This window comes from Pseudomonas triticifolii, assembly GCF_014358015.1.
GTDB classification, from domain to species: Bacteria; Pseudomonadota; Gammaproteobacteria; order Pseudomonadales; family Pseudomonadaceae; genus Aquipseudomonas; species Aquipseudomonas triticifolii.
Genome location: NZ_JACONV010000003.1, coordinates 169,010 through 283,953, shown reverse-complemented (window position 1 = coordinate 283,953; position 114,944 = coordinate 169,010). Strand labels below are relative to the sequence as shown.

Annotated in this window: 104 protein-coding genes, 1 tRNA gene, 1 pseudogene and 1 riboswitch (2 of these 107 running past the window's edge); of the genes and pseudogenes, 50 read left to right on the top strand and 56 right to left on the bottom strand. The window is 59.2% G+C overall.

Features of this window, described 5'->3' with window-relative positions; all coding sequences use genetic code 11:
• Positions 1-118, top strand: partial view of a DUF1652 domain-containing protein gene (locus H8S56_RS08650; protein ID WP_032622901.1) — the final stretch only. The gene continues 170 nt to the left of window position 1, outside the view; only the last 118 of its 288 coding nucleotides appear in the window; its start codon lies beyond the left edge, outside the window; the stop codon is at positions 116-118.
• Between the two features lie 102 nt (positions 119-220).
• Here H8S56_RS08650 and H8S56_RS08645 read toward each other — a convergent pair whose 3' ends face one another.
• A complete protein-coding gene (locus tag H8S56_RS08645) occupies positions 221-802 on the bottom strand; it encodes a hypothetical protein (protein ID WP_187518398.1) in 582 nt (193 codons plus the stop codon).
• 379 nt (positions 803-1,181) lie between these two features.
• On the opposite strand from H8S56_RS08645, the gene H8S56_RS08640 reads away from it, so the two are divergent.
• Positions 1,182-2,669 carry a SulP family inorganic anion transporter gene (locus H8S56_RS08640; RefSeq protein ID WP_187518397.1) on the top strand — a complete coding sequence of 496 codons (1,488 nt, stop codon included), beginning with the start codon at positions 1,182-1,184 and terminating at the stop codon, positions 2,667-2,669.
• A gap of 288 nt (positions 2,670-2,957) precedes the next feature.
• Here H8S56_RS08640 and H8S56_RS08635 read toward each other — a convergent pair whose 3' ends face one another.
• Entirely contained in the window at positions 2,958-3,260 is a 303-nt protein-coding gene (locus H8S56_RS08635; protein ID WP_024695803.1) for an ArsR/SmtB family transcription factor, read from the bottom strand.
• Between the two features lie 86 nt (positions 3,261-3,346).
• Here H8S56_RS08635 and H8S56_RS08630 point away from each other — a divergent pair, with 86 nt between their 5' ends.
• Positions 3,347-4,438 (top strand): NADH:flavin oxidoreductase/NADH oxidase, encoded by a 1,092-nt coding sequence (locus H8S56_RS08630; protein ID WP_024688661.1) that lies wholly within the window; start codon positions 3,347-3,349, stop codon positions 4,436-4,438.
• 278 nt (positions 4,439-4,716) lie between these two features.
• On the opposite strand, the gene H8S56_RS08625 is transcribed toward H8S56_RS08630, so the two are convergent.
• From H8S56_RS08625 to H8S56_RS08570, 12 genes are all read right to left on the bottom strand, one after another.
• Positions 4,717-4,790, bottom strand: a tRNA-Gly gene (locus H8S56_RS08625).
• Between the two features lie 158 nt (positions 4,791-4,948).
• Complete coding sequence (locus tag H8S56_RS08620) at positions 4,949-5,842, bottom strand: alpha/beta fold hydrolase (RefSeq protein ID WP_187518396.1); 894 nt, start codon at positions 5,840-5,842, stop codon at positions 4,949-4,951.
• A 301-nt stretch (positions 5,843-6,143) separates the two neighbouring features.
• Complete coding sequence (locus H8S56_RS08615; RefSeq protein ID WP_187518395.1) at positions 6,144-6,836, bottom strand: pseudouridine synthase; 693 nt, start codon at positions 6,834-6,836, stop codon at positions 6,144-6,146.
• Between the two features lie 42 nt (positions 6,837-6,878).
• Positions 6,879-7,103 carry a cysteine-rich CWC family protein gene (locus H8S56_RS08610; protein WP_024695805.1) on the bottom strand — a complete coding sequence of 75 codons (225 nt, stop codon included), beginning with the start codon at positions 7,101-7,103 and terminating at the stop codon, positions 6,879-6,881.
• Positions 7,104-7,137: 34 nt separating this feature from the next.
• Positions 7,138-10,392 (bottom strand): dermonecrotic toxin domain-containing protein, encoded by a 3,255-nt coding sequence (locus H8S56_RS08605; protein ID WP_187518394.1) that lies wholly within the window; start codon positions 10,390-10,392, stop codon positions 7,138-7,140.
• Between the two features lie 87 nt (positions 10,393-10,479).
• A complete protein-coding gene (gene atzF, locus H8S56_RS08600; RefSeq protein ID WP_187518393.1) occupies positions 10,480-12,294 on the bottom strand; it encodes an allophanate hydrolase in 1,815 nt (604 codons plus the stop codon).
• A gap of 31 nt (positions 12,295-12,325) precedes the next feature.
• The gene (uca, locus tag H8S56_RS08595) at positions 12,326-15,982 is read right to left on the bottom strand and encodes an urea carboxylase (RefSeq protein ID WP_187518392.1); all 3,657 of its coding nucleotides are present in this window, start codon (positions 15,980-15,982) and stop codon (positions 12,326-12,328) included.
• Between the two features lie 120 nt (positions 15,983-16,102).
• Positions 16,103-16,726 (bottom strand): urea amidolyase associated protein UAAP2, encoded by a 624-nt coding sequence (locus H8S56_RS08590; RefSeq protein ID WP_408003786.1) that lies wholly within the window; start codon positions 16,724-16,726, stop codon positions 16,103-16,105.
• 13 nt (positions 16,727-16,739) lie between these two features.
• A complete protein-coding gene (locus H8S56_RS08585; RefSeq protein WP_024688645.1) occupies positions 16,740-17,465 on the bottom strand; it encodes an urea amidolyase associated protein UAAP1 in 726 nt (241 codons plus the stop codon).
• On the bottom strand, positions 17,462-18,244 hold the full coding sequence (locus H8S56_RS08580; protein ID WP_187518391.1) for an ABC transporter ATP-binding protein: 783 nt from the start codon (positions 18,242-18,244) through the stop codon (positions 17,462-17,464). The genes H8S56_RS08585 and H8S56_RS08580 overlap by 4 nt, the downstream gene beginning before the upstream one ends.
• On the bottom strand, positions 18,241-19,056 hold the full coding sequence (locus H8S56_RS08575) for an ABC transporter permease (RefSeq protein WP_024688643.1): 816 nt from the start codon (positions 19,054-19,056) through the stop codon (positions 18,241-18,243). Before H8S56_RS08575 ends, H8S56_RS08580 begins: the two co-directional genes overlap by 4 nt.
• A gap of 27 nt (positions 19,057-19,083) precedes the next feature.
• Positions 19,084-20,157, bottom strand: a complete 1,074-nt coding sequence (locus H8S56_RS08570) for a putative urea ABC transporter substrate-binding protein (protein WP_187518390.1) — start codon at positions 20,155-20,157, stop codon at positions 19,084-19,086.
• A 61-nt stretch (positions 20,158-20,218) separates the two neighbouring features.
• A riboswitch (guanidine-I (ykkC/yxkD leader) is annotated at positions 20,219-20,321 on the bottom strand.
• A gap of 475 nt (positions 20,322-20,796) precedes the next feature.
• On the opposite strand from H8S56_RS08570, the gene H8S56_RS08565 reads away from it, so the two are divergent.
• A complete protein-coding gene (locus H8S56_RS08565; protein WP_187518426.1) occupies positions 20,797-21,150 on the top strand; it encodes a hypothetical protein in 354 nt (117 codons plus the stop codon).
• A 256-nt stretch (positions 21,151-21,406) separates the two neighbouring features.
• On the opposite strand, the gene H8S56_RS08560 is transcribed toward H8S56_RS08565, so the two are convergent.
• Entirely contained in the window at positions 21,407-22,519 is a 1,113-nt protein-coding gene (locus H8S56_RS08560; RefSeq protein WP_187518389.1) for an enoyl-CoA hydratase/isomerase family protein, read from the bottom strand.
• Between the two features lie 168 nt (positions 22,520-22,687).
• On the opposite strand from H8S56_RS08560, the gene ung reads away from it, so the two are divergent.
• Positions 22,688-23,380 carry a uracil-DNA glycosylase gene (gene ung, locus H8S56_RS08555; protein WP_024687746.1) on the top strand — a complete coding sequence of 231 codons (693 nt, stop codon included), beginning with the start codon at positions 22,688-22,690 and terminating at the stop codon, positions 23,378-23,380.
• A gap of 5 nt (positions 23,381-23,385) precedes the next feature.
• Here the strand turns inward: ung and H8S56_RS08550 are convergent, their stop codons facing one another.
• The 4 genes from H8S56_RS08550 to H8S56_RS08535 all read right to left on the bottom strand — a co-directional run bounded on the left by H8S56_RS08550 (position 23,386) and on the right by H8S56_RS08535 (position 27,434).
• Positions 23,386-24,420, bottom strand: coding sequence for an AbrB family transcriptional regulator (locus H8S56_RS08550; protein ID WP_187518388.1), 1,035 nt, complete (start codon positions 24,418-24,420; stop codon positions 23,386-23,388).
• Complete coding sequence (locus H8S56_RS08545) at positions 24,413-25,927, bottom strand: tripartite tricarboxylate transporter permease (protein ID WP_024687744.1); 1,515 nt, start codon at positions 25,925-25,927, stop codon at positions 24,413-24,415. The genes H8S56_RS08550 and H8S56_RS08545 overlap by 8 nt, the downstream gene beginning before the upstream one ends.
• 2 nt (positions 25,928-25,929) lie before the next feature.
• Positions 25,930-26,388: a tripartite tricarboxylate transporter TctB family protein gene (locus H8S56_RS08540; protein ID WP_024687743.1), complete on the bottom strand. Its 459-nt coding sequence runs from the start codon at positions 26,386-26,388 to the stop codon at positions 25,930-25,932.
• Positions 26,389-26,450: 62 nt separating this feature from the next.
• Entirely contained in the window at positions 26,451-27,434 is a 984-nt protein-coding gene (locus H8S56_RS08535) for a Bug family tripartite tricarboxylate transporter substrate binding protein (protein ID WP_187518425.1), read from the bottom strand.
• A 455-nt stretch (positions 27,435-27,889) separates the two neighbouring features.
• Between H8S56_RS08535 and H8S56_RS08530 the strand changes: the two genes are divergently transcribed.
• Together H8S56_RS08530 and H8S56_RS08525 are read left to right on the top strand one after the other, a co-directional pair.
• The gene (locus tag H8S56_RS08530; protein ID WP_024695149.1) at positions 27,890-28,561 is read left to right on the top strand and encodes a response regulator; all 672 of its coding nucleotides are present in this window, start codon (positions 27,890-27,892) and stop codon (positions 28,559-28,561) included.
• A complete protein-coding gene (locus H8S56_RS08525; RefSeq protein WP_024687740.1) occupies positions 28,554-29,945 on the top strand; it encodes a sensor histidine kinase in 1,392 nt (463 codons plus the stop codon). The genes H8S56_RS08530 and H8S56_RS08525 overlap by 8 nt, the downstream gene beginning before the upstream one ends.
• Here the strand turns inward: H8S56_RS08525 and H8S56_RS08520 are convergent.
• Entirely contained in the window at positions 29,939-30,760 is an 822-nt protein-coding gene (locus H8S56_RS08520) for an HDOD domain-containing protein (RefSeq protein ID WP_187518387.1), read from the bottom strand. The two genes, H8S56_RS08525 and H8S56_RS08520, sit on opposite strands and share 7 nt — an antisense overlap.
• Before the next feature lie 109 nt (positions 30,761-30,869).
• Entirely contained in the window at positions 30,870-31,811 is a 942-nt protein-coding gene (ygfZ, locus tag H8S56_RS08515; RefSeq protein WP_187518386.1) for a CAF17-like 4Fe-4S cluster assembly/insertion protein YgfZ, read from the bottom strand.
• Between the two features lie 147 nt (positions 31,812-31,958).
• Between ygfZ and H8S56_RS08510 the strand changes: the two genes are divergently transcribed.
• The gene (locus tag H8S56_RS08510; protein ID WP_024687737.1) at positions 31,959-32,213 is read left to right on the top strand and encodes an FAD assembly factor SdhE; all 255 of its coding nucleotides are present in this window, start codon (positions 31,959-31,961) and stop codon (positions 32,211-32,213) included.
• Positions 32,197-32,661, top strand: a complete 465-nt coding sequence (locus tag H8S56_RS08505; protein ID WP_024687736.1) for a protein YgfX — start codon at positions 32,197-32,199, stop codon at positions 32,659-32,661. The genes H8S56_RS08510 and H8S56_RS08505 overlap by 17 nt, the downstream gene beginning before the upstream one ends.
• Here the strand turns inward: H8S56_RS08505 and nadB are convergent.
• Complete coding sequence (nadB, locus tag H8S56_RS08500) at positions 32,630-34,246, bottom strand: L-aspartate oxidase (RefSeq protein WP_187518385.1); 1,617 nt, start codon at positions 34,244-34,246, stop codon at positions 32,630-32,632. The genes H8S56_RS08505 and nadB overlap by 32 nt on opposite strands.
• A 497-nt stretch (positions 34,247-34,743) precedes the next feature.
• Between nadB and rpoE the strand changes: the two genes are divergently transcribed.
• The 11 genes from rpoE to pdxJ all read left to right on the top strand — a co-directional run bounded on the left by rpoE (position 34,744) and on the right by pdxJ (position 45,084).
• Positions 34,744-35,325, top strand: a complete 582-nt coding sequence (gene rpoE / locus H8S56_RS08495; RefSeq protein ID WP_002554912.1) for an RNA polymerase sigma factor RpoE — start codon at positions 34,744-34,746, stop codon at positions 35,323-35,325.
• Between the two features lie 33 nt (positions 35,326-35,358).
• On the top strand, positions 35,359-35,952 hold the full coding sequence (locus H8S56_RS08490) for an anti sigma-E factor RseA C-terminal domain-containing protein (RefSeq protein WP_187518384.1): 594 nt from the start codon (positions 35,359-35,361) through the stop codon (positions 35,950-35,952).
• A gap of 8 nt (positions 35,953-35,960) precedes the next feature.
• Positions 35,961-36,926, top strand: coding sequence for a MucB/RseB C-terminal domain-containing protein (locus tag H8S56_RS08485; protein WP_187518383.1), 966 nt, complete (start codon positions 35,961-35,963; stop codon positions 36,924-36,926).
• Positions 36,927-37,260: 334 nt separating this feature from the next.
• A complete protein-coding gene (locus H8S56_RS08480) occupies positions 37,261-38,643 on the top strand; it encodes a DegQ family serine endoprotease (protein WP_235201088.1) in 1,383 nt (460 codons plus the stop codon).
• A 171-nt stretch (positions 38,644-38,814) separates the two neighbouring features.
• Positions 38,815-40,611, top strand: a complete 1,797-nt coding sequence (gene lepA, locus H8S56_RS08475) for a translation elongation factor 4 (protein ID WP_024687731.1) — start codon at positions 38,815-38,817, stop codon at positions 40,609-40,611.
• 9 nt (positions 40,612-40,620) lie between these two features.
• Positions 40,621-41,475 carry a signal peptidase I gene (lepB, locus tag H8S56_RS08470; protein ID WP_024687730.1) on the top strand — a complete coding sequence of 285 codons (855 nt, stop codon included), beginning with the start codon at positions 40,621-40,623 and terminating at the stop codon, positions 41,473-41,475.
• A gap of 117 nt (positions 41,476-41,592) precedes the next feature.
• Positions 41,593-41,970, top strand: a complete 378-nt coding sequence (locus tag H8S56_RS08465) for a DUF4845 domain-containing protein (RefSeq protein WP_024687729.1) — start codon at positions 41,593-41,595, stop codon at positions 41,968-41,970.
• On the top strand, positions 41,967-42,656 hold the full coding sequence (rnc, locus tag H8S56_RS08460) for a ribonuclease III (RefSeq protein ID WP_024687728.1): 690 nt from the start codon (positions 41,967-41,969) through the stop codon (positions 42,654-42,656). The genes H8S56_RS08465 and rnc overlap by 4 nt, the downstream gene beginning before the upstream one ends.
• Positions 42,649-43,551, top strand: a complete 903-nt coding sequence (gene era / locus H8S56_RS08455; protein WP_024687727.1) for a GTPase Era — start codon at positions 42,649-42,651, stop codon at positions 43,549-43,551. The genes rnc and era overlap by 8 nt, the downstream gene beginning before the upstream one ends.
• 57 nt (positions 43,552-43,608) lie before the next feature.
• Entirely contained in the window at positions 43,609-44,292 is a 684-nt protein-coding gene (recO, locus tag H8S56_RS08450) for a DNA repair protein RecO (protein WP_187518382.1), read from the top strand.
• A gap of 51 nt (positions 44,293-44,343) precedes the next feature.
• Positions 44,344-45,084, top strand: a complete 741-nt coding sequence (pdxJ, locus tag H8S56_RS08445; RefSeq protein ID WP_187518381.1) for a pyridoxine 5'-phosphate synthase — start codon at positions 44,344-44,346, stop codon at positions 45,082-45,084.
• A gap of 151 nt (positions 45,085-45,235) precedes the next feature.
• Here pdxJ and cmoB read toward each other — a convergent pair whose 3' ends face one another.
• From cmoB to lon, 4 genes are all read right to left on the bottom strand, one after another.
• Positions 45,236-46,195 (bottom strand): tRNA 5-methoxyuridine(34)/uridine 5-oxyacetic acid(34) synthase CmoB, encoded by a 960-nt coding sequence (gene cmoB, locus H8S56_RS08440; protein WP_187518380.1) that lies wholly within the window; start codon positions 46,193-46,195, stop codon positions 45,236-45,238.
• Positions 46,192-46,935, bottom strand: coding sequence for a carboxy-S-adenosyl-L-methionine synthase CmoA (gene cmoA / locus H8S56_RS08435; protein WP_024687723.1), 744 nt, complete (start codon positions 46,933-46,935; stop codon positions 46,192-46,194). Before cmoA ends, cmoB begins: the two co-directional genes overlap by 4 nt.
• Positions 46,936-47,048: 113 nt before the next feature.
• Positions 47,049-47,441, bottom strand: a complete 393-nt coding sequence (locus tag H8S56_RS08430) for a protease inhibitor I42 family protein (protein ID WP_187518379.1) — start codon at positions 47,439-47,441, stop codon at positions 47,049-47,051.
• A gap of 156 nt (positions 47,442-47,597) precedes the next feature.
• Positions 47,598-50,015 carry an endopeptidase La gene (lon, locus tag H8S56_RS08425; RefSeq protein ID WP_187518378.1) on the bottom strand — a complete coding sequence of 806 codons (2,418 nt, stop codon included), beginning with the start codon at positions 50,013-50,015 and terminating at the stop codon, positions 47,598-47,600.
• Between the two features lie 192 nt (positions 50,016-50,207).
• On the opposite strand from lon, the gene H8S56_RS08420 reads away from it, so the two are divergent.
• The 4 genes from H8S56_RS08420 to H8S56_RS08405 are packed head-to-tail and all read left to right on the top strand — an operon-like array spanning position 50,208 to position 54,522.
• Positions 50,208-50,882: a methylamine utilization protein gene (locus H8S56_RS08420; protein ID WP_187518377.1), complete on the top strand. Its 675-nt coding sequence runs from the start codon at positions 50,208-50,210 to the stop codon at positions 50,880-50,882.
• Positions 50,879-53,233: a bifunctional diguanylate cyclase/phosphodiesterase gene (locus tag H8S56_RS08415; protein WP_187518376.1), complete on the top strand. Its 2,355-nt coding sequence runs from the start codon at positions 50,879-50,881 to the stop codon at positions 53,231-53,233. The genes H8S56_RS08420 and H8S56_RS08415 overlap by 4 nt, the downstream gene beginning before the upstream one ends.
• 3 nt (positions 53,234-53,236) lie before the next feature.
• Positions 53,237-54,100, top strand: coding sequence for a DUF3034 family protein (locus H8S56_RS08410; RefSeq protein ID WP_187518375.1), 864 nt, complete (start codon positions 53,237-53,239; stop codon positions 54,098-54,100).
• Complete coding sequence (locus H8S56_RS08405) at positions 54,100-54,522, top strand: group I truncated hemoglobin (protein ID WP_187518374.1); 423 nt, start codon at positions 54,100-54,102, stop codon at positions 54,520-54,522. Before H8S56_RS08410 ends, H8S56_RS08405 begins: the two co-directional genes overlap by 1 nt.
• 34 nt (positions 54,523-54,556) lie before the next feature.
• On the opposite strand, the gene H8S56_RS08400 is transcribed toward H8S56_RS08405, so the two are convergent.
• A complete protein-coding gene (locus tag H8S56_RS08400; protein WP_032610554.1) occupies positions 54,557-55,549 on the bottom strand; it encodes a GntR family transcriptional regulator in 993 nt (330 codons plus the stop codon).
• 344 nt (positions 55,550-55,893) lie between these two features.
• On the opposite strand from H8S56_RS08400, the gene H8S56_RS08395 reads away from it, so the two are divergent.
• The 8 genes from H8S56_RS08395 to H8S56_RS08360 all read left to right on the top strand — a co-directional run bounded on the left by H8S56_RS08395 (position 55,894) and on the right by H8S56_RS08360 (position 64,395).
• On the top strand, positions 55,894-57,273 hold the full coding sequence (locus H8S56_RS08395) for an amidase (protein WP_408003785.1): 1,380 nt from the start codon (positions 55,894-55,896) through the stop codon (positions 57,271-57,273).
• Between the two features lie 86 nt (positions 57,274-57,359).
• Entirely contained in the window at positions 57,360-58,241 is an 882-nt protein-coding gene (locus H8S56_RS08390; protein ID WP_024695135.1) for a polysaccharide deacetylase family protein, read from the top strand.
• 27 nt (positions 58,242-58,268) lie between these two features.
• The gene (locus tag H8S56_RS08385) at positions 58,269-59,609 is read left to right on the top strand and encodes an MFS transporter (RefSeq protein ID WP_024695134.1); all 1,341 of its coding nucleotides are present in this window, start codon (positions 58,269-58,271) and stop codon (positions 59,607-59,609) included.
• Between the two features lie 10 nt (positions 59,610-59,619).
• Positions 59,620-60,381, top strand: coding sequence for an SDR family NAD(P)-dependent oxidoreductase (locus tag H8S56_RS08380; RefSeq protein WP_187518373.1), 762 nt, complete (start codon positions 59,620-59,622; stop codon positions 60,379-60,381).
• A 732-nt stretch (positions 60,382-61,113) separates the two neighbouring features.
• A complete protein-coding gene (locus tag H8S56_RS08375; RefSeq protein ID WP_187518372.1) occupies positions 61,114-61,863 on the top strand; it encodes an SDR family NAD(P)-dependent oxidoreductase in 750 nt (249 codons plus the stop codon).
• 23 nt (positions 61,864-61,886) lie between these two features.
• On the top strand, positions 61,887-62,186 hold the full coding sequence (locus tag H8S56_RS08370; RefSeq protein WP_187518371.1) for a hypothetical protein: 300 nt from the start codon (positions 61,887-61,889) through the stop codon (positions 62,184-62,186).
• Positions 62,183-63,202, top strand: a complete 1,020-nt coding sequence (locus H8S56_RS08365; RefSeq protein WP_187518370.1) for a CobW family GTP-binding protein — start codon at positions 62,183-62,185, stop codon at positions 63,200-63,202. Before H8S56_RS08370 ends, H8S56_RS08365 begins: the two co-directional genes overlap by 4 nt.
• Positions 63,199-64,395: an ABC transporter substrate-binding protein gene (locus tag H8S56_RS08360; RefSeq protein WP_024695828.1), complete on the top strand. Its 1,197-nt coding sequence runs from the start codon at positions 63,199-63,201 to the stop codon at positions 64,393-64,395. Before H8S56_RS08365 ends, H8S56_RS08360 begins: the two co-directional genes overlap by 4 nt.
• Before the next feature lie 145 nt (positions 64,396-64,540).
• Here H8S56_RS08360 and H8S56_RS08355 read toward each other — a convergent pair whose 3' ends face one another.
• Both H8S56_RS08355 and H8S56_RS08350 read right to left on the bottom strand, forming a co-directional pair.
• Positions 64,541-66,964 carry a glucose/quinate/shikimate family membrane-bound PQQ-dependent dehydrogenase gene (locus H8S56_RS08355; protein ID WP_187518369.1) on the bottom strand — a complete coding sequence of 808 codons (2,424 nt, stop codon included), beginning with the start codon at positions 66,962-66,964 and terminating at the stop codon, positions 64,541-64,543.
• Between the two features lie 138 nt (positions 66,965-67,102).
• The gene (locus tag H8S56_RS08350) at positions 67,103-68,464 is read right to left on the bottom strand and encodes a carbohydrate porin (protein ID WP_187518368.1); all 1,362 of its coding nucleotides are present in this window, start codon (positions 68,462-68,464) and stop codon (positions 67,103-67,105) included.
• Positions 68,465-68,774: 310 nt separating this feature from the next.
• Here H8S56_RS08350 and H8S56_RS08345 point away from each other — a divergent pair, with 310 nt between their 5' ends.
• A complete protein-coding gene (locus tag H8S56_RS08345; protein WP_024688545.1) occupies positions 68,775-69,002 on the top strand; it encodes a VF530 family protein in 228 nt (75 codons plus the stop codon).
• Between the two features lie 42 nt (positions 69,003-69,044).
• Entirely contained in the window at positions 69,045-69,704 is a 660-nt protein-coding gene (locus H8S56_RS08340; RefSeq protein ID WP_187518367.1) for a Pr6Pr family membrane protein, read from the top strand.
• A gap of 51 nt (positions 69,705-69,755) precedes the next feature.
• On the opposite strand, the gene H8S56_RS08335 is transcribed toward H8S56_RS08340, so the two are convergent.
• The 3 genes from H8S56_RS08335 to H8S56_RS08325 form a co-directional block, all read right to left on the bottom strand.
• Positions 69,756-70,538, bottom strand: a complete 783-nt coding sequence (locus tag H8S56_RS08335; RefSeq protein ID WP_187518366.1) for a siderophore-interacting protein — start codon at positions 70,536-70,538, stop codon at positions 69,756-69,758.
• The gene (locus tag H8S56_RS08330) at positions 70,535-71,119 is read right to left on the bottom strand and encodes a PadR family transcriptional regulator (RefSeq protein ID WP_024695833.1); all 585 of its coding nucleotides are present in this window, start codon (positions 71,117-71,119) and stop codon (positions 70,535-70,537) included. The genes H8S56_RS08335 and H8S56_RS08330 overlap by 4 nt, the downstream gene beginning before the upstream one ends.
• Positions 71,120-71,197: 78 nt before the next feature.
• Entirely contained in the window at positions 71,198-74,317 is a 3,120-nt protein-coding gene (locus H8S56_RS08325; protein WP_187518365.1) for a transglycosylase domain-containing protein, read from the bottom strand.
• 311 nt (positions 74,318-74,628) lie between these two features.
• Here H8S56_RS08325 and H8S56_RS08320 point away from each other — a divergent pair, with 311 nt between their 5' ends.
• Positions 74,629-75,543 carry a hypothetical protein gene (locus tag H8S56_RS08320; protein WP_187518364.1) on the top strand — a complete coding sequence of 305 codons (915 nt, stop codon included), beginning with the start codon at positions 74,629-74,631 and terminating at the stop codon, positions 75,541-75,543.
• Positions 75,544-75,593: 50 nt separating this feature from the next.
• Here H8S56_RS08320 and H8S56_RS08315 read toward each other — a convergent pair whose 3' ends face one another.
• Both H8S56_RS08315 and H8S56_RS08310 read right to left on the bottom strand, forming a co-directional pair.
• The gene (locus tag H8S56_RS08315; RefSeq protein ID WP_187518363.1) at positions 75,594-76,274 is read right to left on the bottom strand and encodes a hypothetical protein; all 681 of its coding nucleotides are present in this window, start codon (positions 76,272-76,274) and stop codon (positions 75,594-75,596) included.
• Positions 76,275-76,395: 121 nt separating this feature from the next.
• Positions 76,396-77,106, bottom strand: a complete 711-nt coding sequence (locus tag H8S56_RS08310; protein WP_235986762.1) for a hypothetical protein — start codon at positions 77,104-77,106, stop codon at positions 76,396-76,398.
• Between the two features lie 218 nt (positions 77,107-77,324).
• On the opposite strand from H8S56_RS08310, the gene H8S56_RS08305 reads away from it, so the two are divergent.
• Positions 77,325-78,260 carry a hypothetical protein gene (locus tag H8S56_RS08305; RefSeq protein ID WP_240033509.1) on the top strand — a complete coding sequence of 312 codons (936 nt, stop codon included), beginning with the start codon at positions 77,325-77,327 and terminating at the stop codon, positions 78,258-78,260.
• Positions 78,261-78,304: 44 nt separating this feature from the next.
• Here H8S56_RS08305 and H8S56_RS08300 read toward each other — a convergent pair whose 3' ends face one another.
• From H8S56_RS08300 to H8S56_RS08285, 4 genes are all read right to left on the bottom strand, one after another.
• Positions 78,305-78,970 (bottom strand): hypothetical protein, encoded by a 666-nt coding sequence (locus tag H8S56_RS08300; RefSeq protein ID WP_235986760.1) that lies wholly within the window; start codon positions 78,968-78,970, stop codon positions 78,305-78,307.
• 110 nt (positions 78,971-79,080) lie between these two features.
• Positions 79,081-80,211 carry an OpgC domain-containing protein gene (locus tag H8S56_RS08295; protein ID WP_187518362.1) on the bottom strand — a complete coding sequence of 377 codons (1,131 nt, stop codon included), beginning with the start codon at positions 80,209-80,211 and terminating at the stop codon, positions 79,081-79,083.
• Between the two features lie 154 nt (positions 80,212-80,365).
• Positions 80,366-81,979, bottom strand: coding sequence for an FMN-binding glutamate synthase family protein (locus H8S56_RS08290; RefSeq protein ID WP_187518361.1), 1,614 nt, complete (start codon positions 81,977-81,979; stop codon positions 80,366-80,368).
• Between the two features lie 222 nt (positions 81,980-82,201).
• The gene (locus H8S56_RS08285; RefSeq protein ID WP_187518360.1) at positions 82,202-82,567 is read right to left on the bottom strand and encodes a hypothetical protein; all 366 of its coding nucleotides are present in this window, start codon (positions 82,565-82,567) and stop codon (positions 82,202-82,204) included.
• 208 nt (positions 82,568-82,775) lie between these two features.
• On the opposite strand from H8S56_RS08285, the gene H8S56_RS08280 reads away from it, so the two are divergent.
• From H8S56_RS08280 to H8S56_RS08270, 3 genes are all read left to right on the top strand, one after another.
• Entirely contained in the window at positions 82,776-83,054 is a 279-nt protein-coding gene (locus tag H8S56_RS08280; protein ID WP_187518359.1) for a type B 50S ribosomal protein L31, read from the top strand.
• Positions 83,055-83,207: 153 nt separating this feature from the next.
• The gene (gene ddlA / locus H8S56_RS08275; RefSeq protein WP_187518358.1) at positions 83,208-84,299 is read left to right on the top strand and encodes a D-alanine--D-alanine ligase; all 1,092 of its coding nucleotides are present in this window, start codon (positions 83,208-83,210) and stop codon (positions 84,297-84,299) included.
• Positions 84,296-84,706 carry an NUDIX hydrolase gene (locus H8S56_RS08270; RefSeq protein ID WP_187518357.1) on the top strand — a complete coding sequence of 137 codons (411 nt, stop codon included), beginning with the start codon at positions 84,296-84,298 and terminating at the stop codon, positions 84,704-84,706. Before ddlA ends, H8S56_RS08270 begins: the two co-directional genes overlap by 4 nt.
• 14 nt (positions 84,707-84,720) lie before the next feature.
• Here H8S56_RS08270 and metR read toward each other — a convergent pair whose 3' ends face one another.
• Entirely contained in the window at positions 84,721-85,638 is a 918-nt protein-coding gene (metR, locus tag H8S56_RS08265; protein WP_187518356.1) for a transcriptional regulator MetR, read from the bottom strand.
• A 106-nt stretch (positions 85,639-85,744) separates the two neighbouring features.
• On the opposite strand from metR, the gene H8S56_RS08260 reads away from it, so the two are divergent.
• The 3 genes from H8S56_RS08260 to H8S56_RS08250 all read left to right on the top strand — a co-directional run bounded on the left by H8S56_RS08260 (position 85,745) and on the right by H8S56_RS08250 (position 88,288).
• Entirely contained in the window at positions 85,745-86,446 is a 702-nt protein-coding gene (locus H8S56_RS08260; protein WP_187518355.1) for a uroporphyrinogen decarboxylase/cobalamine-independent methonine synthase family protein, read from the top strand.
• A gap of 131 nt (positions 86,447-86,577) precedes the next feature.
• Entirely contained in the window at positions 86,578-87,570 is a 993-nt protein-coding gene (locus H8S56_RS08255) for an alpha/beta fold hydrolase (RefSeq protein ID WP_080266134.1), read from the top strand.
• A gap of 70 nt (positions 87,571-87,640) precedes the next feature.
• Positions 87,641-88,288: a DsbA family oxidoreductase gene (locus H8S56_RS08250; RefSeq protein ID WP_187518354.1), complete on the top strand. Its 648-nt coding sequence runs from the start codon at positions 87,641-87,643 to the stop codon at positions 88,286-88,288.
• Between the two features lie 357 nt (positions 88,289-88,645).
• On the opposite strand, the gene H8S56_RS08245 is transcribed toward H8S56_RS08250, so the two are convergent.
• The 11 genes from H8S56_RS08245 to H8S56_RS08195 all read right to left on the bottom strand — a co-directional run bounded on the left by H8S56_RS08245 (position 88,646) and on the right by H8S56_RS08195 (position 101,265).
• Entirely contained in the window at positions 88,646-88,984 is a 339-nt protein-coding gene (locus H8S56_RS08245; RefSeq protein WP_024686846.1) for a GlpM family protein, read from the bottom strand.
• A gap of 46 nt (positions 88,985-89,030) precedes the next feature.
• Positions 89,031-90,359, bottom strand: coding sequence for a two-component response regulator AauR (aauR, locus tag H8S56_RS08240; protein ID WP_024686847.1), 1,329 nt, complete (start codon positions 90,357-90,359; stop codon positions 89,031-89,033).
• A 10-nt stretch (positions 90,360-90,369) separates the two neighbouring features.
• Complete coding sequence (gene aauS, locus H8S56_RS08235) at positions 90,370-92,286, bottom strand: two-component sensor histidine kinase AauS (RefSeq protein WP_024686848.1); 1,917 nt, start codon at positions 92,284-92,286, stop codon at positions 90,370-90,372.
• Positions 92,287-92,345: 59 nt separating this feature from the next.
• Positions 92,346-93,080, bottom strand: a complete 735-nt coding sequence (locus tag H8S56_RS08230) for an amino acid ABC transporter ATP-binding protein (protein ID WP_024686849.1) — start codon at positions 93,078-93,080, stop codon at positions 92,346-92,348.
• Positions 93,077-93,745 (bottom strand): amino acid ABC transporter permease, encoded by a 669-nt coding sequence (locus H8S56_RS08225; protein WP_187518353.1) that lies wholly within the window; start codon positions 93,743-93,745, stop codon positions 93,077-93,079. The genes H8S56_RS08230 and H8S56_RS08225 overlap by 4 nt, the downstream gene beginning before the upstream one ends.
• Complete coding sequence (locus H8S56_RS08220; RefSeq protein ID WP_024686851.1) at positions 93,742-94,488, bottom strand: amino acid ABC transporter permease; 747 nt, start codon at positions 94,486-94,488, stop codon at positions 93,742-93,744. The genes H8S56_RS08225 and H8S56_RS08220 overlap by 4 nt, the downstream gene beginning before the upstream one ends.
• A gap of 113 nt (positions 94,489-94,601) precedes the next feature.
• Positions 94,602-95,534: a glutamate/aspartate ABC transporter substrate-binding protein gene (locus H8S56_RS08215; RefSeq protein WP_187518352.1), complete on the bottom strand. Its 933-nt coding sequence runs from the start codon at positions 95,532-95,534 to the stop codon at positions 94,602-94,604.
• Between the two features lie 478 nt (positions 95,535-96,012).
• Complete coding sequence (glpD, locus tag H8S56_RS08210) at positions 96,013-97,554, bottom strand: glycerol-3-phosphate dehydrogenase (protein ID WP_187518351.1); 1,542 nt, start codon at positions 97,552-97,554, stop codon at positions 96,013-96,015.
• Positions 97,555-98,007: 453 nt separating this feature from the next.
• Positions 98,008-98,763: a DeoR/GlpR family transcriptional regulator gene (locus tag H8S56_RS08205; RefSeq protein WP_024694859.1), complete on the bottom strand. Its 756-nt coding sequence runs from the start codon at positions 98,761-98,763 to the stop codon at positions 98,008-98,010.
• 97 nt (positions 98,764-98,860) lie between these two features.
• The gene (gene glpK, locus H8S56_RS08200; RefSeq protein WP_024686855.1) at positions 98,861-100,366 is read right to left on the bottom strand and encodes a glycerol kinase GlpK; all 1,506 of its coding nucleotides are present in this window, start codon (positions 100,364-100,366) and stop codon (positions 98,861-98,863) included.
• Positions 100,367-100,395: 29 nt separating this feature from the next.
• Positions 100,396-101,265, bottom strand: a complete 870-nt coding sequence (locus H8S56_RS08195) for an MIP/aquaporin family protein (protein ID WP_024694860.1) — start codon at positions 101,263-101,265, stop codon at positions 100,396-100,398.
• A gap of 352 nt (positions 101,266-101,617) precedes the next feature.
• On the opposite strand from H8S56_RS08195, the gene ybaK reads away from it, so the two are divergent.
• Positions 101,618-102,088, top strand: coding sequence for a Cys-tRNA(Pro) deacylase (gene ybaK, locus H8S56_RS08190; RefSeq protein ID WP_187518350.1), 471 nt, complete (start codon positions 101,618-101,620; stop codon positions 102,086-102,088).
• A gap of 8 nt (positions 102,089-102,096) precedes the next feature.
• Here the strand turns inward: ybaK and H8S56_RS08185 are convergent, their stop codons facing one another.
• Both H8S56_RS08185 and argF read right to left on the bottom strand, forming a co-directional pair.
• On the bottom strand, positions 102,097-103,173 hold the full coding sequence (locus H8S56_RS08185) for an ABC transporter ATP-binding protein (RefSeq protein WP_187518349.1): 1,077 nt from the start codon (positions 103,171-103,173) through the stop codon (positions 102,097-102,099).
• Complete coding sequence (gene argF, locus H8S56_RS08180; RefSeq protein WP_187518348.1) at positions 103,170-104,090, bottom strand: ornithine carbamoyltransferase; 921 nt, start codon at positions 104,088-104,090, stop codon at positions 103,170-103,172. The genes H8S56_RS08185 and argF overlap by 4 nt, the downstream gene beginning before the upstream one ends.
• An 854-nt stretch (positions 104,091-104,944) precedes the next feature.
• On the opposite strand from argF, the pseudogene H8S56_RS25100 reads away from it, so the two are divergent.
• The 5 genes and pseudogenes from H8S56_RS25100 to grxD all read left to right on the top strand — a co-directional run.
• A pseudogene (locus H8S56_RS25100) lies at positions 104,945-105,769 on the top strand (MCP four helix bundle domain-containing protein); the annotation flags it as partial.
• Positions 105,746-106,627: a methyl-accepting chemotaxis protein gene (locus H8S56_RS25095; protein ID WP_456239164.1), complete on the top strand. Its 882-nt coding sequence runs from the start codon at positions 105,746-105,748 to the stop codon at positions 106,625-106,627. The pseudogene H8S56_RS25100 and the gene H8S56_RS25095, both read left to right, overlap by 24 nt.
• Positions 106,628-107,020: 393 nt before the next feature.
• Positions 107,021-107,314, top strand: coding sequence for a hypothetical protein (locus H8S56_RS08170; protein WP_024686861.1), 294 nt, complete (start codon positions 107,021-107,023; stop codon positions 107,312-107,314).
• A gap of 131 nt (positions 107,315-107,445) precedes the next feature.
• Positions 107,446-109,554, top strand: coding sequence for a molybdopterin oxidoreductase family protein (locus tag H8S56_RS08165; RefSeq protein WP_187518346.1), 2,109 nt, complete (start codon positions 107,446-107,448; stop codon positions 109,552-109,554).
• Between the two features lie 88 nt (positions 109,555-109,642).
• Entirely contained in the window at positions 109,643-109,969 is a 327-nt protein-coding gene (gene grxD, locus H8S56_RS08160) for a Grx4 family monothiol glutaredoxin (protein WP_024686863.1), read from the top strand.
• Between the two features lie 115 nt (positions 109,970-110,084).
• Here the strand turns inward: grxD and bfr are convergent, their stop codons facing one another.
• The 4 genes from bfr to pyrC form a co-directional block, all read right to left on the bottom strand.
• Complete coding sequence (gene bfr / locus H8S56_RS08155; RefSeq protein ID WP_024686864.1) at positions 110,085-110,555, bottom strand: bacterioferritin; 471 nt, start codon at positions 110,553-110,555, stop codon at positions 110,085-110,087.
• Positions 110,556-110,756: 201 nt separating this feature from the next.
• Entirely contained in the window at positions 110,757-110,975 is a 219-nt protein-coding gene (locus tag H8S56_RS08150) for a bacterioferritin-associated ferredoxin (RefSeq protein ID WP_004881868.1), read from the bottom strand.
• Positions 110,976-111,172: 197 nt separating this feature from the next.
• Entirely contained in the window at positions 111,173-111,850 is a 678-nt protein-coding gene (gene rnt / locus H8S56_RS08145) for a ribonuclease T (RefSeq protein ID WP_024686865.1), read from the bottom strand.
• Complete coding sequence (gene pyrC, locus H8S56_RS08140; RefSeq protein WP_187518345.1) at positions 111,847-112,890, bottom strand: dihydroorotase; 1,044 nt, start codon at positions 112,888-112,890, stop codon at positions 111,847-111,849. The genes rnt and pyrC overlap by 4 nt, the downstream gene beginning before the upstream one ends.
• 146 nt (positions 112,891-113,036) lie before the next feature.
• On the opposite strand from pyrC, the gene H8S56_RS08135 reads away from it, so the two are divergent.
• Positions 113,037-113,939, top strand: a complete 903-nt coding sequence (locus H8S56_RS08135; RefSeq protein WP_024686867.1) for an OmpA family protein — start codon at positions 113,037-113,039, stop codon at positions 113,937-113,939.
• Between the two features lie 132 nt (positions 113,940-114,071).
• Positions 114,072-114,944 carry the 5' portion of an argininosuccinate synthase gene (locus H8S56_RS08130; RefSeq protein ID WP_004881872.1) on the top strand. Its footprint extends 345 nt past the window's final position, so the window shows 873 of its 1,218 coding nt (coding positions 1-873); the start codon lies at positions 114,072-114,074; its stop codon lies beyond the right edge, outside the window.

Sequence of the window (114,944 nt, the reverse complement as noted above, 5' to 3'; positions counted from 1 at the left end):
CATGGTATCCAGCCGTGCCATTTCGGAACTGATAGGTGAAGCACGCCTACTGATGTCGATGAATCAGGTGCCCGTTTCGGCGCTGGATTATCGTCAGGCCGCTGCCAAACACTGGTAAAAAGGCGACGACAAGTTTCAAACATTGCAGGCCGCGAGTCAGGCTGAAAGCCCACAAGTGCGGATAATCGATTTATCCACACTTGCCGGATCAGGCACGCCGTTAGCGTGACGGAATATTCTCGATGTCATCCACGATAAAGCGTGGTAGCAGGTTGACGTTGTAGTCCTCCACGCTTGCGTTGCTCTTGTTGGTCAGTACGCTGGCCGCTGTCTTGAGATTCTGCCAGTGCCCGATTGCTCCGCCAGGCTGCAGTCTGGTTCTTTCCTGACCAAAGTGCAGCACTTGCCTGCCTGACTGCTCTACCGAAACCTGATAGCCGAAGTCCACGCTGGCCATGACCTTGTTGTCATCCACGATGTGCGACATCAGCCCGCCTTTCGAATCGCCCAGGCGACGCCTGTAGACGCTGTCGACATCCAGCAGATAATCGGCGCTCTCCTTGGTGGACGCATAGCGATTGGCCTGTTGCAGGCGCTCGATGAGTTTGAGCCTGATACCGTCTTCCAACTGCTCCCTCGACATGAACAGCTCTCTTTCGCCCTCCAGTTTGAGCTTGAAAGAGTCCACCCAATAAGTGGCGGTTTTGGGAATCGAAACAGGAGCAGGGGAGATGTAGTAGTCGGGTGTAGAGGCGCAGCCCGCGACGCAGGCGATGATCAACGGCAGAGCGGCAAAACGCATTGTTCGTCCTTGAGGATGTGATTCGGGGACGTGATAAAAGCACAGTCTCCCGCAGCTTGCCTATCGGAAATTGCCCGTTCTGCCGTCGGTCATGTGCAATGACCTGCACGTTGTCCCTGTGATCCGAGAGCGTTATTATGCGGGCCGTCAATTCACGAGCTGACGAAGGAATTCCCTTGCCTCGTTCCAACTGGCTGCCTACGCCGCCTTAGCGCTACGCCCCCTCGCAACACCCTGACCGCCCTTTGGCTGCGGTCTATTTCTGCTGTGCCTGATTCGGCCGCAGCACATCCTCAACACCACTGAAGACAGACGCACCTGCATCGCCCAGCGCCCGACGCTGCGCGCCATGCCGTGCCGTGCCTGCATGGGTGAATCAATGCTTGAAAATATCAAGGCTGCCTGGCTTTCCAATGTCCGGGCTGACGTACTGGCGGGCCTCGTTGTCGCGATGGCCCTTATTCCCGAAGCCATCGCTTTTTCCATCATTGCCGGGGTTGACCCGCGCGTCGGGCTTTACGCCTCCTTCTGTATCTGTACCGTCATCGCGTTCGTGGGCGGCCGCCCGGCGATGGTCTCTGCGGCCACGGGTGCCATGGCGCTGCTTATGGTGAATCTGGTCAAGGACCATGGTCTGCACTACCTGTTGGCGGCCACGCTGGGCTGCGGGGTTTTGCAGATCATCGCGGGCTATCTGCGGCTGGGTGAACTGATGCGTTTCGTGTCTCGCTCGGTGGTGACCGGCTTCGTCAATGCGCTGGCCATCCTGATCTTTCTGGCGCAACTGCCGGAGCTCACCAACGTCACGTGGGTGGTTTATGCCCTGACTGCCGCAGGACTTGCGATCATCTATCTGCTGCCACGGATTCCGGTTATCGGCACGCTGCTGCCTTCGCCGCTGGTGTGCATTCTGGTGCTCACCGCGATCTCGATTTACATGGGGCTCAACGTCCGCAAGGTCGGCGACATGGGCGCATTGCCCGACAGTCTGCCGATCTTCCTGTGGCCGCAGGTGCCGCTGAATCTGGAAACATTGCTGATCGTGCTGCCTTACTCGGCGGCGTTGGCGGTGGTGGGTTTGCTGGAGTCGATGATGACCGCCACCATCGTCGATGACTTGACCGACACGTCAAGCGACAAGAACCGTGAGTGCAAAGGCCAGGGCGTCGCCAACATCGCCAGCGGATTGATCGGCGGCATGGCCGGTTGCGCCATGATCGGGCAATCGATGATCAACGTGAAGTCCGGCGGCAGAACCCGCCTATCCACGCTGAGTGCCGGTGTTTCGCTGCTGGCGATGATGATCTTCCTCGGTGACTGGCTGGCTCGCATTCCCATGGCAGCGCTGGTTGCGGTCATGATCATGGTGTCGATCAGCACGTTCAGCTGGAGCTCGATCCGTAACCTGCGCCAATACCCGCTGTCCACCAACCTGGTCATGATCGTGACCGTCGTCGTGGTTGTCGCCACGCATAACCTGGCGTATGGCGTGGTGGCCGGAACCCTGTTGGCGGCGATGTTCTTTGCCAACAAGATCGCGTATTACCTCGACGTCAGTTCGAAACACGACCCTGAGTACAGTCACCGTACCTACTACGTCACCGGTCAGGTGTTCTTCGGTTCGGCGGACCGGTTCGCCCGCTCGTTCGACCTCAAGGAGTCGCTTGATACCCTGACCGTCGACCTGAGAGACGCGCATTTCTGGGACATCACTGCCGTGGCCGCGCTGGACAAGGTGGTGTTGAAACTGAGGCAAGCCGGGATCGCTGTGGATGTAATCGGCATGAACAACGCCACGGCCACATTGGTGGACCGGTTCGGGGTGCATGACAAGCCGGACGGCCTGGAGTCGTTGATGAAGCATTGAGGTCTTGTGCGTTTTAACGTGCGCAGCGGGCAGGGTGTTTTCCTGCCCCATGCATCGTATTTTTCAGCGAGTGATGCGTTGTTCGATAGTGCTTCGCGCAACTCCCAAGCAATCCTGAAGCTCCTCCCAGAACCTTTCTGCAAAATCCCCCAACAGAATCATGGCCCTGAAAATCCGAATCTTGGTCTGTATATCCGGCAGAGGAATCGCTCCGGGCATCAGGCGTCCCGACGTGAACTCAGGCAAAGCCAAGGTCTGGGCCAACCAGGCGAGTCACGTCTTTATGCATCATCCCAGTTGCCGGAGAATGGTTGCCAACAGTCCAGGAAAACGTGCTTCGAGGTCTTCATTGCGCAGCGAGTTCATGTGCGTCGTGCCCACGTTACGGGTATGCACCAGCCCTGAATCACGCAGTACGCGGAAGTGGTGGGAGGCGCTGGACTTGGGCCGATCGCCACACAGTTCACCGCAGGTTGCCTCTGGTACGCCCGCCAGATAGCGCACGATTTCCATCCGCACGGGATCGCTCAAGGCATAAAGCACACGGTCGAGAGTGAAGGCGTCGGGTTCTGGGTGTTTTAGAGTTCGCATGGGCGGCATGATAACGAGGGGTTTCAATTAGCGCTATATTTCGAATACTATCGAACAATCGTAATTCGATGTATCTGGAGATTTCCATGTCAGCGCTGTTTCAACCCTACACCCTCAAAGACATCACCCTGCGTAACCGTATCGCCATTCCACCGATGTGCCAATACAAGGCCGACGATGGCTTGATCAACGACTGGCACCACGTTCACCTGGCCAGCATGGCACGTGGCGGGGCGGGGCTGGTGGTGGTCGAGGCGACGGCTGTTGCACCTGAAGGCAGAATCACACCCGGTTGCGCCGGTATCTGGAATGACCAGCAAGCTCAGGCATTCGTTCCCGTCGTGAAAGCCATCAAGGCAGCCGGGTCTGTTCCAGGCATCCAGATTGCCCACGCGGGCCGCAAGGCGAGCGCCAATCGTCCGTGGGAAGGCGACGACCACATTGCCGAGTCCGACGCACGCGGCTGGGAAACCATTGCGCCGTCCGCCATTGCTTTCGGCGCCAACCTGCCCAAGGTGCCGCGTGAAATGACCCTGGACGACATCGCCCGCGTTAAGCAGGACTTCGTCCACGCCGCACGTCGTGCGCTGGAGGCCGGCTTTGAATGGATCGAGCTGCACTTCGCTCATGGCTATCTGGGACAAAGCTTCTTCTCCGAACACTCCAACCAGCGCACTGACGCCTACGGTGGCAGCTTCGACAACCGTAGCCGCTTCTTGCTCGAAACCCTGGCCGCTGTACGTGAGGTCTGGCCAGAACACCTGCCATTGACCGCCCGTTTCGGCGTTATCGAATACGACGGCCGCGACGAGCAGACTCTCAGCGAATCCATCGAACTGGCGCGCCGTTTCAAGGCGGGTGGTCTTGATCTGTTGAGCGTCAGCGTCGGCTTCACCATCCCTGACACGAACATCCCGTGGGGTCCGGCTTTCATGGGGCCGGTCGCTGAGCGTGTGCGTCGCGAAGCGGGCATCCCTGTGACCTCGGCGTGGGGCTTTGGTACACCGCAATTGGCTGAAGAGTCGATCAAATCGGGCCAGCTCGATCTGGTGTCGATTGGCCGCGCACACCTTGCGGATCCGCATTGGGCGTACTTTGCCGCCAAGGAACTGGGCGTGGAGAATGCGTCCTGGACCTTGCCTGCGCCTTACGCGCATTGGCTTGAGCGGTATCGTTGAGAGGCTGATCCTGGAATGACTGGATCGGCTTTGCTCTGAGCTGACAAAACCCCGCCCAGGCGGGGTTTTTTGATTACGCCCATCGCCAGCGGTCAGCGTAATGACCAGGTTGCTGAGCATCTTCGAGGAAGCCAGTGCAGCGAGCGACGTTCAACATGCGAATACCACGTCTTTTCTGGTCGCGATGGGCGTAGGTCAGGTGGTGCTTAGATCAGGTGGTGCTTAGAGAGGAGAGCAGAAAGAGGGGAGGGTGAGCGAATAGGCTCTGTATCAAAAGTTGGAGCGGGTAGAGGGAATCGAACCCTCAACTAAAGCTTGGGAAGCTTTCGTTTTGCCACTAAACTATACCCGCTCAAAGCGGCTGACTTTGTACCAGATGCGGTCCCGCATTTGAAGCGTTAATTTCCCCAATCCCTGCTTTTTTCCCGGACTTTCGCCATGGAAGCCGTCCGCCGAGTGCCGCTGTCCGTGCGCTGGCGGAGGGTTCCCTGGCTCTGTCGAGCGCTGGTGTCAGAGGGCGAGCGCATGATGGTTCTGAACCAGATTGAAAGCGTGGCGCGACGGTTGCGCCGTGGCCGGTTCCGGTTGCAGGAAACTCAGCAGTGCCAGCTTTGAATCCCTGCAAGCGGCCTTGTGTTCCATGTCCAGAAAATGCCCGGCAGCGTCGATGGTGCTGAAGGTACAGTCCTTCACATAGTGTGCGAAATGTACGGCGTCTTTCGCGGCAGTGTATTCGTCCCAGGCACCGTTCACGAACAAGACGGGTACGTTGATGTTCTTCGCAGCGGTCAGGTAGTTGCCCGGATCGATTTCCAGCACCTGGCTGATGTGGTGGTGCATCTGGTCGTACTCGTGCAGGTCCAGGCTGCTGACGTGACGATAATTGAAGCGCTTGAACAACGATGGCAGGTGTTTGCCGATGGTGTCGTTGATCAGGTGGCCAACTTCGTAACGACTGTGAGCGCCCAGATGGGTGAGGCTCCGATTCAGGTAGTCACGCATGTGTTCGTTGATGACCGGCGAAAACGAGCTGATGACAGCGCTCTCGATACGCTTGGGACGATGCGACAACGCAACCAGTGCTGCCGCGCCGCCCCATGAAAATGACATGACGTGTTCGGCGTTGAAGTGGTCGATCAGCTCCAGCAGAATCTGGCCTTCCATTTCCCGGCTCAGTGGCTTTTCATGCAGATTGTGAGGTTTGGATCTTCCGGCATACGGCTGATCGTAGAGAACCACGTTCATGGTCGGGTGAAGGTTGCGAACGGTCTGTGCAAATGACGCCGTGGTGGCCAGTGAGCCGTTTACCATGATGATGGTTTTTTGCGCGGCGTCGGCGCGATAGAACTCCGTGTAAACCCGAAACTGTCCTTGTATATCAAGCACGGCTTTTTCTGGCGACATAGGTATAACTCCTGGCGTAAACAGGTATGCGTACAACGACGTTGCACGAGTTTCGTGACAGGCAGGCATTAGCCGATTAAAGGCCCATGTCGATCCGAACGATCTGTCCGACAGGTATTGTTATTGGCGGGCAATTTGCCGTGAGCCGCAAAGGCTCAGTACGGTAAAAGGTTTCTTGGAATGATGTCCTGACTCTTCAGTCACATGTGGACTGACGGGTTGGATTCAAGCAGTGGATACGTGAACCCGCAAGTGCTATTCATAGGCTTGTTGCGCATTCCGCCGAACGGTTGTGACTTTTTCAGAATAGCGCTATTTCCGCGGCGTGCAGCGTACGGTAGCTGCCGGGCTCTAGCTCGGGGTCCAGCGCCAGTGCGCCGATACTTTCCCGATGCAGAACCAGCACTTTATTGCCGAAGTGACCGAACATCCGCTTTATCTGATGGTAGCGACCTTCAACGATACTCAGCCGCGCGCAATACGGACCCAGTACGGTTAACACGGCCGGTTGAGTGGTGATGTTTTCGAACGGGAAGTAAAAGCCTTCGGCAAACCGGGTTATATACCGTTCGTCGATAACCTGTTCGGTTTCAACGTAATACACCTTTGGCAACTTTGTTTGTGGTTGGGTCAATCGCCGTGACCAGTGACCGTCATTGGTAATCAACATCAGACCGGTGGTGTTGAAATCCAGGCGCCCTGCAATATGCAGTTCATGGTTGTCAGGTTCATTCAACAACTGCAATACCGTCGGGTGGTGTGGATCAACGGTGGCACTCACGCACCCTTGCGGTTTGTGCAGCATGAAATAGCGCGCTGGTTTGCCTGCCTGAATGATCTCGTCGTCGAAGGCCACGCAGTTGAACTCCCGCACCTCATGATGCGGGTCGCTCGTGACGTGCCCGTCGACCTTTACGCGGCCGCTGACCAGCGCCAGGCGTACGTCCTTGCGGTTGAAACGGGGCAGGTTGCTGAGAAAACGGTCAAGGCGCATGGCGGCGGGGCAAGGTAACGGAGGTGGCGTATGGTACGCGATCTAGCGCGCGGGTTGGCTCAGCGCCGTCTGTTCAACGCCTGCGCAACGCGGACACAGACAGGCCTTGTTGCGCACCTCATCGGGCAGTGCTTCAAGCCGGGCCGGGTCGATGGTTTCGGAAAAACACCAGCACGGCTGGCTGGCGGTGCGCGGGTCGGCCAGGGTGCAGCGGTTGCTGAAGCCGCACACCGGGCACAGGTGGGTTACATCGTTGGCGGTTGTCATGGCGATATCGGGACCAGGCGAAGGGGCAATCACGTCATGGCATCTTAACAATCGCGGGCTTGAATGTCGGTGCTCGATACACGGGCGCTCGCTGCAGCATGGCGGCGATGGCTGCGCAGCGGCAGTGCACCAGCAATATTTTTTCGTAATGAATGCCCTGCGCCGATAGCGTACTGAACAGGTCAGCCAGTGTGGGTGACGGCATGCCGAAGCGGTTGCGTACCGTCAGCACGTCCATGGGCGTGGGCGGAAGGTGCCCGAGCAACGGCGAGGCATTGGCGTTGCGCACGATGTTGGCGATGTCTCCATAGGGCTCGTTATGGAGTGTCTGGAATTTTGCCAGCGAGTAATTCTTGAACCGGCCAAGGAGCGACGTGCCCGCCATGAGCTTGTCGGTCATGACCAACGGCGCGAGTGAGGGCGCAAGTGCAACGGGTGTGTTTCCGGCTGAGTTTGAAATCGCGAAGGGCAGCGTACGTTTGCTGACGATGTTGTGCAGCATCGGGTCGACCAGTTCGTACCCATGAGGGGCGTAGGTGCGCAGTTCGGTGCCGTTGGGGATTTTCACGCTGGACGCCCAGGGCAGGTAGTGACCATGGGTGCTGACCACCAGCGTGCGGGCCTGACCCCTGTCTGACGTCCACAGCAGAAACCGGCGGCCCAGCTTCCAGGCGTGCACCGGTACACCGCCCAAATGTGGGTTGCCGGCAAGGGTCCAGCGCTTGAGCAGTGCCTCGGTGTGAAAGAATGTTTCCAGCCGCGTCGGGCGTCCAGACATCGAAGCGCTGGCCCGCGTGCTCGGGCCTTTGAACGTCTTGCTCACCTGCGAAACCATGCGTGTCGCTTGGCGTGCAGGCTTCACGAGCCTGTTTATTGAGCGCAGCAGTCTGGGTGTTCGCGGGCCCAGGTGCATCAGCGCGAGCGATAAAGTGGCCAGCAGTGCCTGATTTTTTTCGGCGTAACGGCTGCCCGGCAGGTTCGCGGACGCGATGTTCAGGGACGTGATGCCGATCTCGGTCGCCAGTGACGCAATCAGCGCCGGTGTCAGCAGCACAGCCATGGGGGCCAGGAGTACCTGCAGATGATTGAGCCGTTGCGTCCACTCGCTCAACGAGAGTTGTGCGGACGTGACGATCTGGTCCTGCGCATCCATCAGCGCGTGTTGCTCAAGTAACTGATGCAGAAAGGTGAAGGGCGAGTCTTCCACCGCTTGTCGATGCCACACGTGCTGCACGGCCTTATGGGTGTCGGGGTTGTAGATCGGGTCTGTCCAGGGACGCAGGGCAGACGCCGCAGGTATCGGGGTCTTGACGCCTCCCCAGACCCTGAGCAGGTAATTCAGGCGTGCCTGATGGCGCAGTGGCACATGGCGCAAGACCGTCTCGCGCCACTCGGTATCCGCTGTGGCGACCCTGAGATAGCGGTTGAGGGCGTCTTCGTCGGCGAACTCCATGAACGCCTTGGGATGGCCTGCCTGATAGAGCACGATCGGCAGGCCGGGCTGCTCAAGGACCAACAGTCCTGTGGATTGCGTCATCAGCGCATCGAGCAGGGCGCCCTGGACGTAGAAACTCACGCTGTACCAAGGCATTTTCCTGTCAGTGGAGAGCGCCGTCACGATCAGTTCCAGGCCGCTGCGTGACAGGCGTTCCTGTTTGAGAGCGATCAGGGCCTGGCTGATGAGCAGTGACCTGAAGGCCTGTTCGATATCGGTCTTGTTTTGTACCCAGAACGCGTTGAGTCGTTCGGTCATCAATTGAAGAAAATCAATGGTCTTCAAATGCTCCTCCAGCGCGCGCGGATCAAGTTCCAGCGCCTGGTCCTCACGCCAGGTGCCCTGGCCCGTGGTGTCCAGAAACACCACGGTCGCCCCGCCATGGTCGAGGTAGCCCACGGGGGTCTGAACGCGGTACTGAGTGACCAGTGCCTGGCTCAGGCTCATGGGGCGTTCATCTGGCGTGCTGACCTGGATCGGTGGTGTCCGGGCGTCTCCCAGCGCAGTGGTTGAAGTGCCGCGTCGATAGGCAACGAACACGTGATCGGGGTCATGTTCCAACCCGTGTTCCTTGAGATACCGGGCCATGACCTGTGCTGCCAGCTTCGACGGCATGGGCAGTTGCTTCAGCACAGGCGGACGGGATTGCCAAAGGTCCACTGCACTCGCCAGGGTAAGGCCGCGCGCCACCGGTCTCAGGTAATCGAAGTGGTCATAGCGCTCTTCGCCAAGCAGTTCATTAGCGAGGTATTCCTGGGCCTGCGCAAGTTCGATGAACACATCGCCGTCGACCCATGTCGAGTCGACGGCAGGCACGGTTTTTTCTTCGTGTTCGAGCAGATGGAATGCGTGTTCTTGAAGGCCCGAGTCATTCAGTGCGGCCAGCAGATTGCGGGTCATCTGTTGCGGCTCGTTGCTGGTGTATTCCACCACCGGCCCCTTGCTGCCTGGCACATGAATGAAGCTGTGCGAGGTGTCATTCGAGCTGACCTGAAAGATGCCCGGTACACGTTTGCCATTGAACGCGAGCATCCTTACCTGTGCCTGCATGCCGCGTCCGCTCTGCTCAAGGACGGAGGCATCTGATGGAAAGTCGTTGAGCCCCAATGCATCCAGCGTCAGGAAATAGCCGTAACGGCTGATCTGGCCACGTGCATATTGGCGCGCCAGCGTGTCGAGGAAGCCCAGCCTGGACAAGGCTCGATAGGTTGCCCTGTGCCGCGACCAGAATGTTTCCAGCGCAGTAGCGTAGTCACGTGTCCAGGGGGCGTTGGCTATCAGCTTGAATACCTCGGATGCACCCACCGACGGAAGACCGTCCGTGAGCGGAATATCCTTAAGCGTGCTGCGGTACAGCGCCATGTAACGCGGCGGGTCGAAGCTGGTAAGCGCCACCTCAGTCAGCGACAGGCGGATTTCGTCATGCTCGCGTCTATCGTCATTGACTTCAGGATGAGCTTCATTGGAGAAGGTGATGTGCAGTTGGTCAGGGTCCAGTGCCAGACCGGTCTTGTTTTTCAGGTACGAGGCCAGTTGCTCGCGCACGTAGTGACGCCTGGAGGGCGGGGCGTCCATGTCCAGTTGACAGGCTTTGAGCAGCAGTGTGGAGTCGGCGATCAGCGCGAACCCTGGGCTTTTGCGCAGGGCCTTGAGTCGTTGCTCGATGGCTTGATCAGGATCGACCCGCGCAGGGGGCTGATCGGGTGCAGCGGGTGGCTCCGATGGCAGCTCCGATGGCGGTGCCGAGGCATGAAGCGAGGTGTCTGGAGGGAGTGGGTTATGCGGGTCTTTCATGGCAGCTGATCAAAGAGAATGATCCCGCACTATGGCGCACCGTCCGGGTCGATCAGACACAACTATGTATCTGATCGACTTGCGGGTTTACGGCTGCCGCAGGTACGCGCGCCAGCCGCCCAGTTCGCTGATATTGCGTGCTCCTTCAAGGCCGTAGGGCTCGCAGATGAACCCTGTTTCCCAGCGACCATCAGCCAACTGCACCTTGCCCAGCCCCAGCGGAGCGGGAATGCCGGTCAGGAACGAACCCAGTTCGGCACTCGGCAGTTCCCAGACTTCCACGTCTATCGCCACCCCGTTTTCGGCCACACGCACCATGCCGGGTCGAAACGGCGGACCGCCGGCGAGTGCGTAAAGCTGATAATCGGGTGAGCTTTGCGTGGCTTCCAGCAAGCGAGCGCCGCGTTGCTTGAGTTGCCCGTTGAGCGCCAGGCCGTCCAGATGCGCGCCGCAGACCACCAGCCTGACCCTGTCGTTGCGCGCTGCGTTGTTCGGCGCGGGCAGCTGTGGCGCCTGACCGGCTATCAAGGGCAATGCCGTGTGACGTTGAAAGGCGTCGGCGAGGCTGAGCAGGTATTGATCGGTGAAGGCACGCCCGAACAGCGTCACGCCCCAGGGCAGGCCGTTGTCCATGAACGTGCAGGGTACGGCGACGGCGGCGTAGTCGAGCAGATTGACAAAGTTGGTGTAGTAGCCCAGTTCAGAGTTGCGCAGCACGGGTTCGGCGAGCAGCTCGGCCGACGTCACCGGCCGGCCGATGCTCGGTGTCACCACGCAATCGAGCCCTTCCAGCGCCTGGTCGCAGATGACCTTGAGCGCTTGCAAACGATATTGGGCGCGAAAGGTGTCTACGCCCGTCACCGCAGGCGCTTTGGCCAGTACTGCGCGAATGACCGGCAGCACGGCTGCGGGGTTGTCCTGCATCAATTGCCCGGCAACGCTGTAACGTTCGGCTACCCACGGGCCGTCGTACAGCAGGCTGGCAGCTTCCAGAAACGGCGAGAGGTCGACGGCCACCGCTTCGCCGCCCAAGGCAGTCAGGTGATCGATGGCATCGCTGAACAGCCGCGGCCCCTGAATACAGCCGAAGAACTCCAGGTCTTCGGCACGTGGCACGCCGAAGCGAAACGGGCGCGGTGTGCCGAATGCACTCGCGTCGTTCCACGCCGGGTTGCGGCGGCTGTATTCATCACGTGGGTCGGGTTTTGCGACCAGCCCCAGTAATTGGCTGGCTTCTCTGGCCGTGGCGGTGAACAGCGATACGCAATCCTGCGTACGACAGGCAGGAACCACCCCTGCGGTAGAAATCAGGCCTTTGCTGGCTTTGGTACCGACCAGGTTGTTCAGCGCGGCCGGTACGCGGCCTGAACCTGCGGTGTCGGTGCCCAGCGAGAAGCTGCTCACGCCCAACGCGACGGCCAGCGACGAGCCGGAGCTGGAACCGCCGGACGGATAGTCCTTCAGCACGCTGTTAGGGCAGGAGCCGTAGGGTGAGCGGCTGCCGTTTAGGCCGGTGGCGAACTGGTCCAGATTGGTCTTGCCCATGGGCACGGCACCCAGCGCGATCAGTTGATCGACAATGGTCGCCGAGGCGTGCGGCAGGTAGGCGTAGTCGGGGCAGGCGGCAGTGGTCGGGATGCCTGCCAGATCGATGTTGTCCTTGATTGCGAACGGCACGCCGTACAGGGGCAGATCCTGCATGTTGCAACCTTCCAGACTGACCAGGTATGGCTCCAGCTCATCGGTGCTGAGCAGATGGATGAACAGGTGATACTCAGGGTTCAGCGCGGCGGCTTTTTCCCGCAGCGCCAGAATCAGTTGACGGGGTGACAGCTCGCCTGACTGGTAGGCGGCGCGAACAGCATCCAGGCGCAGATCATTCAACAGGTCGTTAGGGGTCATGGTGATGTTCCATCAAATTGAGTGATTGGGTTCAGTCCGCGTCCAGCACGACCACGCGCTGGCCTGCGCGCACGGCGGAACCGGGTTGCACCCGCACATCGCGCACAATGCCGCCGACCGGCGCAAGCACCGGGATTTCCATCTTCATGGACTCCAGCACCACCAGCACATCGCCTGCCTCGACCCGTTCGCCGGACTTGACCTGCACTTGCCAGAGATTGCCCGCAATGTGGCTGTCGACGCCTTGCTGGCCAGGCTCCAATGCTGTCTCGTCGGTGGTCAGGGCAACGCTTTCCTCGCTCTCGAAGTGGGCCTGCCCGTTGGCGATCCAGCGTTCGCGTTCGGCGTTGAATGCTGCTTGCTGCTGCGCTCGAAACGCCGCGATACCGTCGGCTTCGTCGCTCAGGAAGGTCTGGTAATCCGTGAGGTTCAGGGTGCTGTGTTCGATGTTCAGGTCGAAACGGCCCAGCGGGAAATCGCGGCGGATGCGCAGCAGCTCTTCGGCGCTGACCGGATAGAAGCGAATCTGGTCGAAGAAGCGCAACAGCCAGGGCTTGCCGTCGAAGGCCGCGACATCGCGGTAGCGATTCCACATCTGCAGCGTACGGCCCACGAACTGATAGCCGCCGGGGCCTTCCATGCCGTACACGCACATGTAGGCACCGCCGATGCCGACCGAGTTTTCTGCGGTCCAGGTGCGGGCCGGGTTGTACTTGGTGGTGACCAGTCGATGCCGCGGGTCCAGTGGCGTCGCCACCGGTGCGCCGAGGTAGACGTCGCCCAGGCCCATCACCAGATAGCTGGCGTCGAACACGGTGCGTTGCACTTCGTCGAGGTTGGGCAGGTCGTTGATGCGCCGGATGAACTCCAGGTTGCTCGGGCACCACGGCGCGTCCTTGCGCACGGTGGTCATGTATTTCTCGATGGCCAACTGGCACGCCGGGTCATCCCAGGACAAGGGCAGGTGCACGATGCGTGAGGCCACTTGCAGGTCTTTCGCGGCGCACACAGCGTCCCATTCGCCAGCAACGATCTCCAGCAGTCGCTTGAGCGGCAATTGAGCAGGGCGGTAATGCACTTGCAGCGAGCGGATGCCCGGCGTCAGATCGATCACGCCCGGCAGCGCCTTGGCCTCCAGCGCCAGCATCAACGCATGGCCGCGCAGTCGCAGCACCAGATCCAGCTCCGGCGCGCCGATTTCCAGCAGCACATGCGTGTCGCCGGACAGACGCGCCACGAGGCGTTTGTCGTCCTGACCGATGTCCAGAACGATCGGGCTTTGCAACTGGGCGATGATTGAGGTGTGGCTTACATCGCCTTCGCGAGCAAGCTCGCTCCCACGGGCAGCGTTGAATATCTGTGGGAGCGGACTTGTCCGCGAAGAGGCATGATCGAGCGCCGCACATGCCATGGCATGACACGCCTCGACACTCACCGGATGAAACCGCACCTTGTCACCGGCCTTGAGCTGGCCCAGTTGCCACAGGTCGGTTTCGATGATGGTCACCGGGCAGACGAAACCACCCAGGCTCGGCCCGTCAGGGCCGAGAATCACAGGCATGTCGCCGGTGAAATCCACCGCACCGATCGCATACGGGTTGTCGTGAATGTTGGAGGGGTGCAGCCCGGCTTCTCCACCATCGGCACGCACCCACTCGGGCTTGGGGCCGATCAGACGTACGCCGGTGCGACTGGAGTTGAAATGCACCTCCCAGTCCGTCGCGAAAAACGTCTCCATGTACGCCTCAGTGAAGTACTCAGGTGCCGCATGCGGCCCGTAGATCACGCGCATGTTGCGGACCTCGCCGAGCACCTCGAGCGCATCATCGGCGATACACTGGCCGACACTGCGATCGGTCAACGGCGCAATATGCAGCACATCCCCGGCTCGCAACGCACGGCCGCCATGACCGCCAAACTGACCGAGCGTAAAGGTACTTTTGCTGCCCAGATAATCCGGCACATCCAGCCCGCCCCGTACGCACAGGTAACTGCGCGCACCGCTCCCGGTGATGGCGCCCAACGCCAGGGTCGAACCTGCGCTCACCAGCAGCGTGGTGTTCATGGCGCACGCTTCGCCATCCAGCGTCAGCGCAATCGTCGCGCCGGTCACCGCTACCACCGCATCGGTGTTGAAGCGCAACAACGGCCCGCTCATGGTGATTTCCAGCGCGGCACACCCTTCGGCATTGCCCAGCAACAGATTGCCCTGACGCAAGGCGCGGCTGTCCATCGGCCCGGACGGCGGCACACCGACGGCCCAATAGCCCAACCGTCCCGGATAATCCTGAACGCTGGTCTGCGTGCCGCCGCTGAGCACTTCGAAGGTGGCGGCGTGATACACCAGATCCTCCAGGCAGCGCGTCCATGGCTGCCCGCTGGCAAAGGGGACGTCGGCGATGATCTGCCGCAAATAGTCGCGATTGGTCTCCACGCCATACAGACGGCTTTCGCCCAGCGCTTGGGCCAGTGCAGCGCTGGCCTGGTCGCGGCTGGGTGCCCAACAGATGAGTTTGGCGATCATCGGATCGAAATACGGCGGGATCTCGCAACCGGCTTCAACCCAGGTATCGATCCTCAGCGCCTGGCCGTCGGCAGGTGGAAAGCTCACGGCGGTCAGCAGGCCAGGGCAGGGCTGGAAATCGCGGCCCGGATCTTCGGCATACAGGCGCGCCTGAATCGCGTGTCCATTGGGTTTCAGTGTCGCTTGCAGTTCAGTCAGCGGCGGCAGATCACCGGCGGCCAGTTGCACCATCCAGCTGACAAGGTCCACACCCCACACCTGCTCGGTGACGCCGTGCTCGACCTGCAGGCGGGTGTTCACTTCCAGAAAATAAAAGCGCTGATCCTGGCTGTCGAAGACGAATTCCACGGTTCCGGCGCTGCGATAATTCACCGCCTTTGCAAGCTTGATCGCTGCGGCGCACAGTTCATCCGCCATGCCTTGCGGCAGATTGGGCGCAGGGGTCTCTTCCAGTACTTTCTGGTTGCGGCGCTGCACTGAGCAATCTCGCACGCCCAGGGCGAGCACTTCGCCCTGACCGTCGCCGAACACCTGCACCTCAAGATGGCGGGCGCGCTGGATGTACTTCTCGATGAATACACCGGCATCGCTGAAGTTGTTCTGGCCCAGCCGCTTGACCGCTTCGAACGAGTCGGCCAGTTCCTCGGCGCTGCGGCACACCCGCATGCCGATGCCGCCACCGCCTGCGGTGCTCTTGAGCATCACCGGATAGCCGATCAGCCTGGCCGCTGCGAGGGCTGCTTCGACGCTGTCCAGCAGTTCGGTGCCTTCCAGCATCGGCACGCCGTGTTGCCTGGCCAAGGCCCGAGCGGTGTGCTTGAGACCGAACACGCGCAGTTGCTCAGGCGTCGGACCGACGAAGGCAATGCCGGCGTCTTCACAGGCCTGAGCGAATGCGGCGTTTTCGGACAGAAACCCATAACCCGGATGAATCGCCCCGGCCCCGCTGGCTTTGGCGATGGCGAGGATCTTGTCCACCGCCAGATAGGTGCCAGCCGCGCCGCCTTCGCCCAGGCTATGGGCTTCGTCGGCCTGCATCAGGTGCAGGCTGGCAACGTCGGCTTCGGAATAGACCGCCACGCCCTTGACCTGCAAGGTACGCAGGGTTCGCAGGATGCGGCAGGCAATGGCGCCACGGTTGGCGATCAGCAGTTTGTCGAACATGGCATGACCCCGGAAACCAGACTGAGTCGGTTTCGTGATGGGAAGCGGGCCGTCCCGCTTATAAACGTTTCGATGCAACGGTCGTCCGTTGCCGCCCAGATATGGGTCTTAAAGCATCAACTAGTCGCGAACCTGCAACTGCGCTGGCGTCGGGTTATAGCCATTGCAGGGGTTGTTCAATTGCGGGCAGTTGGAGATCAGCACGATCACGTCCATTTCGGCGCGCAGTTCGACGTATTTGCCGGGGGCGGAAATGCCGTCTTCGAAGGTCAGACCGCCGTCCGCTGTCACGGGCACGTTCATGAAGAAGTTGATGTTCGGGCCGATGTCGCTTTTGGTCAGACGACCGTCGTGCAGGCAGGCGCGCAGGTAGTTGTCGCGGCAGCTGTGCATGTAGCGTTTTTCCAGGGCGTAGCGCACGGTGTTGCTCTCCTGTGCACAGGCGCCGCCCAACGTGTCGTGCCGACCGCAGGTGTCCTCGACGATGGTCAGCATCGGCTGGCCGAGGTTGGAATACAGCACGCTGCCGGTGGTCAGGTAGACGCTGTTCTGGCGACGCAGAGTGCGCTGCACGTCATAGCGCTCACGCGGGTTGGCGAGGCTGAAGAACAGCGTATCGATGGCCTGATTGCCTTCCAGGTCAAGGATGCGCACCGTTTGTCCGGCTTTCACTTCGGCCAGAAACGGTTCGCCGGCAGGAATGGTTGCGTCACAGTGGTGATGGTCGTGGGCATGCAGATTCATGACAGGGCTCTCCTCAGGCGAACAGGCGGTCGGTATTGATGAAGCCGCGCTCGTTTTCCGGGCGCGAGGTCCGGCAATGTTCGGCAATGCTGGCGTCGGCCTTCATCCAGCTCAGCGTGAGCGGTTGCGGCGCGTAGGTCGGGTTGGGGTCCATCGGGTGTTGCAGGGCAGTCAGTACCACCAGCGTGTCCATCGGCGCATACAACTCGATGTAGTCGCCGGCTTTGGAGTTGTCCGGCACAAAGTGCAGGGCGCCGGTTTCGTCGACGTTGACCCGGCTGAACAGGTTCAGGGTCATCAACAGGTCCGACAGTCCCAGGCCCCATTTGCCCAGCTCGACCAGCAGGTTATCCACGCCGTTGCGGAAGAATCCGTTACGCAGTTCCTGATAGCGTCCCTGGCCGTATTTTTCAGCGACTTCCTGAGCGTTGAGCACGCCGCCGATGCTGTCGCTCCAACCGCAGGTGTCGGTGACGATGGCGGCCAGCACGCGGCCCATGTCCGAGTACAGGCAGTGACCGGCGCTCAGGCGCGCGGTGTGTTGGCCTTTGAGGCTGTCAGGCAGGCTCAGGCGCTCGGTCTTTTCGTGGGCGTTGAGCAGCGTCAGGCTGACGTTGGCGTTGCCGTGCAGATCGGTCAGGCGCAACAGTTCGCCGCGCTTGAGGATAAACGAGCGATGCCCTCCGCCGGGCAGCAGTTCTTCGGCGAAAACGGGGTACAGCGTGGTGGAGTCAGTCATTGAGTGGGCTCCTCTAAAGCCGGTTTCAGCAGTTCGAGTGCCGCACGTTCGGCGCGGCGTTCGTTGTTGAGGGGAATGTCGTAGGTGATGCGCGCGCCATAGGCGCCGGGGGCGTGCGGGTCGTAGCGGACCTTGTCGAAGACCAGCAGGCGCGTGCCGAGGTTGAAACCTTCGGACAGGTCATGAGTGACCATGAACACGGTCAGTTGCGTTTCGCGCCACAGTTCCAGCAGCAAGTGGTGCATGTCCTTGCGAATGCCGGGGTCCAGCGCGCCGAACGGCTCGTCGAGCAGCAGCACGCGAGGTTTCATGATCAGTGCCTGAGCGATGGCCAGGCGTTGTTGCATGCCGCCAGACAGCTGCGACGGGTATTTGTCCAGCGCATGGCCCAGGCCGACCTTGTGCAGCAGTTGCGCCGCCTGCTCCCGAGCATCCCGTTTGGCCTGGCCGAACAACCGGCCGATCCAGCGCGAGCGAGGCAGCTCAAGACCCAGCGCCACGTTGTCCAGCACGCTCAGGTGCGGGAACACCGAATAACGCTGGAACACCACTCCACGGCTGGCGTCAGGTTCATTGGCAAGCGGTTGGCCGTCGAGGGTGATCGCGCCACGGCTGGAGGTTTCCTGACCCAGCAGCAGGCGCAGAAAGGTCGATTTGCCGCAGCCCGACGCGCCAACCAAAGTGCAGAACTCACCCTCGGCGACGTCCAGATTCAGGCCTTCTAGCACTACCTGATCGTCGTATTGCTGCCACACGTTGCGCACACAGATAAAGCTCATGCCCGCGCTCCTTCGTACCAGGGAAATGCACGCCGGGTCAGGGCTTTGAGGCCCCAATCCATCAACCAGGCGAGCAGGGTGATCCACACCACGTAAGGCAGAATCACGTCCATTGCCAGATAGCGGCGTACCAGAAAAATCCGGTAACCCAGGCCGTCAGTGGAGGCGATAGCCTCGGCTGCGATCAGAAACAGCCAGGCCGAACCCAGCACCAGCCGCAGTGCAATCAACAGACGTGGCAGCAGTTGCGGCAGGATCACCCGCAGGATCAGCGTCCAGGTCGAGGCCCCGAGGGTCTGTGCCTTGATCAGCAATTCCACCGGAATCTCCCGCGCCCGTTGTTCCAGATCCCGCGCCAGAATGGGCGTGATACCGATGACGATCAGCATCACTTTCGACAGCTCGCCCAGGCCGAACACGATGAAGAGAATCGGCAGGATCGCCAGCGGCGGCACCATCGACAGCACCGTCAGCAACGGCGACAGCGGCGCGCCGAACATCGGCAGAATGCCCGCCGCAATGCCCAGGCACAGCCCGAGCAAGGCACTGATGCCCAGACCCACCGCCAGCCGTTGCAGGCTGGACGCGGTGTCCTGCCACAACAGGTATTCGCCGGTGCGAGTGTCGGCCTTGAACGCCATGCGATTGACCGCGTCGGCCATTTGCACCGCGCTGGGCAACAGTTTGTCGTTGGGGTTTTCCGCAAGCCTGCTGGCCGAGCCCAGAAAATAGGCGAACAGCAGCAGGGCGAACGGCAGGATCACCAGGATCAGGCGACCGGCGCGATCCGGGTGGCGGTTTATCAAGCGCATGGCAGTGACCTTTGTGCGAAACGTGGTTTACAGCTTGCCGTCGGCAGCCATCTGCACGTAGCTTGGGTCAAAATGCAGCTTGAGATTGCCCTTGTCGCCCGTGGTCACGCCATTGGCGAAGGTCATGCCCACCGCCTTGTCGTCTTTGGCACCTTCACCGAGCAGACCGTGGGCAAACGAAAAGCTGGCGACTTTGCCCATGGTGTCCGGCAGTTGCTTGCTGGTGGCGAACTCAAGTGCTTCCTTGGGCGTGGCAAACAGCTTGGTGGTGTCCAGTTGCGACTGGAAACCCGCCAGATCGGTGCCCGAGGCCTTGGCCATGTGTTCCAGCGCAGCCTTGCTCTGGGCATTCTTGGCGTTCATCAGCGCGACCACTTCGAACCACGCACCGGTCAGGGCCTTGCCCAGGGCCGGGTTGTCTTTCAGGGTCTGGGTGTTGACCACCATCATGTCCATGATCTCGCCGGGGATCTGGCTGGAATTGAACACTTCAGTCACGCCCGGTTTAGCCTTGATTTCAGACAGCATCGGGTTCCAGGTGGTGACGGCTTGAACATCATCGGTGTTGAAGGCCGCGGCAATATCGGCGTCCGAGGTATTGACCACTTTCAGGTCTTTCTCGCTGAGCCTGGCAGTGTCGAGCGCGCGGGCCAGCAAGTAGTGGGAAACCGAGAGTTCGACCAGGTTGACGTCCATGCCCTTGAGGTCGGCGATTTTCTTGCCTTCGCCTTTGAGCACCACACCGTCATTGCCGTTGGAGAAATCACTGACGATCAGCGCGGTGCTTTCCACGCCGCCGGCCGCCGGGATGGTCAGCGCGTCCATATTGGTCATGGTGCAGCCATCGAACTGTCCGGCGGTGTATTGGTTGATCGACTCGACGTAATCATTGAGCTGGGTGACATCAATCTTGATGCCGTACTTCTTGGCCCATTTGTCGACGATGCCCTGGGTGCCTGCGTATTCCCACGGCATCCAGCCCGCATAGATGGTCCAGCAGACGTTGAAGTGGTCCTTGGGGGCGGCGTTTGCCGAGAAGCTCAATGCAGCGAAAAGACCGGCGCAGAGCAGGCCTGAGAGACGGGACGTTGACTTGAGCATCGAGAGATATCTCCAGTAGTGAAAAGGGCGGCCAGGAGCAACGTGACACCACTGGTGTCCTGTCTCCCGGGCTTTTGTCCCGCCGTGTAACCTCTACTGGAGGTCGCCAACTCTCGGACCAGCCACTTGCCCTCTGGCAAGCCGGAACCCTAGTCAGCTATTGCAAATTGTGGTGCCGCGAACCGTGTGTTGACTCCTGCACAATAGAAACCAAGCGAGAGTTGTGCCAACTTGCCAAGACGCCCGGCTGGCAAGGCTCCTGGAATTTAAAGGCGTGATGGATGCGTGGGATTTGCCTTGTGCTGGTGCGCAGGTGCACCTTGATGAAGCGTTGTGCTGAAATGTTTTGTAGCATCTTTGTAAGAAGGTGCTACATCCCTGCGGGCCTTGATTTCCGAGCCCGGCGCCCCGACTCCCGTCTGCAGGGCCGATGGGCGGGACAGGCGACGGCGCACTAGATCGCCTTTTCAGTGTCTTATTCTTCGTCTGCCAACCCGTTTGGCTGACGCCGGCCAGCGTCGCTGGTTTGTGCCAATCGCGGTCCAGGAGGCCGCCATGTATCGAAGACCCTCGCTTATCGTTTTGCTGACCCTCTTCCTTGCTGGTTGTTATGGAGGCCCTGGTTACTACGAATCCGATGTGTACACGCAGCCGACCACGGTCGTGGCGGGCGGATACGCTTATGACAACGGCTACCGTTCCACCTATTACCAGGAGCGGCGCATCTATGTGGCGCCCCAACCGCGCTATTACCAACAGCCGCGTTATTACACGCAACCCCGGTATTACGCACCGCCGCCGCAGCCACGCTATTACGCACCCGGACGCCCACCGGGCTATGGCTGGCGCAACGACCGTTTTCAGGGGCATGACGGTTGGCGCGGTGACCGTCGGAACCGGGGCTGGGATGACCACGGCGGTCGCGGCGGACGTGACCACGGTGGCAGAGGCGATGGCCGTGGGCGTGGCGATGGCCGCGGCGGCCATCGCTAAGGCTCAGGCGTAACGGGTGAATGTTGCGCTATTAACGCGGGTTCCACGGTGGAGAGACCGCAACCTCCTGGAGGCTGCAGTTTCTCCCGGTAGGCATCGAGCCTTGGGAGGCGGCTCGGGGCTGCACTTTCTCCCGGTAAACATCGTGGTGGTGGGAGGCGGCTTGCCGGCGATGCGTTGTCCAGGACGCTGATACAGCGACTGGACTCACGCTATCGCCGGCAAATCGTGTCCATGCCGGATTTGCCATGCGTGCTCAGTACGCCGACAAATCGGCCAACGGGTGCCGTCCTTCCCAGACCTTTTCAAAGTGCGCTTCGATGACTGCGGGCGGCACTTTGCTCACGTCCGGCCAGTGCCAGTGAGGCGTGTGGTCCTTGTCAATCAACCTCGCCCGCACGCCTTCGCTGAATTCCGGATGGCGACAGCAATTGAGGCTCATGGTGTATTCCATTTGAAACACCTGCGCCAGTGACAGGTGACGGGCACGGTCGATTTGTTCCCAGACCAGGTGCGCGGTAACCGGGCAGCCTTCGACCAGATTTTTGGCTCCCTTGGCCAGCAAGGCGTCGTCCTGATGTTGCAGATGACTGATCGCCTGCCAGGCACAGACCAGGTTGCCCACGTCCAGTAACGCATCAATGCGCTCCCGACGCGGTAGCCACTGGGCTTGCGGCAACTGGCTGTTGGCCTCGTGCTGCAGTGCCTTTAGCAGGCTGTTAAGCTGCACGTCGGTCTGTTCCTGCCAGTTGAGCTGCAGCAGGCCTTCGATCAGGTCCGGCTGCTGCTCATCGAGCAGGCAGCGGTCGGCCAGATCAAGATCCAGTGCGTCACGGCCATTGATGTGCGAGCCGGTCAGGCCCAGAAACAATCCCAGTTTCCCTGGCAGCCGGGACAGAAACCAGCTTGCGCCGACATCCGGGTACAGACCGATGCTGATTTCCGGCATCGCCAGGCGACTGCTCTGGGTGACGATCCGGATGTTCGCACCCTGCAGCAAGCCCATCCCGCCGCCCAGCACATAACCCTGCGCCCAGCAGATCAGTGGCTTGGGATAAGTGTGCAGGCTGTAGTCCAGACGATATTCGGCACCGAAGAAATTCGCGGCCAATGCGGGCACGGTGCCGGGCTCCTCAAGACAGGTTTCCACCAGCGTGCGCACATCGCCGCCAGCACAGAAGGCTTTCGGGCCATTGCCGCGCAGCAGGACACAGGCGATGTGTGGATTGCTCGCCCAGGCGTCGAGCTGATCCTGAAGGGCCAGAATCATCGGCAGCGACAGGGCGTTGAGCGACTTCTCGGCATCCAGCGTGGCAACGCCGATACGTGCGCCGCCTTGAGCATGAAGTTCTTCGAATTGCAGGTTCATCGTGACCCTCTCTATAAAGACGCTGCCGTTAACCTTGGTCTCCGCGCTGCGCTGTTAAGTTGCAAGGGGAAATATGCAGTGTAGGAAAAGGGTGAAGTCGATGGGGGGTATTTGACATTGTCCGTCAGCTTTCCTAGTGTCCGCGCAATCTTTTTACCGGATGTGACCATGACGAGCGACGACCGCATAAAGCTTGAGCCCAGCTGGAAGGAGGCGCTGCGTGAAGAATTCGAAAAACCTTACATGCATCAGTTGCGCGAGTTTCTGCGTCAGGAGCATGCCGCGGGCAAGGAAATTTATCCGCCCGGGCCGCTGATGTTCAACGCGCTCAACTCAACGCCGCTGGATAACGTAAAAGTCGTGATCCTCGGTCAGGATCCATACCACGGTCCCAATCAGGCTCACGGCTTGTGCTTTTCGGTGCAGCCCGGCGTGCCGACACCGCCTTCGCTGGTCAACATCTACAAAGAGCTCAAGCGCGACCTGAACATCGACATTCCCAACCATGGCTGCCTGCAGTCCTGGGCGGATCAGGGTGTATTGCTGCTTAATACCACCCTTACAGTCGAACGAGCCAATGCGGCGTCTCATGCGGGCAAGGGGTGGCAGCATTTCACTGACAGGATCATTCAGGTGGTCAGCGAGCATCAGCCGCACCTGGTGTTTCTGCTGTGGGGAGCTCATGCGCAGAGCAAGCAGAAGCTGGTCGATGCCACAAAGCATCTGGTACTGACCTCGGTCCATCCCTCACCGCTGTCAGCCTATAAGGGCTTTCTGGGCAACGGGCATTTCGGACGGGCCAACAAATACCTGGAGCAGAACGGACTTACTCCGATCGACTGGCGTTTGTCGAACATCTGAAGCACTCAGTCAGCGGGCTGTCTGTTCCAGCGCCTGAACAGCGGCTCGGCCAGAAAGAGTACGAACAGCAAGCGCATGACCTGCATGGCCGTCACCAGTGGCACCGACAGTTGCAACACCTCGGCCGTGAGGCTCATCTCGGCGATGCCGCCGGGCATCATGCCCAGTGTCAGCGAGCGCACATCCAGATGCGTCAGCGCGCTTAGCCCGAAGGCGGCGAGGGCGGCAATCAGCATCGTCAGCGCGGTTCCCACAAGCGTGCGCCCCAGAAACGACGGCGCACGACGAAAGAATGCACGGTTGAAATGACAGCCCAGTCCGCTGCCGATCAACAATTGCCCCAACTGGCTGGCCCCGCTGGGCAGGCCGATTTTCAGGTCCCAGACCACACTCACCACCGCGCTCAGCAGCAGTGGCCCAAACAGCCACGGATTGGGTTGCTTGAGGCGTTGCCACAGCCAGGCCACCAACGCGCCGAACGGCAGCAAAAACGCCAGCCAGCGCCAATCGACACTGGTGGCGTGCAGCGCTGGCGCGCCATCGCCCAGCAAGTACTTGAAGATCGCTGGCACGCACAGCACCACAGCCAGCACACGCAGGCTCTGTGCGGCCGCGACGCTGCTCAGGGTTGCACCGTTGCGCGCGCCGAGGTTGACCATCTCGCCGGAGCCGCCCGGCATACTGGAAAAGAACGCCGTTGGTCGATCCTCGCCAGTGCGCAGCATTAGCCACACACCCACCAGGCACGACAGGCTCGTCACCAGCGCACCGAAGAAAATCAGCCCGAAGTGTGCGAGCACTTGCTCGATCACCACGGGCGTGAAGTGCAGTCCGATGCCGATCCCGATAATCAACTGGCCGCATTTGCGGCCACCGGGAATTTGTGTGATCTGCCAGCGTGTCAGGCAGCGCACCAGGATGATCGCCAGCAACGAGCCGACCATCCAGGGCAACGGCCAACCAACCAGGCTGGCAAGGTAACCGCCCAGCAGGCCGACCACCGGGGTCGGCCACCACGTACGCCAGGATGAATCAGACATCAGCCACGGCAGCACGCTGGCTGGCACGCTTGCGCCAGATACGGATCAGCGGGAACAGCAGCATGAACACGGTCAGCACCCAGACACCAAGAGTGATCGGGCTTGCCCACAGAATCCCCAGCTCACCGTTGGAGATCGACAGCGCGCGACGCAGGTTCTGCTCCATCAGACCGCCCAGAATGAACCCGAGCAGAATCGGCGAGAGCGGGAAATCCAGCTTGCGCAGGATGTAGCCGAAGATGCCGATGCCGACCATCAGGAACAGATCGAAGGTGGTGGCGTGTACGGCGTAGACGCCGATCCCGGTGATGATCGCAATGACCGGCACCAGCGCCCAGTTCGGCACAGCGAGGATGCGGGTGAAGATGCGGATCATCGGTATGTTCAGGACCACCAGCATGATGTTGGCGATGAACAGCGAAGCGATCAGGCCCCAGACGAGGTCCGGTTGCTGTTGAAACAGCATTGGACCCGGCGTGATGTTGTACAGCGACAGCGCGCCGATCATCACTGCCGTGGTGCCGGAGCCCGGAACGCCGAGGGTCAGCATGGGCACCAGTGCGCCGCAGGCCGTTGCGCCGATGGCGGTTTCAGGGGCTGCCAGACCGCGCATGTCACCCTTGCCGAATGTGCCGGTGGGGCCTGCGATACGTTTCTCGGTCATGTAGGCCACGGCGCTGGCAAGCGTTGCGCCTGCACCCGGCAATACGCCGAGGATGAAACCCATGAGGCCACAACGAATGTTCACCGCGAACACTGCCGCCGCTTCCTTGAGGTTGAACATCATGCGCCCGGTGGCCTTGACTGCCTCCTGGCCATGGTGAGTCTTCTCCAGCAGCAACAGAATCTCGCTGATGGAAAACAGGCCCAGTACCAGCACGACGAACTGAATACCGTCCGCCAGATGGATGTTGTCGCCCGTGAAGCGATACACGCCGCTGTTGGCATCGATCCCGACGGCTGACAGAAACAGGCCGATCAGTGCCGCGATGAACGTTTTGAGCGGTTTGTCACCGGCCATCCCGCCCAGGCAGACGATGGCAAAGACCATCAGCACGAAATACTCCGCCGGACCAAAGGCAATCGCCCACTTGGCGAGCAGCGGCGCGAACAGCACCATGCCGCAGGTGGCGATAAAAGCGCCAATGAACGAGCTCCAGGCCGACAGTGACAACGCGACGCCCGCCAGGCCCTTGCGCGCCATCGGGTAGCCGTCCAGCGTGGTCATCACAGTGGACGCTTCGCCCGGAATGTTCAGCAGAATCGAGCTGATGCGTCCGCCGTACTCGCAGCCCAGGTACACGGCGGCCAGCAGAATCAAGGCTGATTCAGGTGGCAAGCCGAGTGCAAACGCGATGGGAATCAGCAGCGCCACGCCGTTGATCGGACCCAGCCCCGGCAGCAGGCCGACGATGGTGCCGATCAACGTGCCTGACAGCGCAGTGATGAGGTTGTAAGGGGTGAGGGCAACGCCAAAGCCTTGGCCCAGATAGCTGAAAGTATCCACGTTTAATTCTCCAGAACGCTGAGCAGGCCCAAAGGCAAGGGAACGTCCATGGCTTTATCGAACAGCAGGTAAAGGCCGACGCTCATCAGAATCACCACCACCACACTGGGCACCCAGCGCCCGCCGTACAGACGCGCCATGGGAATACCGATCAGGATGCTGCTAAGAATGAAACCCAGCGGTTCGAACAGGCCTGCGAACACCAGCAGCAAGGCGATGCAGATGCCGATCTTGACCAGCGTTTCGCGATCCAGCGGTGGCTCGTCTTCGCTATGCACGATGGGCGTTGGACGAATCAGCAGATACAGCAGGGCAGCGCCCATCAAGCCGAGCATCAGCAGTGGAAACGCCCGAGGGCCAACGGGTTCGTAGGAAAAGGGCGCCTGGTAGGGCCATGCCATGAGGGCCAGGCCGATGCAGACCAATAGCAGGACGCCCGCAAAAATGCGTTGTATGACCATGAAAAGCTCCTGAGTCGCGCCCGCAGTACGGGCACAACTGCATGTCAGTCAATTGGGTGCAATTACTGAATCAGGCCGAATTCCTTGGCCAGCAGCTTGTAGTCGGCCACCTGTTTCTTGACGTAGGTGTCCAGCTCCTGGCCGGTCATCGCAAACGGGAACAGCTCGCGCTGGTCACGCAATTTGGCGAAGTCTTCCGAGGCCAGCACTTTATCGAACGACGCTTTCCACCAGTTGTAGTCTTCATCGCTCACCTTTGGCCCGAGGTAGAAACCACGCACCACCGGCCAGACGATGTCGTAGCCCTGTTCCTTGGCGGTCGGAATGTCTTTCATTTCCGGTTCGTCGATGCGCTTCTCGGCGAAGACGGCCAGCAGGCGCATGTCGCCGCTGAGGATGTGTGGCATGGAGTCGGAAATGTCGGTGCTGCCGACCTGAATGTGACCGCCGAGCAGGGCGGTGGCAATTTCGCCTCCGCCTTCAAGGGCAACGTATCGCAGCGCACGCGGGTTGATGCCGGCGGCCTTGGCGATGAGCGCCGTCTGCATCCAGTCCTGGCTGCCGACCGTGCCACCCGACCCGATCACCACTTTGCTCGGATCGGCCTTGAGCGCTTTGACCAGGTCGTCGAGATTACGGTACGGCGAGTCGCTCTTGACTGCGATGGCGCCATAGCTGGTGCCGACTGCCGCCAGCCAGCGCACGGCGTTTTCATCGAAGCGCCCGAACTTGCCTTGCGCCAGATTGAGCAGCGAACCGCTGGACCAGGCCACCAGCGTACCGGCATCGGCGGGACGCTGAGCGACCACGGCGTTGTACGCCACAGCACCCACGCCACCTGGCATATAGGTCACGCGCATCGGGGTGCTGAGAATTTTCTCGTTGATCAACGCGCTCTGAACCAGCTTGCAGGTCAGGTCGAAACCGCCACCCGGCGATGCCGGTGCGATGCATTCAGGGCGTTTGGGCTCGGCCAGCAATTGAGTGGCAACCAGCATGCAGCCGGCGGTCATGGCTACCTGACGCAGGGAAAATTTCATGTTCAGTCTCCTGAAGTGTTTTTGTTTTTGGATGTGGAAAGCTGTTCAGTTCAAGCGATGTCGGTCAGGTGCATTCGATGACGTAACGGACATATGAACGCTGGCGACGCTGCAAAAGGCTGCATCGAACGTCTTGAAGGGCGCGGTGGAGGGAGATCGACCTTTGGCGGTCGAGAGTGGAGCGCAATAGATGCGCTGCCTGGCCTGAGAGGGCGTGGACATGTTGTGACTCCATTTACCAGCTTATTGTTTTTATTTTCAGACGCATCCGGGCGCCTTGTTTACGTACCCTTTGGCGGGTCGTATCGCGATGCTAAACCACGAACCTTTCAGGTACCTTTCAAAACGACGGGCAGACGCGTTGAGTGGTTTCAGTGCTTCACAGTGGGCGGCACGCCTGTAAACTCCGCGTTCACACGCCTCAATAACAACATGACAACACCGACAAACAGGAGACGGCGATGCGGGTTCTTCTTGTGGAAGATCATCTGCAACTGGCTGAAAGTGTCGCGCAGGCGCTCAAGAGCGCAGGTTTGACGGTCGACGTCCTGCACGACGGCGTCGCTGCCGATCTGGCACTGACCAGCGAGGAGTACGCCGTCGCCATTCTGGATGTCGGGCTGCCGCGCATGGATGGCTTTGAAGTGCTTGCCCGCCTGCGAGCGCGCAGCAAGAATCTGCCCGTGTTGATGCTGACCGCGCGCAGCGACGTCAAGGACCGGGTTCACGGGCTGAATCTGGGTGCCGACGACTACCTGGCCAAGCCATTCGAACTGTCCGAGCTTGAAGCGCGGGTCAAGGCGCTGTTGCGCCGCAGTGTGCTGGGTGGCGAGCGGCAGCAACGCTGCGGTGTGCTGACGTACGACCTGGATACACGGCGTTTCACGCTCGGCGACGAACTGCTGACCCTGACGTCCCGCGAACAGGCCGTGCTTGAAGCGCTGATCGCAAGGCCGGGCAGGGTCATGAGTAAAGAGCAGCTGGCCGCACATGTTTTTGGACTGGACGAAGAAGCCAGCCCTGACGCCATCGAAATCTACGTGCACCGTCTGCGCAAGAAGCTCGACGGGCATTCCGTGGCCATTGTGACCTTTCGTGGTCTGGGCTATCTGCTGGAAAGTCGCGATGATTAACGACAGCCTGCGCTGGCGATTATTGTGGAACCTTGCGCTGCTGCTGGTCGTGTTGATGCTGGCCAGCGGCATGAGCGCTTACTGGAACGGGCGCGAAGTGGCCGATACCGCCTACGACCGCACCCTGCTGGCCTCGGCGCGAACCATTGCCGCCGGGCTGACTCAGCGCGATGGCACGCTGAGCGCCGACATTCCTTACGTGGCGCTGGATACCTTCGCCAACGACAGCGAAGGCCGGATTTATTATCAAGTCAACGACACCAGCCAGAAGCTGATTTCAGGCTACGAAAACCTGCCTTCTCCACCGCCAGGCACCTTGCGTACGGATGATTATCCGGCGCTCGCCAAGTTCTATAACGGTATGTATCAAGGTCAGGACGTGCGGGTCGTGAGTATGCTCAAGCCCGTCACCGACCCTGGCATGAATGGCATGGCGGAAATTCGCGTGGCTGAAACCCAGGAAGCGCGCAAGGGCATGGCCCGCAGCCTGATGGCTGACACCTTGCTGCGTCTGGGTATGCTGGGCGGGGGAGCCTTGTTGCTGGTGTGGTTTACGGTCAGTGCCGCGCTGCGTCCGCTGGAGCGTTTGCGCACCGCCGTCGAAGAGCGCCAGCCCGACGATCTGCGGGCGCTGCCCATGGTCGAAGTGCAGCATGAGCTGCGACCGCTGGTCGGGGCGCTCAACCATTTCACCGAGCGTCTGCGCTTGCAGTTCGAGCGTCAGGCGCAGTTTATCGCCGATGCCGCGCATGAGTTACGTACGCCGCTGGCGGCTCTCAAAGCGCGTGTGGAACTGGGTTTGCGAGAGCGAGATCCGCAGCAATGGCGCACCACTCTCGAATCCGCAGCGCTGGGCACCGATCGTCTCACTCACCTGGCGAATCAGTTGTTGTCGCTTGCGCGTATCGAAAACGGAGCACGAGCGATTGCCGAGGGCGGCGCACAACATCTGGACCTTAGCCAGCTGGCACGGGAGCTCGGCATGGCAATGGCACCTCTGGCGCATTCGCGCGGCGTGTCACTGGCGTTGGAGGCTGATCAGCCGGTCTGGCTGAAAGGTGAGCCGACGCTTCTCAACGAGCTGTTGAGCAACCTCATCGACAACGCGCTGGCCCATACGCCGTCCGGTGGCAACGTGGTACTGCGCGTCTATGCACCTGGCATTCTGGAAGTCGAAGACGACGGCCCCGGTATTCCGCAGGCCGAGCGTGAGCGCGTCTTCGAGCGCTTCTACCGGCGCAGTCAGCAGGGCAGTGGTGCAGGGCTGGGGCTGGCGATTGTCGGGGAGATCTGTCGGGCGCATCTCGCACGTATCTCTTTGCACGACGGCGCGGAGCGTGGTTTGAAGGTCAGGGTCAGCTTTGGTGTGGCTCAGGCTCAGTAGAGCATGTCTTTGGCGTCATCCATTTCGGCGCTGAGCATGCCGTTGGCCCTGCTCAGCCGCAGCTGGCTGTAGGCGGGCAAATCTGCGATGTCTATCTGACTGAAAGGATGGTCCGTGTTCTTGTGGATGTGCAGCGTCGCGACCTGCACCAGGTCAATGTAGTCGGGGCTTCTGGATACGCGGGTGAAGTCCTGGAATTTACCCGGTACGCTGGCCAGCGGCTCCGGGAAGTCCCAGGAGCGCAGCAAGCGTTCGCCGATCACGGGATGGATATTGTCGATCACATGATTGAGGCTGACAGGGTCGGCCAACAAATCGAAGTGGTCTTCGGCATACGTAAGGATCGGCAAAATTCCGATCAGGTGAATCAGTCCGGCCAGCGTGGCCTGGTCCGGCTTCAGGTTGGTGTACTGGTGGCACAGGTAATAGCTTATTCCAGCGACCTGCAGGCTCTGCTTCCAGATTTCGCGCATCTTCTGTTCGATGACTTCCGACTTGGCATGGAACATTTGCTCCACGACCAGACCGATGGCCAGATTGCAGGTGTAGTTCACGCCCAGACGGAGAATCGCTGTGTTCACGTCGCTGACCTCGAAATTGGGTCGCAGCAACGGACTGTTCGCCACTTTGATGAGGCGAGCGGACAGCGCGGTATCACTACCGATAACCTTGCTCAGTGCGGCGATGCTGATTTCAGTGTCTTCAGCGGCAAGGCGAATTTTCAATGCTACTTCGGGCAGGGTTGGCAGAAACAAGGCATCTCTGTCGATGGCCTTGATCAAATTTCTCTGCACCTCGTCAGCCATCTTGCTCATGTTGCGTCTCGCAGCCTTTAGGGGTGTCCAGAGTCTTTCTGGCGCTCAGTGAGCGCCAGGATGCCGGGTCGCTTTAATGACAGTAGGATCGTGGGAGCGTTCGTTCGATTCAGCGCTGCGTTTCGAGCTTGCTGTCCAGAATGTAGGGAAGCTCACGCAATTGCAGCGCCGGACCATCGGCAGCGCCCAGGTGTACCTGGGTGCTTTCTGCTGCATCGGCCTGCAGGACGGCCAGCAGCTCGATACCTTGTTCCGATCGCGCGGCAAGTACAACATTGCCCACAGCACTTGCATGCACAGGCGAAAACAGCGCTGTCCCTGGCGCTGGAACTTCACTGCCCTGCATCGACAGTCGGTACAGCCTGCGCTTGAGCTTGCCCAGATACTGCATGCGAGCAACGATTTCCTGTCCGGTGTAGCAGCCTTTCTTGAAGCTGACTCCGCCCACCGCCTGCAGGTTGATCATTTGAGGGATGAACTCCTCGCGGGTTTCGGCAAACACCTGGCCGATGCCTGCATCGATCTGACCGAGCAACCAGTCATTGAGCGTGCCTTCACTGAGCTGCGAGGCAAGCCGTGACTGGACAGTGTCGGCCTGTTCGGCGCGCGCCCAGAGTTCGGCTCGCAAAGGTGACACGCGAATCGCGATCAGATCATTGGCACGTGTCACCGAGTCGGTTTCCTGCGGCAGGTCGAGCCCCAGGCTGACCAGCGCGCTGTCGCCGTTGTGCAGGCCAAAACGCACCCAGGCCGTACTTTCGTCGGTCAGCTTCGATTTGGAGAACACGGCGTATTTGCGCAGGTCCAGCAATTGCGGCTCTATCAGTTCCAGTGCCATGGCCAGCAGGCACCCATCGCCTTCCAGCAGGACCCGGAAGCTGGACTGCATTCGGCCTTTCTGGGTGCAACGGGCACCGAGGCTGGACCGGTCGTCGCTCAGGTAATTGAAGTTGCAGGTCAATTGTCCCTGCAGAAACTTGCTGGCATCCACGCCGCGAACGGCAAGAACGCCCTCATGGGATAGCGTGCAGAAGAAAGCTGAGTGGGCCATGGTCATCGCAAATGGAAAAGTCTGGGGCACATCATAGTGCCCAGTTATGAATATGAATACGGCTACATGAAAACTGCTGCGACCATTACGCGATTCGCTCAGTCGCCTCACGGCTGTATACTCGCCGCCTACTTTGAGGAGCGCTCCATGGTCGAAGACGTTGAACTCAACCGCCTTTACTGGCACAGCCGTCGCGGAATGCTTGAACTGGACGTGCTGCTGGTGCCGTTCGTTCGCGAGGTCTATCCACATCTGAACGACGTGGACCGTGATCTGTATCGCCGTCTGCTGACGTGCGAGGATCAGGACATGTTCGGCTGGTTCATGCAGCGTGCCGAGTCCGAAGATGCTGAATTGCAGCGAATGGTTCGCATGATCCTGGACCGTGTACAGCCCGACTGATCGCTTCGAGTGCCGCTGGCAGGCTTCCCGCCTGCTACTGGCGGCCTACCTCGCGGCTCAGGCATTGGCGCTGTTTGCCCTGTATTGGCTGGATATTGCAGCCCTGATGGCAGCTGTCGGTGTTGCGCTCTGTGCGGTGCATGCAATCCGGGTTTTGCCTGGATCGATATTGCTCCGTGGTGCCACAGCGTTCAGCGGATTGCAGCGCGATCCGCAGGGTTGGCGCGTGTGGAGCGAGCAGGGCGGCTGGCAGCCGGTGCAGTTATGCAAGGACAGCCTGGCGCTGCCGCTGGTCGTGATTCTGCGTTTTCGCACGATCAGTGCCGGTCGGCCTTCGCGGCAGGTGAGCAGTTGCTGCATTCCCTTCGATGCGCTGACGCCGGATGTTCACCGACGTCTGCGCGTACGCCTGAAATTCAGCCGGCGTAGGTGGGCGGTATCAGAATAGTGTCCAGCGCCTGGGGCAACATATCCGGATAGTCCAGCGTGAAATGCAGGCCGCGGCTTTCCTTGCGTTCCATTGCCGAACGAATCATCAATTCGGCGACTTGCGCCAGATTGCGCAGCTCGATCAGGTCGCGGCTGACTTTGTAGTTGCTGTAGAACTCGTCAATTTCATCCAGCAGCAGTCGCACGCGATGCTGGGCGCGTTGCAGGCGCTTGTTGGTGCGCACGATACCGACGTAGTCCCACATGAAGCGTCGCAGCTCATCCCAGTTGTGCGCGATGATCACGTCCTCGTCGGAATCGGTCACCTGACTGGCGTCCCAGCCTGGCAGGTTGCCCGGCACCGGAATATCACCGAGTTGCTGTTCGATATCCACCGCCGCAGAGCGTGCGTAGACGAAGCATTCGAGCAATGAATTGCTGGCCATTCGATTGGCACCGTGCAACCCCGTGAAACTGGTTTCGCCTATTGCATACAGGCCCGGTACATCAGTGCGCCCGTGGCTGTCGACCATCACGCCGCCGCAGGTGTAGTGCGCGGCGGGAACGACCGGGATCGGCTGCCGGGTGATGTCAATGGAGAACTCAAGACAGCGTTCGTATACCGTCGGAAAGTGCGTCTTGATGAAGGCTTCGGGTTTGTGGCTGATGTCCAGGTAGACGCAGTCGATACCCAGGCGCTTCATCTCGTGGTCGATAGCGCGGGCCACGATGTCGCGCGGGGCCAGTTCTGCCCGCTCGTCGAAACGTGGCATGAAACGCTCGCCGTTCGGCAGCTTGAGGTAGGCACCTTCGCCGCGCAGTGCTTCAGTGATCAGAAAGCTCTTGGCCTGTGGGTGATACAGGCAGGTGGGGTGGAACTGATTGAACTCCAGATTCGCCACCCGGCAGCCGGAGCGCCAGGCCATGGCAATGCCATCGCCGCAGGCTCCATCGGGGTTACTGGTGTACAGGTAGACCTTGGCCGCGCCGCCTGACGCCAGAATCGTGAAGCGGGCAGCGTAGGTGTCGACCTCGCCACTTTTACGATTGAGCACGTAGGCACCCAGGCAGCGCTGGCCTTGCAGTCCCAGTCTGCGCTCGGTAATCAGATCAATGGCGGCGCGCTGTTCAAGCAATTCGATGTTCGGTCGCTTGCTGGCCTGTTCGAGCAGCGTGCGGAAAATGGCGGCACCTGTGGCGTCGGCGGCATGAATGATCCGGCGATGACTGTGGCCGCCTTCGCGGGTCAGGTGAAACTCGAAACCGCTTTCCTCGGTGTCAGCATGGTCGCCACGGGTGAACGGAACCCCCTGATCGATCAGCCACTGGATGGCCTCACGGCTGTGCTCGACGGTGAAGCGCACGGCCTCTTCGTCGCAGAGACCGCCTCCGGCATTCAGGGTGTCCTCGACGTGGGATTGCACCGTGTCTGTGTCGTCGAGCACTGCTGCCACGCCGCCTTGAGCCCAGAATGTCGAGCCGTTGGACAGATCGCCCTTGCTCAGGACCGCGATGCGCAGATGTTCGGGCAGAGTCAGCGCCAGGCTCAAGCCCGCTGCGCCGCTGCCGATCACCAATACGTCATGCTGAAAATGTTGGCTCATCTGTAAATTCTGCCTCTAGCGGCCACTAGTATAAGTTTTAGGGGATCGGCACAATAGCCGCGCCTCATGGCATTGTGGAACCACGGTAAACAAGGATTGTGCTTCAGTCCTTGCCAACATGCATACGCTTTTGCTCCGGATTTTCTTGTTCAAGCGCCCCAGGCGCCACGAAGGGGAAGCGGAGCGTGCAGATCGAGGTTAACGCCTGCATTTGTGCTCATGGAACTTTTCAGAGGGATCCGGGCTCAATAGCAGGTTGCCTATAAAGGAACAGCGTTGGCTTGCGCAGGGTTCGATAAGTGATCATCGACTGCGCACCGACGACAAGACTATTCACGCAGTCGACCGTGTCGCGCTGCGTTTTTCGTGCAGGCCGAATGACTGTCTGCAGGAAACTTGCTTGAAGGGGGAGAACTTTTGCGCAAAGCCCGAGTCTATGTTTGCGAGCCTGAACAATATCAGTTGCAACGCTCCTTTAAGCTCAATGAGGAGTGTTCATGCTAACCCAGGAAGAGGATCAGCAGCTTGTCGAGCGCGTTCAGCGCGGTGACACGCGAGCATTTGATCTGTTGGTGCTGAAGTATCAGCACAAGATTCTCGGGTTGATCGTGCGATTCGTGCACGACACCCATGAGGCTCAGGACGTTGCGCAGGAAGCCTTTATCAAGGCCTATCGCGCACTCGGAAATTTTCGCGGCGACAGTGCGTTTTATACGTGGCTGTACCGTATCGCCATCAACACGGCGAAAAACTATTTGGTGTCGCGCGGTCGGCGGCCACCTGATAGCGATGTGAGGTCTGAGGACGCGGAGTTCTACGATGGCGATCATGGCCTCAAGGACATCGAGTCGCCGGAGCGTGCATTGTTGAGGGATGAGATCGAGGGTACTGTCCATCGGACCATCCAGCTTCTCCCGGAAGATTTGCGTACTGCACTAACTTTACGTGAATTCGATGGTCTGAGTTACGAAGACATTGCGAGCGTCATGCAATGTCCTGTTGGTACCGTGCGCTCTCGCATCTTTCGCGCTCGGGAAGCCATCGATAAAGCCCTGCAGCCGTTGTTGCAGGAATCCTGAGACAGCGGCGATAGCCCAAGAGAGGAACCCGCCATGAGTCGTGAAGCCCTGCAGGAATCGCTGTCCGCAGTGATGGACAACGAAGCGGACGAATTGGAATTGCGTCGGGTATTGAATGCCATTGACGATGCAGATACGCGTGCCACTTGGTCGCGTTATCAGATTGCCCGTGCAGCCATGCACAAAGAATTGCTGATGCCTCATCTGGACATCTCGGCAGCTGTATCTGCCGCAATCGCCGATGAAGTCAGTCCTCTTAAAGTAGCCCGCGGTCCGTGGCGTTCGCTGGGTCGTCTGGCCGTCGCCGCTTCTGTAACCGTTGCTGTTCTGGCTGGTGTTCGTCTGTACAACCAGGACGAAATCACCGGTACGCAATTGGCGCAGCAGACCCAACAGCCTGCCAGCCTGACTGTTCCACAGGTCAAAGGTCCGGCCGTACTGGCTGGTTACACCGAGAGCGCCGAGCAGGCACCAGGCCCTATGGCCAATGGTGTATTGCAGGGCCAGGCTGGCGAGGGCGACAAGCGTCTGCCAGGCTACCTGCGTCAACATGCTCAGGAAGCTGCGTTGAAGGGCACTGAAAGTGCGCTGCCTTACGCCCGTGCTGCCAGTCTGGAAAACCGTTAAGGAGGATCATGCGAGCCGTTCCGCTATTGCCGTTGCTGTTAGGTGGATGGCTTGCCCTCCCGGTTCATGCTGATGATGCACAGGACTTGCTCAAGCGTCTTGGGCAGGTCGATCAACAGCAGAGTTATCAAGGTACGTTCGTTTACGAACGCAATGGCAGTTTTTCGACTCATCGGGTCTGGCACCGCGTAGCGGATGGCAAAGTCCATGAGCGACTGCTCCAGCTTGATGGCTCTGCCCAGGAAGTGTCGCGTGTTGACGGGCTGACCCAGTGCGTCAGTGGCACTCTGGAAGCAGGCGTCACCAATATCCCTGATGCCGCTGCACGCTCGTTCGATGTCAAGAAGCTGTCTGCCTGGTACGACATGAAAGTTGTCGGTAAGTCCCGGGTGGCCGGTCGTGCAACAACCATTGTTGCAGTGACCCCGAAGGATCAGCATCGCTATGGCATGGAATTGCATATCGATAATGAAACCGGGCTTGCGCTCAAGTCATTGCTGTTGAGTGACAAGGGCCAGTTGCTTGAGCGGTTTCAGTTCACCGATTTCGATACCGCCAATGGTCCGTCGGACCAGTCGCTGCAGGCCAGTGCCGAGTGCAAGCCTGTGGTTGCTGCGACGGCCAAGGGCAAGCCACAAGCACAGATCAATGCCGTTTCCTGGCGTTCAGACTGGCTGCCGCCCGGCTTTGAGCTGAGCAGCAGTGGTGTTCGCAAGGACGCTGAGACGAATTCGCCGGTCACCAGCCTCATGTATGGCGATGGCCTTGCGCGTTTTTCCGTGTTCATCGAGCCTGTCAGTGGCAATGCATCGTCCGACATTCGCACTCAGTTGGGCCCGACGGTCGCCGTATCGCGACGTTTGACCACACCTCAGGGTGACACTATGGTTACGGTAGTCGGAGAGATACCCTTGGGTACTGCCGAGCGTATTGCGTTGTCCATACGTGGCAATGATGCTCAAGGCAAAAAATAAGTCGATTCGATGAAAATCGCCCGGGATGTAAAAGGTTTCATCTTGGGTTCGACCTACCTCCAGACCGCAGTCAACCTGGCCCTTGGCCGAGATACTGAAATGTTTGGTGAGGTTTGCAAGTTGCAAAAACTCTCATTTTTTTCTATAGGTCACAGCCTCGCAGCTCTGGCCTTTGTCGTTTGTGGGCCTTGAAAACCTGCCGGGAAGCGCATCGAACGATGTCCGGTTCCCCGGGTCGGTTGATCTGTACTGCTTAACTCTGCTCGTTATGAACGGGAGTCGTATGTCGATACCACGTGTGAAATCTTATCTATCTCTCATTGCCGCCGTGCTGATGCTCGGTCAGGTCGCTGCCGTTCAGGCCGAAAATCTGCCGGACTTCACCGGGCTGGTCGAGCAGGCATCGCCTGCGGTCGTGAATATCAGCACGCGCCAGAAATTGCCTGATCGTGCCATCGCCAATCAGCAGGTGCCGGATCTTGAAGGCCTCCCGCCGATGCTGCGCGAGTTTCTCGAGCGCAGCATGCCGCCAGGGACACGTCCGCCAGGCAAGGGCGATCGCCAGCGCGAAGCTCAGTCGCTGGGCTCAGGTTTCATCATCTCTCCTGATGGCTATGTCCTGACCAACAACCACGTGATCGACGGTGCAGACGAGATTCTCGTGCGGCTTTCCGATCGTAGCGAACTCAAGGCCAAGCTGGTCGGCACTGATCCGCGCACCGACGTGGCCGTGCTGAAAATCGAAGGTAAGGACCTGCCGACCGCCAAACTGGGCAACTCCAACACGCTCAAAGTCGGCGAGTGGGTGTTGGCGATTGGCTCGCCATTCGGTTTCGATCACTCGGTGACCAAAGGTATCGTCAGCGCCAAGGGCCGCAGTCTGCCGAATGACACCTACGTGCCGTTCATCCAGACCGACGTGGCGATCAACCCCGGCAACTCGGGTGGTCCGCTGTTCAACATGGCCGGTGAGGTCGTGGGTATCAACTCACAGATCTTCACCCGCTCGGGTGGCTTCATGGGCCTGTCGTTCGCCATCCCGATCGACGTCGCCATGGATGTTGCCAATCAGCTCAAGGCAAGCGGTAAAGTCAGCCGCGGCTGGTTGGGTGTTGTGATTCAGGAAGTGAACAAGGACCTGGCTGAATCGTTCGGGCTGGACAAGCCAGCCGGGGCGCTGGTCGCGCAGGTGCTTGAAGATGGTCCGGCCGCCAAGGGCGGGCTGCAGGTTGGTGACGTGATTTTGAGCGCCAATGGTCAGCCGATCATCATGTCGGCTGACCTGCCGCACTTGATCGGTAATCTCAAGGACGGCAGCAAGGCCGAGCTTGAAGTGATCCGGGACGGCAAGCGTCAGAACCTGACCGTTACGGTCGGTGCGCTGCCGGATGAAGGTCAGGAAATGGGCGGTGTGCCAGGCGCGGGTGCTGAACGCAGCAGTAATCGCCTGGGTGTGTCGGTGATTGAGCTGACGGCTGAGCAGAAGAAGACGCTGGACCTCAAGGGCGGTGTGGCGATCAAGGAGGTGACCGGTGGTCCGGCTTCGTTGATCGGCCTGCAGGCTGGCGATGTGATTACGCATCTGAACAATCAGGCCATCACCTCGGCGAAGCAGTTCACCGATGTAGCAAAAAGCCTGCCCAAGGATCGTTCGGTTTCGATGCGTGTCCTGCGTCAGGGACGTGCGACGTTCATCACCTTCAAACTGTCTGAATAACCCGCTCGTTTGATGAGGAAGGGCGGCCATGGCCGCCCTTTTTCATGGGTTGGCTTCAGGCTCGGATTGATACGGGTGCCTGCAAGCGTGACGCCCTTGGCTTACTTCAGGTACAATTCCCGGCTATTTTTCGGCGGGCAATCTGCCTGCAACCTTTTTGAGTGTTGATCCGTGAGTGATTTGAGTCATATCCGCAATTTCTCCATCATCGCCCACATTGACCATGGCAAGTCGACGCTGGCCGACCGCTTCATTCAAATGTGCGGCGGCCTGTCCGAGCGCGAAATGGAAGCGCAGGTGCTCGACTCCATGGATCTTGAGCGCGAGCGCGGGATCACCATCAAGGCCCACAGCGTAACCCTGTACTACAAGGCCAAAGACGGTATCACCTACCAGCTGAACTTCATCGATACCCCGGGCCACGTGGACTTCACCTATGAAGTCAGCCGCTCGCTTGCAGCCTGTGAAGGGGCCTTGCTGGTGGTGGATGCGGGGCAGGGCGTTGAGGCGCAGTCGGTTGCCAACTGCTATACCGCCATCGAGCAGGGCCTTGAGGTCATGCCGGTGCTGAACAAGATGGACTTGCCGCAAGCCGATCCGGACCGCGTCAAGGAAGAAATCGAGAAGATCATCGGCATCGACGCCACCGACGCTGTGGCCTGCAGTGCCAAGAGCGGCATGGGCGTGGACGAGGTGCTTGAACGCCTGGTGGCCACCATTCCGGCGCCCACCGGCAATATCGAAGATCCGCTGCAGGCGTTGATCATCGACTCCTGGTTCGACAACTACCTGGGCGTTGTGTCCCTGGTGCGCGTTCGCCACGGCCGTGTGAAGAAAGGCGACAAGATCCTCGTCAAATCCACCGGCAAGATGCATCTGGTCGACAGCGTCGGGGTGTTCAATCCCAAGCATACCGCGACCGTCGATCTGAAGGCTGGCGAAGTGGGCTTCATCATCGCCGGCATCAAGGACATTCATGGTGCGCCGGTCGGTGACACCCTGACCCTGAGTTCCACTCCGGACGTTGATGTACTGCCAGGCTTCAAGCGCATCCAGCCACAGGTCTATGCGGGTCTGTTCCCGGTCAGCTCCGACGACTTCGAAGACTTCCGCGAAGCGTTGCAGAAGCTGACGCTCAACGACTCCTCGCTGCAATACCTGCCGGAAAGCTCCGATGCGCTGGGCTTCGGCTTCCGTTGCGGTTTCCTGGGCATGCTCCACATGGAGATCATCCAGGAGCGCCTTGAGCGCGAATACGACCTGGACCTGATTACCACGGCACCAACCGTTATCTTCGAGTTGTTGCTGAAGACCGGTGAAACGATCTACGTCGACAACCCGTCCAAACTGCCAGACCTGTCAGCCATTGAAGACATGCGCGAACCTATCGTTCGGGCAAATATTCTTGTGCCTCAGGAGCATTTGGGCAACGTCATTACGCTGTGCATTGAAAAGCGCGGCGTGCAACACGACATGCTGTTCCTCGGGACTCAGGTCCAGGTCAGCTACGATTTGCCGATGAACGAAGTGGTGCTGGATTTCTTCGATCGTCTCAAGTCAGTCAGCCGCGGTTATGCATCGCTGGACTATCATTTCGACCGTTACCAGTCAGCCAATCTGGTGAAACTGGATGTTTTGATCAACGGCGAGAAGGTCGATGCACTGGCCCTGATCGTTCATCGTGACAATGCGCACTACAAAGGACGTGCATTGACCGAGAAGATGAAAGAGCTGATCCCGCGGCAGATGTTCGATGTGGCCATTCAGGCCGCGATTGGTGGCCAGATTGTGGCCCGGACAACCGTCAAGGCACTCAGAAAGAACGTACTGGCCAAGTGTTACGGTGGTGACGTGAGTCGCAAACGTAAATTGCTCGAGAAGCAGAAGGCCGGTAAGAAACGCATGAAGCAGGTTGGCAACGTGGAAATCCCACAGGAAGCCTTCCTTGCAGTGCTCAGGTTGGAATAGTCAGGTCCTATGTCACTAAATTTCCCGCTGTTGTTGGTTATCGCTGTCTTCGTCTGCGGCGTGCTTGCACTGATCGATCTGGTCGTCCTGGCGCCTCGCCGTCGGGCCGCCATTTCGAAGTATCAGGGCAGTGTCGGAGAGCCTGACATCGCCGTTGTCGAGCGATTGAACAAAGAGCCTTTGCTGATCGAGTACGGCAAGTCGTTCTTCCCGGTGTTGTTCATTGTTCTGGTGCTGCGCTCGTTTCTGGTCGAACCCTTCCAGATTCCGTCCGGCTCCATGAAGCCGACGCTCGACGTGGGTGATTTCATTCTGGTCAACAAGTTCTCGTATGGCATTCGCCTGCCAGTGCTGGACCAGAAGGTGATTCAGATCGGCGATCCGCAGCGCGGCGACGTGATGGTCTTTCGCTACCCGAGCGACCCGAGCGTCAACTACATCAAGCGGGTGATCGGCCTGCCGGGCGATCATATTCGCTATACCAGCGACAAGCGCCTGTTCGTCAACAACGAACTGGTTGCCAAGAAGCTGATTGGCACCGAGCCTGGCACGCTGGGCAGTGCCGAGCTGTACGAAGAGCAACTAGGCGCCGTAGAGCATCAGATCCGTCAGGAAATGAGCCGCTATCGTGCACCGCCCGACAGCGAATGGACCGTTCCGGCTGCGCACTATTTCATGATGGGCGACAACCGCGACAACTCCAATGACAGCCGTTACTGGGATGATCCCAACATTCCCAAGGACGAGCTGGGCATGGTTCCGGACAAGAACATCGTCGGTAAGGCCTTTGCTGTCTGGATGAGCTGGCCCGAACCGAAACTGAGCCACTTCCCTAATTTTTCACGCGTAGGGTTGATCAAGTAATTGATGCGGCGCTGCCTGGGCAGCGCCGTATGTCATTTGGGGGCGCTTCAGGCACGTCCTGAGCAGGCATTGCGTTTTACAGTGCGCCAGTGTGTATCCAAGGAGGTCAACAGGAACATGACGTTCTCTGCTTCTCAAAAAGGTTTGTCGTTGGTAGGCGGGTTGGTGATGCTGGTTCTGGCCGTGTTTGCGATCAGTACCGCATTCAAGCTTGTCCCCCATTATCTTGACTACAGCCGGATGAAAAACATCATCGAGGCGGTCGAGAGCAATAAGGGCCTGGGTATCACCACGGTCAGCGATTTTTACAGTTATGTCGAAAAGAGCATGCAGCTCAACAGCATCCGGGATATAGATTTGAAACAGGCGTTAAGAGTGACGGTGGAGAACAATGCGTTCAACGCCCGTTTGAATTACGAACAGCGTGAGCCGTTGATGCTGAACATCGACGTGGTTATCAAGTTCGACAAGCAACTGAGCGTGGGCAGACCGTGAGCGTATCCTTGAGCCGCCTTGAGCGTCAGCTCGGCTACACCTTCAAGGATCAGGAACTGATGGTCCTGGCCCTGACCCACCGCAGTTTTGCCGGTCGCAACAATGAGCGGCTGGAATTTCTCGGTGATGCCATTCTCAACTTTGTGGCTGGCGAGGCGCTGTTCGAGCGCTTTGCACAGGCGCGTGAAGGTCAGTTGTCCCGTTTGCGGGCGCGGCTGGTCAAGGGCGAGACCCTGGCATTGCTGGCGCGCGGTTTCGATCTGGGCGAGTACCTGCGTCTGGGCTCCGGCGAACTGAAAAGCGGCGGATTCCGTCGTGAGTCGATTCTTGCCGATGCGCTGGAAGCGTTGATCGGTGCGATCTACCTCGACTCGGGCATGGACGTGGCGCGCGAACGTGTACTGGCGTGGCTGACGACCGAGTTCGACAGCCTGACGCTGGTCGACACCAACAAGGACCCGAAAACCCGGCTGCAGGAGTTTCTGCAGTCCCGGGCCTGCGATCTGCCGCGTTACGAAGTGGTGGATATCCAGGGTGAGCCTCATTGCCGGACGTTTTTCGTCGAGTGCGAGATCACCCTATTGAACGAAAAGAGTCGAGGTCAGGGTGTCAGCCGCCGGATTGCCGAACAGGTAGCCGCAGCCGCAGCGCTCATTGCCCTTGGCGTGGAGAACGGTCATGAGTGATACAACCGCAACACGCTGTGGCTATGTTGCCATCGTCGGCCGCCCCAACGTGGGCAAGTCCACGCTGCTCAACCATATTCTGGGTCAGAAGCTGGCAATCACCTCGCGCAAGCCGCAGACCACACGTCATAACATGCTGGGCATCAAGACCGAAGGCGCCGTGCAGGCGATCTATGTCGACACCCCCGGCATGCACAAGAATGGCGAAAAAGCGCTCAACCGTTACATGAACAAGACCGCATCGGCGGCGTTGAAAGACGTCGATGTGGTGATCTTCGTTGTTGACCGCACACGTTGGACCGACGAAGACCAGATGGTGCTGGAGCGTGTTCAATACGTGCAGGGTCCGGTCATTCTGGCGATCAACAAGACCGATCGCATCGAAGACAAGAGCGATCTGATGCCGCATCTGGAGTGGCTGCAAGGTCAGTTGCCGAATGCGTCCATCGTGCCGATTTCGGCGCAGCACGGCCACAACCTGGAAGCGCTGGAAGGTCTGATCGCTTCACATCTGCCGGAGAACGATCACTTCTTCCCGGAAGACCAGATCACCGACCGCAGCAGCCGTTTCCTGGCCGCTGAGCTGGTTCGCGAGAAGATCATGCGCCAGCTGGGTGCCGAGCTTCCGTACCAGATCACCGTCGAGATCGAAGAATTCAAGCAGCAGGGACGTACCTTGCATATCCATGCGCTGATCCTCGTCGAGCGCGATGGCCAGAAAAAGATCATCATTGGCGACAAGGGCGAGCGCATCAAGCGTATCGGCAGCGATGCCCGCCGCGACATGGAGTTGCTGTTCGACTCCAAGGTGATGCTCAACCTCTGGGTCAAGGTCAAAGGCGGCTGGTCCGACGATGAACGCGCACTGCGTTCGCTGGGCTACGGCGACCTCTAGGTTGTCTTTTCACCCGGCTTTGGGTCGGGTGAACCTTTCTTTTTTCGAGCCCGCCCGATGAGCACGCCAACCGGCCAACCTGCTTATGTGCTGCACAGCCGTGCGTATCGCGAAAACAGCGCGTTGGTCGATTTTCTTACGCCTCAGGGCCGGCTGCGTGCCGTGTTGCGCAGTGCCAAAGGCAAGGCCGGTTCGCTGGCTCGTCCTTTCGTGCCACTTGAAGTCGAGTTTCGCGGGCGCAGTGAACTCAAGAATGTCGGACGTATGGAAAGCGCCGGTGTCGCCACCTGGATGACCGGTGAGGCACTGTTCAGCGGCATGTACCTCAACGAATTGCTGATTCGCCTGCTACCGTCCGAAGACCCCCATCCTGCCGTATTCGATCACTATGCCGCCACGTTGATGGCGCTCGCAGAAGGGCGTGCGCTGGAACCGTTGCTGCGTTCGTTCGAATGGCGTCTGCTGGACGACCTCGGCTACGGTTTTGCGCTGGACACCGACATCCATGGCGAGCCGCTCGCCGCGGACGGCATGTACCGCCTGCAAGTGGACGCCGGGCTTGAGCGGGTCTGGCTGTTGCAGCCCGGTCTGTTTCAGGGTGTCGAGCTGCTGGCCATGGCCGAAGCGGACTGGAGCGCGCCCGGTGCGTTGTCGGCTGCCAAGCGTTTGATGCGTCAGGCACTGGCCGTGCACCTGGGCGGTCGCCCATTAGTCAGCCGTGAACTGTTTCGCAAGCTGTAAACAGGCTTTATGCTCTGTGGCCTGCTTCGACCCACTTTCAGGAGACCTCTCGTGACTCAAAGCACCCGCATCCTTCTTGGCGTGAACATCGATCACGTGGCGACGTTGCGCCAAGCCCGTGGTACGCGCTACCCGGACCCGGTCAAGGCCGCGCTGGATGCCGAAGAGGCAGGTGCCGATGGCATCACGGTGCACCTGCGTGAAGACCGCCGCCACATTCAGGAGCGCGATGTGCTGCTGCTCAAGGATGTGTTGCAGACCCGCATGAACTTCGAAATGGGCGTCACGCAAGAGATGCTCTCGTTTGCCGAGCGGATTCGTCCAGCTCATGTGTGCCTGGTGCCGGAAACGCGCCAGGAGTTGACCACTGAAGGCGGTCTGGACGTTGCCGGTCAGGAGGCGCGTATCCAGGCGGCGGTCGAGCGGCTGTCTAAAATCGGCTGTGAAGTGTCGTTGTTCATCGACGCCGATGAGCGCCAGATTGCCGCGTCCAGACGTGTCGGTGCGCCTGCCATCGAGCTTCACACGGGCCGGTATGCCGACGCGCAAACGCCCACTGACGTGGCGCTAGAGCTGCAGCGAGTCGCCGATGGTGTGGCGTTCGGTCTGGCACAGGGGTTGATCGTCAACGCCGGCCACGGCCTGCATTATCACAACGTCGAAGCCGTGGCAGCGATCAAGGGCATCAACGAGCTGAACATCGGTCACGCACTGGTGGCGCATGCACTGTTCGTGGGGTTCAAGGCGGCGGTGGCTGAGATGAAGGCACTGATTGTCGCGGCAGCGCGATAGGCAGCGCTACTGTCTGCATGTGAGGGCGGCTTGCTGGCGATAAATCACGCTGACTTCATCGCCGGCAAGCCGCCTCCCACAAAGTTTGCTGCGCGACAGCGCGGCGTCGTAGACGAGACGAGACCTCCCGCAGATCGTGTCCTGGAGATTTTTAAGGCTTACGCCCCACGATCACCGCGCGCATCGGCGCGGGCAGGCCTTCGACGGTCTTGCTGTGGTCCTCGGGGTCGAGGAAGTCGCCCAGCGACTGGTAGCGCATCCACTCGGTGCTGCGTTGTTCCTCGACTGTCGTGTGGCTGACATCCACGCAGCGCACATCGGTGAAGCCTGCGCGACGCATCCACAGTTCCAGGGCGGGCACTGAAGGCAGGAACCAGACATTGCGCATTTGCGCGTAACGATCCTCGGGCACCAGCACCTGATGCACGTCGCCCGGCACCACCAGCGTCTCCATGACCAGCTCGCCACCTTTGACCAGGCAGTCTTTCAGTGCCAGCAAATGGTCGATGGGCGATTTTCGGTGATACAGCACGCCCATTGAAAACACCGTGTCGAACCCTTCCAGGCTGGCAGGCAGGTCTTCAAGCGCGAAAGGCAGGTGCCAGGCGGGCAGGTCGGGCAGGTAGCGTTGCATGGCCTGAAACTGGCAGAAGAACAGCCAGTTGGGGTCGACGCCGATCACGCAGTCAGCCCCGGCACCCAGCATGCGCCACTGGTAATAGCCATTGCCGCAGCCCACATCCAGTACGCGCTTGCCTTTGAGGTCGAGGTGCGGCGACACCCGCGACCATTTCCAGTCCGAGCGCCATTCGGTGTCGATGTGCACGCCGAACACGTTGAACGGTCCCTTGCGCCACGGCGAGAGGCCCATCAAGGCCTTGCGCAGCACCGTCCGGGTTTCGCCGTTGCACTCGGTTTCCAGGGTAAAGCTGTCGGCCAGATCCACGCGCCCCGGCGTCAGCGGCGGCAGGGCGTCCAGCGCACTCTGCCAGCGCTGCAGGTCGCCGTGGCCCTTGGTCATCTTGGTGTCGAGCTGGGCTTGCAGGCCGTTGGCCCACTCGGCAAGCGGGGTGCCTGCCAGACGGCGGGCAAGTGGAGCGAGATCAATCATGGCAGGGCAATCAACGAGGCAAAGTTAAGGCATTGGAACCAGGGCACCACCTTGGAAAACCCGGCGGCGAGCAGACGTTGGCGATGTTCTTCGAGGCTATCGGGTTTCATGACGTTCTCGATGGCGCTGCGTTTCTGGGCAATCTCCAGATCGCTGTAACCATTGGCGCGTTTGAAGGCAATGTGCAGGTCGGTCAGCAGCGCGTGTGCCTGCTCGTCTTCGAAGCGCAGCTTTTCCGACAGGATCAACGCACCGCCCGGCACCAATGCCTTGCGGATCCGGCCCAACAGTTCAAGGCGCTGCTCGGGGGCGATGAATTGCAGGGTGAAGTTCAAAGCGACCACTGAGGCCGGCTGGAAGGTCAGACCCAGAATATCGCCCTCGATGACCTCCACCGGCAACAGCTCCTGAAACATCGAATTCTGCGCGTTAAGGTACTCGCGGCAGCGTTCGACCATGGCCTGCGAGTTGTCGATGGCGATCACTCGGCAACCCTCTCCACGCACATGGCGGCGCAGTGCCTGAGTGACGGCACCCAGCGAACTGCCCAGGTCGTACAGAACGGTATCGGGTTGTGCGAACTGCGCCGCGAGCACGCCGAGGTTTTCGACAATCGTCGGGTAGCCGGGCACCGAGCGCTTGATCATGTCCGGGAACACCCGCACAACGTCTTCATTGAAGGCGAAGTCAGGCACCTGAGCCAGAGGCTGGGCGAATAGGCGGTCGGGTTCTTTGCTCACGGCGATTCCGGCGAAGGCTTTTGAAAGGCGGGCATTCTAGCCAAGTTGTCGCCGGGATGCATGGTGCAGCGCAGCTTCTCGGATGAGCCGCTGCGCCGTGGGCCTGAAAGGCTTCAGTTGACCGTAATAGCGCAGTCGAACGTCTGCTCCGGCGGGACTTCAGGTGCCCAGGGCTGTTGGTAGACCATCAGCAGACGTCCGGTGCCGGCTTCGGTCGCCTTGTAACGCCACACTGACTCGCCGCCGCTGCCGATCATTTCCTTGTTTGCGCCATTGGCATACACCTCAGGCCCCAGACTGCGCAGAATATTCTGTGCCGGGTTCTGGGTCAGCCAGCGAAAGCCCGTGGTCGGGTTGCTGGGCAGCGTCAGAATCAGCGTTTGCCCGGTTTTCAGGCTCAACGGGCAGTCGTTCTGGCTGTCGATGGAGACGATATTTTTAGGTGTCTGAGCGCAGGCGCTCAACAGGGCGAGGCTCAACGGCGCGATGAGGCGGGCAGGAGTCATGGCAAGGTCCGGTTTTGCGAGACGATGCTGGAGAATAACCGATCAGGGTTTTGGAGGGGAGCTTGAGGTGCAGGTGCGTGCCGTCACAGAACATGGCGCACGATCAGCATCGTGCGGGAGTGAGCAAGCTCACTTCCGCGCGATACCCGTTACAGCTTAAAACAACACTTTCGCTACGTCGGCAAAGCGCTTGGCGAAGTGCACGGTGATGCCTTCTTTCAGGTAATCGGGCAGCTCCTCGAAGTTACCGCGGTTTGGCTCCGGCAGGATCAGTTCGTGGATCTTCTGACGACGCGCCGCGATGACTTTTTCCCGTACACCGCCAATCGGCAGCACATGCCCGGTCAAGGTCAGTTCGCCAGTCATGGCCACGCCTTTTTTCGGCGGCTGGTTGCGGGCCAGGGACAGCAGAGCACTGGCCATGGTCACCCCTGCGCTCGGGCCGTCTTTTGGCGTTGCGCCTTCAGGTACGTGCAGATGCACGAATGCTTCGTCGAAGAACTTCGCGTCGCCGCCAAATTTCGACAGGTTGGAACTCACGTAGCTGTAGGCGATTTCTGCTGACTCCTTCATCACGTCGCCCAACTGCCCTGTCAGTTTGAAGCCACGGTTAAGTGTATGGATTCGGGTCGCTTCGATGGGCAGCGTAGCGCCGCCCATGCTGGTCCAGGCCAGACCTGTGATAACGCCTGTGCCCGACAACACCTGCTCGCTGCGGAACACCGGCATGCCCAGCGACGCTTCAAGATCCTTCGGCCCGATCTTGATCACCGAGTCGGGCGCGTCCAGCAGTTTGACCACTGCCTTGCGCACCAGCTTGCCAAGCTGCTTCTCCAGATGCCGCACGCCCGCTTCGCGCGCATAGCCTTCGATCACTGCACGCAATGCGCTGTCACTGATGGTCAGTTTGTTCTTCGCGACGCCAGCCTTTTCAAGCTGCTTGGGCCACAGGTGGCGCTTGGCGATAGCGAGTTTTTCTTCGGTGATGTAGCCGGACAGGCGAATCACTTCCATACGATCCAGCAACGGGCCGGGGATCGAGTCCAGCGTGTTGGCGGTGCAGACGAACAGGACTTTGGACAGGTCCAGGCGCAGGTCCAGGTAATGGTCGAGGAATTCGACGTTCTGCTCCGGATCCAGCGTTTCCAGCAGAGCTGACGCCGGGTCGCCCTGATAGCTTTGTCCCATCTTGTCGATTTCATCGAGCATGATGACCGGGTTCATCACCTCCACATCCTTGAGCGCCTGCACCAGCTTGCCGGGCTGCGCGCCGATGTAGGTTCTGCGATGTCCCTTGATTTCCGCTTCGTCGCGCATGCCGCCGACACTCAAGCGATAGAACGGTCGCCCCAAAGACTCGGCAATCGAGCGCCCGACACTGGTCTTGCCCACGCCCGGCGGGCCGACCAGCAGCACGATAGAACCGCTGATTTCACCCTTGTACGCACCGACGGCGAGGAACTCGAGAATCCGCGCCTTGATGTCATCCAGGCCCGCATGGTGCTGGTCGAGCACTTTACGCGCGTGTTTAAGGTCCAGCTTGTCCGCACCATAGATGCCCCAGGGCAGGGAGCTGACCCAGTCCAGGTAGTTACGGGTCACGGCGTATTCGGGCGAGCCGGTTTCCAGGACCTTGAGCTTGCTGATCTCTTCGTCGACTTTCTTGCGTGCCTGTGCCGGCAGGGTCTTGCCTTCCAGGCGCTGCTCGAACTGTTCGATGTCGGCGCTGCGGTCGTCCTTGCTCAGGCCCAGCTCCTGCTGGATGACCTTGAGCTGTTCCTTGAGGAAGAACTGGCGCTGGTGTTCGCCGATCTTGCGATTGACCTCGGCGGAAATCTCTTTCTGCAGCCGCGCGACTTCCACTTCCTTGCGCAGCATCGGCAGGACTTTTTCCATGCGCTTGAGCATGGGCACACAATCCAGCACCTGCTGCAATTCCACGCCCGTCGCCGAGGTCAGGGCTGCGGCGAAGTCGGTCAGCGGCGAAGGGTCGTTGGGGCTGAAGCGGTTGAGGTAGTTTTTCAGCTCTTCGCTGTACAGCGGGTTGAGTGGCAGCAGCTCTTTGATCGCATTGATCAGGGCCATGCCATAGGCTTTGACCTCGTCGGTCGGCTCATTGGGCTGTTGCGGGTATTCGACTTCCACCAGATACGGCGGGCGATGATGCTTGAGCCAGGTGCGGATGCGGACACGGCTCAGTCCCTGTGCCACAAACTGCAGACGGCCATTTTCGCGGCTGGCGTGATGAACCTTGACCAAAGTGCCATACTCGGGCAACGCGCCGGTATTGAAGTGGCGCGGGTCTTCCTGTGGTGTGTCCATGAAGAACAGGGCGAGCGAGTGGTGCTCGGACTTGCTGACCAGTTCCAGGGTCTCGGCCCAAGGCTCTTCATTGACGATTACCGGCAGGACCTGAGCCGGAAAAAACGGGCGGTTGTGGATCGGAATGATATAGACCTTGTCCGGCAGGTTCTGGCCGGGCAGGGCGAGTGAGGTGCTGTCGGAGCTCAGGGACACTTCGTGCTCGGTCTGGTCGTTTGGCGAATCTGGCGAGTCTGTCTGCTGGTCGCTCATGGGGCACCTGAGAAGTTGAACATGGCTCTTAGATGGGGCAGGCGTCCTCAGGTTTCAATGGCTTTGGTCGATAGTGTGAAGAGTGGCGTTAAAACCGCAGGTTCTTAGGTTTTCCAGGCCCTCTTAATTGCCGCCAGGGCTGGCTCATTTACTTACGGCAGTACGGCGCTGCCGTGGCGGGTTGAATCGGTTATGACCAACGTATTTTTTTCAGCATTGCTCGCTGGGTTGTGGATGGTGTCGGCGGCGAATGCGTCGGCTGCTACCTTGACGGCGCAGATAGTCGACAAGCAGGGCAAGCCCCTTGTCGATGCCGTCGTGACGCTCAAAGGCCCGTCGGACCCCACGCCTGCGCCACTCAAAGCGGCCATGGACCAACGCGATCAGGAGTTCTCGCCTCACGTTCTGGCCGTGCGCGTCGGCACGCAGGTGAAATTCCCGAACAGCGATAACATCCGCCATCAGGTCTATTCTTTTTCACCGGCCAAGCGATTCGAATTGCGCCTTTACGAAGGCACGCCTTCTGAGCCCTTGCTGTTCGACAAGCCGGGCGTCGTGGTGCTGGGCTGCAACATCCACGACTGGATGGTCGGTTATATCTACGTCACCGACGAGCCTTGGTTCGGCGTGACCGACAGCAATGGCCAGCTCAAGCTCGATTCGATGCCGGCCGGTCACTATCAGGCCACGCTCTGGCATCCGCAGATCGAGGACATGCAGCCGATATCGGGCGGCGAATTCGACCTCCCAGCCGCAGGCCTTACGCAGCGCTTCACCCTGCCGGTCGAGCCTAAAGTCGCCGACACGCCGACCAAACCGGCCACCAGCGGTTTCGGTGACGCCTTTCACAAGGCTGCGCATGAATGAACCTTAAACTCAGCTTTCAGGCACGCATCGCCGCAGTGTTGACGGTCCTGCTGCTGATCGTGGTCGGTGCTGTCTTTCTTGCGGTCAAAGTCGCGACGGGCGATGCCGTTCGCACGCAGGCTCAGGCGCAGCTGGAAGTGGGTAGCCGGGTCTTCGAACGCCTCATCGACCTGCGCGGCAAGCGCCTGCGAGACACCGTGCAGTTGCTGTCCGCCGATTTCGGCTTTCGTGATGCCGTGGCCAGCTCCGACTCGTCGACCATTCGCTCTGTGCTGCTCAACCATGGCAAGCGCATCAACGCGAGCGACATGTTTTTGCTGGGCATGGACGGTACTGTGATTGCCAGTACCGAGGCCGAAGTGCCCGAAGGGTCGAAATTCGTCTACAACCAGGCGTTGCGCAATGCCAAGCGCAACAGCCAGTCGGTGCTGATCGTGCCGGGCGGCGGCACGCCGCATCTCTTGGTGGAAAGCACGGTGCTGGCACCGCTGCCGATCGGTCGGGTGGTGATGGGCTTCTCGATCGACAGCGATATCGCTCAGGAGCTGCGCTCATTGAGCGGTCTCGAAGTGTCGTTCCTCACGATTGAAAACGGTAAGCCTGGTGAGTTGATCAGCACCCAGCCCGAGGCGCTGCATGCCGGTCTGATTGAATTGATGCGCAACTCGTCCGGTGGGCAAATGCAGGTCACTGAGCAGTCGAACCTGAACTTTCTCAGCCAGGCGCTGATGCTCGCCAATACAGGCAATGCGGACGACGGACAAGTGATTGCCTTGCTGCAGAGCCCGCTCGACAAGGCCTTGCAAGCCTTTGCGCCACTGGATGAAAAGATGTTTTGGATTACCCTGGCCGCACTGCTGGCGTCGCTGATCGGCACCTTGGCGCTGGCGCGTAGCGTCTCGCTACCGGTGCGCGCGCTAGCCATTGCCGCCAAGCGCATCGGCGACGGCGACTACGCAACGCCGGTGACCATGGCCCGCAGTGATGAGCTGGGCATGTTGGCGCACGCGATCAACAGCATGCAGCACGGTATCGCGGTGCGTGAAGGGCAACTGGCGCACAACGCGCTGCACGACAACCTGACCGGCCTGCCCAACCGCGCGTTGGTCATGGAGCGCCTTGGCAGTGCGGTTGCCGCTGAACGTCCGGTGGCCTTGCTGTACATGGGGATCGAAAACCTCGCCGCGATCAATGAGGGGTCGGGTGCCGAAGGCGTTGAGCAGTTGCTGCGCGAGATCGGGCAGCGCTTGCAGAGCGCCTTGCGCGCGGGCGATACGGTCGCACGGCTGAGCGGCAACGAGTTTCTGTTGCTGCTGGACAACACGACCAGTGATGGCGCGGTCGCGATGGCGGACAGTCTGCAGCGCCTGCTCAGCGAGCCGCAGCGGGTCGACAGCCACGACATCACGCTGGAGTGCAGCATTGGCATCACCGTCTACCCCGAAAGTGGTCATTCGGCACAGGAACTGGTCAGCCGGGCGGCCATCGCTCGCAAGGACGCCGCGTTGCTGCCAGGTCGTCTGCAGATCTATCAGGACGGCCGTGACCTCGCGCACCAGCGCCAGATCAGTCTGATTCGTGATTTGCGCAAGGCGCCACAAAACGGCGAACTGGCGCTGCATTACCAACCCAAACTGGACATCCGCCAAGGCACTGTACGCCAGGCCGAGGCCTTGTTGCGCTGGACCCATCCGCAATTCGGCAATGTATCGCCCGCGGAATTCATCGTGCTGGCCGAGCGCACCGGCAGTATCCATCTGCTGACCAACTGGGTCATCGAAGAGGCCATGCGCCAGTTGGCCGAATGGCGTCAGCGCGGTCTGGTGCTGCAGGTGTCGGTCAACATCTCCGCCGACGACCTGTTGGGTGATGACCTGGCCGGATTCGTGATGCGCCTGCTCAAGCAATACAACGTGCCTGCCGAACAGCTGGTGTTTGAAATCACCGAAAGCGCCGTCATGAGCGAGCCGGAAAAGGCATTGGTCGTGCTGCATCGCCTGCGCGACTGCGGTATCAGCCTGTCGGTCGATGACTTTGGCACCGGCTATTCATCGCTGGCACACCTCAAGCGTCTGCCGGTCCAGGAGCTGAAGATCGACCAGTCTTTCGTCCGCAATCTGGATGAAACCAGCGAGGATGCGGTCATCGTGCGTTCGACTATCGAAATGAGCCACAACCTGGGGCTCAAGGTCGTGGCCGAAGGTGTGGAGTATCAGCACAGCCTGGACCTGCTCCAGCGCTGGCATTGCGATACCGCGCAGGGCTATCTGATCAGCCGGCCGTTGGCGGCCACTGCGTTTGAAACCTGGATCGTACAGTCCATGAGAACACCCGGCCTGATGGTGAACTGAGCCATGCACTATAAATTACCGCTGCTGTTGGGTTGTCTGTTGGGCTCCGTGGCGTCCCTTGCCCTGGCCGATAATGGTCGTCTGATTGCAACCGGCGGTGCCAGCAACATTGAGGGCAGCGCGGGCGGCGGCATTACACCCTGGGCGGTGATCACGGGCTACAGCGAGCAGGGTGAATGGGGCGCTACAGCGTTCGCCACCCACGTCAACCTGCCCGACTACAACCTGGACGTAGCAGGTGTCGCCTTTGCTTATGGCAACCGTGTGGAGTTGTCTTACGCGCATCAACGTTTCGATATCAGCACCTTGCAACACCGGCTGAGTCTGCCGGATGACAACCTCAGTCAGGACGTGTTTGGCGTCAAGGTGCGGCTGTTCGGTGATCTGATCTACGACAGCCTGCCGCAGGTATCGCTGGGCGTGCAGTACAAGCACCAGAACGATTTCCTGATTCCGAGCCTTGTCGGCGCACAGCGCGATTCCGATGTGGAAGGTTACCTGACCGCCAGCCGCCTGTTCATGGGCGCGGCGTTTGGTTACAACGTGGTGGTCAACGGCGGCGTGCGCTACAGCCGTGCCAACGAAACCGGTCTGCTGGGTTTTGGCGGGGATCGACGCGACACGCGCAGCTTGCTCAAGGAAGGCTCGGTGGCCGTGCTGTTCAACCCGCGCTGGGCCATGGGCGTGGAATACCGCGAGAAGCCCGACAACCTGTCGTTTGCCGGCGAAAGCGACTGGGCCGACGTGTTCGTGGGGTACTTCCCCAACAAGCATCTTTCCTTCGTGCTGGCCTACGCACGCCTGGGGGAAATCGCCACGCTGGACAACCAGAACGGCACCTATCTGTCTGTTCAGGGGAGTTTCTGATGATGCGCTTGCTGATGTGCCTGACGCTGGCATTGCTGGTGGGTTGCGCACAACAACCGGCCAAGGATGATCGTCTTTATCAAGACCTCGGCCAGCGAGCCGGTATCCAGCGCATCGTCGAGGGCATGCTGCTCAATGTTGCCAAGGACGAGCGTATCGTCGAACGTTTCAGGCGGGTCAATATCGTGCTGCTGCGCGACCGGCTGGTCGATAAGTTCTGCGCAGTGGCAGACGGCCCCTGCACCTACACCGGCGACAGCCTGGCCGAATCGCATAAGGGGCAGAACCTGAGCCCCAGCGACTTCAACGCATTGGTCGAAGACCTGATCGCCGCCATGGACACCGAGAAAATCCCGGTGCCCGTACAAAACCGCTTCATCGCACGGCTGGCTGCGTTGCGTGGGGAAGTGATCGACAAGTAGTACGAGCAGAACAGGGCGGGACCGACGTAACGGATCAACTCAGCCGCGTCAGATACTCCGGCACTTCCTGCTCAGGCAGCACCGACAACACTTTCAGACGCTGAAGCATGCGTTGGCGGGCGCGGTGCAGGTGTTCTTTCAGGTTGAGCGCGGCGGCGTCGAACGCGCCGTGCAGGAGCAGTTCGAGGATCATCCTGTGTTCAGCGAGCATCGCCTCGTCCGCACCGATGCTCAGCAACTTGTAAAAGATCCGGTTGATGATCATCGGGCTCTGCGCCTGGCTGATCAGGGTCGCGATCTTGCGATTCTGCAGGCCTGCCAGGCATTGCTGGTGCAGATCGTCCTCAAGCCGTTCGATCTGTTCCAGGCTGCAGCTTTCAGCCTGCTGCGCCTCGATGACTCGGGCCAGCATGGCTTCCAGGTGTTCGCGGCTCAGGTTCGGTGCGGTCTGGCGCAAGGCTTCTGGCTCAAGGCAGGCGCGCAGTTCGTAATCATCCGTCACTTCACGTGCTGTCAGCGGCCCGGCCAGCCATTGGGAGTAGGGTTCTTTCTCCACCAGTCCGCGATCACGCAAGCGCATCAGCGCTTCACGAACCACGGCGCGGCTGACCCCGAAATGCTCGGCCGCGCTCTGTTCATCCAGACGGTAATGACCGAATGCGATGCACGCCGACAGCGCTGCGCCAATCTCATCATGAATACGCTCACCCAGCGGCCGGGTGTCGACCAGCTCTTCACTGCTGTCCAGCCCGAACTGCTTGTGGCTCAGGCTCAGACGCAAGGGTTCGACAGTGCTGCCTTCGGGGTTGACCAGATAGCCGCGCCCGTCGAAGCGGCTGATCAGCCCTTCGTCGTGCAGCAGATTGAGCGCCTTGCGCACCGGCACGCGGCTGGTGCCGAACAGCTCTGCCAGCGGTGCTTCGAGCAGCACCAGTCCATTGGCGGCCGCACCCGTGAGGATGGCGTTGCGTAACACTTCACGGATCGTGGCGTAGCGCGAGGCGGTGCGCGTGTCCTCATCTGACATCGTTTTCTTACACTTCTGGCGGTTGACGAACGATTCTCGCACAGATGCGCCACTGTCACCTTGAGGTACATCCGCACGCTCACTCATAGGGCCACCGTTACCTATCTGCACTAAAATGTACCTTTTATAAAAGATACATTATTTCATTATGACCGCCGACCAAACGCTTCACTTGTCCTGATTTTGCCCCTCGTCAAGCCTTGGCAAGGGTTCTAATCCAATGGTTTTGGCGCATTCAGTCTTGGTGAGCTGTTGTGTCAAAGGGCGTAGAGCCAGAGATTGGCACGGATTCTGCCTCTGTTAAATGTACATTTTATTAATAAGTACATTTTTAAGAGTCCGCCATGTCGATGATGGATACCGCTGCCAACGCACTCCCGCCTGATGCCTGCGCACTGGCCGAGGACTTCGCCCAAGGTCGTACTGACCCCGTGCAGGCTTTGGAGCAGGCGCTGTACCGAGCCCGTCAGGTTGATCACGTGTTCATTTCAATGAGCGAGGAGCGCGCCCGCCGTGAGGCCGAAGCGTCGGCCGTCCGCTGGAAACAGGGACAGCCGCTCGGCGCGTTCGATGGCGTTCCCATTGCCTGGAAGGATTTGTTCGATGTCGCCGGATCCGTGACCACGGCAGGTTCTGCGACCCGTCGACAGGTGTCGGCCGCCTGGCTGGACGCGCCGGTTGTCGGCCTGCTGGCCCGCTCCGGCATGGTCAGCCTGGGCAAGACCAACCTTAGTGAGTTCGCCTATTCCGGGCTCGGCCTGAATCCGCATTTCGGCACGCCGGTCAATCCATCGAGCGATGACTCGCCACGCATTCCTGGTGGCTCGTCCTCAGGCTCGGGGGTTGCAGTTGCTGCCGGCATCGTACCGATTGCGATGGGCACCGACACGGCCGGCTCGATTCGCATTCCCGCAGCATTCAATGGCCTGGTGGGCTATCGCAGCACCAGCCGCCGCTACAGTCGTGATGGTGTGTTCCCGCTGGCGCTGACCCTCGACAGTGTCGGGCCGCTGACCCGCAGCGTTCGTGATGCAGTGGTGATCGACGACCTGCTATGTGCGCGCAGCAAGACGACGTCGCAAGTACCGCGCAGCCTGGCCGGGCAGCGTTTCATCGTCGATCAGGCGGTGCTGGATGACGCCCGTGTCGAGCCCGCTGTTCGCGACAACCTGCTGCGCGCCGTCGAGGCTTTTCGCGTCAGCGGCGCGCTGGTCGAGGTGCGCCCTTGCGAGGCCTTTCAAGCCACCCTGCGCCTGATCCAGCACAGCGGCTGGCTGGGCGCGGCCGAAGCGTTCGCCCTGCATCAGCCGTTGCTCGACAGCGACGCGGCCAGTCAGCTCGACCCACGGGTGCGCAAGCGCCTTGAGGCTGCGCGGCACATGCCTGCCAGTCAGCTGATTCATTTGTACGCCACCCGCGAGCGCTTGCAGGAACAATTGACCCATGAACTGGACGGCGCACTGCTCATAACCCCCAGCGTCGCCCACGTCGCGCCGCCCCTTGCACCCTTGCTGGGCGACGACGAGCTGTTCATTCAGACCAACCTCGCCACGCTGCGCCTGACCATGCCTGGCAGCTTGCTGAACATGCCTGGCGTGTCATTGCCCAGCGGCACTGATACCTGCGGCTTGCCCACTGGCCTGTTGCTCAGTGCCCCGGCAGGCGAGGACGCACGGCTGCTGCGCGCGGCTCTGGCGTTGGAAGCGCTGATGGCAATCCCTTGAACATTCCTTGAACCCCCTATCAATGGCTGACCGGCGTCCGCGTTCGATGCGTGAAACCGGTCTGATCAACCCGCGGAGAAACAACAATGGCTAAAGAAATTCTGTGTGCGTTTGGCGTAGATGTGGATGCGGTCGCAGGCTGGCTGGGCTCTTACGGCGGTGAGGATTCGCCTGACGATATCTCACGCGGCCTGTTCGCGGGCGAAGTCGGTGCACCGCGTTTGCTCAAGCTGTTCGAGCGTTACGGGCTGCGCACCACCTGGTTCATTCCGGGTCACTCCATGGAAACCTTCCCTGAGCAGATGAAAGCCGTGGCCGATGCGGGCCACGAGATCGGCGTGCATGGCTACAGCCATGAAAACCCGATTGCGATGACGCCTGAGCAGGAAGAAATCGTCCTCGACAAGTCAATCGAGCTGATCACGCAAATGACCGGCAAGCGCCCCACAGGCTACGTCGCGCCGTGGTGGGAGTTCAGCAACGTCACTAACGAGCTGTTGCTCAAGAAAGGCATCAAGTACGACCACAGCCTGATGCACAACGACTTTCATCCGTACTACGTTCGTGTGGGCGACAAGTGGACCAAGATCGATTACAGCCAGCACCCGGACACCTGGATGAAGCCGCTGGTGCGTGGCGAAGAGACCGATCTGGTGGAGATTCCGGCCAACTGGTACCTGGATGACCTGCCGCCGATGATGTTCATCAAGAAAGCGCCCAACAGCCACGGCTTCGTCAACCCGCGTCACCTGGAAGAAATGTGGCGGGACCAGTTCGACTGGGTCTACCGCGAGCATGAACACGCAGTGTTCACCATGACCATTCACCCCGATGTATCCGGACGCCCACAGGTGTTGCTGATGCTGGAGCGCCTGATCGAGCACATCCAGAGTCACGCGGGCGTCAAGTTCGTCACCTTCGATGAGATCGCCGACGACTTCGTGCGTCGCAACCCACGTAACCGTTGATTCATAGCCCTGTCCGAGGCATCACTCATGTCCATCTACAACAAGCTTGACCTGACCGGCTGGAAGCCAGAGCAGTTGACGCCGGAGCAAGTGCGCTTCGCCACATGGATAGCCTTTTTTGCGTGGGTGTTTGCGGTATACGACTTCATTCTGTTCGGCACCTTGCTGCCCGAGATCGGGCGGCATTTTTCCTGGAGTGAAGTGGAGCAGGCCGAAATCGCGACCTGGGTCGCGGTCGGTACGGCGGTGGTGGCACTGGCCATCGGCCCGCTGGTGGATCGCCTGGGACGGCGCGTCGGGATCATGTTTACTGTGAGCGGGTCGGCCATCTGTTCGGCGCTCACGGCCATTGGCGGATCGTGGGGCAAGTCGCCGTTGATCCTGATCCGCTCGCTGGGCGGTCTGGGGTATGCGGAAGAAACCGTCAATGCGACTTATCTGAGTGAAATCTATGCGGCGTCCGACGATCCGCGTCTGGCCAAACGCCGTGGCTTCATCTACAGCCTGGTGCAGGGCGGCTGGCCGGTGGGTGCGCTGATTGCAGCGGGGCTCACCGCGGTGCTGTTGCCGATCATCGGCTGGCAGGGCTGCTTTGTGTTTGCGGCCATTCCGGCCATCGTCATCGCAATCATGGCGCGCAAGCTCAAAGAGAGCCCGCAGTTCCAGATCCATCAGCGCATCACACAACTGCGCAAGAAGGGGGATGTGAGTCAGGCACAGGCTGTGGCGCACACCTACGGCGTGGATTACGACGAACACAGCAAGGCGGGTATCGGCGCTGCATTTCGTGGCACCTCGCTGCGCGCAACGCTGGTGATAGGCGCAGCCATTCTGCTCAATTGGGCAGCGATTCAGGTGTTCAGCGTCTTGGGCACCACGGTGATCGTCAGCGTGCATCACATCTCGTTCGAGAACTCGCTGATCATTCTGGTGCTGTCCAACCTGGTGGGCTATTGCGGTTACCTGACCCATGGCTGGATGGGCGACAAGATCGGCCGTCGCAACGTAATCGGTCTGGGCTGGATGCTGGGCGGTCTGGCCTTTGCGGGCATGCTTTACGGGCCGAGCAACATGCCGATGGTCGTCGGGCTGTACAGCCTGGGTCTGTTCTTTCTGATCGGGCCTTACTCGGCCGCGCTGTTTTTCATCAGTGAGAGCTTTCCTACCAGCATCCGCGCCACCGGCGGCGCGATCATCCATGCCATGGGTCCGATCGGCGCAGTAGTGGCTGGCTTCGGCGCCACATCGGTGCTGAGCGCAGGCGGCGACTGGCAGACCTCGGCGTTGTACTTCGGTGCGCTGCCTTGCTTCCTGTCTGGCGCGCTGATGTTCGCTGCTCGCCACGTGCGTCCTGAAACCGTTAAATGAGGAGTGCGATATGACACGTAAAGTTGCACTGGTCACCGGTGCCGCCAGCGGCATCGGTCAGGCCCTGGCCTTGGCGTTTGCCCGGCAGGGTGTGGCAGTGGCGGGCGGGTTTTACCCGGCTGACCCCCACGACCCGGATGAAACCCGTCGGCTGGTGGAAGAGGCGGGCGGCGAATGCCTGATGCTGCCGCTTGATGTAACGAGCACCGAATCGGTGGACGACCTGGCAAGTAAGGCGCTGGACGCCTTTGGCCGGATCGATTACGCGGTGGCCAACGCAGGCTTGCTGCGTCGTGCGCCGCTGCTGGACATGACCGACGAGCGCTGGAATGAAATGCTCGACGTGGACCTGACCGGCGTTATGCGCACTTTTCGCGCCGCTGCCAGACACATGGCTGAGGGCGGCGCGCTGGTGGCGATCTCATCGATTGCCGGTGGCGTATATGGCTGGCAGGACCATTCGCATTACGCCGCAGCCAAGGCGGGTGTGCCGGGTCTGTGCCGTTCGTTGGCGGTTGAGTTGGCGCCGAAAGGCATCCGCTGTAATGCCGTGATTCCGGGCCTGATCGAGACGCCGCAGTCGCTGGACAGCAAAAACTCGCTGGGCCCGGAAGGCCTGAAACAGGCCGCCAGAGCCATCCCGCTCGGGCGAGTCGGGCGGGCGGATGAAGTGGCATCGCTGGTGCGGTTTCTGTGCAGTGACGAGGCCAGCTACCTGACCGGGCAAAGCATCGTGATCGACGGCGGCCTGACCGTGCGCTGGCCAGAGTGATCCGTTTGATCGCTGCCAGAACACAAGGCGATCTTGCTGACTGCAATACCTGTGGGAGCGAGCTCGCTCGCGAAAGGGCCGGTCCGTCCAATCGAGAGGCTGTGCTTGAAACATGGCCTTCGCGAGCAAGCTCGCTTCCACTGGGCTGCGCTGATTCAGCCGGTTGCCTGGTTTGATCGCTGCCAGAACACAAGGCGATCTTGCTGACTGACTGCAACACCTGCGGGAGCGAGCTTGCTCGCGAAAGGGCCGGTTTGACCAATCGAGAGGTTGTGCACGAGCAATAGTTTTCGCGAGCAAGCTCGCTCCCACGTGGCTGCGCTGATTCAGCCGGTTGCCTGGTTTGATCGCTGCCAGAACACAAGGCGATCTTGCTGACTGAATGCAATACCTGTGGGAGCGAGCTCGCTCGCGAAAGGGCCGGTTTGACCAATCGAGAGGTTGTGCTTGAAACATGGCCTTCGAGAGCAAGCTCGCTCCCACTGGGCTGCGCTTATTCAGCCGGTTGCCTGGTTTGATCGCTGCCAGAACACAAGGCGATCTTGCTGACTGAATGCAATACCTGTGGGAGCGAGCTCGCTCGCGAAAGGGCCGGTTTGACCAATCGAGAGGTTGTGCACGAGCAATAGTTTTCGCGAGCAAGCTCGCTCCCACGGGGCTGTGGTTACTCGGCCGGTGCCTGTGTGATGTGAGCGAGCGCGCTTCATTTCGTTGATCAGTAAGGAATTCACCATGCGACAACTCGAAGACAAACGCGCCGTGATCACCGGCGCAGGTAGCGGGATAGGCGCTGCCATCGCGCGTGCCTACGCCACCGAAGGCGCACGTTTGGTGCTGGGCGACCGTGATCCTGACAGCCTGGCGAAGATCGCCGGGGAATGCCGAAAGCTCGGCGCTCAGGTGCAGGAATGTGTCGCCGACGTCGGGACCGTTGAAGGCGCACAGGCCAGTGTCGATGCGTGCGTCGAGCAGTTCGGCGGCATCGATATTCTGGTCAACAACGCAGGCATGCTGACGCAGGCGCGTTGCGTCGACCTGAGCATCGAGATGTGGAACGACATGCTGCGCGTCGACCTGACCAGCGTATTCGTCACCAGTCAGCGGGCCTTGCCGCACATGCTGGCGCAGCGTTGGGGGCGGATCATCAACGTCGCCTCGCAACTGGGCATCAAGGGCGGCGCGGAGTTGACGCACTACGCCGCTGCGAAGGCCGGTGTGATCGGCTTCACCAAATCCCTGGCGCTGGAAGTGGCCAAGGACAACGTGCTGGTCAACGCCATCGCGCCCGGTCCGATTGAAACCCCCTTGGTGGCTGGCATCAGCAGCGCCTGGAAAACCGCCAAGGCGGCCGAGCTGCCGTTGGGCCGCTTTGGTCTTGCAGAAGAAGTGGCGCCTGTTGCGGTGCTGCTGGCCAGCGAGCCGGGCGGCAATCTGTTTGTCGGTCAGACACTGGGCCCCAACTCAGGCGATGTAATGCCGTGATGCATTTGAACGAGGAATAACCCATGTGTGGACTGTGCGGCCTGTTGGGTGAAGACGTGCACTGGAGCGATCCGTTGACTGGTGAGCTGCCCAGGCGGCGTGAGCGCCTGCGACGCATTGCCGCCATCAACAAGGTGATGGCGCCGTTTCGCCTGAAGGTCGAGGACTTTCAAGGCGTCTCCTATCTGTTGCTTGGCGCCACCGGCAAGCAGGAACTGGCGACCGGCCTGGAACAGCTCTGGCAGAAAGCCGAACTTCTGATCGGCCGGCCGCTGGACCCGCTCGACGCCCACCTGCTTGATCATTTGCAGAGGTTCTCATGAGCATTGCGTTGAACGTGATCACCGGTTTTCTGGGCAGCGGCAAAACCACGTTGCTCAAACGCCTGCTGGCCGACGAGGACATGGGCGACACCGCGCTGCTGATCAACGAGTTCGGTGATGTCGGTATCGATCATCTGCTGGTCGAGGAGGTCGCACCCGACACTGTGTTGTTGCCCAGCGGCTGCATCTGTTGCTCGATTCGCGGCGAACTGAAAGACGCATTGCTCGGTTTGCTGGAGCGCCGCAGTCGCGGTGAAATCCCTGCGTTTCGTCGCGTGATTCTGGAAACCACGGGTCTGGCCGACCCGGCACCGATCCTGGCGACACTGAGCAACGACCCGCAGTTGCGCGGGCGTTTTCATGTCGGGTTGATCGTCACCCTGGTCGACGCCTGCCATGCCGCGCTGCAGGAGCGCCTGCACCCTGAGTGGCTGGCGCAGGTCGCTGCCGCGGACCGGTTGCTGCTGAGCAAGACCGATCTGGTCGACGAGACAAGCCTCGACGCATTGCGTCTGCATTTACAGGCGCTTAATTTCTCTGCGCCGCTGCTCGATACGGCGCAGGTACACAGTGGCGATCAGTTATTGCTGGGGGAAGGCATCCGCAGCGCGGAACCGGCGCAGGAAGTGACCCGCTGGCAGCTGCATCGGCCGCAATCGACACTGCCCCGGCATGGGGACGCGCAGGTCTGCTGCCTGACCCTGGAGCGTGCGCTTGACTGGGTCGGGTTCGGAGTGTGGCTGTCGATGCTGTTAAGATGCCATGGCGAACGAATCCTGCGTGTCAAAGGACTGCTCAACGTGAATACCAATCAGGCCCCTGTCGTGATCCATGGTGTGCAGCATTGCCTGCATGCGCCTGTCCACCTTGCGGCCTGGCCGGGAGAGGATCGTACCTCGCGCCTGGTGTTCATCCTGCGCGGGCTTGACCCTGAGTTGCTGCGTCGCTCGTTCGAGGTGTTTTCCGGCACCTTCGCACCGTCCCTGACCTCATCCCCAAGCGAGACCGCTGCATGACCATCACGTTGCGTGTGCTGGGCACCTCGGTCACCTTGCTCGACTCCCTGCGCGAGCGGGCCGAGCAGGAATTGGGCATCAAACTGGTCTATCAGATTCACGACGTGCAGACCGCGCAGCGCATTGCGGTCATGCAGCCGGACAGTTACGACCTTTACGATCAGTGGTTTCACAACGTTGATTTTGTCTGGCCGGCGCGGGCGATTCAGCCGATCGACACGCGGCGTATCGCGCTGTGGCACGAGATCAACGACTTGCCCAAGCGTGGGCGTCTGAGACCCACCGATCAACCCGGCAGCGGTAGTGTGCCCAGCGAGCGTCTGTTCGTGCAGCACGACGGCAGCCTGGGCAGCGCGGTCACCGAGCGCATCAGCATGCTGCCGCTGACCCACAACGCCGACAGTTTCGCCTACCGCCCGGAGCGCCTGCCGGAAAGCCTGAGCCGCGCCGATGAAAGTTGGGGCTGGCTGCTGGACCCGGTCTGGAGCGGGCGCATCGCGTTGCAGAGTGATGCCGCCATCGGTGCGCTCGATGCCGCACTGGCGGTGCAGGGCGCGGGACTGGCGCAGTTCAAGGACATCGGCAACATGAGCATCGAGGAGATCGACCGGCTCGCCGACGTACTGGTACGCAAACAGCAACAAGGGCATTTCGGTGCGTTCTGGTCGGACGACGAGGAAGCGGCAAACTTGATGCTCAGCCCGACCATCGACATTCAGAGTTTATGGTCGCCTACCTTGGTGCGGCTGCATCGCGCTGGTGTGAAATACCGCGTTGCTGTGCCGAAGGAAGGCTATCGCGGCTGGTTTGGCGGGCTGTCGCTGTCACGCCACGCCAAAGGTCCCGTGCTCGACGCTGCCTATGCCTATCTGAACTGGTGGCTGTCCGGCTGGCCGGGCGCAGTGATGGCGCGTCAGGGCTACTACATCGGTAATCCGGCCCGCAGCCGCGATCATCTCAGCGCTGCCGAGTGGGACTACTGGTACGCCGGACTGCCTGCACGCGAGCAACTGCTCGGCAGCGATGGTCTGCCACTGATCGATGCCGGGGAAGTGCGTGACGGCGGTTCATATGAAGAGCGCATGGGGCATATCGCGGTGTGGAACTCGGTGATGAACGAGCACAACTATCTTGTGCGACGCTGGAGCGACATTTTGCGGGCGGGTGGGAAGGCGGGCGGGAAAGCGCGTTAACGCTTGATCGTGTCCATCGCTCCGCGCTCATCGTTAGACACAAGTCTTGCTGCCGCCTTCCACGGGGAATGCATTCAGTCATCTGAGAGCACAAAAAAAGGCGGCTATCTTTCGATAGCCGCCTTTCCTTTACCTCAGCAACGCATCACTTCGGCAGTTTGAACGCCATCACGTAGTCGCCTTGCTTGGTGCCCAGCGAGCCGTGACCTCCAGCCACGACCAGCACGTATTGCTGACCGTCCTTGCCGGTGTAGGTCATCGGTGTCGTCTGGGCGCCTGCCGGCAGGCGGCCTTCCCACAGTTGCTTGCCGTTACGAACATCGTAAGCGCGCAGGTACTGATCGAGCGTGCCGCTCAGGAATGCCAGGCCGCTGGCGGTGGTGAACGTACCGCCCAGGCTTGGAACGCCCATGGTCAGCGGGATCGGAACCGGTGAGCTGTCGCGCACGGTGCCGTTCTTGTGCATCCAGATGGTCTTGTGAGTGGTCAGATCGACCGCAGCCACATAACCCCATGCGGGTGCCTGGCATGGCAGGCCCACTGGCGACAGCAGTGCTTCGAGGATCACTCCGTAAGGCGCGCCTTTGTTCGGCTGTACGCCTTCGGTTTCGCTCTTGCGACCCGGGCCGCCTTCCACTTCGGCCGCTGGCACCAGTTTGGAACGGAACGCCATGTAGCTCGGGTTCACGAACGCAATCTGGCGAACCGGGTCGATGGAAATACCGCCCCAGTCGAACACGCCGAAGTTGCCTGGATAAACGATCGAGCCTTGCAGCGATGGCGGAGTGAACGGGCCGTCATAACGCAGCGACTTGAAGTCGATCCGGCACAACATCTGGTCGAACGGGGTCACGCCCCACATGTCGCGTTCTTTCAGCACAGGCGGCATGAAGTTCAGGTCAGACTTTGGCTGGGTCGGCGAAGTGTGATCGCCTTCGACCGCGCCTTGCGGCACCGGCACTTCGTTGATCGGCACGATAGGCTGGCCATTGCTGCGGTCCAGCACGTAGATGCTGCCCTGCTTGGTCGAGGCCAGAACGGCGGGTTTCATGCCGTCCGCGGTTTTCATGTCCATGAGGGTCGGCTGACCGCCCACGTCCATGTCCCACAGGTCGTGGTGAGTGAACTGATAATCCCAACGCACGCGACCGGTCGCGATGTCCAGTGCAACCAGGCCCGCGCTGTACTTCTCGGATTCCGGTGTACGGTCGCCGCCCCACTGGTCCGGCGTCTGGTTACCCATCGGCAGGTAGATCATGCCCAGCTTTTCGTCGACGCTGAACATGGACCACATGTTCGGCGAGTTGCGGGTGTAGACCTGACCCTCAGCGATAGGCGCTGTGGCTTCAGGGTTGCCGCTGTCCCAGTTCCAGACCAGACGACCGGTGTGCACGTCGTAGGCACGTATCACGCCGGACGGCTCGTCCATCGAGACGTTATCGGTAACGTGGCCACCGATGATCACCAGGTCCTTGGTCACGGCCGGAGGCGAAGTGGAGTAGTAGCCGCCCGGGGCGAAGGTGCCCATGTTGGCCGTCAGATCGACCGAGCCTTTGTTACCGAAGTCTTCGCACATCTTGCCGGTGTCGGCGTTCAGGGCGATCAGACGGGTGTCGGCAGTCGGCAGGAAGATCCGGCGTGGACAGGCGCTGGCTGTCGCAGAGCCCTGCGCAGCCGGGGCTGCCGGGCTTTGTTCTGGCGTACCAGCGGCTGCATAGGCTGCGTCATCGTGGTACGACACGCCGCGGCAGGTCATGTGTGCCCAGCCTTTGAAGTTCTCGGCGTTCTGGGTGCTGATCTTCGGGTCGAAGCGCCAGATTTCCTTGCCCGAATCCGGGTCAAGCGCGATGACCTGGCTGTGCGGCGTGCAGACATACAGCATGCCGTTGACCTTGAGTGGGGTGTTCTCGGCAGTCGTCTCACCTGGGTCATTCGGCCCTGGGATGTCGCCTGTGCGATAGGTCCAGGCCGGTACCAGCTTGCTCACGTTTTCCGGTGTGATCTGCGCCAGTGGCGAGTAGCGATCACCGAAACCAGTGCGGCCGTAGGACTGCCAGTCGCCGTCAGGCATGGCAGGCGCGGTGTTGGAGGTGCCTGCCGTCTCGCGGTCCAGCTGACCTTCAATGCGGCCAGGGTGGGTGAACTGGCTGGCCAGCGCGGTCAGACCGGCAAGCACCACCGCGATGCTCAACGCACCAGTCCCCATACGGGCCGGGCCATTACGCAGCAGCGGGCGACGGAACCAGGGCAGCAGCAACACCAGACCCAGCGCGAACCACAGCGCCAGACGCGGTACCAGCTGCCACCAGTCCAGGCCGACTTCCCACAGAGACCAGACGGTGCTGGCGAACAGCAGCAGCGCGTACAGGCCAAGCGCAGCGCTGCGCCCGGTGATCAGCAGCACGCCAGTCACCGCGAAGCCGATACCGGCCAGCAGGTAATACAGCGAACCGTCCAGTTGCAGCAATCTGATGCCACCGACCACCAAGGCCAGTCCCATCAACAGAATCACCAGGCCGAGCAGTGTCGGCAACAGACGATTTCTACCCGAAGCACCATCAGTGCTCATAATGCGAATCTCCGCGAGAATTGAAATGATTGACGCCCTGGAATGCCTGAGAGGCAGACCCGGGTATCACTCTTGAACAGTCTTTGAAATCAAACGTACTGTTGAGACGATTTACCGGCGGTTGAATTCAACCGGCGGTCAGAACGAGAGTTGCACCTTCAACCCGGCCACCAGCGCATCATCGACCTCGTCCAGCCCACCTGGATGACGCACGTATTGCAGGTTCGGTCGCACGGTCAGCCAGTTGGCCAGGTGCACGCCGTAGTACAGCTCGGCGTTGTATTCCGTGTCCTGCAGAGGCATGAAGGAGGGGTCGTTGTAGTCGTAGACCGCCGCTGCCTGATTTCGTGCATCGGCGTTTTTGCGGTACGCCGGATTGACATGAATGCGTGACAGACCCAGGCCAATTTCGTCCTGAGTGCGGGCATCGAAGGGACCTCTGTAGACCATACCGACCGAAACATAGTGATCGACCTTGTTGGTTTTCTTGTCGTGCAACGTGCCGTTGGCAAACAGGCTCAGGCCACGGTTGGCGTCGCCGTCATGCTGCGTGACCTGCTGGCGTAGATTGAGCCACAGGCCGTGTTTACTTGAGGCACCACCATACGCCGTCCCGGTGAGTGCGGCGGGTTGCCCGTCGGTGTTTCTGTAGACGTCTTCGCTATCAGCGGTGCTGTAGTAATAACCTGCGCGGTATTCACCCGGCAGCCCGTTGACCTTGGGCGACCAGACCAGCTCGACCGGCAATAGCGCACCCTGGGTGCCGCTGCCACTGAGTTTGAAGGCGTTGTCGTTTTCCAGATTGGACGGGTTCTGCTCGAAGGCACCGACCTGAACGAAGACCTCGGGCGTGAGCTGATACTTGATACGCATCGCCCATTGGCTGATCGGCCAGTTGTACCAGGTATCGACATAGTTGCCGGCCTGCGAGCCGCACAGCGACAGGTTCTGGAAGTCGCACGGGATGCTGTTGAAGTCTTCGCCTTCGTTGAAGCGGCCGAGTTTGATGCTCAAGGCCTGATCGAAGAACGCCTGCTGATACCACATCTGCGTCAGCCGGGTGACGCTGCCACGGCCCCACACTTCCTGCGAAGAGGAGAGCGTGCCGGTACGTGGATCGCCGATTCGGTCGTTGCTGATGTTGTCGCCGTTGCGGTTGTTCAGGGTCAGTTGGAATTCGGCGTCATGCCAGCCAAGAATTTTCTGCAGGTCCAGGTGAGCGCCTACGGCGATCTGGTCGCTGTAACGGGTCGCTTTGTCGTGGTTGTAGCCGCCGTGCAGATTGGCGCCCGTCTCGCTGGTGTAGTCGAGTTTGAAGTCGATACCTTGCGTGGAGAGGTCGGTGCGCTTGCCGCCCCAATCCCCCAGCATCCAGGGCGAATCGGTGGACAGGGCAGGCGCGGCATGGACGGTGCTCGCCAGGCTGATGAGTGTCAGACCCCACAGGCTGACAGCACGATGAACCGTAGCGATGCGAGGATGCTTGGATGAACTGGGCATGAAAAGGGGCATTCTTTATTAAGTTTTTTGGGAACGACAAGGCTATCCCGCGACCGTCTGGGCGGTCGTCGGCGAAACACTTCCAATGCAGAGAATCGTTTCAGCTAGAGCGGTAATGATAGGACGCTAACGAGTTTGTAAAAAGACGTTAACCTGACATGGATCATTGCAGGTTTGGTAACAGTGCTTTGAGCGACTATTGTTAAGGGTGCTGCGACGCTTTGCGCACGAAGTCCTTTGCGCCGTGCGAGCGCTCGGCTAAGGTGCGCACCTTCCTTTATCGCGTCACTCACCGGCTTCAAGGTTCGACATGACAACACCCACTACCGACCCGCTGCACGGCGTCACGCTGGAGCAGATTCTCAACGCCCTGGTCGAGCACTATGAGTGGTCAGGCCTGGCCGAGCGCATCGATATTCGTTGTTTCAAGAGCGACCCGAGCATCAAATCCAGCCTGACATTCCTGCGCAAAACCCCTTGGGCGCGGGAAAAGGTGGAGCGCCTGTACACAAAGCTGCACCGCAGCAAGGGTTGGTAATCAACGCATGGCATGGAGGCTGATATTCAAGGAAGCACACCGATGCACAGTCAACACCTGCCTCGTTCCCGACGGCAGCGCACCCTCATTCTCCTGGCCGCCTGTCTGGGCTGGTCAGGGCTTGCGATTCAGCTTTATCTGATCTTCATCGGACGCTGGATGGATCACGCCAGCCTGTTGGGCGGGCTGGTCCGGTTCTTCAGCTTCTTTACGGTGCTCACCAATACGCTGGTGGCGATTGCACTGAGTTGTGCGCTCAGCGGGCGGCAGTCTGCGGGCCATCGGTTTTTTCGCAATCCCGTGGTGTGCGGCGGCATTGCAGTGAGCATCGCCGTGGTCGGCATCGCCTACAACATCCTGCTGCGCCATTTGTGGCACCCGCAAGGCTGGCAGTTCATCGCCGATGAGCTGCTGCACGACGTGATGCCGCTGGCGTTTCTGGCGTACTGGTGGCTCTGCGTGCCCAAGGGTTTGCTGCGCCTGAGCCACGTTGTGCTGTGGGCGCTGTACCCGTTGGTGTACTTCGCTTACATCCTGCTGCGCGGCGATGTGATCGGCGACTACATGTACCCGTTCATTGACATCGGCACCATCGGCTACACCCAGGCCTTCATCAATGCGCTGGGTGTTTTGCTGGGGTTTGTGGTGATTGCGCTGGTGTTGCTGGGTGTGGACCGCCGGGCGTCGCGACGTCAGAAATAATCCAGCGTTCATTGCGGCCTGGCGTTGCCGAGAGCGCCAGACCGCCGATGTTTACGCTTCTTCGCTGTCCAGCTTCCAGTAACCGGCAGCCTTGACGAACGCCTCGTCAAGTCCGAACTCTTCCAGCAGCACACGACGCAGCTTGCGCGACAGCCCGGATTCGGTGGCGACCCAGGCATAGAGCCTGCCCTCGGGCATTTCCAGACGACGCGTCACGTCAATCAGGTTTTGCTCGCCGCGCACAATCCAGATCACATCGACCTGCGCCGCGCTCTGGAACACCTGCTGTTCCTGTTCGTTGGCGACTTCGACCACCACCAGTGCAGCGCGGTGGGCAGGCAGCGATTCCAGGCGGCGGGCAATGGCCGGAATCGCGGTTTCATCGCCGATCAGCAAGTAGCTGTCGAACATATCCGGCACCACCATCGAACCCTTTGGCCCTGCGATATGCAGGAACTGACCCGGCTCAGCCTGGGCAGCCCACGTAGCAGCAGGGCCTTCGCCGTGCAGCACGAAATCGATGTCCAGCTCGCCGGTGGCTTCGTCATAGCGACGTGGCGTGTAGTCGCGCATCGGTGGACGTGGCGCGTCCTTGTCGGTGGCGGGCGTCAGGGTTTCCAGCGCTGCGTGTTCCTGCGGCGTGCGCGGGAAGAACAGCTTGACGTGATCGTCGGTGCCCAGGCTGATGAAACCCTTCAATTCCGGGCCTTGCAGGGTGATACGGCGCATCAGCGGCGTCAGTTGGGTCACGCGCTGCACCGTGAGCTTGCGGCGCTTGATGTCGTGCATGACGCGGTGGATCGATTGTTCCTGAGTCGTTGGTTCTGACGTCATTGCGACTTCTCCGAAGCTGATTGCGGCCCATCGACGATGGCTTTGGCGGTGTTGTTGAGCAGGTCACGAACCCGAATGATTTCTTCCGGGCTCCAGCGGCCGTCATGCATGTGCATGGCATGGCGCAGGTTGTGCACCGCTTCGTGGATTTCCGGTGGTCGGTCATGTCCGCGCAGCGAACGTTTGCTGACGTCGATGCGTGTACGCACGCCATCCAGCGCAACCGCCTGTTCCAGCAGGGAGGCGCGACCTGCATCCGTCACGGTGTAAAGCTTCTTGCCTGCCTGGGCATCGCCGAGGATCAGCTCGCTTTCTTCCAGGAAGGTCAGGGTTGGATAGATCACGCCCGGGCTTGGGCAATACGCACCATCGAACAGGCTTTCGATCTTGCGGATCAGGTCATAACCGTGGGCAGGCTGCTCGGCGATCAGTGCCAGCAGCAGTAATTTCAGGTCGCCCGGGGCAAACACGCGCGGGCCACGTCCGCCACGTTCACGGCCGGGGCGTTTTTCAAAGCCGTCCCGGTCTTCACGAACATGATGGGGGTGGGGGTGATGAGCGTCATCACGCATAGTCTTCATCTCTCGTTGTCCTATTTAGATATACCTTAAGATATATCTAAGTCGAGCTTCAAGCGATCATGACGAACGGTAGCGGGCTCATGTCTGCGTGCGGTTGTCGAGAGGCGGCGCGTTGCACATCGCTTTTCCATTGCTCTCCAGATAAGGCGTCAATATCGGTGCCATGCCTTTGAGCACCTGCACCGGCAGCGCCGAGGTGAACCGGAAACCCTCTGCGGCGCGCCCCGGCACGAACGCCGTCAGGGCGCCAAAATGGCTCTCACCGATATAAAACACGAAGGTCGCAGTGCGGTTGATGGCTCGCGAGCTGATGATGCGTCCGCCTGCGCCGATGCTTTCGATACGGTTATCGCCGGTGCCGGTCTTGCCGCCCATGGCCAGCACGCTGCCGTCTTGCAGTTTGAAGGTGCCTTGCACCCGTTTTGCGGTGCCGCCGTCCACCACTTGCGACAGCGCTTCGCGCATCGCTGCGGCCACTTCGGATGGCAACACCCGCTGGCCCAGTTCCGGGTTGATGGTCAGTTCGGTTTCATAAGGCGTAGCGGCGGCAAACTGCAGGCTGTCGATGCGCACGGCAGGCAGACGGATGCCGTCGTTCTGGATGATACCGATCAGCTCGGCCAGCGCCGCAGGGCGGTCGCCGGAGCTGCCGATGGCCGTCGCCAGCGAGGGCACCAGATGATCGAAGGGATAGCCCACGCGCTGCCAGCGTTGCTGGATGTCCAGAAACGCCTCGACCTCCATCATGGTACGGATCCGGCTGTCGCGCGCGCCCTTGTGCCGGCTCTTGAACAGCCAGCCGTAGACTTCCTGACGTTCGAAACGACTGGCCGCCACGGCGTCCTTGAACTGCGCGTCGGGGTGCTTGAGCAGATAACCCACCAGCCACAGATCCAGGGGATGCACCCGTGCGATGTAACCCTGATCCGGCAGGTCATACGCGCCCGGACCGTAGCTGTCATACAGATCCGCCAGACGTTTTTCGGTCAGTTTCGCTGTGGCTCTCGGGTCTTCAAGGTGCGCACGAACGAAGGCATTGAAGGTATTGCGGTCAGCCCCCGGCAGCAGGTAACGGTGCACCGCGGCCAGACGGATCGCGGTCGGATTGATGCCGTCCAGAAACGTGTCGAGGCGTTCCTGCGTGGTTTTGTCCTTGTAGCGCTTCCAGAAACGCAGCAGGAACACCGTGCCTTCGCGGTCGGCGAACTGGCTCAGGTATTCCTGGCGACGCGGGTTGTCGTCGTCCTTGAGCAGCGCCGCGCTGTTGCTGGGTGCCTGATAGGTGCTGTAGCGCACAACATCGCGCATGAGCCGAATGAACGGCAGGTTGATGGACTCACGCAGCGACTCACGCAAGGTCGGAATTCGCCCGTCGTCTTCGTGCCTGAAGTTGTTGAAACGGTGCATACCGCCGCCGGTGAAGAACGCCTCGCCGGGGCTGGCCGAGTAGGTGCGATCCAGCGCGGCCGCAAGCATTTTCGACAGGTCGCGGTCCTTGTTCTGTATCAGGTAGTCAACCGACCAGCGTGTCAGGCGATCGGGCTCTTCGATGGGGACTTTCCTCAGTTGCGCGACACTCATGTCGGCATAGCGCCCGTGCAGTTCGGCGATGATTTCCAGGTAGGTCGTCAGCACCCGCATCTTGGCGGTCGAACCCAGTTCCAGCTTGCTGCCCTCGTTAATGTCGAACGGCTGATCGGTGCTGTCGGTCTGCACGCGCACCCGCGAGCCATCCGGCCCGCGCTCGAACAGCGTGAAGCTGTAACGCACTTGCGCGGTACTGGCAGGCGTCAGCAGACGCTCACCCAGCAGGCCGATGCTGCCCGCAAACGCGGGGTTAGCCAGGTCGCGCAGGTATTGGCTGACCTGCGTCTGCAACTGACCGTGCAAGGTGCTGGTGGCCGACAGATCAAGGCGGTCCAGGTCGTACAGCGGACGATTCAGCAGGTTCGACAGCCGGGTGCGCGCAACGCTGATGCCCTTGTTGGTTTCGATGGGCTGAATCGTTGGTTGCTGCACCCAGTCGCGATAGGTGACAGTCGCCGCCAACGCCGCATCCGCAAGGTGTTGATCAATCACATTGGCCTGGGCCAGCAGGCGAATGTGGCTGTCGGTGAGTTCTGCCAGTTCCAGACGACCCTTGGCCAGATAATGGGAAGGGCGGCGCTGGGCAATCACCAGCGACAGCACCTCGCGCAACGCCAGCGCTTTTTCGGCCAGGCCTTTTTTATCCGCAGGATTGGACGCGAGTATTTCGTTGCTTCTGGCAAAGTCCGCACCGAACCAGACCCGCAAACCCTCGGCCAGACCATGCACCTCGCCGTGCCCGGGAACCGCGGACAACGGCACGCTGTTCAGATAATCCCTGACCACATGCTGACGTGCCTCCAGCGTCTGCGCGCCGGGCTGATAGGCCCGGACGCTGGCGGAAATCATCTGCCGGATTTTCTCCGAGCCAGACTGCGTAAGCCCGTCCGGCGAGTGGCGATACTTTTCCAGTTGCGTGGCCAGCGTACTGCCGCCTGCTGACTGACCAGGCAGCGACAGCAGCCGTGCCACTTGCGACCACGCGGCCTTGGCAAATCGCGGCCAGTCCACCGCCGGGTTAGCCAGCGGCTGCTGCGGGTCAAGCAGGTCGCGGTTTTCGATGAACAACAGGCTGTGCACCACCACCGGCGGAATGTCGGCAAATGCCGGGTAGAACTGTTGCGGATAGCGAAACTCATACAGCGGCGCGCCACGGCAGTCGGTGATCGACAGCCCGGCCTGAATCTTTTCCTGATAAGGCACGAAGAAGCCGTGCTGGCTGTAGCGCATCAGTTCGGGGGAAAAGCGCGCCTGTCGCGTGATCACATAATCGCGCTTGAGCAAACGCGGCAGGAATTCATCCAGCGATGAGTAGCCCAAGCGTTTGTCGAAAGGCCCGTCACCCGGATACACCACATCCGTGCTCGGCCCGGGCTGCACCGAATAACTGAGGCTGGCGGCAAAGCGGCTGAATTCGCGTGCCTGAAGCCTGGAACTGCGGCTTTCCACGGCCACCGCCGCGCCCAGCGCGACACCGCCCAGTGCCACGACCACCCAGAACACCCGCCATCCATAACGTTTACGACGGGGCTGCTGCGGCGCGCGTGGGTCATCCTGACGGTCAGCGGAAATCACATCTTGCCTGCTATCGGAATGCCCGAATACGCCCATAGTCGATGGCCCGTCACCCTGTTAACGCACCTGAGACAAGCTTAGACGCTGGCTGGGATTACAGGAGAAATTGTCGGGATCAATGTGAAGGCTGTGCAGCCGAGGCGGGGCCGTCAGAAAAATTGCAGTCGAGGGAATCCGGGAGTGGCTGATCCAGCATGTTGTTTGAATGCGCACGATTTTTTAATGCGTAGGATGTTTCCGTAAAGCTGTTCTCGATATTGATCTTCAACGTATTCGCTGATTACGTCCAGGCAGTCAGTGGCAATGATGCCCGGCGTACATTAATGGACTTACGTTGAGATTTTAAAATGAAAAACAATAAAAGTAATACGTGCCGCATGCTCGTGTCGGGACTGTTTCTGGCAATGTCCTGCCATGTGCTTGCACAGGGTGAAAGCGGTGTTGTCAGCATTGCGTCGGATGCGCTGCACGAAACATCGGTGTTGCGCGCAGAAAACCCAGGTGTGGTCGTGCTCTCCGACAAGATTCACCAAATTACTCAGACGCTGGAAAGTGTTTCGGCAGTCCATCAGTACAGCTTTACCGCGGTTCGTGGCCAGAATGTTTTGTTGGCAACGCCTGGCAGTCAATACGACAAACTCTGGAAAGTTGAATATCAGGTTGACAGTGGCGAGTGGAAGCCTAAACGCTTTGCAAGCGCTCAACTGATATCCGGCTTGAACCCCGGAGCTCAGGTCAATGTCCGCGTAATTACCGTTGAAGGGAGCAAGTTTGAAAGCGCGGAATACAGGATTGTGCTCGGGTCGTTTCCTCACATGAGTTACGACCTGCTCAACGAGAAAGGTATTTTACCGATTTCGGCAATTCAAAGTGACAAGAAAGGGTTTCTAGCCGCTCAAGGATTCAAGGAGGTAACGCTGGAGGCGAATTTTACGGACAGCAAGGCGTATCCCTTGGAGGGGGGGCAGTTGTTCTTTTCACTGACTACGGGTGCCGGAGAGGAGGTGAAAAAAACCTTTTTATCTGATGAAAATGGAAAAATATCAGAGCTGATAGAGTTCAAGCGTTGCGAAGGAGGCTGGCTCGCAGACAGCATCTATGAAAACGTCGATAAGAAAAGGCTTACGTGGAGTACGCGTTACGAGGAGGGGATTTATAGTGCCAGCAATATTTTGACGGGGCGGCTGGAGGACAAAGTTTATGAGTTCAAGCTAGGGCATTTGTGTAAGCGTTGGCTAACCAATTTGCATACAAGGCCGTAAATTTTAAGAAAGGGCAGCTCCGCTCGTCTACGGAGCGCCCTTTTTGACACCTACGCGTAGGTGTTTATCAGAGAATTCCCATTTTTCTCGTCATGCTCCTTCACTTGCTTCATCCATCCTTCAGTCATGTCAATCGGGTCTGAGAGTACCTTCCCGAGGTCGACAATATCCTGAAAGTTCAAAAGGTTCAGGTTGGTTTTTCCTGAAAAATTTTTGGAGTCATGGTCAAATATCGTCATTATAAGCTTCGCACCTTCTCTTACCGAACCCTTGAAGTCGCCGTCTGAATTAATGGCTCTGGTTAACCATTGTAAGTCGTCGTCGTTCAGTTTTTTTCCGGGGTCCAGTATTTTGATCTCCGCGTCGTCGCCAAGAGTAAAGCTGAAGTTTTTCTCTGCCAAGTCCGGTCGGATATGTGCGACTTGTTTTTTAAAAGCACCAAAAAATAGTTCTTGGTTGCCCAGCTCTCTAGCGGCCGACACTCTCATGGACAGTAAATAGCATTCCTTCGCATAATGCTGCATTGATACGGGTACACCGTCCTGCATGTAATCGTAAGATATTTTGTTCCAAGGCTCTTCCTCCCTTGTGTAGAACTCTTTCGCATAGGCGTCTTTCTTCTCCTGATGCGTTGACACATCGGACGAGGGCGGGTTGGTCGGCAGAGGCGCAAGAGTCTGCCGAGGTGTTTGAGCGGGTATGTAGTATGGAATTGCGCTGTTGATATTCATGTCTCGCTCCTTGCTGAATGGATGACGCTTCCCTGATAACGGCGATGTGGAGAAAACCTTTGCCTGATAACCCTGTAGGATATTTCCGGACGTGGGCAGCGATGTGATGCTTTTCTCGGTTTCAAGCGTGAACGTCCACCAACGATTCTTCCTCGACCTCGCGCTTTGGGGCATAGCGTTCGATCTGGTAGATGATGGTGTCCATGAAGTTGCCGATGGTGTTGCGGCTGAACACTTGTCCGTAATCAATGACCTTGCTGAATTTCTCCAGGTTGAGCGTGTGCTCGGTACCGAATTTTTCTGAGTAGTGATCCAGCAAGGTCATGATGCTTTTGGCGTTGGTGATCAACGCATCCTTGAGCGGCTTGCGTTTGTTAAGTTCTTCAGTGAGGTAGGTGTGCTCTGCGGGCGTTAATACACCATCCGGGTCAGTTATCTTTATGTTTTCGTCGAAGCTCAAGGTGAAGCCATAGTGCTTGCCTGCAAGCCCGGGGTTCAAGTAGGCGAGTTGCTGTTTGAAGTTGTGAAAGTCTTCGAACATGTTGCATATCGAAGATTGAAATGTTTTTACTTTATTTTCGATAAACTTATCTCTCATTGGTTTTATGTCTTCGGCCGAAAGGGATTTGTAAATTTCGTCAATTTCCCCTTTGTCGTTTTTGGGCAGCCAAGGGCTTTCTTCGAACCGGTAGAATTCTTCATTTGGATCGCGCTGAGGTTTGACAGACGTCGGCAGAGGTTTTGACAACTCCGCAAGTGCCGGGCTGGAGGTGGCTTTTTTGATAAAGTCAGGTTGGAACGCGAGGCTCATGGTTGCTGCACTGATTTTCATGTCAGGTATTCCTGCTGATGAGTTAACTCGCTAACGGCCTTGGGCTGAAAAACTTGTCCTGATAATGTTGTAGGATTTTTCTCAAGAATTTGAAGGGGTAATTTTATTGTAGGAGTTTTCTTGTTTTGGTTAGTGTGGGTTGACTGATGGGGCGGCTTTCTATTACGTCGGTTTTATCAGTGGCATTCAGCCCTGTCTAACTGTCTAAGAGAATAATGATGAAGATAATTTACAAGAAGCATGTCCGTCTCTGGCTTTTGCCTGTGCTTTTCAGTGCAGCGTTGAGCGCTGGTATAAACGCAAATCCTGCCCTGATGAGTCAGGATGAGGCATCCGTTGTCGAAAGCACCGAGGGGAACAAGCCGGATACTGAACAAGTGGTCCCTCAACCGAAGTTCACAGTGCTCCCGGACAAGCTCAATTCCGGTTTGGATTCGTTGACGAGTCAGTCTCCCGTCCATTATTACGGATTTGTTTCGCAGCGAGGTCAGGATGTGCTGCTCCACTCGCCAAACGGTGATCCTGCCAACAAAGCATGGCGCGTTGAGTATTACGAAAAGGGTGAATGGGTCGTTCAAAATACGGCAACCAAGGTTTTTACCAAACTGAGCCCAGGTGATAACGTCATCGTCCGAATCACTGCCAAGAACCCGGAAATACTGAACGAGCTTACCTATGCAGTTGTGCTGGGCTCCTATCCCGTATTGAAAGGCTATGATCTGTTTGATGAGCCTGGTGTCATAAGAATACCCAGTGGATACACGGAGCCCAACTGGCTGGCCACTCAGGTCTATAAGGAAGCGATGCTTGAAGTGAGGTTTACTGATACCAAAGGTGTCACCCTGGAAGGTGGAGTAGCACTTTTCGGCCTGACCTTCGGTGAGGGAGAAAAAAGTATGAAGGGCGTTTTCGTCAGTGGAGCTAACGGTATTGTATCGACACGCCTAGAACTTGGGCGGTGCTACGGTGGAGTGGAGGCAAAAGACTTTGTCGATAAACAGATGGGGTTCAATACATGGAGAAGTTATTATAAAGTCGCGGACTACTTTGTAACGAATTTCTATGTCAGTCCGTTGCCTAAAGCGTCCGACTTTTTAAGGCTTGGGCATATCTGTGATCAACAGGTGATGAGAACGGTTGCGCCCAATAATTGATTTGAGGGTAAGTCTGGCGGAGCGTATGTTCCGCCAGACTTTTCTCATGCGGTGATGGAAATGTACGAGTAGCTCAGTTTCTCAGCGTTGCTCTCAACTTGTCTTATCCATTCTTTTTCCATATTTTTAGTGCCGGCCTCAATGATCTTGCCGTAATCGATAATGCTATGAAAGTTACCGATGTTCAGGTTGTATCGACTGCCGAACGTCTTGTGATCATGATCCACCAGTGTCATAAGCGTTTTTGCATTTTTCTGTGCCATGCTTTTAAGTTCTTGGAAGTTGTTGATGGATTCGGTCAGTGCCACTTCGTCGGCTTCGGTGAGACTGTTGTCATAGTCAATTATTTTCAGGGATGCGTTTTCGTCAAGCGTGAAGCCAAAATTTTTGCTCGCGAGGTCTGGTTGGGTATCCACTAGCTGTCTTCTATAAGCGTCATACGTGATGCGCATGAGATCCTGTTCCATAGCGCTAAATACTTTAGTGTAAGCCACATACTCTTCACGATTCGTGATCAGCGGATCCACTGGTTCTGAAAGCCACGGTTCTTTCTCATATTCATAAAAAGGCTTTTCTTTCGCTGTTGTGGCGTCAGCCGTCATAGCCTCTTTTTTTGGCGCAGCGCCGCCAACTATTCCCGATTCCAATGCGCGTGGCATGGCCGTAGGCTGCAAGGTCTTCATGTGGGTTGTGACGGTATCAATATTCAAGGCATTGCCCTCCCGTTGAGTTCATACCGAATAACGGCCATTTCAAGAAAAACTTGGCCTGATAAAGCAGTAGGAACTTTCCGAGAGGGCGATTGAATGTGATGCGGTTCTCAGGTTGGCAAGAGACGGGGCGCTTTGTCGAAGCGTTTGTTCAATTCAAGCCCGTTGGCCATCAGCATCATCAACCCGAGGCCGACGATCGCGGTGGTGACTTGCATTGGCCACGTGTCGCCCGCCAGTGCGTTGGCCATGTCGGCCAAAGGGGCGAGCAGTACGCCCAGGCAGAACACTTCCAGTGAGTAGCGGCCCATGCGGCAGGTCTGGCGAGCAGGCCAGTTGTCGAGCCAGGTGCTGGTGGTGGGCAGCAAGCGGGCGACCACGTAGACCAGCGCCAGGAAGTGCAGCAGCCGCACAGGTGCCAGGTCGGTCTTGCTGATGGGATAGAGGCTTTCCAGTTGCAGGGTCGAGACCAGTGCGGTGTGCAGCCCCGGCCATTTTTCGCTGAAGGTCAGTACGCCAGCGATCAGCACGTAGACGGCGGCAAGCATGAACAGAGGTTGTTGAAGCAACGGGGTACGTTCTTTGGCGACTTGCGTCTCGGCCCGCAGCGCACAGGCACCGCCGAGGACGAACAGCAACTGCCAGGCCACCGGGTTGAAGTACCAGACGCCGCCGCCTTCATAGGCGCGCAGGTTCCAGCCAAACAGCGGCACCATCAGGTACAGGGCAATCGACAGGCCGACCGCCAGCTCCAGCTTGCGCAGCATGAGCGGCAGGATCAAAGGCAGCGTCAGCAACAGGACGATGTACAGCGGCAATGGGTCGGTCAGGTTGGGTTTGAAGCGCAGCAGCAGTTCATCGGCCAGCGCCTGTTGGGGATTGCCGACGAAATATTCGAGCCCCATCTGCTGCACCATATCGCGGGTCTCGACATGGTTGTTGGCGACGAAGACGATGCCCATCAGCAAGGTCAACAGAAAGATGTGCACCACATACAGCACCCACGTGCGCCGCAGGATACGTACGCCTGCGACCAGCATGCCTTCGTGTCGGGCAATGCGCCCGTACGCGAGAATCGCCGCATAACCGGCCAAAAACACGAAGATCTCCGCCGCATCGCTGAAACCGAAGTTGCGCACAGTCAGTTGGGCCAGCGGGTTGTCCGGCACGTGATCCCAGAAAATGAAGATCAGCGCCAGGCCCCGAAAGAAGTCGATTCGATGATCGCGTCCGTTAGTCATAACGGTGGACTCTTGAAAGTTGCTAATAAGATGGGCCACAGAGGGCTGAGGTTCCGCGCCGCCAGTCAGTGTCTTTCGGCGGCGCGGCAGGGTGGCGTTAAATCAGGATAATTGCAAAATCAGGCTATTACAGAATGTCTCCTCACCAGCCTGTTTACGCGACGTCGGCGGGCTCGAAGCTGTCGGCCCGTGCCATCTGCCACATGCGTGAATAAAAGCTGTCGTCCTTTACGCCGTTGAGCAACTGACCCGGTTGCAGGAACACGTGGGTTTGCGAGAACAGCTTGATTTCAGTGGCCGACATGCGCCTCACCAAGTGTTTGGCTTCCAGCTGTGAGGGATGATCCAGACCTGCTGCAGCAAGCATCTCGGCCAGCCCCTTGAGCGTGTTGCGATGGAAGTTGTACACCCGCTCGGCTTTGTCTGGCACGACCAGTGCGCGTTGGCGCAGGGCATCCTGAGTGGCGACCCCGGTGGGGCATTTGTTGGTGTGGCACGACTGTGACTGAATGCAACCGATGGCGAACATGAAGCCGCGCGCGGCGTTGGCCCAGTCGGCGCCAATGGCCAGCACGCTGGCGATATCGAACGCGCTGACGATCTTACCGCTGGCGCCCAATCGAATCTGGTCGCGCAGGTTCAGGCCGACCAGCGTGTTGTGTACGAACAGCAGCGCCTCGCGCATCGGCGTGCCCATGTGGTCGGTGAACTCGACCGGTGCGGCCCCGGTTCCGCCTTCCTTGCCATCGACCACGATGAAGTCCGGGTAGATGCCGGTGTCGAGCATGGCCTTGGCGATGCCCATGAATTCCCACGGATGGCCCAGGCAGAACTTGAAACCGACCGGCTTGCCACCCGACAGTTCGCGCAACTGCGCAATGAACTGCATCAGCTCGAACGGTGTGGAGAACGCGCTGTGCCGTGACGGCGAAATACAGTCTTCACCCATCGGGATGCCCCGAGTATCGGCGATTTCCTGAGTGACTTTGTGTTTGGGCAGGATGCCGCCATGACCGGGTTTGGCCCCTTGGCTCATCTTGATCTCGATCATGCGCACTTGCGGGTCTTGGGCCTGCACGGCAAACCGCTGCGGGTCGAAGCGGCCATCCGCCGTGCGACAACCGAAATAGCCGCTGCCCAGTTCCCAGGTCAGGTCGCCGCCGTGTTCCCGGTGATAAGGGCTGATGCTGCCTTCGCCGGTGTCGTGGGCGAAGTTGCCCAGCTTCGCGCCCTTGTTCAGCGCGCGAATGGCGTTGGCGCTCAGCGAGCCGAAGCTCATGGCCGAGATGTTGAATATAGAGGCGGAATACGGCTGCGTGCATTGCGGGCCGCCGATCGACACGCGAAAGCTATTGGGGTCGCTCAATGGTGCGGGTCGCATCGAGTGGCCGATGAATTCGAAACCGGTCTGGTAGACATCGATCAGTGTGCCGAATGGCTTGTCGGCCGATTCATTTTTGGCGCGCGAATACACCAGCGAGCGCTGGGCGCGGGAAAAGGGCAGAGCGTCGCTGTCGGATTCGAGCAGGTACTGACGAATCTCCGGGCGTATGGCTTCAACCGCGTAGCGGATGTTGCCCAAAATAGGGTAATTGCGGCGCACCGAGTGCGGTGTCTGCAGCAGGTCGATGATGCCGACAACGCTCAGCAACGCGGTCAGGAGCGTGAACGGCCATAGCCACTCGTGATGCCAGAACGGCAGACTGAACAGGGTGAAGAGTACGCATCCGACGAAGACTGCGTAACGGCTGAGTAGTGAGAGGCTCATACGACATCCTTGGGCTAATGGCGGTTTTCAGCGCTGGGCGCCCCGTCTTCGCCTGCGAATGAGTGCATGCAGGACCGCAGGGCTACCGTACTTTCAGCACCCTGGCCGGTTCGCATGAGCGATCCAGCGCAGGGCGCAACTGAAATGTAGCGGATTGCCGCCATGGATGTGAGCAGTAAGTGAGGCGCCAGCGATCGCTAATGGTGATGCTGCAGCGTTCGTTCAGCTTTCCAGCACCCAGGGTTTCTGGTGTCTCAAGCGCTCTGTGGCGGCGTACACCTCTTCACGACCCTCCAGGTTGATCCAGCGCAAATGCTGGATGAGGGCCAGTTCTTTAGGGTTGAGGGCCACGAAACCCGGTTCGTCTGCCTCGTGCATTGAGCTGTCGCGAGGCTGGGCGGGTGTGCTGGCTGTAATCACGTCCTGTAGCACGTTCTGCAGTAGCGATACATAACCCACCAGCATTGAGGGGTTGCACATCACGTGGGTTTTGTTGACGTAACCATCGAGCAGTCGCAGTGAATCGCGGGCTTCGATCAGGCGTTCATAAGCATGTGCAGGCAGGTCATAGCGGGGGGCGTCAGGCATGAAAATCCTACTGGCTTTTATTGTTGTCCCATCCGCGTTTCGGGGGCCTTCCGTGGGTACCGATCAGCAGTGGCGCGTCGAACCTTAGCTTCAAGTGCCAGCCCGATCAAGCCTCTCGATAGGGCTCATCGACAGGAATAATTATCATTTGCGGTATGCATTATGTTACTGTGTAACACTTAAATCACCTGCTTGACTGGAGGTCTCCATGAAACCCGATATCCATCCCGCTTACCGCACCGTGCTGTTTCATGACACGGCCGCTGACGCCTTTTTCCTGATCGGCTCCACAGTCGATACTGATCGTACGCAACAGCACACGGACGGTACTACCTACCCGTACGTTGCTCTGGACGTGTCCAGCGCCTCGCACCCGATGTACACCGGCCAACAGCGCAAGACCACCAGCGAAGGTCGAATCGCAGGCTTCAACAAGCGTTTTGCCACCTTTGGTTCCGGCGGCAAGAAAGAAACGTCGGTCGAATAATGTTCCATCTGTCATCCCGGTCCAGGGCATCCGTACAGGATGGCTCTGGACCGGGATTTTTTTGCCTGGAGTGAGGGTTGCGACCACTCGTCCTCTGGACTAATAGCAGGAATTGCTTTTATCTTCGCGGCCTGAAAAACAGGAGTACCCGCTTTGAAAAAGTCAGTGGCCATCATTTTCGGTGGGCAATCCAGCGAGCATGAAGTTTCGTTGCAGTCGGCGCGCAACGTGATCAATGCAATTGATCGTGAACGCTATGAGCTGACCCTGATCGGCATCGACAAACTGGGCGGCTGGCTGCGGTTCGATGAGAGCGACTACCTGCTCAACGCGGGCGACCCGGCAAAAATCAGCTTGAGCGCGTCCGGCGAGCGCCTGGCATTGCTGCCCGGCAGCACCGAGGGGCAGTTCGTCGAGGTCCGGTCCGGGGAGCAACTGCCGCGCATCGACGTGGTGTTCCCGTTGATTCATGGTGCCTTTGGCGAGGATGGTTCGCTGCAAGGTCTGCTGCGTCTGCTGGCGATTCCTTTCGTGGGTCCGGACGTGCTGGGCTCTGCTGCCTGTATGGACAAGGACGTGACCAAGCGTTTGCTGCGCGATGCAGGTATCGCGGTTGCGCCGTTCGTGGTGCTGAACCGTGGTCAAACCGTTCAGTTTTCGCAGGTTGCCGAACAGCTCGGCCTGCCGATGTTCGTCAAGCCTGCCAGTCAGGGTTCGTCGGTCGGTGTCAGCAAGGTGGTCGACGAAGCCGGTTTCGAGGCCGCTCTGGCACTCGGCTTTCAGTTCGATCACAAGCTGCTGATCGAGCAAGGCATCGTTGGCCGCGAGGTGGAATGTGCGGTGCTGGGCAATCGCGACCCGCAGGTCAGTGTGTGTGGCGAGGTGGTCGCCAATGACGAGTTCTACGCGTACGACACCAAATACCTCAACGGTGATCAGGCACGTATTGCCATTCCGGCAGAGCTTGCGATGGATCTGAGTGACGAGGTACGTAACGTCGCGCTGACAGCCTACAAGGTGCTGGGGTGCGCGGGGCTGTCACGGGTCGATTTCTTCGTCACCGAAGCACGCGACATCATCATCAACGAGGTCAACACCATTCCCGGTTTTACCTCCATCAGCATGTACCCCAAACTGTGGCAGGCCAGCGGTCTGTCCTACGCCGGGCTGATTGATCGTCTGATCGCACTGGCGCTGGAGCGCGCTGACGAGGCACGACTGCTCAAAACGGATATTTTTGCATGAAGCTCATCACCATTGCCGCAGCGCTGCTGGTCAACCCTGACGGCCAGACCCTGTTGGTGCGCAAGCGCGGCACCCAGGCCTTCATGCAGCCGGGCGGCAAGATCGAGCCTGGCGAAGCCGCTTCACTGGCGCTGGCCAGAGAGCTGGAGGAGGAGCTTGGGCTGGTCATCGATCCGCAACAGGCCGTTTTTCTCGGCGAGTTCAAGGCTCCGGCTGCCAATGAGCCGGGCTTTGAAGTGCACTGTCAGTTGTTCGAAGTCATGACCGATGCGCCGGTGGTACCGGCTGCCGAGATCGAGGAGGTGGTCTGGATTGGAACAGACCCTCATCCGGATCTGCATCTGGCCCCGCTGACCCGCGACCTGATTCTGCCGTTGTACCGGCAGCGCCAGATCGAGGCGGTCTGAGCGTACGCCGGGCGTCAGCGCACTGCGCTGACGCCATCCAGCGTCGAGAATGACGTGTCCTTGGCCGTCAGCAGGAAATCGCGCATGTAAGGCGCGTCCAGCATGTCGGCGCGGATGCCGGCATAGAGTGTTGCGAACAACCCTTTCTCTCCAAGACGCTTGGCTTTCACATAGCCCCGCGAGCTGTACTCGTGCAGCGCCCAATGGGGCATGCCGCACACCCCGCGTCCGCTGGCGACCAGCTGCATCATCATCACGGTCAGTTCCGAGGTCCGCACCTGCGCGGGCTCGATGTCGGCCGGCTCCAGAAAGCGCGTGAAGATATCCAGTCGATCACGCTCCACGGGGTAGGTGATCAGGGTTTCGTCCAGCAGGTCTTCCGGGACGATGTAAAGCTTGCTGGCCAGCGCGTGCTGGTTGGCAACGGCCAGCATCGCTTCATAGGTAAAGAGCGGTACGTAGGTGATACCGGGCAGTTCGAGCGGGTCCGAGGTCACTACCAGGTCCAGATCACCTCGGGCCAGCGCGGGCAGCGGGGCGAACGAGAAACCCGAAGACAGGTCCAGCTCGACTTCCGGCCACGCATCGCGGAACTGGTCGATGGTTGGCATCAGCCATTGAAAACAACTGTGGCATTCGATGGCCATGTGCAGACGGCCTGCGGTGCCGCCGGCCAGACGGGCGATATCCCGTTCTGCGCCGCGAAGCTGAGGCAGGATCGAATCGGCCAGTTGCAGCAGGCGCAGTCCGGCACTGGTGAAGCGCACGGGTTTGGTTTTGCGCACGAACAGCGGCATACCCATGCGCTCTTCCAGCTCCTTGAACTGGTGCGACAGCGCCGATTGTGTCAGGTGCAGACGTTCGGCGGCTTCCACCAGACTGTCGGCTTCACGCAGCGCGTGAAGGGTTTTGAGGTGGCGTATCTCAAGCACGGTCAGTGCTCCATGAATAGTATTTGTGATCAACACGAAAAAAATGAGTTTGTCTCATGTTGCTCCGGCTGTCGACAATAGCGCTATCTTTTATGGAGGACACCTCATGGCCCTGGCACACCACGCTGACTACCTGCACATAGGCGCTGATCATGAATTGCAGCAAGCTTTGCAGGCGTGCTGGCAGCGCGAAGAGTCTGCAGTGACCAGCCCCGCCGAATGGCTGGCCGAGCAGTGCCCGTCACTGATTCCACAACTGACTCAGAACCAGCGTTTTCAGCCGGACTGGGAGCGGCTGCTCAAGGATGCACAAGCGGCCAGCGAGCAAGGTCGCAAGCACTCGCTTATCGGCCCACTCACGTACCTCTGGTTTTCTCAGGCACGCCAGGACGTCGACAAGCTCGATCTGCTTGATCGCCTGTTGCCAGCCTATGGCGAAATCTTCGGTCGTCTGGCGGCCAGGGGTGTCGAGTGGGTGCAAATCGACGAGCCGATCCTGACCCTGGACCTTCCCCTGGAATGGCGCAACGCATTCGAACGCGCCTACCACATTCTTCAATACTCGCCGCTGAAAAAACTGGTAGCGACCTATCGTGGCGACCTCAAGGACAACCTCGGCGTGGCGGCTCTGCTGCCGGTCACCGGCCTGCACATCGACAGTGTCAGCGTGCCTGAGCAACTGGCCCCGGTGTTCGATCGTCTGCCGATCTACAAGGTCCTGTCCCTGGGGCGCGCCAGCGATCAGGTCGAGCTGGTTCAGGAAGCACGCGCCCGGTTTGGCGAAAACCTGCTGCTCGCCTGCGCCTGATCGCGTTCAGGTCGGTCCTGTAAACGACCGTTGAGCCCCCTTCATCAAATTGTCACGCAACTGTGGCAGCGCGCTTTGCAAAACATCATCAGACTTGTTGCCTACTGGGGATCTGTTTTTTGGTGTTTTTCATGCGGGTGTTAATTTTTCTGGCCGCGCTTCTGTGCAGCTTGCAGTCTTTTGCGGCCGATCGTTGCGACGTCGATGTTCCTGTACACATTGCCGAACTCAAGCAAGTGCGGATTGCCTACCAGAGTATCGGCAGTGAATCCGACCCTGCCTTGCTGTTGGTCATGGGCCTGGGCGGGCAACTGATTCACTGGCCTGACGAGGTGGTGGTCGCGCTTTGTCAGCAGGGTTATCGGGTGATTCGCTATGACAACCGTGACGTGGGCCTTTCCACGTGGGTGCAACAGCCTGCCGATGCCAACCTCACCTACGAAGTGCTGCGCTACAAGCTCGGCCTGCCGGTTTCCGCGCCTTATTCACTGACGGACATGGCCGATGACGCGTTGGGTCTGATGGATAGCCTGCAGATTCGGCAGTTTCACGTGCTGGGTGCCAGCATGGGCGGGATGATTGCCCAGCATCTGGCAGACCTTGCGCCGTCTCGCGTCGAGAGCATGACGCTGATCATGACCAGCTCCGGCGCTCAGGGCCTGCCGATGCCCAGTGCGGCGTTGATGCAATTGCTGGCCCGCCGTGGCGCACCGAACCGGGAAATCGCCATTGAGCAGCAGGCCGATTTGTTGGCGGCGTTGGGCAGCCCTCAGGTCAAGGATGATCGCGAACAACTGCTGCATCAGGCTGCGGTCTCCTACGACCGCGCCTTTAACCCTGAAGGCGTGAAGCGCCAGATCATGGCAATTCTGGCCGAGCCCAGCCGGGTCGAACTGCTCAATCGCCTGCGTCTGCCGGTGCTGGTGGTTCATGGCACCGCCGACCCGCTGTTGCCCGTGATGCATGGCGTGCACGTGGCCGCGCACATTCAGGGCAGTCAGTTGCGCTTGATTCCGGGGCTTGCACATCGGTTTCAAGAAGCGTTCAAGGCTCCGCTGCTCGGTGCGGTGTTGCCTTATCTGAAAGCGCAGCACGAAGACGGCCGTAATCTGGCGCAGCTGTAGAAACCCGCACGGTTGAACGGAATGCATAGAGGTGTATCGTGTGGCTTTTGCCGATTGAGCGAGGGCCAGCATGAGCACTGCACTGAAAATCGATTTCGTTTCCGACGTTTCCTGCCCCTGGTGCGTGATCGGCCTGCGGGCGCTGGACAAGGCGCTGGCAGAGCTGGGCGATGAAGTCCAGGCGCACATCCATTTTCAGCCTTTCGAGCTGAACCCGAACATGCCGGCCGAAGGGCAGGACATCAAAGAGCACATCGCCGAGAAATACGGCTCCACGCCCGAACAGATCGAAAGCATTCACGACACCATCCGCGAACGTGGGGCCGAACAGGGCTTTGTCTTTGCCAAAGGCGAGCGGCGTATCTACAACACTTTCGACGCTCATCGTCTGCTGCACTGGGCCGAGCTTGAAGGCAAGCAACACGCCTTGAAAGACGCGCTGTTCGAGGCGTACTTCAGCGACCTGAAAGACCCTTCAAACCACCAGGCTCTGGCAGATGCTGCGCAGAAAGCGGGACTGGATCGCGTGCGTGCTCAGGCCGTGCTCGACAGCAACGAGTACGCGAATGAAGTGCGTGAAGCTGAAAAGCTGTGGACGTCTCGTGGCGTGAGCTCAGTGCCGACCATCGTCTTCAACGACCAGTACGCCGTGTCGGGCGGGCAGCCGGTGGATGTGTTCGTCAGTGCGATCCGGCAGATTGTCAGCGAGGCGAAGTGAGCACAGGCCTCACGCCTTCTTGTCCACGAATAGGCAGGTACGTTCAGCCAGTGGGAGCGGACTCGTCCGCGAAGGAGGCGGTGTAATCAGTCGAAGGGTTGCGTCGGAAGTGCAGCCTTCGTGGACAAGTCCACTCCCACTGGATTAAACCGGTTTCATCCAGTGGGAGCGAGCTTGCTCGCGAATAGGCAGGTACATTCAGCCAGTGCCAGTGCCAGTGCCAGTGCCAGTGCCAGTGGGAGCGGACTTGTCCGCGAAGGGGGCGGTGTAATCAGTCGAAGGGTAGCGTCTGGAAGGCAGTCTTCGTGGACAAACGGAACGCCGCCCGGTCCACTCCTGCCAGGCTGAAGACCTATCTCACCCATGAACCCTCACCCATACGGTCACCAGAAGCGTCGCGGCGATTAGCCAGGCGACAGCAGCCAGCGCCAGCGAGGCTTCCAGACGTAGCCGGTCAACCAGCAGGTAGAGCGCTGCGAGGTAGACGAAGTAGGGGATGATCGACCACATGCCGAACAGGATGGTGGTTTTCAGATCATCCAGCGAGCGGCCTTTGCCGACGATGTAGTGGGCAATCAGTGCAAAGGTCGGGAACAGCGGCACAAGCCCCGCGATGTAGTAATTGCGCGTCTTGGCCAGCGCCGCGAGTATCACCACAACCGCTGCGCCCAGCAGGGCCTTGAATACCAGATCCAACACATTCTCCTGTTACCGTGACGCCACCGCGCCTGAATTGAAAGGCTTAGAGCCCGTATTTCTTGACCTTGTCGAATAGCGTGGTCTTGGCCATGCCCAGCTCCTGGCTGGCCTGGCTGAGGTTGCCGCCGCTGCGTTGCAAGGCTTCACTGAGCAGGTTGCGCTCGAACGCTTCCACCGCCTCGGCAAATCCCAGACTCTGGTTTTCGATCACCGTGCCGGTCTGTTTGAACGCAGGCAGGCCCAGCGAAAAACGCTCGGCCACATTGCGCAGTTCCCGCACATTGCCCGGCCAGTCATGGCTCATCAAGCTGGACATGGTCTGGCGATCCAGCGCTGGGGGCTCGCGGTCGAAGCGCAGCGACGACAGCTGCAGGAAGTGCTCGAAAAGCTGCAGGATGTCCTCGCGTCGTTCGCGCAGTGGCGGAAGTTCGAGGGTCACCACATTCAGGCGGTAGTACAGGTCGCTACGAAACTGATTGGTCTTGCCCAGCGCATTCAAATCGGACTTGGTGGCGGCAATGACCCGACAATCCACTGCCACGCTCTGATTGGAGCCCAGGCGTTCGAGCGTGCGTTCCTGTAGAACGCGCAACAGCTTGATCTGCAGATTGATCGGCATGCTTTCCACTTCATCGAGGAACAACGTGCCGTTGTCGGCGTGTTCGATCTTGCCGATTCGGCGTTTGCCTGCACCGGTGAAGGCGTTGGCTTCATGGCCGAATATTTCGGATTCGAATAGGCTCTCCGCGAGTCCGCCGCAGTTAAGGGCCACGAACTGGCTGTTCTTGCGGCGGCTGAAATCGTGCAGGCAGCGGGCGACCAGCTCCTTGCCGGTGCCGGTTTCGCCTTCGATCAACACATTGGCCGAGGTGTCGGCGACATTGGCGATCAGGGCGCGCAGGTTTTGCATGGCCGGTGAGCGACCGATGATCTTGCCTTCCAGCGAGTTACGCTCGGCCAGTTGCCTGCGCAACGACCAGACTTCCCGCGCCAGTCCGCGCTGCTCCAGCGCACGACGTGTGACGTCGACCAGACGCTCGGGTGAAAAAGGTTTCTCCATGAAGTCATAGGCGCCGTCGCGCATGGCGCTGACGGCCATCGAGATGTCGCCATGCCCGGTGATCAGCACCACAGGCAGCGTGCTGTCGCGCGCCTTGAGGCGGCTCAGCAGCTCCAGCCCGTCGATGCCCGGCAGACGAATATCGCTGATGACGATGCCGGCAAAGTTGTCGCCGATGCGCAGCAAAGCTTCTTCGGCGCTCGGGACACCTTCGCTGGCGATGTCTTCCAGCGCCAGTGCCTGTTGGCAGCCCAGCAGCACGTGGGGATCGTCTTCAACGATCAGCACGGTCAGGTCACTGTTGATGTTCATGAATGTTGTCTCATGTCGGCTCGCCCGGGCGAGGTTCGGTTGGAGCGCCTTCGATGAACGGCAGGCACAGAACAAAAGTGGTGCCGCCGTCGGCGGGGTGCTCTGCACTCAGGCTGCCTCCCGCCGCCGCGGCCAGGCTTGCCGACAGCGTCAGACCAAGTCCAAGGCCTTGTTCGCCCGGTTTGGTCGTGAAAAAGGGTTCGAACAGATGCTTGCGCGCCTGGCTGTCGATGCCATGACCGTTATCGCGCACCAGCAGGCGGTAGCGACCGTCGACGATGGCGCCTTCAAGCCAGAGTTCGGGTTGTGGCTGCGCGTGCATGGCATCAAGCGCGTTGCCGATCAGGTTGACCAGAATCTGTTCCAGTCGGGTTTGATCAATGGTCAGTGTGGCATCGGCAAACGCCTGATGCAGCGTCAGCGCGGATTGCTCCAGGCGCACCGCGAGCAACTGAAGTGCGGCGTCCGTGGCCTTGCTCAGTCTGGCCTGACCCTTGTCGTCGCCGCGTCGGGCGAAGGCGCGCAGACTGGCCGTGATACGACCCATGCGGTCCACCAGATCGTTGATGGTGCGCAGGTTGGCGCTTGCCGTCTCCAGCGCACCCCGTTCCAGAAAACGCACGGTATTGCCCGACAGCGTGCGAAGCGCGGCCAATGGCTGATTGAGTTCGTGGGCAATACTGGTGGACATCTGGCCAATAGCGGCAAGCTTGCCGGCCTGCACCAGTTCGTCCTGCGCTTTGCGCAGTGTGTCTTCGGCCTGTCTTCGTTCGCGGATCTGCGCCTTGAGCCGTTCGTTACTGGCGCGCAGGTGTTCGGTACGTTCGGCGATCTTGCGTTCCAGCTCATTGTTGGCCGCCTGCAGGGCTTCACGTGCGGCCAGTCGGGTGGCGATCACTTTACGGCGCTCGTTCCAGGCGATCAGCAGAAACGCCACCAATGCGCAGGCCACGGCCACCAGCATGCCTTGGCTCGCGGCTTCACGGCGCAGGTCTTCAAGGGGGGTGAGCAGGGTCAGGTGCCAGGGGCTGTCGCTCAGCGGGCGCGTCTGCGCCAGGTAGCTGACCTGGGTATGTTCGCGGTCAACGCTGATATTGGCCGGAAAGGTGAGTTTCTCGACGCCTTCGGACAGGGACTCACGTTCCAGCGGGACTAGCTCGTTGAGTGGCCACCAGTAATATTGCAGGCTGCGCGCCAGGCGTTCCTTGATGTCCGGCGTCAGTGGCCGCACCGATTTCAGGCGGCGTGCCGGGTCGCTGGACAGAATGATGATGCCGTTCTCGTCGCTGACGAAGGCTTCCAGTCGCGCCCGCTGCCAGCGCTCCTCAAGGGCCTCCAGTCGAACCTTGATCACAGCAACGCCGATGATCCGGCCTTTCTCTTCAAGACCATGCGCCAGGTAATAGCCCGACTCGCCGGTGGTGGTGCCAATCCCGTAAAAACGCCCGGGCAGACCGCGCACGGCATCCTGAAAATAAGCACGGAAGGAGAGGTCTTCGCCTTGATAGCTGTCACTGTCCCGCCAGTTGCTGGTCGCCAGAACGCGGCCGGTCGTATCCAGCACATAGATGGCACGGCTGCGGCTGCGACGGTTCAGGCCCTCAAGGTAGCGGTTGACCTGCTGCTGGAGTTCGGGGCCTGGATCGTTGAGCAACTGCGAAACGCTGGATTCCAGTTCCAGCACGCTGGGCAGGTAGGTGTATTTGCTGATCTCGCTTTCGACCGTGCGCGCGTGCAGCTCCAGCTGGCGCTCGCCGCTTTCGCTCAGGTTCTTGATGCCCTTGTTCTCGCTGACCAGATAGGTCACGTAGCCGAGCCCGATCATCAGGAGGAAGATCAGCGGAGGCAGGAACAGTTGGCGAATCAGACGGGGTTTCACGGCGAGTGATGGCGGGGCTGCGCGATAGAGAGTGGGGTCGCATTTCATCACAGTCGTCCTGAACCGAACAGCTACCCGTGCAGCACGGGTAGCTGGCGATGTATTGCTTAGTGCTGGAGGATCTTGGCGAGAAATTGCTGAGCGCGCTCGGAGCGGGCGGTCACGTCACCGAAGAACTCTTCCTTGGCGCAGTCTTCAACGATCTGTCCCTTGTCCATGAAGATCACGCGATTGGCAACCTTGCGAGCGAAGCCCATTTCGTGGGTCACGCACATCATGGTCATGCCTTCGTGGGCCAGTTGCACCATCACGTCGAGCACTTCGTTGACCATTTCCGGGTCCAGCGCCGAGGTCGGCTCGTCGAACAACATGACCACAGGGTCCATCGCCAGTGCGCGAGCAATCGCCACGCGCTGCTGCTGACCACCGGAAAGCTGGCCGGGGTGCTTGTGGGCGTGTTCGGACAGACCCACGCGATCCAGCAGTTTCAGGCCTTTCTCGGTGGCTTCGGCCTTGCTGCGGCCGAGTACCTTGATCTGCGCGATGGTCAGGTTTTCGACGATGGTCAGGTGCGGGAACAGCTCGAAATGCTGGAACACCATGCCCACGCGTGAGCGCAGTTTCGGCAGGTTGGTCTTGGAGTCGGAAATCGAGGTGCCATCGACCACGATGTCGCCTTTCTGGAACGGCTCAAGGGCGTTCACGCATTTGATCAGGGTCGATTTGCCGGAACCGGATGGACCGCACACCACGACCACTTCGCCCTTGCTGACCTCGGTGCTGCAGTCGGTCAGTACCTGGAAGTCCCCATACCACTTGTTGACGTTCTTGATGGAAATCATACGGCGAACCTTTTTTGCAAACGCTTCACCAGCAATGAGGCTGCGAAGCTGATCGTGAAATACACCAGACCGGCAATGACCAGGAACTCGTTGGCGCGACCAATGATGTCGCCGCTGGCGCGCGAGGCATTGAGGAAGTCAACCAGGCCGACGGTGTAAACCAGAGAGGTGTCCTGAAACAGAATGATGCTCTGTTGCAGCAGCAGGGGCGTCATCTTGCGAAAGGCCTGAGGCAGGATGATCAAACGCATCATCTGCCCGTAGTTCATGCCCAGCGCCTGGGCAGCGCCCATCTGCCCTTTTGAAATCGACTGCACGCCGGCACGTACGATCTCGCAGAAGTAGGCCGCCTCGAACATCATGAAGGCCACGACGCAGGACGCGAACGCACCGATCGGGGTGTCTTCTCCTGTTATCCAGCGCAGCACGAACGGCACCGCCAGGTAGAACCAGGTGATCACCAGCAGCAGCGGGATGGAGCGGAAGTAGTTGACGTAAGCGCCGGCCACATTGGCCAGCAGCTTGTTCGAGGACAGTCGCATCAACGCCAGAAGGGTGCCGAGCACCAGACCGCCGACGACACCCATCGCCGTCAGTTTCAGGGTCATGACCATGCCGTTCCACAGGCCCGGAAGGGCCGGAACGATTCCAGTGAAGTCCATCATTTACCTCCCACGGAAATCAGGCCGGGCACGGCGACTTTCTTCTCGATCACGCGCATCAGCAACATCAGGCTCATGTTCAGCGTGAAGTAGATGAGGGTGGCCAGGGTGAAGGCTTCGAACAGGTTCGCGGAAAACTCGGCGGTCTGCTTGGTCTGCGCGAGCAACTCCATCAGGCCAATCAGCGAGGCGACCGAGGAGTTCTTGAACACGTTCAGGAATTCGGAGGTAAGCGGTGGAATGATGATGCGATAGGCTTGCGGCAGCAGCACGTTCCAGTAAATCTGCGGCAGCTTGAAGCCCATGGCGCGTGCGGCCGATTCCTGGCCTTTTGGCAGTGCCTGGATGCCGGTACGCACTTGCTCGCAGACGCGTGCAGCGGTGAACAGCCCGAGGCAGACCACGACGCTCAGAAACGCCGAGGTTGTCGGGTTGAGATCCTGCTTGTACCACTCCTGCAGATTTTCAGGCAGCAGGTCCGGCACCAGGAAGTACCAGATGAACAACTGCACCAGCAGTGGCACATTACGAAAGATTTCCACATAAATCGTGGCAATGCCCGATACCAGACGGTTTGGTACGGTGCGCATGACACCCAGCACCGAGCCCAGTATCAAAGCGATGATCCAGGCGACGACTGCAATGGCGATGGTCCAGCCCAGACCGGATATGAACCAGTCCAGATAGGTTTCGCTGCCGACGCCGGTGGACTTGAAGAACACGCCCCAGTCCCAGTTGTAATTCATCAGGGTCTCCCCCTCTTGTTCTATTGCTGTCGAGATGCACGCAGTGTCGGGTCCCGAGCGGATGATTCAGTCCGCTCGGGGAGCAATCGGTTCAGCGAGGCTGAACCGATGCATCAGGCTTTCTTTTCTTCGACTGCTTTAGCAGTTTCTGCCGCCTGGTCTGTTGGATTTTTGATCAGCTCCTGGATTTTCTCGCTCATCGGGAAATTAAGGTTCAAACCTTTTGGCGGAATCGGAGACTCGAACCACTTTTTGTAGATGGTGTTGATGTCGCCCGACTTGTAAGTAGCAACGATGGCGTCGTCCACGGCTTTCTTGAACGGTGCGTCGCCTTTGCGAACCATGCAGCCGTAGATTTCGTAGGATTGCGCGGTGCCGGTGACGGCCCAGTCATCCGGCTTCTTGGCCTTGGCCATTTCGCCTGCCAGCAACGCGTCGTCCATCATGAAGGCGACAGCACGGCCCGATTCCAGCATCTGGAAGGATTCGCCGTGGTCTTTGGCAGAGATGACGTTCATGCCCATCTGCTTGTCGGCGTTCATCGCCTTGAGGATGCGCTCAGACGTTGTGCCAGCGGTGGTCACGACGTTTTTGCCTTTCAGGTCATCGAAGTCTTTGTAGCTGGAGTCTTTCTTGGACAGCAGACGGGTGCCGACTTCGAAAATGCCGACCGAGAAATCGACCTGCTGCTGGCGCTCCACGTTGTTGGTGGTGGAACCGCATTCCACATCAACGGTGCCGTTCTGAACCAGCGGGATGCGGGTCTGGGACGTGACCAGGTTGTACTTGACCTTCAGGTCAGGCATGTCCAGTTCTTTCTTGATGCCTTCAACGATTTTCAGCTGGATGTCATGGGAATAGCCCATGGGAACGCCGGAGGCGTCAGCAATGTAGGAAAACGGAATAGAGGCGTCGCGGTGGCCGAGGGTGATGGTGCCGGACTCTTTGATCTTCTTCAGGGTGCCGGTCAATTCTGCCGCGTACACTGGAGTGCTAATCAGAGCGGCAGCGATTGCTGCGCCCAACAGATGGGGAACGATGCGCATCGATGAATCCTCGATTTTCATTTTTATTGATAGGACGCCCTGGGGTCGTCCATTTTTTAACGATTGCCTCAACGGCGTCCTGGTCAGACACACGCGATTGTCGAAGCTGTCGATGCAGAAGGTAGAGCATGAGTCGTGCCAAGCCTTTTGAATTGGCTCATGTCATTGAAAATAAAGAATTTTTATCGGAAGGGTAGGCGCCGGGACGTCAATCGACGTCCGGGAAGCCGAACTTGGGGCTGGCGGCTGTTCGGAAAACCGAATGAACGGATGCCAAGGGGCTGGGAATGAAGTGTTACCGCGGGAAAGATGTCATCTGCAGCAACAAACGCACCGATAGCAGCAGGTACGCGATAGGTCGCCGCAGAAAACGAAAAATGGGAAGTGGCCTGCCTGACATCCTCGTCGGCAACCCGCTTCCCATAAAAGACGTTTATTCAGCCTGTGATGTGTTGCGTGAACAGGGCATTGCGCCTGCTCACGCCGCTTCGATTGCCGCCTTGTTGCGTGCAACCGTTTCCAGGTAGTTGCGCACAGCCTCCTGCTCTTCCGGCGTGGTGAACAGGCCCAGCTTGGTCCGACGCCACAGGATGTCTTCGATGCTGGTGGCCCATTCCTGATCGCACAGGTAATCGACTTCGCGGGCATACAGACCGCCGCCCAGAGGCTGGCCCATGTCTTCCAGGCTCTGCACGCCCTCCAGCAGACGCCAGCTGCGGCTTCCATAGGTAATCGCCCAGCGTCTGGCGATAGGTGCCGGCAACCAGGTATGACGTCGGGTCAACTCGCTCGCCAGTGCCTCTGGCGTGGTCATGTCTTCACCACCTGGCAATGCGGATGTTGCCGTCCAGCTTGGTTTCATCTGCGTGAAGAAGGGAGCCAGTTGCGCCATGGCCGACTCGGCCAGCTTGCGATAGGTGGTCAGCTTGCCGCCGAACACCGACAGGATGGGCGCTTCGTCTGCACCGCCAGACAACGACAACGTGTAGTCGCGAGTAATCGCCGACGGGTTGTCGGACTCGTCGTTGCACAGAGGGCGTACACCTGAGTATGTGTGCAGCACATCGGCGCGGGTCAGTTGCTTCTTGAAGTGGTCGTTGGCCACTTTGAGCACGTAATCCATCTCGGCTTCGGTGATATCCACCTTGTTCGGATCGCCCTGATACTCGCGGTCGGTGGTGCCGACAATGGTGAAGTGCTCCAGATAAGGGATGGTGAACACGATGCGCTTGTCTTCGTTCTGCAGAATGAACGCGTGCTCGCCTTCGTACAGCTTGGGCACGATCAAATGGCTGCCCTGGATCAGGCGAATGCCATAGGCCGACTCAAGCTTGAGGTCTTCCCGAATGAACTTGGCCACCCACGGGCCTGCGGCATTGACCAGTGCCTTGGCGTGAATCGAAAACAGGCTGCCGTCGCTGCGTTCCAGGTGCAAGTGCCACATGCCCTTGATACGGCGCGCGCTGACGCAACGCGTCTGGGTATGGATATGTGCGCCGTTTTCCCGCGCTGCCATGGCGTTGAGCACGACCAGGCGGGCGTCATCGACCCAGCAGTCAGAGTATTCGAAACCACGGGTGATGCTGGAATTCAGCGGGCTGTCCGCGCCAAAACGAATGGTGCGCGACGCGGGCAGCTTTTCACGCTTGCCCAGATGGTCATACAGGAACATGCCGGCACGGATCATCCACGCCGGACGCAGATGCGGACGGTGCGGCAAAACAAAACGCATAGGCTTGACGATATGTGGCGCTTTGGCCAACAGCACTTCGCGCTCTGCCAGTGCCTCGCGCACCAAGCGGAATTCGTAGTGTTCCAGATAGCGCAGGCCGCCGTGGATCAGCTTGCTACTGGCCGACGAAGTGTGACTGGCAAGGTCGTCTTTCTCACACAGGAAGACCGACAAGCCTCGACCGGAGGCGTCTGCCGCAATGCCGACGCCATTGATGCCACCACCGATCACGGCGATGTCGTAGACCTCGGAGAGAGGGGCGGCGGTTGTCGCGTGGGTCTGGGGCATTGTTGGCCTCCTGAAGAATGCTTGAGTCTGGCTCGAAAGGCGAATCTGAACATTAATGTTCACTTTCGAAAATCATAGCTCAATAAAAATCCCCTAGCCAGCGAGTATTGATTGAAATTACTGATGAAGACTGTAGAAAAGAACAAAAATGAACATTGTAGGACGGGATTGGTAGGGGATCTGAATCGTAGGCAACGTCTGCGAGCAGCGGCCCAGAGCGCTTGATTGGGTCTCTGACACAGGCGTTACCGCCGTAGATGCATGACTGAGAAAGAAGGTTTGCCGGCGAAGCGTTTTTACAGTCGACACGGTTAGTGCCTGGAAAAATGCTGTCGTCGGCAAGCCGCCCCACCGCTAACGTTCCTTCATCGGACGCCGTGGTGGAGCAAGCATGCTCGCGAAAGACGTTGTTGCTTCACAAAGGTTGAATAACCTGTACGAGTGCTGGTTTTTTCAAACCACTTCAAGCCGGATCTTGTGCTGGGTCAACAACTGCTGCAGCGCAGGCACTGGCGTCTGGTCGGTCACCAGGCAATCGATCAGGGTGATTGGCCCCAGCCTGACCATCGCATTGCGGCCGAACTTGCTGGAGTCGGCCGCCAACAGCACTTTTCGCGCGTTGGCGATGATCGCCTGAGACACGCGGACTTCCTGATAATCGAAATCCAGCAGGCTGCCATCCTCATCGATGCCACTGATGCCGACCAGTGCGAAATCGACCTTGAACTGCGAAATGAAGTCGACACTGGCCTGACCCACCACACCGCCATCACGGCGCACGTTGCCGCCTGCCAGCAGTACCTCGAAATCATCCTTGGCGCTCAGTATCGAGGCCACATGCAGATTGTTGGTGATGATTTTCAAGTTGTTGTGGTTGAGGAGGGCGCGCGCGATGGATTCAGTGGTGGTGCCGATATTGATGAACAGCGAGGCGTTGTCGGGAATTTGTGCGGCGATGGCTTCGGCGATTCGCTGCTTTTCATCGCGCATCTGATCCGCACGCATGGCGTAGGCGGTGTTTTCGATGCTGGAGTCGTAGGCTGCGCCGCCGTGGTAGCGCCGCAGCAGGGTCATTTCCGCGAGCTGGTTGATGTCTCGACGGATGGTTTGCGGGGTCACGACGAACAGCGTCGCCATCTCATCGATGCTGACGTAGCCGCGATCACGGACCAGTTCGAGGATCTGTTGTTGGCGGGGAGGCAGGTTCATTGTTTTTCCTTGGGCGCCCACTGCAAATGGCGCCCATCATGCCGCAGGGACATGGGCTCTGTCAGCCGGAATCCTGCTCCTCGCCAGAGCGGGGTGTTTACTCCTCGTTTTCGTGGGGTTCCCAGTCACGTGTACGGGCCACGGCTTTCTGCCAGCCCGCGTACAGCTTCTCTTTATGGGCTTCTTCGCACAGCGGTTCGAATACCCGCTCAATCACGGCCTTATTGCGCAACTCATCCAGACTGCTCCAGAACCCGATGGCCAGACCGGCCAGGAATGCGGCACCCAGCGCGGTCGTTTCGCGCATTTGCGGGCGCTCCACGTGCGTACCCAGAATGTCGGCCTGGAACTGCATCAGGAAGTTGTTGGCCACGGCACCGCCGTCTACACGCAGCGACTTGAGGCGTTCACCGGAGTCCTGCTGCATGGCGTCCAGCACGTCACGGGTCTGGTAGGCGATGGATTCCAGCGCTGCACGGATGATGTGGTCGACCTTCACGCCACGTGTCAGGCCGAACAGTGCGCCTCGCGCATACGGGTCCCAGTAGGGCGCGCCCAGACCCGTAAAGGCCGGGACGAGGTATACGCCGTTGCTGTCCTTGACCTTGTTGGCGAAGTATTCGGTGTCCAGCGCATCGTTGATGATTTTCAGTTCGTCGCGCAGCCACTGCACGGTCGAGCCGCCATTGAAGACGGCCCCTTCCAGCGCATACGCCACTTCGCCCCGCGGGCCGCAGCCGATCGTAGTGAGCATGCCGTGCGCCGATTTCACCGCTTTCTTGCCGGTGTTCATGAGCAGGAAGCAGCCGGTGCCGTAGGTGTTTTTTGCCTGGCCTGGCTCTACGCACATCTGACCGAACAGCGCCGCTTGCTGGTCGCCCGCAATACCAGCAATCGGGATGCCGCTCTTGCTGTGACCGTAGACCTCGGACGATGCCTTGACCTCGGGCAGAATCTCGCGCGGGATGTCGAGCGCGTCGAGCATGCGCTGATCCCATTCCAGCGTATGGATGTTGAACAGCATAGTGCGCGAGGCGTTAGTGTAGTCGGTGACGTGGACCTTGCCGCCGGTGAATTTCCAGATCAACCAGGTATCGATGGTGCCGAACATCAACTCACCCTTGCGGGCGCGCTCACGGCTGCCTTCGACGTTGTCCAGGATCCATTTGACCTTGGAGCCTGAGAAGTACGGGTCGATGACCAGTCCGGTGGTGTCCTTGATGTATTCCTCCAGACCGTCGCGCTTGAGCTGCTGGCAGATCTCGGTGCTACGACGGCATTGCCAGACGATCGCGTTATAGATCGGGCGGCCGGTATCACGTTCCCAGATCACGGTCGTTTCGCGCTGGTTGGTGATGCCGATGGCAGCAATCTGGTTGTGGTGCAGGTCGGCCTGGGCCAGCGCCTTGGTCATGCACGCGGTCTGGGTGGCGAAGATTTCCATTGGGTCGTGCTCGACCCAGCCCGCTTGCGGGTAATGCTGGACGAATTCGCTTTGGGCAGTGCTCACCACATTAGCGTCGCGGTCGAAGATGATGGCCCGCGAGCTGGTGGTGCCCTGGTCAAGGGCAATGATGTAGTTCTTGTTCTGTGTGTCAGTCATGTCGATTGCCTTGCATTATTGGGTGGAATTCAAGATGACGCTTGAGCCTTGCCGCGAACCGCGTGGTTATCCTTAGGGGTGTTCTTTGCGTTTTCAACAGGAGCGGCGTCAGGCAGGTGACGCGCAATCAATGCGCGATAGCCCGCTGCGCCCAGGCAGGCACCCAGAATGGGTGCAAAAATCGGAACCAGAAAGTAGGGTATGTCACGACCGCCGGTGAACGCTATCTCGTCCCAGCCTGCGATGAACGTCATCAGCTTGGGGCCGAAGTCCCGCGCCGGGTTCATGGCAAATCCGGTCAGCGGGCCCATGGCGCTGCCGATCACGGCGACCAGAAGACCGATCAGCAGTGGAGCGAGCGGGCCGCGAGGCAGGCCATTATTGTCATCGCCCAGCGCCATGATGACGCCCATCAGAATGGTGGTGATGACCATCTCGACCAGAAAGGCCTGGCCTACGGAAATGGCAGGGTTGGGATAGGTGGAGAACACCGCCGCCAGTTCAAGGCTCTGTTCACTGCCACGAATGATGTGGTGGGCATGTTCGAAGTCGAAAAAAAGGCTGATGTACAACAGATACACCAGACCCGCACCACAGAACGCGCCAGCAACCTGAGAGGCAATATAAAAGGGCAGCTTTCGTTTTTCGAATCCGGCAAACAGGCTCAGCGCGATGCTGACGGCCGGGTTGAGATGCGCCCCGGAAATGCCCGCGCTCAGGTAGATACCCATGCTGACGGCCATGCCCCAGATGATGCAGATTTCCCAGAGCCCGAGAGTAGCACCCCCGACCTTGAGCGCTGCAACGCATCCAGTGCCGAAAAAAATCATCAGCGCGGTGCCCAGAAATTCTGCAGTACATTGTCCGGTCAGAGTCGGTTGGCGGGTGGTGATGGTCATGAATACCTCATTCTTGTTTTTGTTGCGGCACCGTATGCAGGCACGGATGCCCATTATCTCGGCGCATCAGAACGCACTGGGCTTCTGATCACTGAAGCGAGTTATACCGAAAATCAGCGTTCGATAATATTCGTAAACGAAAAAATATAGACAAGAAAGAACCCTGTCAAAGGTCGGAACTGAACGGTCACTGAAAAATATCATGCTCGGGGCTTAGTTCGTTTCTGCATGTTTTGTAGGAAACGCCTTTATGGTTTTAAATGGCCATCAGTGTTGCAGGCATTGCCAATCAAGGTGTGCGCCGATTATTTGCTTTAAAGTAATGACCGCCTTGAACTGTCCGGAGTAATAAATGACCCCCGCCTTGGATTTATTGAAAAAAGTTCGCGCCGAACATCGCATTCACAGTTATGAGCACGACCCCAAGGCGGCCTCGTATGGTCTGGAGGCAGCAGAAAAGCTGGGGCTGGAGCCTGCGCGCGTGTTCAAGACGCTGTTGGCGAGCACTGAAAAGGGCGAATTGCTGGTGGCTGTGGTGCCGGTCGTCGGAACGCTGGACCTCAAGGCGCTGGCACACGCGGCCGGGGCCAAGAAAACCGAAATGGCCGACCCCGCAGCCGCACAACGCTCGACCGGCTATCTGTTGGGTGGTATCAGTCCGCTAGGGCAGAAAAAGCGCTTGCGTACCTTCATAGACGAAACAGCCAGGCCGTTCGAGACGATATTTGTCAGTGCGGGGAGACGCGGGCTGGAAGTTGAATTGTCAGCGCAGTCGCTGGCGACCCACACCAACGCCGCCTTCGCAGCGATTGGTCGCGAATGAATGACGGCTCAGACGCTGACCGAATGCGTGGCCACACTGCCTGGCGCGGCGAACAGAACCAGATGGTCAGCGGCGACCTGAATGCCCACTTCTTCGCCCGTCATGTGATCGGCGTGGCTGGGGAAAATCGCTTCAAGCTGACTGCCGGTCGGTAACTGCAGGCGATACAGCGTTGAAGCGCCCTGGAAAGTGCGGCCGATGACTCTCGCTTTCAGTGCGCTGTGCGGCGCATGGATAATGTCGTCCGGTCGCAGCAACACATCCACTGCGCTGCCGCTCACGCCCGGATACGCGCGGTTACCGCGCAGTACACCCAGTTCGGTGTGGACAGACTCATGGTCGATCATCTGCCCGCGGATGAAATAGCCCTGACCAATGAAGCTGGCGACATACGGCGTTTGCGGTTCGTGGTACAGGTTGTAGGGCGTGTCCCACTGTTCCAGCCTGCCTTCCTTGAAAACCCCGACATGGTCACTGACCGCGAATGCCTCTTCCTGATCATGGGTTACCAGAATTGCACTGGTACCACGGGCCTTGAGGATATCGCGCACTTCATGGCTCAGGCGCCTGCGCAGTTCGCCGTCCAGATTGGAAAACGGCTCATCCAGCAACAGCAGTTGAGGTTCTGGTGCCAGGGCACGAGCGAGCGCTACGCGTTGCTGTTGTCCCCCGGAGAGTTCGTGCGGATAGCGCTTGCCCAGACCGGCCAGGTTGACCAGTTCCAGCAGCTCGCCCGTCACCTGTTCAAGGCGCGGGTGCTTGCGAATCCCGAACGCGACGTTTTCAACAACGCTCAGGTGGGGAAACAGCGCGTAATCCTGAAACACCATGCCGATCCGACGTTTCTCTGGTGCCAGCGTCCAGCCCGGACGAGAAATCACTTCTCCTGCCAGGGTGATTTCGCCCGCATGGACAGGCTCGAAACCGGCGATGGCGCGCAGCGTCGTGGTCTTGCCGCAGCCTGACGACCCCAGCAGGCAGCCTATATCGCCGGCGTTGAGGTGCAGGTTGAGATCCTGCACCACACGCTGGTCCTGATAGCCGCAGGCCAGATTACGCAGGTTCAGCAGCAACGACTGACTCATGCGGGCTGGCAGGCTGGCGCGACGAGAAACTCCAGGAGCGCCTTCTGGGCATGCAGACGGTTTTCTGCCTGATCCCAGGCCACCGAGCGCGGGTCGTCGAGCAGATCGACACTGATCTCTTCACCACGGTGGGCGGGCAGGCAGTGCATGAACAGCACGTCCTTGTCGGCAAGGTCGAGCAGCGCGCGAGTGACCTGAAACGGCGCGAACAACGCCATGCGTTTGGCCGTTTCTTCTTCCTGCCCCATCGAGGTCCAGACATCGGTGCTAACCAGATGGGCGCCTTCGACCGCCGCTTTCGGGTCGCGAACGATGGTCACGCGGTTTCCGGCCTGGGCCATGAATTCAGGGTTGGGCTCGTAGCCCAGCGGGCAGGCCACACGCAAGTTGAAGTCGAACTTGATCGCCGCTTCTATATAGCTGTTGCACATGTTGTTGCCGTCACCGATCCACGCCACAGTCTTGCCCTTGATTGAGCCGCGATGTTCGAGAAAGGTCTGCATGTCGGCCAGCAACTGGCATGGGTGCAGATCATCGGACAGGCCGTTGATCACCGGCACCCGAGAGTTGGCGGCGAACTCGACCAGGTTGCTGTGGGCGTAGGTGCGGATCATCACGGCATCAAGCATGCGTGACATGACCTTTGCGCTGTCGGCAATCGGCTCGCCGCGCCCCAATTGCGTGTCGCGATGGGACAGAAAGATGGCCTGACCACCCAACTGGATCATTCCGGCTTCAAAGGAAAGACGGGTACGTGTCGAGGATTTTTCGAAAATCATCCCCAGCACCCGATTCTTCAACGGTTCAAAAAGCACGCCGCGATTTCGCAGGTCTTTAAGCTCTACGCCACGACGGATCAAGCCCAGGAGTTCGTCTGGGGTGTAATCCATCATCGAGAGAAAGTGCCTGGCGTTCATGATTAACTACCTTTTTTGCAACAGACCGCAACATGTCAAAGCCGGGTTTTATCGGGAAAACGGGCGAGATCAGCGGAGAAAGTCGCACAAGGCGACGAATAAGGAAGGCGCGATAGTATAAAAAAATGTCGCGTCTTACCAATGGCTGCTTTGATTTATAAGGGATTTGCAACGTTTCGCAACAAGCTTGGACCAACCTGTGATCGTACAGCGTGCTCAACCCCGGCCAATCGGGCCTTGAGTGGATCCGCTTGGCGTAGGTCGAGAGCAGCATTTGTACACTGTGCCCGAGCTGGTTTGCAATGAATGCTGGCCACGAGGCACACAACTGTGTCGGTGTGACGGCAGTCTTGGTGCTACGTGTGCCGGAGCAAAAAAGTCTGGCCCCTTCAATTGGCATTGACCTTGCGACCTTGATGGCGTGCAACGCCCTCATCTCGCGTGGCCTCATACCTGTAAAAATGCGAATTCGAAGCAGGCCTCACAGTTGTGCGTCAGGTCAGTCGGATTTTCTAGAGGTTATTGATAATTGCTTCTGCTTCCGATCTTTCAAACGCATCGACCTGGCGTTTCGCAAGCCTTGCTCTCGTCATCGCTTTTCGGATGTCTGTGGACGTGATGGTGTCGATACGCTGGTCGCGAATGCAGTCATTCGTAACCGATTCGGGAGGGTCTTATAATAGTTTCTATTGTTAACGATAGTGGAGACTTTAATAGGTATCGCCATGCGGCACTTGAAGTACACCGTGGAATTTGGGCTTTCTTGAATATATGAAATATACGGTTACAACAGCATTTGCCGCCTAAACCCTATCTTTACGGGCTTTATCTCCGGCGGCCGACGAACGGTATTAATGATGGCAGTCTGCTTGGGCGACACAGGGAGGACATTACCTGGAGTTCTCGACATGATACTGCGCAAACTTAATCTTGCTCCTCGGTCCGCTGTCTGCTTTGGGTTGTTCTGTTTGATGATTCTCGCGTTAGGACTTATTGCGCTAAGGCAAGCCTCAAGCTTGAATGAGGCCGAAAAATTTGTTGAAACCAACGTAGTACCCAGCATCTCGCTCTTGGGAGTCATGGACCGTGAATTCGTGAGTATCAGGGGCAGCAACGCCAGACTGCGCAACCCCATTGAACCTGCTGACCGCAAAGCTGAGGCGCTGGAGGACGTAAAACAATCCGAGCGGGCGGTACAGGATTCAATTTCGAAACTGCAGCCACTGATCGTGACGCCAAAGGGTAAGCAAGCTTTTGCCGAGCTGTCCAAAGTCTTTTCTGAATATCAGATTGTCCAGGGTCAGTATGCGAGCCTGATTGCGGGATCCAATATTGACGAGGCTGTTAAGTTATCCAGTGGCGCGATGAAACAGTCTGCGGATGCTGTAGAAAATGTTATAAAAAATCTTATTGAGTTGAACAACTCCAAGGCGAAAAATGCCGGTGAAGGCGCGACTCACCTGTTTGAGGAAACGAAGCTGATTGTTGGAGGTTTCATCGCCGCGAGCACACTGGCAGCCATCATTCTTGCGCTGATGTATACCCGTAGCATCACGTACCCTGTCAGACAGTCTTTGATCATCGCTGAGCGCATTGCCAAAAACGATTTGACCGAAGTCATTGAGCCTCAAGGTCACGATGAAGTCGCCCGGCTTATGATGTCCTTGAAAGCCATGCAGGGCGGGTTACGTACAACGCTCTCCTCGATCTCTGACTCTTCCAGTCAGTTGGCTTCAACGGCGGAAGAAATGCACGCTGTCACCGAGGACGCAAATAGAGGCATGCAGCGGCAGAACAACGAAGTCGAGATGGCCGCCACCGCTGTTAACGAAATGAGCGCCGCCGTAGAGGAAGTCGCCAAGAATGCTTCGGCAGCATCCGAGGCTGCTAATCGTTCGAATTCCGCAGCGGTGTCTGGACGTGCGCGTGTGGATCAAACCGTCGAGGCTATCAGTCTGATGGTGGGTAGCGTCGAAGACGCTACTCAGGAAGTGCAAGGGCTTGCCGTCATGGCCACTGATATCAGTAAGGTTCTGGACGTGATTCGCGCAATCGCGGAACAGACCAATCTCCTGGCGCTCAATGCTGCAATTGAAGCTGCTCGAGCAGGTGAGGCTGGCCGTGGATTCGCGGTAGTGGCGGATGAGGTGAGAGCGTTGGCCCATCGTACCCAGCAGTCAACCAGCGAGATTGAGCAGATGATCAGCTCGATACAGAAGGGCACTGGCGCTGCTGTCTCCGCAATGAGTCACACGAACGCTCAAGCTCAGAAAACGCTCGATACTGCTCAGGGTGCTGGGTCTGCGTTAGTTGAAATTACCGAGTCCATCGACAACATCACAGAACGAAATGTGCTGATCGCCACCGCATCTGAAGAGCAGGCGCAGGTTGCCAGGGAAGTCGATCGCAGCTTGGTGAGCATTCGGGACCTGTCTAATCAAGCTTCTGACGGATCGAGTCAAACAGCCATAGCAACCGCTGAATTGACCAAGCTGGCTGTAGAGCTAAATCGACTGGTCGGGCAGTTCCGAATGTAATTGGAGTTCGATGGAGCGCCTCGGCCCCGCGCATCCGCAATAAAGGGCAGGCCGGTCATGCGAGTTGTGCACGTTTTCACCTGGGAGCGTGCGCATCATCTCGATGCAGCCGCGAACCAGTAGCCGGTAGGCGCCGGCTTATATCGAATGCCTGGCATATGTCTGCCAAAACCCGGTCAGGGCGAAAGCCAGAGGCTAATAGCCGTCCCGTCATTTTTAAAAGGCAGCGCTCGTAAACTGCCCAAACCGGGCTGGGTAATGAGTACCCATCCGGCAGCAGTTCCTCAAGCAAATGCGACCTGCTTCACGCCGTTTGAACCCAAGCCATTTCCTTAATTTCGGGCGTAGGTTATAAAGCGTTGTCGTACCACTATTTGATCGGGGAGATTGGGAATGGACTCAAAAGAGCGTCAACTCACGGAACTGCTCGGGCTTACCGCCCGTACCTTGACCCACCTGACGGCTTCCATGACCTCGATGTCCTTCGAGCTGCTGCGCAGTGAAGACGAGGTGACGCGTTCTGCAGGTCGTCGCATGATCGATCGTATGGCCACCATCAGCTCGGGGCTCGACGAGCACTGGCGCCTGATCGGCGATCTGACTGGCGTGCACGTGGCTCAGGAGCAAATCGAGACCGTGACCGAAATCCAGTTGCAGCGCAAAGTTGTTACCCCTATCGGCGGCTAACGATCGAGTCCATCCGCCTGCCTGATGCACCCTGATTCATAAGACGAACCCGAGTGGCGCAGGCCCGCGTCCAGCACCATAGTGTCTGTTCCGCAATCGATGGATTGCCATGACAACACTATGAGGCAGCGATGAACCGGACCGAACACCACCGTGCCTGTCATCTGTGTGAGGCCATTTGTGGCCTGACCATCGAAACCGCCACTGACCCTGACGCCACGCGACGCATCACCTCGATCAAGGGCGATCCGCTCGACAGCTTCAGTCGTGGCCATATCTGCCCGAAGGCCGTTGCGCTTCAGGACATACAAAACGACCCGGATCGCCTGCGCCAGCCAATGCTGCGTTCAGGCGATCAATGGCAACCGATTGCCTGGCAGGATGCGTTTGATTTGGTGGCCGAGCGATTGTCTGATCTTCAGCAACGCGACGGACAAAACGCGGTGGCGGTTTATCAAGGCAATCCCAGTGTTCACAACTACGGGCTGATGACCCACAGCAACTATTTTCTCGGTCTGCTCAAGACGCGTAATCGTTTTTCCGCGACATCCGTGGATCAGTTGCCTCATCACCTCACCAGCTTTTTGATGTACGGCCACGGCATGCTTTTGCCGATTCCGGACATCGATCACACCGACTTCATGCTGATCCTGGGCGGCAACCCGCTGGCGTCCAATGGCAGCATCATGACCGTTCCCGATGTGGAAAAACGCCTGAAAGCCATCCAGAGACGTGGTGGCAAGGTAGTGGTGGTCGATCCTCGGCGCAGCGAGACCGCAGCCATTGCCGATCAGCATCTGTTCGTGCGTCCCGGCGGTGATGCGGCGTTGCTGTTCGGACTGCTTCACACCCTGTTCGAAGAGGGATTAACCCGCGAAAGTCATTTGCCGGTCGATGGACTCGATCAGGTAAGGGCAACCATCGCCGAACTCAGTGCCGAGGCCATGAGCCCGCGCTGCGGCATCGCTGCGCAGCAGATCCGTCAACTGGCCCGGGACTTCGCGGCAGCCGACACAGCCGTCTGCTATGGGCGCATGGGCGTTTCCACTCAGGCGTTCGGCACGTTGTGCCATTGGCTGGTGCAGCTCATCAACCTGGTCACTGGCAACCTGGATCGTGTGGGTGGCGTGCTCTGTACCCAGCCCGCCGTGGACATCGTTGGCTCCACATCTGGCGGGCATTTCAATCGCTGGCAGAGCAGGGTGTCAGGTTTGCCCGAGTACGGCGGTGAACTGCCTGTATCGGCGCTTGCCGAAGAGATGCTTGTGGAGGGGGAGGGGCGCGTACGGGCGCTGGTGACGGTCGCGGGCAACCCGGTGTTGTCGACGCCCAACGGGCGTCAACTGGAAAGGGCGCTTGAGGACCTGGAATTCATGGTCAGCATCGACCTGTACATCAACGAAACCACGCGCTATGCCGACCTGATCTTGCCGTCGACATCCGCATTGGAAAATGATCATTACGACACCACGTTCAATACCCTTGCGGTGCGCAATGTCACACGCTTCAATCGCGCGATTTTTGATAAGCCCGAAGGTGCGCTGCACGATTGGGAAATCTTCGTCGGTCTGGCCAAGGCCTTCGCTGCCCGCACCGGCAAAGAACTTAAACCGACCCTGCCGCCTGCGCAGATGATCGACTACGGATTACGCAGCGGGCGCTATGGCGACGCTTCCGAACATCAACTCTCGCTGGCGACGCTCGATGAGCACCCCCATGGGCTCGACCTTGGTGCGCTGCAACCCAACCTGCGCGAGCGCTTGAAAACCGCCAACGGCCACGTTCAGGCCGCGCCCGACGTCATCATGGCCGACCTTGCCCGCTTTAAGGATGCCCCCGTTGTGCCGGCCGGTGAATTGCTATTGATCGGACGCCGGCATGTGCGTAGCAACAACTCGTGGATGCACAATTATCACCGGCTGGTGAAAGGCAAGCCGCGGCATCAGCTGTTGATGCATCCCGACGACTTGAGCAGTCGTGGCCTGAGTGATGGGCAACAGGTGCAGGTCAGTTCGCGGGTCGGTGTGATCGAGGTTCAGGTGCTGGGCAGTTCGGACATGATGCCTGGCGTAGTCAGTTTGCCCCATGGCTGGGGTCATGCTCGTCAGGGTGTGCGAATGGAGATCGCGTACAACCAGCCCGGCGTCAGTGCCAATGACCTGACCGATGAGCGGCTGCTCGATGTGCTTTCCGGCAACGCTGTGTTGAATGGTGTGCCGGTGCAGGTCGCCGGTTGTTGAGCTTCAAGGCAGAGCGTCTGACTCGGGATTCCGTTACAATGCGCCACCGTGCCGACAACTGAGTCGGAAAATTCAGCCGAGGTGCTTCATGGATATCATCGAAACGATCAAAGAGCAGATTGCCAACAACACCATTCTGCTTTACATGAAAGGCGCTCCGAACGCGCCACAGTGCGGCTTTTCGGCCAAGGCTTCCCAGGCATTGATGGCGTGTGGCGAAAAATTCGCGTACGTCGACATCCTGCAGAACCCCGAAATCCGCGCCAACCTGCCCAAGTACGCCAACTGGCCGACTTTCCCACAGCTGTGGGTGGGCGGTGAACTGGTCGGCGGCAGCGATATCATCACCGAAATGATGGCCGACGGCTCGCTGCAAGAGCTGGTCAAGAACGCATCGGCCGCCAAGGCCGAGTAAAACCGCACGCTGATGGGTCGGTTGTGAAAGGCCGATTCATCAAGCGGTTTTAAAGACAAGAAAAAGCCCGCTCTCCAATGGAGGCGGGCTTTTTTCACATCAGCGGGTCGACGTATCAGTCGCCCATCTGCGACTGCAGGTAATTTTCGATACCCACTTTGTCGATCAGACCCAACTGGGTTTCCAGCCAGTCGATGTGCTCTTCTTCGGACTCAAGGATATCTTCCAGCAGCTCACGGCTGCCAAAGTCGCCAACGGTCTCAAAGTGGGCGATGGCTGCTTTCAAGTCAGCCAGACCTTTCTGCTCGATCTTCAGGTCGCACTCAAGCATTTCCTTGGTGTGCTCACCGATCAGGATCTTGCCCAGGTCCTGCAGATTAGGCAGGCCTTCAAGGAACAGGATGCGCTTGATGATCTTGTCAGCATGCTTCATCTCGTCGATGGACTCGTGATACTCGTGCGCACCCAGCTTTTTCAGGCCCCAGTCTTCGTACATGCGTGCATGCAGAAAATACTGATTGATGGCGACCAGCTCGTTTCCGAGGATCTTGTTGAGATGCTGGATGACTGTAATGTCGCCTTTCATGTTCTCGGTCCTGCCAATGGCTTGTGTATATAAGCCGCGAGTGTGAGCCGCGCTTGAATGTCTGTCAAACCTAAGTTGTTGAATAATAAGTGAAATTAAATAGGAATAAGAATGTTTGAGTTCCGCATCTTGAGGCTAAGCGCTTGAATTACAGGCATAAAAAAACCGGACATCAAGTCCGGCTCTTCGAAATGAGGGCATTCAGGCCGCTGTAAATTCTGTCGTATAGGCCAGCGCCGCGTGGCTGCTTTGCAGCTCGGTCAGGGTATCGCGCACCACTTCCTTCGCCAGGCAGGCGCATTTACCGCATTTGCTTGCAACACCCAGCGTCTCGCGGACTTCACGATAACTGCAACAGCCTTCCAGAATCGCTTCCCGGATTTGACCGTCAGTAACACCTTGGCAGAGACAAACATACATAAGCTATGGACCATCGCTGGTTTATGGCTGGGTGATGAGGAGACTAATGGTAATGAGAATGCTTGTCAAAACTGTTTTGGGTTAGATTCATCCAGGGCGATGAATGGTCATCGTGAGCGGAAAATTGAGCAGGTTTATCGGCGGGCAAGCATGAAAAAACCGGCACAAGGCCGGTCTGTTCATCAGCAGGGCACGACTCAGTCGTCGAAGTCTTCCCAGCCGCCCATTTCCTTCCAGCGATTGACGATGCCGCAGAACAATTCGGCCGTCTTTTCCGTGTCGTAGCGGGCCGAGTGGGCTTCGCGGCCGTCGAAATCGATACCAGCGGCCTGACAGGCCTTGGCCAGTACGGTCTGACCGTAGGCCAGGCCCGCCAGTGTTGCGGTGTCGAAGCTTGAGAACGGGTGAAACGGGTTGCGTTTCATGTCCAGTCGAGCGACGGCAGCGTTCAGAAAGCCAAGGTCGAAGCTGGCATTGTGACCGACCAGCACCGCGCGCTTGCAGCCATTGGCCTTGAGGGCCTTGCGCACGCCACGGAAGATGTCGGTCAGCGCGGTTTCTTCGCTCACTGCCATGCGTAGCGGGTGATCGAGCTTGATGCCGGTGAACTCCAGCGCAGCGGCTTCGATGTTCGCGCCTTCGAACGGCTCGACGCGGAAGAAATGCGTGTGCTCAGGGAACACGAAGCCTCTTTCGTCCATGCCGATGGTGACAGCTGCAATTTCCAGCAGTGCATCGGTGGCTGAATTGAAGCCACCGGTTTCTACATCGATGACGACCGGCAGGTAACCGCGAAAGCGGGCAGCCATTGGATGGCGCGATCCAACGCCACCACCGTGACCTTCCAGTTCGTCGTCGAAATGATCTTCACTCACGCGTTTTCCTCCAGGCGCCAGCGCAGTTTTTCACCTGCGCGCAGCGGTATTACGGACAACTCGCCAAACGGCAGGCTGGCAGGGGCGGTCCACTCTTCACGCACCAGCGTGATGGTGTCCTGGTTGGCAGGCAGGCCGTAGAACGCCGGACCGTGAAGACTGGCAAAGCCCTCCAGCTTGTCCAGGGCATTACGTTGCTCGAAAGCTTCTGCGTACATTTCGATAGCGGCGTAAGCCGTGTAGCAGCCGGCGCAACCGCAGGCTGCTTCCTTGGCGTGTTGCGCATGCGGAGCGGAATCGGTGCCCAGAAAGAACTTGCCATTGCCACTGGTTGCGGCATCAAGCAGGGACGACTGATGCGTATTGCGCTTGAGAATCGGCAGGCAATAGAAGTGCGGGCGAATACCGCCGACCAGCATGTGGTTGCGGTTATAGAGCAGGTGGTGTGCGGTGATGGTCGCCGCGACATTGGCCGATGCTTCGTTGACGAACTGCACGGCCTCCCCGGAGGTGATGTGTTCGAACACCACTTTGAGCGTCGGGAACCGCTCGACCACGCGGCGCAGGTGTTCGTCGATGAACACTTTCTCGCGATCGAATACGTCGATTTCGCCCCGTGTGACTTCACCGTGCACCAACAGCAGCATGCCGACTTCGGCCATGGCTTCAAGCGCAGGGAAAATCTTGTCGATGCTGGTCACGCCCGAGTCGGAGTTTGTCGTGGCACCAGCCGGATACAACTTGGCCGCGTGGACAAAGCCGCTGGCCTTGGCGGTGCGAACGTCGTCGGGCGTCGTCTGGTCGGTGAGGTACAGCACCATCAACGGCTCGAAGCGGCTGCCGGCCGGACGTGCAGCGAGAATGCGCTGACGATAGGCATCGGCTTGCTGTGCATTGCGAACGGGCGGCACAAGGTTGGGCATGATGATTGCGCGGCCAAAGGTGCGCGCTACGTCAGCGACGGTGTGGGGCAAAACAGCTCCGTCACGGAGATGGATGTGCCAGTCGTCGGGACGCAGTAGGGTCAGGCGGTCAGACATTGGGGATTCCAGGCGGGTCAAACTCGCAGGGAATGCTACCGGAAAAGACTCTCTCAGGCACCCGCTATCAAGTTTTGTAGGAAGTTACCGATAGCTCGACATAGAAAGCGTTTTTTGTTTCGCGATCATTTCAAGTGGAGCCTCCCGTGCGCCAGCGATATCTAGCCCTGCTCAGCGTGTTCGCCAGCCTTCCAGCGATGGCCATCAGTTTCCAGACGCGTCTGGAGAGCATCGAATGGAAAGTGGAGGGCGATCAGTTCGAGTGCCGTCTGACTCAGCCTATCACCGACTTCGGTGTGGGTGAGTTCGTGCGCCGTGCGGGTGAGCAGGCCACGTTCCGGCTCAAGGCGTCCTACAACATGCTGGGCAACGGTTCTGCGACCTTGCTGGCGGCTGCGGCGCCCTGGCAGCCGGGGCGGGGCGACATTAATCTGGGGTCGGTGCGCGTCAGCAACGGCGAAATACCGTTCAATACCTCCTATGCTCAGGCCGGGCGTCTGATCAACGGCCTGATGGAAGGGCGTACCCCGCTGATCCGTCATTATTCCCGCGACGGTGGGCAGATGGAGGTGCGCCTCCTGCCTGTCAAGTTCAGCAAGGCATTTACCGAATATCAGGCCTGTACCGCGAAACTGCTGCCGATGAATTTCGATCAGGTCAAACAGGCCGAGGTCGGTTTCCCTGGCGGCGGCATCGAACTGGACGCTGCTGCCAAAGCACGTCTGGACAACATGGTCGCTTATTTGAAGGCCGACCCTACGGTCAACCATATCGAACTCGATGGTCACTCGGACAACAGCGGCAATCGCCTGACCAACCGTGACCTGTCACGTCGTCGTGCCCTGGCAGTCATGGATTACCTGAAAGCCCAGGGCATTCCAGAGCAGCAGATCACCTTGCGCTTCCATGGCGAGCGATACCCGTTGGCGCCCAACACCAACAACGCCAATCGCGCACGCAACCGTCGAGTCAACGTTCATCTAGAGCGTGTCGCGCCTGAAGAGCGCCCTGTGCCAGTGGCCTCGGCTAGCGCTGCGCACATGTCCTGATAACCCCTTCTTATCTGTCGCGAGGCTGACAGAACCTGTCGCCTCGTCGTCACAAGCTGTCGCGCCCCTGTAAATTTTCCGCTGTGAACGGTAGAATCTTCGGTTTTCCGTACAACGCGGTGGAGTGATGGCATGGCGGACGTAAACAAGGTAGTTCTCGCGTATTCCGGTGGTCTGGATACTTCGGTAATCCTCAAGTGGCTGCAGGACACGTACAACTGCGAAGTGGTGACTTTCACCGCTGACCTGGGTCAGGGCGAAGAAGTCGAGCCTGCGCGCGCCAAGGCTCAGGCCATGGGCGTCAAGGAGATCTACATCGACGACCTGCGCGAAGAGTTCGTTCGCGACTTCGTGTTCCCGATGTTCCGTGCCAACACTGTCTATGAAGGCGAGTACCTCCTGGGTACTTCCATCGCACGTCCTCTGATCGCCAAGCGTCTGATCGAAATCGCCAACGAAACCGGCGCTGACGCCATTTCCCATGGCGCAACCGGCAAAGGCAACGATCAGGTGCGTTTCGAACTGGGCGCTTACGCACTCAAGCCAGGCGTGAAAGTCATCGCCCCGTGGCGCGAATGGGATCTGCTGTCGCGTGAGAAGCTGATGGACTACGCCGAGAAGCATGGCATTCCAATCGAGCGCCATGGCAAGAAGAAATCGCCTTACTCCATGGACGCCAACCTGCTGCACATCTCCTATGAAGGCGGCGTGCTGGAAGACACCTGGACCGAACACGAAGAAGACATGTGGCGCTGGACCAAGTCTCCTGAAGACGCGCCGAATGTCGCGACCTACCTGGAGCTGACCTATCGCAACGGCGATATCGTCGCGCTGGACGGTGTTGAGATGACTCCGGCGACCGTATTGGCCACCCTGAACCGCATCGGCGGCGAAAATGGCATCGGTCGTCTGGACATCGTAGAAAACCGTTACGTGGGCATGAAGTCCCGCGGCTGCTACGAGACCCCGGGTGGCACCATCATGCTGCGCGCCCACCGTGCGATC

Bases quoted from the DNA above. Each gene is read 5' to 3' on its own strand.
- H8S56_RS08645 (WP_187518398.1), bottom strand. From the start codon at position 802: ATGCGTTTTGCCGCTCTGCCGTTGATCATCGCCTGCGTCGCGGGCTGC.
- H8S56_RS08640 (WP_187518397.1), top strand. From the start codon at position 1,182: ATGCTTGAAAATATCAAGGCTGCCTGGCTTTCCAATGTCCGGGCTGAC.
- H8S56_RS08635 (WP_024695803.1), bottom strand. From the start codon at position 3,260: ATGCGAACTCTAAAACACCCAGAACCCGACGCCTTCACTCTCGACCGT.
- H8S56_RS08630 (WP_024688661.1), top strand. From the start codon at position 3,347: ATGTCAGCGCTGTTTCAACCCTACACCCTCAAAGACATCACCCTGCGT.
- H8S56_RS08620 (WP_187518396.1), bottom strand. From the start codon at position 5,842: ATGTCGCCAGAAAAAGCCGTGCTTGATATACAAGGACAGTTTCGGGTT.
- H8S56_RS08615 (WP_187518395.1), bottom strand. From the start codon at position 6,836: ATGCGCCTTGACCGTTTTCTCAGCAACCTGCCCCGTTTCAACCGCAAG.
- H8S56_RS08610 (WP_024695805.1), bottom strand. From the start codon at position 7,103: ATGACAACCGCCAACGATGTAACCCACCTGTGCCCGGTGTGCGGCTTC.
- H8S56_RS08605 (WP_187518394.1), bottom strand. From the start codon at position 10,392: ATGAAAGACCCGCATAACCCACTCCCTCCAGACACCTCGCTTCATGCC.
- atzF (WP_187518393.1), bottom strand. From the start codon at position 12,294: ATGACCCCTAACGACCTGTTGAATGATCTGCGCCTGGATGCTGTTCGC.
- uca (WP_187518392.1), bottom strand. From the start codon at position 15,982: ATGTTCGACAAACTGCTGATCGCCAACCGTGGCGCCATTGCCTGCCGC.
- H8S56_RS08590 (WP_408003786.1), bottom strand. From the start codon at position 16,726: ATGAATCTGCATGCCCACGACCATCACCACTGTGACGCAACCATTCCT.
- H8S56_RS08585 (WP_024688645.1), bottom strand. From the start codon at position 17,465: ATGACTGACTCCACCACGCTGTACCCCGTTTTCGCCGAAGAACTGCTG.
- H8S56_RS08580 (WP_187518391.1), bottom strand. From the start codon at position 18,244: ATGAGCTTTATCTGTGTGCGCAACGTGTGGCAGCAATACGACGATCAG.
- H8S56_RS08575 (WP_024688643.1), bottom strand. From the start codon at position 19,056: ATGCGCTTGATAAACCGCCACCCGGATCGCGCCGGTCGCCTGATCCTG.
- H8S56_RS08570 (WP_187518390.1), bottom strand. From the start codon at position 20,157: ATGCTCAAGTCAACGTCCCGTCTCTCAGGCCTGCTCTGCGCCGGTCTT.
- H8S56_RS08560 (WP_187518389.1), bottom strand. From the start codon at position 22,519: ATGAACCTGCAATTCGAAGAACTTCATGCTCAAGGCGGCGCACGTATC.
- ung (WP_024687746.1), top strand. From the start codon at position 22,688: ATGACGAGCGACGACCGCATAAAGCTTGAGCCCAGCTGGAAGGAGGCG.
- H8S56_RS08550 (WP_187518388.1), bottom strand. From the start codon at position 24,420: ATGTCTGATTCATCCTGGCGTACGTGGTGGCCGACCCCGGTGGTCGGC.
- H8S56_RS08540 (WP_024687743.1), bottom strand. From the start codon at position 26,388: ATGGTCATACAACGCATTTTTGCGGGCGTCCTGCTATTGGTCTGCATC.
- H8S56_RS08530 (WP_024695149.1), top strand. From the start codon at position 27,890: ATGCGGGTTCTTCTTGTGGAAGATCATCTGCAACTGGCTGAAAGTGTC.
- H8S56_RS08525 (WP_024687740.1), top strand. From the start codon at position 28,554: ATGATTAACGACAGCCTGCGCTGGCGATTATTGTGGAACCTTGCGCTG.
- H8S56_RS08520 (WP_187518387.1), bottom strand. From the start codon at position 30,760: ATGAGCAAGATGGCTGACGAGGTGCAGAGAAATTTGATCAAGGCCATC.
- ygfZ (WP_187518386.1), bottom strand. From the start codon at position 31,811: ATGGCCCACTCAGCTTTCTTCTGCACGCTATCCCATGAGGGCGTTCTT.
- H8S56_RS08510 (WP_024687737.1), top strand. From the start codon at position 31,959: ATGGTCGAAGACGTTGAACTCAACCGCCTTTACTGGCACAGCCGTCGC.
- nadB (WP_187518385.1), bottom strand. From the start codon at position 34,246: ATGAGCCAACATTTTCAGCATGACGTATTGGTGATCGGCAGCGGCGCA.
- rpoE (WP_002554912.1), top strand. From the start codon at position 34,744: ATGCTAACCCAGGAAGAGGATCAGCAGCTTGTCGAGCGCGTTCAGCGC.
- H8S56_RS08490 (WP_187518384.1), top strand. From the start codon at position 35,359: ATGAGTCGTGAAGCCCTGCAGGAATCGCTGTCCGCAGTGATGGACAAC.
- H8S56_RS08485 (WP_187518383.1), top strand. From the start codon at position 35,961: ATGCGAGCCGTTCCGCTATTGCCGTTGCTGTTAGGTGGATGGCTTGCC.
- H8S56_RS08480 (WP_235201088.1), top strand. From the start codon at position 37,261: ATGCTCGGTCAGGTCGCTGCCGTTCAGGCCGAAAATCTGCCGGACTTC.
- lepB (WP_024687730.1), top strand. From the start codon at position 40,621: ATGTCACTAAATTTCCCGCTGTTGTTGGTTATCGCTGTCTTCGTCTGC.
- H8S56_RS08465 (WP_024687729.1), top strand. From the start codon at position 41,593: ATGACGTTCTCTGCTTCTCAAAAAGGTTTGTCGTTGGTAGGCGGGTTG.
- era (WP_024687727.1), top strand. From the start codon at position 42,649: ATGAGTGATACAACCGCAACACGCTGTGGCTATGTTGCCATCGTCGGC.
- recO (WP_187518382.1), top strand. From the start codon at position 43,609: ATGAGCACGCCAACCGGCCAACCTGCTTATGTGCTGCACAGCCGTGCG.
- cmoB (WP_187518380.1), bottom strand. From the start codon at position 46,195: ATGATTGATCTCGCTCCACTTGCCCGCCGTCTGGCAGGCACCCCGCTT.
- H8S56_RS08430 (WP_187518379.1), bottom strand. From the start codon at position 47,441: ATGACTCCTGCCCGCCTCATCGCGCCGTTGAGCCTCGCCCTGTTGAGC.
- lon (WP_187518378.1), bottom strand. From the start codon at position 50,015: ATGAGCGACCAGCAGACAGACTCGCCAGATTCGCCAAACGACCAGACC.
- H8S56_RS08420 (WP_187518377.1), top strand. From the start codon at position 50,208: ATGACCAACGTATTTTTTTCAGCATTGCTCGCTGGGTTGTGGATGGTG.
- H8S56_RS08415 (WP_187518376.1), top strand. From the start codon at position 50,879: ATGAACCTTAAACTCAGCTTTCAGGCACGCATCGCCGCAGTGTTGACG.
- H8S56_RS08410 (WP_187518375.1), top strand. From the start codon at position 53,237: ATGCACTATAAATTACCGCTGCTGTTGGGTTGTCTGTTGGGCTCCGTG.
- H8S56_RS08405 (WP_187518374.1), top strand. From the start codon at position 54,100: ATGATGCGCTTGCTGATGTGCCTGACGCTGGCATTGCTGGTGGGTTGC.
- H8S56_RS08400 (WP_032610554.1), bottom strand. From the start codon at position 55,549: ATGTCAGATGAGGACACGCGCACCGCCTCGCGCTACGCCACGATCCGT.
- H8S56_RS08395 (WP_408003785.1), top strand. From the start codon at position 55,894: ATGTCGATGATGGATACCGCTGCCAACGCACTCCCGCCTGATGCCTGC.
- H8S56_RS08390 (WP_024695135.1), top strand. From the start codon at position 57,360: ATGGCTAAAGAAATTCTGTGTGCGTTTGGCGTAGATGTGGATGCGGTC.
- H8S56_RS08385 (WP_024695134.1), top strand. From the start codon at position 58,269: ATGTCCATCTACAACAAGCTTGACCTGACCGGCTGGAAGCCAGAGCAG.
- H8S56_RS08380 (WP_187518373.1), top strand. From the start codon at position 59,620: ATGACACGTAAAGTTGCACTGGTCACCGGTGCCGCCAGCGGCATCGGT.
- H8S56_RS08375 (WP_187518372.1), top strand. From the start codon at position 61,114: ATGCGACAACTCGAAGACAAACGCGCCGTGATCACCGGCGCAGGTAGC.
- H8S56_RS08370 (WP_187518371.1), top strand. From the start codon at position 61,887: ATGTGTGGACTGTGCGGCCTGTTGGGTGAAGACGTGCACTGGAGCGAT.
- H8S56_RS08365 (WP_187518370.1), top strand. From the start codon at position 62,183: ATGAGCATTGCGTTGAACGTGATCACCGGTTTTCTGGGCAGCGGCAAA.
- H8S56_RS08360 (WP_024695828.1), top strand. From the start codon at position 63,199: ATGACCATCACGTTGCGTGTGCTGGGCACCTCGGTCACCTTGCTCGAC.
- H8S56_RS08355 (WP_187518369.1), bottom strand. From the start codon at position 66,964: ATGAGCACTGATGGTGCTTCGGGTAGAAATCGTCTGTTGCCGACACTG.
- H8S56_RS08350 (WP_187518368.1), bottom strand. From the start codon at position 68,464: ATGCCCAGTTCATCCAAGCATCCTCGCATCGCTACGGTTCATCGTGCT.
- H8S56_RS08345 (WP_024688545.1), top strand. From the start codon at position 68,775: ATGACAACACCCACTACCGACCCGCTGCACGGCGTCACGCTGGAGCAG.
- H8S56_RS08340 (WP_187518367.1), top strand. From the start codon at position 69,045: ATGCACAGTCAACACCTGCCTCGTTCCCGACGGCAGCGCACCCTCATT.
- H8S56_RS08335 (WP_187518366.1), bottom strand. From the start codon at position 70,538: ATGACGTCAGAACCAACGACTCAGGAACAATCGATCCACCGCGTCATG.
- H8S56_RS08330 (WP_024695833.1), bottom strand. From the start codon at position 71,119: ATGAAGACTATGCGTGATGACGCTCATCACCCCCACCCCCATCATGTT.
- H8S56_RS08325 (WP_187518365.1), bottom strand. From the start codon at position 74,317: ATGGGCGTATTCGGGCATTCCGATAGCAGGCAAGATGTGATTTCCGCT.
- H8S56_RS08320 (WP_187518364.1), top strand. From the start codon at position 74,629: ATGAAAAACAATAAAAGTAATACGTGCCGCATGCTCGTGTCGGGACTG.
- H8S56_RS08315 (WP_187518363.1), bottom strand. From the start codon at position 76,274: ATGAATATCAACAGCGCAATTCCATACTACATACCCGCTCAAACACCT.
- H8S56_RS08310 (WP_235986762.1), bottom strand. From the start codon at position 77,106: ATGAAAATCAGTGCAGCAACCATGAGCCTCGCGTTCCAACCTGACTTT.
- H8S56_RS08305 (WP_240033509.1), top strand. From the start codon at position 77,325: ATGAAGATAATTTACAAGAAGCATGTCCGTCTCTGGCTTTTGCCTGTG.
- H8S56_RS08295 (WP_187518362.1), bottom strand. From the start codon at position 80,211: ATGACTAACGGACGCGATCATCGAATCGACTTCTTTCGGGGCCTGGCG.
- H8S56_RS08290 (WP_187518361.1), bottom strand. From the start codon at position 81,979: ATGAGCCTCTCACTACTCAGCCGTTACGCAGTCTTCGTCGGATGCGTA.
- H8S56_RS08285 (WP_187518360.1), bottom strand. From the start codon at position 82,567: ATGCCTGACGCCCCCCGCTATGACCTGCCTGCACATGCTTATGAACGC.
- H8S56_RS08280 (WP_187518359.1), top strand. From the start codon at position 82,776: ATGAAACCCGATATCCATCCCGCTTACCGCACCGTGCTGTTTCATGAC.
- H8S56_RS08270 (WP_187518357.1), top strand. From the start codon at position 84,296: ATGAAGCTCATCACCATTGCCGCAGCGCTGCTGGTCAACCCTGACGGC.
- H8S56_RS08260 (WP_187518355.1), top strand. From the start codon at position 85,745: ATGGCCCTGGCACACCACGCTGACTACCTGCACATAGGCGCTGATCAT.
- H8S56_RS08255 (WP_080266134.1), top strand. From the start codon at position 86,578: ATGCGGGTGTTAATTTTTCTGGCCGCGCTTCTGTGCAGCTTGCAGTCT.
- H8S56_RS08250 (WP_187518354.1), top strand. From the start codon at position 87,641: ATGAGCACTGCACTGAAAATCGATTTCGTTTCCGACGTTTCCTGCCCC.
- aauR (WP_024686847.1), bottom strand. From the start codon at position 90,359: ATGAACATCAACAGTGACCTGACCGTGCTGATCGTTGAAGACGATCCC.
- aauS (WP_024686848.1), bottom strand. From the start codon at position 92,286: ATGAAATGCGACCCCACTCTCTATCGCGCAGCCCCGCCATCACTCGCC.
- H8S56_RS08230 (WP_024686849.1), bottom strand. From the start codon at position 93,080: ATGATTTCCATCAAGAACGTCAACAAGTGGTATGGGGACTTCCAGGTA.
- H8S56_RS08225 (WP_187518353.1), bottom strand. From the start codon at position 93,745: ATGATGGACTTCACTGGAATCGTTCCGGCCCTTCCGGGCCTGTGGAAC.
- H8S56_RS08220 (WP_024686851.1), bottom strand. From the start codon at position 94,488: ATGAATTACAACTGGGACTGGGGCGTGTTCTTCAAGTCCACCGGCGTC.
- H8S56_RS08215 (WP_187518352.1), bottom strand. From the start codon at position 95,534: ATGCGCATCGTTCCCCATCTGTTGGGCGCAGCAATCGCTGCCGCTCTG.
- glpD (WP_187518351.1), bottom strand. From the start codon at position 97,554: ATGCCCCAGACCCACGCGACAACCGCCGCCCCTCTCTCCGAGGTCTAC.
- H8S56_RS08205 (WP_024694859.1), bottom strand. From the start codon at position 98,763: ATGAACCTGCCTCCCCGCCAACAACAGATCCTCGAACTGGTCCGTGAT.
- glpK (WP_024686855.1), bottom strand. From the start codon at position 100,366: ATGACTGACACACAGAACAAGAACTACATCATTGCCCTTGACCAGGGC.
- H8S56_RS08195 (WP_024694860.1), bottom strand. From the start codon at position 101,265: ATGACCATCACCACCCGCCAACCGACTCTGACCGGACAATGTACTGCA.
- ybaK (WP_187518350.1), top strand. From the start codon at position 101,618: ATGACCCCCGCCTTGGATTTATTGAAAAAAGTTCGCGCCGAACATCGC.
- H8S56_RS08185 (WP_187518349.1), bottom strand. From the start codon at position 103,173: ATGAGTCAGTCGTTGCTGCTGAACCTGCGTAATCTGGCCTGCGGCTAT.
- argF (WP_187518348.1), bottom strand. From the start codon at position 104,090: ATGAACGCCAGGCACTTTCTCTCGATGATGGATTACACCCCAGACGAA.
- H8S56_RS25095 (WP_456239164.1), top strand. From the start codon at position 105,746: ATGATGTCCTTGAAAGCCATGCAGGGCGGGTTACGTACAACGCTCTCC.
- H8S56_RS08170 (WP_024686861.1), top strand. From the start codon at position 107,021: ATGGACTCAAAAGAGCGTCAACTCACGGAACTGCTCGGGCTTACCGCC.
- H8S56_RS08165 (WP_187518346.1), top strand. From the start codon at position 107,446: ATGAACCGGACCGAACACCACCGTGCCTGTCATCTGTGTGAGGCCATT.
- grxD (WP_024686863.1), top strand. From the start codon at position 109,643: ATGGATATCATCGAAACGATCAAAGAGCAGATTGCCAACAACACCATT.
- bfr (WP_024686864.1), bottom strand. From the start codon at position 110,555: ATGAAAGGCGACATTACAGTCATCCAGCATCTCAACAAGATCCTCGGA.
- H8S56_RS08150 (WP_004881868.1), bottom strand. From the start codon at position 110,975: ATGTATGTTTGTCTCTGCCAAGGTGTTACTGACGGTCAAATCCGGGAA.
- pyrC (WP_187518345.1), bottom strand. From the start codon at position 112,890: ATGTCTGACCGCCTGACCCTACTGCGTCCCGACGACTGGCACATCCAT.